The 107,570-nt window shown below is 64.2% G+C and carries 95 protein-coding genes, 1 other RNA gene, 4 pseudogenes and 1 riboswitch (1 of these 101 only partly in view); of the genes and pseudogenes, 12 read left to right on the top strand and 88 right to left on the bottom strand.

Annotated features, from left to right (window positions below):
- From NUV99_03540 to NUV99_03520, 5 genes are all read right to left on the bottom strand, one after another.
- Positions 1 to 582, bottom strand: a 582-nt coding sequence (locus NUV99_03540; GenBank protein MCR4419202.1) for an aldehyde ferredoxin oxidoreductase, incomplete at its 3' end; no start/stop codon positions are given.
- A gap of 55 nt (positions 583 to 637) precedes the next feature.
- Positions 638 to 1,963, bottom strand: a complete 1,326-nt coding sequence (locus tag NUV99_03535) for a phenylacetate--CoA ligase family protein (GenBank protein MCR4419201.1) — start codon at positions 1,961 to 1,963, stop codon at positions 638 to 640.
- 126 nt (positions 1,964 to 2,089) lie between these two features.
- Positions 2,090 to 3,889: a helix-turn-helix domain-containing protein gene (locus tag NUV99_03530; protein MCR4419200.1), complete on the bottom strand. Its 1,800-nt coding sequence runs from the start codon at positions 3,887 to 3,889 to the stop codon at positions 2,090 to 2,092.
- Between the two features lie 104 nt (positions 3,890 to 3,993).
- Positions 3,994 to 4,605: an anaerobic ribonucleoside-triphosphate reductase activating protein gene (locus NUV99_03525; protein ID MCR4419199.1), complete on the bottom strand. Its 612-nt coding sequence runs from the start codon at positions 4,603 to 4,605 to the stop codon at positions 3,994 to 3,996.
- 1 nt (position 4,606) lies between these two features.
- Entirely contained in the window at positions 4,607 to 6,715 is a 2,109-nt protein-coding gene (locus tag NUV99_03520) for a ribonucleoside triphosphate reductase (GenBank protein MCR4419198.1), read from the bottom strand.
- A 251-nt stretch (positions 6,716 to 6,966) separates the two neighbouring features.
- Positions 6,967 to 7,150, bottom strand: a riboswitch (cobalamin riboswitch).
- A gap of 159 nt (positions 7,151 to 7,309) precedes the next feature.
- On the opposite strand from NUV99_03520, the gene NUV99_03515 reads away from it, so the two are divergent.
- From NUV99_03515 to NUV99_03500, 4 genes are all read left to right on the top strand, one after another.
- Complete coding sequence (locus tag NUV99_03515) at positions 7,310 to 7,654, top strand: nucleotidyltransferase domain-containing protein (GenBank protein MCR4419197.1); 345 nt, start codon at positions 7,310 to 7,312, stop codon at positions 7,652 to 7,654.
- Positions 7,654 to 8,076 carry a HEPN domain-containing protein gene (locus tag NUV99_03510; protein ID MCR4419196.1) on the top strand — a complete coding sequence of 141 codons (423 nt, stop codon included), beginning with the start codon at positions 7,654 to 7,656 and terminating at the stop codon, positions 8,074 to 8,076. Before NUV99_03515 ends, NUV99_03510 begins: the two co-directional genes overlap by 1 nt.
- A gap of 167 nt (positions 8,077 to 8,243) precedes the next feature.
- Complete coding sequence (locus NUV99_03505) at positions 8,244 to 9,098, top strand: ATP-binding protein (GenBank protein MCR4419195.1); 855 nt, start codon at positions 8,244 to 8,246, stop codon at positions 9,096 to 9,098.
- A gap of 47 nt (positions 9,099 to 9,145) precedes the next feature.
- On the top strand, positions 9,146 to 10,021 hold the full coding sequence (locus NUV99_03500; protein ID MCR4419194.1) for a 4Fe-4S binding protein: 876 nt from the start codon (positions 9,146 to 9,148) through the stop codon (positions 10,019 to 10,021).
- A gap of 260 nt (positions 10,022 to 10,281) precedes the next feature.
- Here NUV99_03500 and NUV99_03495 read toward each other — a convergent pair whose 3' ends face one another.
- From NUV99_03495 to NUV99_03385, 23 genes are all read right to left on the bottom strand, one after another.
- Complete coding sequence (locus NUV99_03495) at positions 10,282 to 11,715, bottom strand: NADH-quinone oxidoreductase subunit N (protein MCR4419193.1); 1,434 nt, start codon at positions 11,713 to 11,715, stop codon at positions 10,282 to 10,284.
- On the bottom strand, positions 11,715 to 13,244 hold the full coding sequence (locus NUV99_03490; GenBank protein ID MCR4419192.1) for an NADH-quinone oxidoreductase subunit M: 1,530 nt from the start codon (positions 13,242 to 13,244) through the stop codon (positions 11,715 to 11,717). Before NUV99_03490 ends, NUV99_03495 begins: the two co-directional genes overlap by 1 nt.
- On the bottom strand, positions 13,241 to 15,109 hold the full coding sequence (gene nuoL, locus NUV99_03485; GenBank protein MCR4419191.1) for an NADH-quinone oxidoreductase subunit L: 1,869 nt from the start codon (positions 15,107 to 15,109) through the stop codon (positions 13,241 to 13,243). Before nuoL ends, NUV99_03490 begins: the two co-directional genes overlap by 4 nt.
- Before the next feature lie 27 nt (positions 15,110 to 15,136).
- Positions 15,137 to 15,442, bottom strand: coding sequence for an NADH-quinone oxidoreductase subunit NuoK (gene nuoK, locus NUV99_03480; GenBank protein MCR4419190.1), 306 nt, complete (start codon positions 15,440 to 15,442; stop codon positions 15,137 to 15,139).
- Between the two features lie 6 nt (positions 15,443 to 15,448).
- A complete protein-coding gene (locus tag NUV99_03475) occupies positions 15,449 to 15,985 on the bottom strand; it encodes an NADH-quinone oxidoreductase subunit J (protein ID MCR4419189.1) in 537 nt (178 codons plus the stop codon).
- A gap of 1 nt (position 15,986) precedes the next feature.
- Positions 15,987 to 16,439 carry an NADH-quinone oxidoreductase subunit I gene (locus NUV99_03470; protein MCR4419188.1) on the bottom strand — a complete coding sequence of 151 codons (453 nt, stop codon included), beginning with the start codon at positions 16,437 to 16,439 and terminating at the stop codon, positions 15,987 to 15,989.
- A 6-nt stretch (positions 16,440 to 16,445) separates the two neighbouring features.
- Positions 16,446 to 17,492: an NADH-quinone oxidoreductase subunit NuoH gene (gene nuoH / locus NUV99_03465; protein ID MCR4419187.1), complete on the bottom strand. Its 1,047-nt coding sequence runs from the start codon at positions 17,490 to 17,492 to the stop codon at positions 16,446 to 16,448.
- Between the two features lie 11 nt (positions 17,493 to 17,503).
- Positions 17,504 to 18,619: an NADH-quinone oxidoreductase subunit D gene (locus tag NUV99_03460; protein ID MCR4419186.1), complete on the bottom strand. Its 1,116-nt coding sequence runs from the start codon at positions 18,617 to 18,619 to the stop codon at positions 17,504 to 17,506.
- Between the two features lie 31 nt (positions 18,620 to 18,650).
- Positions 18,651 to 19,121, bottom strand: a complete 471-nt coding sequence (locus tag NUV99_03455) for an NADH-quinone oxidoreductase subunit C (GenBank protein MCR4419185.1) — start codon at positions 19,119 to 19,121, stop codon at positions 18,651 to 18,653.
- Positions 19,111 to 19,602 (bottom strand): NADH-quinone oxidoreductase subunit B, encoded by a 492-nt coding sequence (locus tag NUV99_03450; GenBank protein MCR4419184.1) that lies wholly within the window; start codon positions 19,600 to 19,602, stop codon positions 19,111 to 19,113. The genes NUV99_03455 and NUV99_03450 overlap by 11 nt, the downstream gene beginning before the upstream one ends.
- Positions 19,593 to 19,949 (bottom strand): NADH-quinone oxidoreductase subunit A, encoded by a 357-nt coding sequence (locus tag NUV99_03445; protein MCR4419183.1) that lies wholly within the window; start codon positions 19,947 to 19,949, stop codon positions 19,593 to 19,595. The genes NUV99_03450 and NUV99_03445 overlap by 10 nt, the downstream gene beginning before the upstream one ends.
- Positions 19,950 to 20,486: 537 nt before the next feature.
- Positions 20,487 to 21,017, bottom strand: a complete 531-nt coding sequence (locus NUV99_03440; GenBank protein ID MCR4419182.1) for a gamma carbonic anhydrase family protein — start codon at positions 21,015 to 21,017, stop codon at positions 20,487 to 20,489.
- A 218-nt stretch (positions 21,018 to 21,235) separates the two neighbouring features.
- Entirely contained in the window at positions 21,236 to 21,475 is a 240-nt protein-coding gene (locus NUV99_03435) for a zinc ribbon domain-containing protein (protein ID MCR4419181.1), read from the bottom strand.
- A gap of 68 nt (positions 21,476 to 21,543) precedes the next feature.
- The gene (locus NUV99_03430) at positions 21,544 to 21,990 is read right to left on the bottom strand and encodes an iron-sulfur cluster assembly scaffold protein (GenBank protein MCR4419180.1); all 447 of its coding nucleotides are present in this window, start codon (positions 21,988 to 21,990) and stop codon (positions 21,544 to 21,546) included.
- A 195-nt stretch (positions 21,991 to 22,185) separates the two neighbouring features.
- Complete coding sequence (locus NUV99_03425) at positions 22,186 to 22,572, bottom strand: DUF5320 domain-containing protein (protein ID MCR4419179.1); 387 nt, start codon at positions 22,570 to 22,572, stop codon at positions 22,186 to 22,188.
- A 113-nt stretch (positions 22,573 to 22,685) separates the two neighbouring features.
- The gene (locus NUV99_03420; protein ID MCR4419178.1) at positions 22,686 to 23,063 is read right to left on the bottom strand and encodes a CoA-binding protein; all 378 of its coding nucleotides are present in this window, start codon (positions 23,061 to 23,063) and stop codon (positions 22,686 to 22,688) included.
- An 18-nt stretch (positions 23,064 to 23,081) separates the two neighbouring features.
- The gene (locus NUV99_03415) at positions 23,082 to 23,588 is read right to left on the bottom strand and encodes a NifB/NifX family molybdenum-iron cluster-binding protein (GenBank protein ID MCR4419177.1); all 507 of its coding nucleotides are present in this window, start codon (positions 23,586 to 23,588) and stop codon (positions 23,082 to 23,084) included.
- A 379-nt stretch (positions 23,589 to 23,967) separates the two neighbouring features.
- Entirely contained in the window at positions 23,968 to 24,810 is an 843-nt protein-coding gene (locus tag NUV99_03410; protein ID MCR4419176.1) for a hypothetical protein, read from the bottom strand.
- A gap of 546 nt (positions 24,811 to 25,356) precedes the next feature.
- Positions 25,357 to 26,214 carry a formate dehydrogenase accessory protein FdhE gene (locus NUV99_03405; GenBank protein MCR4419175.1) on the bottom strand — a complete coding sequence of 286 codons (858 nt, stop codon included), beginning with the start codon at positions 26,212 to 26,214 and terminating at the stop codon, positions 25,357 to 25,359.
- A gap of 12 nt (positions 26,215 to 26,226) precedes the next feature.
- Positions 26,227 to 27,519 (bottom strand): Ni/Fe-hydrogenase cytochrome b subunit, encoded by a 1,293-nt coding sequence (gene hybB, locus NUV99_03400; protein MCR4419174.1) that lies wholly within the window; start codon positions 27,517 to 27,519, stop codon positions 26,227 to 26,229.
- Positions 27,520 to 27,522: 3 nt separating this feature from the next.
- Entirely contained in the window at positions 27,523 to 28,338 is an 816-nt protein-coding gene (locus NUV99_03395; GenBank protein ID MCR4419173.1) for a 4Fe-4S dicluster domain-containing protein, read from the bottom strand.
- Between the two features lie 38 nt (positions 28,339 to 28,376).
- Positions 28,377 to 29,825 (bottom strand): nickel-dependent hydrogenase large subunit, encoded by a 1,449-nt coding sequence (locus tag NUV99_03390; GenBank protein ID MCR4419172.1) that lies wholly within the window; start codon positions 29,823 to 29,825, stop codon positions 28,377 to 28,379.
- A gap of 18 nt (positions 29,826 to 29,843) precedes the next feature.
- Positions 29,844 to 30,794: a hydrogenase small subunit gene (locus NUV99_03385; protein ID MCR4419171.1), complete on the bottom strand. Its 951-nt coding sequence runs from the start codon at positions 30,792 to 30,794 to the stop codon at positions 29,844 to 29,846.
- A 587-nt stretch (positions 30,795 to 31,381) separates the two neighbouring features.
- On the opposite strand from NUV99_03385, the gene NUV99_03380 reads away from it, so the two are divergent.
- Positions 31,382 to 32,236, top strand: a complete 855-nt coding sequence (locus NUV99_03380) for an MBL fold metallo-hydrolase (GenBank protein ID MCR4419170.1) — start codon at positions 31,382 to 31,384, stop codon at positions 32,234 to 32,236.
- A 114-nt stretch (positions 32,237 to 32,350) separates the two neighbouring features.
- Here NUV99_03380 and acs read toward each other — a convergent pair whose 3' ends face one another.
- The 3 genes from acs to NUV99_03365 form a co-directional block, all read right to left on the bottom strand.
- Entirely contained in the window at positions 32,351 to 34,318 is a 1,968-nt protein-coding gene (gene acs, locus NUV99_03375; protein ID MCR4419169.1) for an acetate--CoA ligase, read from the bottom strand.
- A gap of 69 nt (positions 34,319 to 34,387) precedes the next feature.
- Positions 34,388 to 34,984 carry an acetate uptake transporter gene (locus tag NUV99_03370; GenBank protein ID MCR4419168.1) on the bottom strand — a complete coding sequence of 199 codons (597 nt, stop codon included), beginning with the start codon at positions 34,982 to 34,984 and terminating at the stop codon, positions 34,388 to 34,390.
- 211 nt (positions 34,985 to 35,195) lie between these two features.
- A complete protein-coding gene (locus tag NUV99_03365; protein ID MCR4419167.1) occupies positions 35,196 to 35,786 on the bottom strand; it encodes a hypothetical protein in 591 nt (196 codons plus the stop codon).
- A gap of 773 nt (positions 35,787 to 36,559) precedes the next feature.
- Between NUV99_03365 and NUV99_03360 the strand changes: the two genes are divergently transcribed.
- Together NUV99_03360 and NUV99_03355 are read left to right on the top strand one after the other, a co-directional pair.
- A complete protein-coding gene (locus NUV99_03360) occupies positions 36,560 to 37,630 on the top strand; it encodes a sodium ion-translocating decarboxylase subunit beta (protein ID MCR4419166.1) in 1,071 nt (356 codons plus the stop codon).
- Positions 37,631 to 37,645: 15 nt separating this feature from the next.
- Positions 37,646 to 37,783 (top strand): OadG-related small transporter subunit, encoded by a 138-nt coding sequence (locus tag NUV99_03355; GenBank protein MCR4419165.1) that lies wholly within the window; start codon positions 37,646 to 37,648, stop codon positions 37,781 to 37,783.
- A 189-nt stretch (positions 37,784 to 37,972) separates the two neighbouring features.
- On the opposite strand, the gene NUV99_03350 is transcribed toward NUV99_03355, so the two are convergent.
- The 4 genes and pseudogenes from NUV99_03350 to NUV99_03335 form a co-directional block, all read right to left on the bottom strand.
- Positions 37,973 to 38,740 carry a thermonuclease family protein gene (locus tag NUV99_03350; GenBank protein MCR4419164.1) on the bottom strand — a complete coding sequence of 256 codons (768 nt, stop codon included), beginning with the start codon at positions 38,738 to 38,740 and terminating at the stop codon, positions 37,973 to 37,975.
- A gap of 42 nt (positions 38,741 to 38,782) precedes the next feature.
- A pseudogene (locus NUV99_03345) lies at positions 38,783 to 38,878 on the bottom strand (glutaconate CoA-transferase).
- A 21-nt stretch (positions 38,879 to 38,899) separates the two neighbouring features.
- Positions 38,900 to 39,796, bottom strand: coding sequence for a magnesium/cobalt transporter CorA (gene corA, locus NUV99_03340; GenBank protein ID MCR4419163.1), 897 nt, complete (start codon positions 39,794 to 39,796; stop codon positions 38,900 to 38,902).
- A gap of 51 nt (positions 39,797 to 39,847) precedes the next feature.
- Positions 39,848 to 40,234, bottom strand: coding sequence for a metallopeptidase family protein (locus NUV99_03335; GenBank protein MCR4419162.1), 387 nt, complete (start codon positions 40,232 to 40,234; stop codon positions 39,848 to 39,850).
- 520 nt (positions 40,235 to 40,754) lie between these two features.
- Between NUV99_03335 and NUV99_03330 the strand changes: the two genes are divergently transcribed.
- The gene (locus tag NUV99_03330; protein ID MCR4419161.1) at positions 40,755 to 41,141 is read left to right on the top strand and encodes a thioesterase family protein; all 387 of its coding nucleotides are present in this window, start codon (positions 40,755 to 40,757) and stop codon (positions 41,139 to 41,141) included.
- 208 nt (positions 41,142 to 41,349) lie between these two features.
- On the opposite strand, the gene NUV99_03325 is transcribed toward NUV99_03330, so the two are convergent.
- The 3 genes from NUV99_03325 to ssrA all read right to left on the bottom strand — a co-directional run bounded on the left by NUV99_03325 (position 41,350) and on the right by ssrA (position 43,411).
- Complete coding sequence (locus NUV99_03325; protein MCR4419160.1) at positions 41,350 to 41,679, bottom strand: hypothetical protein; 330 nt, start codon at positions 41,677 to 41,679, stop codon at positions 41,350 to 41,352.
- On the bottom strand, positions 41,642 to 42,856 hold the full coding sequence (locus NUV99_03320; protein MCR4419159.1) for an MFS transporter: 1,215 nt from the start codon (positions 42,854 to 42,856) through the stop codon (positions 41,642 to 41,644). Before NUV99_03320 ends, NUV99_03325 begins: the two co-directional genes overlap by 38 nt.
- Before the next feature lie 203 nt (positions 42,857 to 43,059).
- Positions 43,060 to 43,411: a transfer-messenger RNA gene (gene ssrA, locus NUV99_03315) on the bottom strand.
- 317 nt (positions 43,412 to 43,728) lie between these two features.
- Between ssrA and NUV99_03310 the strand changes: the two genes are divergently transcribed.
- Positions 43,729 to 45,828, top strand: a complete 2,100-nt coding sequence (locus tag NUV99_03310) for an acetate--CoA ligase family protein (protein ID MCR4419158.1) — start codon at positions 43,729 to 43,731, stop codon at positions 45,826 to 45,828.
- A gap of 15 nt (positions 45,829 to 45,843) precedes the next feature.
- Here the strand turns inward: NUV99_03310 and smpB are convergent, their stop codons facing one another.
- The 21 genes from smpB to NUV99_03205 form a co-directional block, all read right to left on the bottom strand.
- On the bottom strand, positions 45,844 to 46,305 hold the full coding sequence (gene smpB / locus NUV99_03305; GenBank protein MCR4419157.1) for an SsrA-binding protein SmpB: 462 nt from the start codon (positions 46,303 to 46,305) through the stop codon (positions 45,844 to 45,846).
- A 27-nt stretch (positions 46,306 to 46,332) separates the two neighbouring features.
- Complete coding sequence (rnr, locus tag NUV99_03300; GenBank protein ID MCR4419156.1) at positions 46,333 to 48,438, bottom strand: ribonuclease R; 2,106 nt, start codon at positions 48,436 to 48,438, stop codon at positions 46,333 to 46,335.
- A 7-nt stretch (positions 48,439 to 48,445) separates the two neighbouring features.
- On the bottom strand, positions 48,446 to 48,838 hold the full coding sequence (locus NUV99_03295; GenBank protein MCR4419155.1) for a PaaI family thioesterase: 393 nt from the start codon (positions 48,836 to 48,838) through the stop codon (positions 48,446 to 48,448).
- Between the two features lie 83 nt (positions 48,839 to 48,921).
- Entirely contained in the window at positions 48,922 to 49,131 is a 210-nt protein-coding gene (gene secG / locus NUV99_03290; protein MCR4419154.1) for a preprotein translocase subunit SecG, read from the bottom strand.
- A gap of 229 nt (positions 49,132 to 49,360) precedes the next feature.
- Positions 49,361 to 51,562 carry a sodium-translocating pyrophosphatase gene (locus NUV99_03285; GenBank protein MCR4419153.1) on the bottom strand — a complete coding sequence of 734 codons (2,202 nt, stop codon included), beginning with the start codon at positions 51,560 to 51,562 and terminating at the stop codon, positions 49,361 to 49,363.
- Positions 51,563 to 51,643: 81 nt separating this feature from the next.
- Entirely contained in the window at positions 51,644 to 52,930 is a 1,287-nt protein-coding gene (gene eno / locus NUV99_03280) for a phosphopyruvate hydratase (GenBank protein ID MCR4419152.1), read from the bottom strand.
- A 12-nt stretch (positions 52,931 to 52,942) separates the two neighbouring features.
- Positions 52,943 to 54,484: a 2,3-bisphosphoglycerate-independent phosphoglycerate mutase gene (gene gpmI, locus NUV99_03275; GenBank protein ID MCR4419151.1), complete on the bottom strand. Its 1,542-nt coding sequence runs from the start codon at positions 54,482 to 54,484 to the stop codon at positions 52,943 to 52,945.
- Positions 54,485 to 54,511: 27 nt separating this feature from the next.
- The gene (gene tpiA / locus NUV99_03270) at positions 54,512 to 55,270 is read right to left on the bottom strand and encodes a triose-phosphate isomerase (GenBank protein MCR4419150.1); all 759 of its coding nucleotides are present in this window, start codon (positions 55,268 to 55,270) and stop codon (positions 54,512 to 54,514) included.
- 136 nt (positions 55,271 to 55,406) lie between these two features.
- The gene (locus tag NUV99_03265) at positions 55,407 to 56,591 is read right to left on the bottom strand and encodes a phosphoglycerate kinase (GenBank protein ID MCR4419149.1); all 1,185 of its coding nucleotides are present in this window, start codon (positions 56,589 to 56,591) and stop codon (positions 55,407 to 55,409) included.
- Positions 56,592 to 56,729: 138 nt separating this feature from the next.
- Positions 56,730 to 57,737, bottom strand: coding sequence for a type I glyceraldehyde-3-phosphate dehydrogenase (gene gap / locus NUV99_03260; protein MCR4419148.1), 1,008 nt, complete (start codon positions 57,735 to 57,737; stop codon positions 56,730 to 56,732).
- A gap of 138 nt (positions 57,738 to 57,875) precedes the next feature.
- Positions 57,876 to 59,261 (bottom strand): RNA polymerase factor sigma-54, encoded by a 1,386-nt coding sequence (gene rpoN / locus NUV99_03255; GenBank protein ID MCR4419147.1) that lies wholly within the window; start codon positions 59,259 to 59,261, stop codon positions 57,876 to 57,878.
- A 70-nt stretch (positions 59,262 to 59,331) separates the two neighbouring features.
- Positions 59,332 to 59,949 (bottom strand): DUF1405 domain-containing protein, encoded by a 618-nt coding sequence (locus NUV99_03250; GenBank protein MCR4419146.1) that lies wholly within the window; start codon positions 59,947 to 59,949, stop codon positions 59,332 to 59,334.
- Positions 59,943 to 60,404 carry an acyltransferase gene (locus NUV99_03245; protein ID MCR4419145.1) on the bottom strand — a complete coding sequence of 154 codons (462 nt, stop codon included), beginning with the start codon at positions 60,402 to 60,404 and terminating at the stop codon, positions 59,943 to 59,945. The genes NUV99_03250 and NUV99_03245 overlap by 7 nt, the downstream gene beginning before the upstream one ends.
- A gap of 432 nt (positions 60,405 to 60,836) precedes the next feature.
- On the bottom strand, positions 60,837 to 61,907 hold the full coding sequence (gene whiA / locus NUV99_03240) for a DNA-binding protein WhiA (GenBank protein MCR4419144.1): 1,071 nt from the start codon (positions 61,905 to 61,907) through the stop codon (positions 60,837 to 60,839).
- Positions 61,820 to 63,151, bottom strand: coding sequence for a pyruvate/oxaloacetate carboxyltransferase (locus NUV99_03235; GenBank protein ID MCR4419143.1), 1,332 nt, complete (start codon positions 63,149 to 63,151; stop codon positions 61,820 to 61,822). The genes whiA and NUV99_03235 overlap by 88 nt, the downstream gene beginning before the upstream one ends.
- Positions 63,152 to 63,259: 108 nt before the next feature.
- Positions 63,260 to 64,159: an RNase adapter RapZ gene (gene rapZ / locus NUV99_03230; protein MCR4419142.1), complete on the bottom strand. Its 900-nt coding sequence runs from the start codon at positions 64,157 to 64,159 to the stop codon at positions 63,260 to 63,262.
- A gap of 69 nt (positions 64,160 to 64,228) precedes the next feature.
- Positions 64,229 to 65,041, bottom strand: a complete 813-nt coding sequence (locus NUV99_03225; GenBank protein MCR4419141.1) for a Cof-type HAD-IIB family hydrolase — start codon at positions 65,039 to 65,041, stop codon at positions 64,229 to 64,231.
- A gap of 324 nt (positions 65,042 to 65,365) precedes the next feature.
- The gene (gene uvrC / locus NUV99_03220) at positions 65,366 to 67,186 is read right to left on the bottom strand and encodes an excinuclease ABC subunit UvrC (protein ID MCR4419140.1); all 1,821 of its coding nucleotides are present in this window, start codon (positions 67,184 to 67,186) and stop codon (positions 65,366 to 65,368) included.
- 286 nt (positions 67,187 to 67,472) lie between these two features.
- Positions 67,473 to 70,319, bottom strand: a complete 2,847-nt coding sequence (uvrA, locus tag NUV99_03215; GenBank protein MCR4419139.1) for an excinuclease ABC subunit UvrA — start codon at positions 70,317 to 70,319, stop codon at positions 67,473 to 67,475.
- Positions 70,320 to 70,723: 404 nt separating this feature from the next.
- Positions 70,724 to 71,203, bottom strand: coding sequence for a DUF456 family protein (locus NUV99_03210; protein ID MCR4419138.1), 480 nt, complete (start codon positions 71,201 to 71,203; stop codon positions 70,724 to 70,726).
- A gap of 307 nt (positions 71,204 to 71,510) precedes the next feature.
- Positions 71,511 to 71,780: a zf-TFIIB domain-containing protein gene (locus tag NUV99_03205; protein ID MCR4419137.1), complete on the bottom strand. Its 270-nt coding sequence runs from the start codon at positions 71,778 to 71,780 to the stop codon at positions 71,511 to 71,513.
- 386 nt (positions 71,781 to 72,166) lie between these two features.
- Between NUV99_03205 and NUV99_03200 the strand changes: the two genes are divergently transcribed.
- Complete coding sequence (locus tag NUV99_03200; protein MCR4419136.1) at positions 72,167 to 72,664, top strand: NAD(P)H-dependent oxidoreductase; 498 nt, start codon at positions 72,167 to 72,169, stop codon at positions 72,662 to 72,664.
- A gap of 190 nt (positions 72,665 to 72,854) precedes the next feature.
- Here NUV99_03200 and mazF read toward each other — a convergent pair whose 3' ends face one another.
- From mazF to NUV99_03175, 5 genes and pseudogenes are all read right to left on the bottom strand, one after another.
- Complete coding sequence (mazF, locus tag NUV99_03195; protein MCR4419135.1) at positions 72,855 to 73,199, bottom strand: endoribonuclease MazF; 345 nt, start codon at positions 73,197 to 73,199, stop codon at positions 72,855 to 72,857.
- Positions 73,193 to 73,426 (bottom strand): AbrB/MazE/SpoVT family DNA-binding domain-containing protein, encoded by a 234-nt coding sequence (locus tag NUV99_03190; GenBank protein MCR4419134.1) that lies wholly within the window; start codon positions 73,424 to 73,426, stop codon positions 73,193 to 73,195. Before NUV99_03190 ends, mazF begins: the two co-directional genes overlap by 7 nt.
- Positions 73,427 to 73,573: 147 nt before the next feature.
- Entirely contained in the window at positions 73,574 to 74,302 is a 729-nt protein-coding gene (locus tag NUV99_03185) for an SIMPL domain-containing protein (protein ID MCR4419133.1), read from the bottom strand.
- A 295-nt stretch (positions 74,303 to 74,597) separates the two neighbouring features.
- Positions 74,598 to 74,777 (bottom strand): annotated as a pseudogene (locus NUV99_03180) (AbrB/MazE/SpoVT family DNA-binding domain-containing protein).
- Between the two features lie 263 nt (positions 74,778 to 75,040).
- Positions 75,041 to 75,939, bottom strand: a pseudogene (locus NUV99_03175) (oxaloacetate decarboxylase).
- Between the two features lie 541 nt (positions 75,940 to 76,480).
- On the opposite strand from NUV99_03175, the pseudogene NUV99_03170 reads away from it, so the two are divergent.
- Together NUV99_03170 and NUV99_03165 are read left to right on the top strand one after the other, a co-directional pair.
- A pseudogene (locus NUV99_03170) lies at positions 76,481 to 76,774 on the top strand (LysR substrate-binding domain-containing protein).
- A gap of 210 nt (positions 76,775 to 76,984) precedes the next feature.
- Entirely contained in the window at positions 76,985 to 77,863 is an 879-nt protein-coding gene (locus NUV99_03165) for a hypothetical protein (GenBank protein MCR4419132.1), read from the top strand.
- Between the two features lie 292 nt (positions 77,864 to 78,155).
- Here NUV99_03165 and NUV99_03160 read toward each other — a convergent pair whose 3' ends face one another.
- The 24 genes from NUV99_03160 to NUV99_03045 form a co-directional block, all read right to left on the bottom strand.
- Positions 78,156 to 79,052, bottom strand: a complete 897-nt coding sequence (locus NUV99_03160) for a hypothetical protein (GenBank protein ID MCR4419131.1) — start codon at positions 79,050 to 79,052, stop codon at positions 78,156 to 78,158.
- A gap of 96 nt (positions 79,053 to 79,148) precedes the next feature.
- The gene (locus NUV99_03155) at positions 79,149 to 79,508 is read right to left on the bottom strand and encodes a hypothetical protein (GenBank protein ID MCR4419130.1); all 360 of its coding nucleotides are present in this window, start codon (positions 79,506 to 79,508) and stop codon (positions 79,149 to 79,151) included.
- Positions 79,509 to 79,595: 87 nt separating this feature from the next.
- Positions 79,596 to 80,516 carry a type III-B CRISPR module RAMP protein Cmr4 gene (cmr4, locus tag NUV99_03150; protein MCR4419129.1) on the bottom strand — a complete coding sequence of 307 codons (921 nt, stop codon included), beginning with the start codon at positions 80,514 to 80,516 and terminating at the stop codon, positions 79,596 to 79,598.
- A 9-nt stretch (positions 80,517 to 80,525) separates the two neighbouring features.
- Positions 80,526 to 83,522: a CRISPR-associated protein Csx11 gene (locus NUV99_03145; protein MCR4419128.1), complete on the bottom strand. Its 2,997-nt coding sequence runs from the start codon at positions 83,520 to 83,522 to the stop codon at positions 80,526 to 80,528.
- A gap of 4 nt (positions 83,523 to 83,526) precedes the next feature.
- Positions 83,527 to 84,459: an RAMP superfamily CRISPR-associated protein gene (locus NUV99_03140; GenBank protein MCR4419127.1), complete on the bottom strand. Its 933-nt coding sequence runs from the start codon at positions 84,457 to 84,459 to the stop codon at positions 83,527 to 83,529.
- On the bottom strand, positions 84,456 to 85,541 hold the full coding sequence (cmr1, locus tag NUV99_03135) for a type III-B CRISPR module RAMP protein Cmr1 (GenBank protein ID MCR4419126.1): 1,086 nt from the start codon (positions 85,539 to 85,541) through the stop codon (positions 84,456 to 84,458). Before cmr1 ends, NUV99_03140 begins: the two co-directional genes overlap by 4 nt.
- Before the next feature lie 619 nt (positions 85,542 to 86,160).
- Complete coding sequence (locus NUV99_03130; GenBank protein ID MCR4419125.1) at positions 86,161 to 86,586, bottom strand: plasmid pRiA4b ORF-3 family protein; 426 nt, start codon at positions 86,584 to 86,586, stop codon at positions 86,161 to 86,163.
- A 90-nt stretch (positions 86,587 to 86,676) separates the two neighbouring features.
- Complete coding sequence (locus NUV99_03125; GenBank protein ID MCR4419124.1) at positions 86,677 to 89,118, bottom strand: xanthine dehydrogenase family protein molybdopterin-binding subunit; 2,442 nt, start codon at positions 89,116 to 89,118, stop codon at positions 86,677 to 86,679.
- Positions 89,115 to 89,267, bottom strand: coding sequence for a hypothetical protein (locus tag NUV99_03120; GenBank protein ID MCR4419123.1), 153 nt, complete (start codon positions 89,265 to 89,267; stop codon positions 89,115 to 89,117). The genes NUV99_03125 and NUV99_03120 overlap by 4 nt, the downstream gene beginning before the upstream one ends.
- Complete coding sequence (locus NUV99_03115) at positions 89,264 to 89,674, bottom strand: hypothetical protein (GenBank protein ID MCR4419122.1); 411 nt, start codon at positions 89,672 to 89,674, stop codon at positions 89,264 to 89,266. Before NUV99_03115 ends, NUV99_03120 begins: the two co-directional genes overlap by 4 nt.
- Positions 89,675 to 89,791: 117 nt before the next feature.
- Complete coding sequence (locus tag NUV99_03110) at positions 89,792 to 90,103, bottom strand: 4Fe-4S binding protein (protein ID MCR4419121.1); 312 nt, start codon at positions 90,101 to 90,103, stop codon at positions 89,792 to 89,794.
- Between the two features lie 118 nt (positions 90,104 to 90,221).
- Positions 90,222 to 91,934, bottom strand: a complete 1,713-nt coding sequence (locus tag NUV99_03105; protein ID MCR4419120.1) for an aldehyde ferredoxin oxidoreductase — start codon at positions 91,932 to 91,934, stop codon at positions 90,222 to 90,224.
- A gap of 55 nt (positions 91,935 to 91,989) precedes the next feature.
- Positions 91,990 to 92,898, bottom strand: coding sequence for a glycyl-radical enzyme activating protein (locus NUV99_03100; protein MCR4419119.1), 909 nt, complete (start codon positions 92,896 to 92,898; stop codon positions 91,990 to 91,992).
- A gap of 75 nt (positions 92,899 to 92,973) precedes the next feature.
- Positions 92,974 to 94,095 carry a Zn-dependent alcohol dehydrogenase gene (locus NUV99_03095; protein ID MCR4419118.1) on the bottom strand — a complete coding sequence of 374 codons (1,122 nt, stop codon included), beginning with the start codon at positions 94,093 to 94,095 and terminating at the stop codon, positions 92,974 to 92,976.
- A gap of 103 nt (positions 94,096 to 94,198) precedes the next feature.
- Positions 94,199 to 94,441 (bottom strand): MoaD/ThiS family protein, encoded by a 243-nt coding sequence (locus NUV99_03090; GenBank protein ID MCR4419117.1) that lies wholly within the window; start codon positions 94,439 to 94,441, stop codon positions 94,199 to 94,201.
- A gap of 143 nt (positions 94,442 to 94,584) precedes the next feature.
- Complete coding sequence (locus NUV99_03085; protein MCR4419116.1) at positions 94,585 to 96,456, bottom strand: aldehyde ferredoxin oxidoreductase family protein; 1,872 nt, start codon at positions 96,454 to 96,456, stop codon at positions 94,585 to 94,587.
- A gap of 76 nt (positions 96,457 to 96,532) precedes the next feature.
- Positions 96,533 to 97,642 (bottom strand): NDMA-dependent alcohol dehydrogenase, encoded by a 1,110-nt coding sequence (locus tag NUV99_03080; GenBank protein MCR4419115.1) that lies wholly within the window; start codon positions 97,640 to 97,642, stop codon positions 96,533 to 96,535.
- Between the two features lie 20 nt (positions 97,643 to 97,662).
- Positions 97,663 to 99,069: an MmgE/PrpD family protein gene (locus NUV99_03075; protein ID MCR4419114.1), complete on the bottom strand. Its 1,407-nt coding sequence runs from the start codon at positions 99,067 to 99,069 to the stop codon at positions 97,663 to 97,665.
- A 229-nt stretch (positions 99,070 to 99,298) separates the two neighbouring features.
- Positions 99,299 to 101,872, bottom strand: a complete 2,574-nt coding sequence (locus tag NUV99_03070) for a hypothetical protein (protein MCR4419113.1) — start codon at positions 101,870 to 101,872, stop codon at positions 99,299 to 99,301.
- 165 nt (positions 101,873 to 102,037) lie between these two features.
- Positions 102,038 to 103,354 carry a TRAP transporter large permease subunit gene (locus NUV99_03065; GenBank protein ID MCR4419112.1) on the bottom strand — a complete coding sequence of 439 codons (1,317 nt, stop codon included), beginning with the start codon at positions 103,352 to 103,354 and terminating at the stop codon, positions 102,038 to 102,040.
- Positions 103,355 to 103,358: 4 nt separating this feature from the next.
- On the bottom strand, positions 103,359 to 103,892 hold the full coding sequence (locus NUV99_03060) for a TRAP transporter small permease (protein MCR4419111.1): 534 nt from the start codon (positions 103,890 to 103,892) through the stop codon (positions 103,359 to 103,361).
- Between the two features lie 139 nt (positions 103,893 to 104,031).
- Positions 104,032 to 105,123: a TRAP transporter substrate-binding protein DctP gene (gene dctP / locus NUV99_03055; protein MCR4419110.1), complete on the bottom strand. Its 1,092-nt coding sequence runs from the start codon at positions 105,121 to 105,123 to the stop codon at positions 104,032 to 104,034.
- A 44-nt stretch (positions 105,124 to 105,167) separates the two neighbouring features.
- Complete coding sequence (locus tag NUV99_03050) at positions 105,168 to 107,474, bottom strand: hydantoinase B/oxoprolinase family protein (GenBank protein MCR4419109.1); 2,307 nt, start codon at positions 107,472 to 107,474, stop codon at positions 105,168 to 105,170.
- A 3-nt stretch (positions 107,475 to 107,477) separates the two neighbouring features.
- Positions 107,478 to 107,570: the 3' end of a hydantoinase/oxoprolinase family protein gene (locus NUV99_03045; GenBank protein ID MCR4419108.1), read on the bottom strand. 2,079 nt of this gene lie beyond the right edge of the window; 93 of the gene's 2,172 nt are visible here — the last part of the coding sequence; the start codon falls outside the window, past its right edge — the gene reads right to left on this strand; it ends in the stop codon at positions 107,478 to 107,480.

The raw sequence follows: 107,570 nt of genomic DNA, 5'->3' as shown, positions 1-107,570 counted from the left end.
GCCCATTACCGCCCCCAGTCCCGCGCGGGCGGCCGCCCGGCCTTTGTTGTGCATTACCGCGGCGATTAAGGAGCCTTTCTCCGCCGCCGGGCCGATGCAGGCTGCCTCTACGTCTTCTCCCAGTTCCTGCTTTAGTAGCTCCTCGGTTTCAAAGGTGTCCTTGCCCCAAAGATGGCTGGCGTCCCGCAGTTGGGCTTGGCCGTTGTCGATGACCAGATAGACCGGCTTGGCCGATATGCCGGTGAAGAATACGGCGTCGTAGCCGGCAAACTTGAGCCGCGGGCCAAAGTGCCCGCCGGAGTTGGCGTCCCCCCACCCGCCGGTGAGGGGGGATTTGCCTACCACTATATAGCGCGAGCCCCCTACCGCCGGGGTGCCGGTGAGCGCCCCGGTTACTATCCCCAGGATGTTGTCCGGCCCCAGCGGGTCGGCTCCCGGCTTCATGCGGCTGTACAAAAGCCGCGCCCCCAGGCCGTAACCGCCCAGGAAGTTGCGCATCAGCGCATCGTCCAGCGCCTGCTCTTCCATCGCCCCGCGATCAAGGTCCACCCACAGCGCCCTGCCCAGGTACCCGTATCCCATCACAACCTCCCCCTCGAGATTCAATTGCGACCCGGCATCTGCCGGAAATTGCGCCCTACTTCCGCTGCGCCCCTTCCCGCACCCGCACCAGCCGCGTCTTGTACTCGCTGCGCTCCAGGCTTCCCGGTGCGACCGGGTTAACCTCGATGCGAACGTTCAGGCTGTCGCGCACTCTCTGCTCCATGTTCCGCTTCAGGCCGGCCAGATCCAGCTCCAGCGACTTCACCTCCACGTCCACCGGGATCGGCGTGTCGAACCGCACCTGCTCGGGATAGTCCTTCACAATCTGCAGGTACCCGGTAAGGGACTCGCCGAAGTAGGTGAGCAGAACGTCTCGTATGGCGGAAGGGAAGACGTTCATCGCCTTGTAGATCAGCATGTCGTCCACGCGACCGATGCACCTTATCTTCGGAGACGTCCGCCCGCACGGGCACCCCACGCCTTCCACCCTTACCAGGTCCCGGGAACGGTAGCGCAGAACCGGCGTGGCCTCCCGGCGGAGGGTGGTGTACACCGGCTCCCCGGTAACTCCCGCCTCCCAGGGCAGAACCTCCCCGCTGGCCGGGTCCACCAGTTCCACCGCCACGTCCCGCTGGGCGCAGAAATGCATTCCCGTTTCTTCCTCACATTCTGCCCACATGCCCGGCAGCACGTCGGAAAGGCCCATGATCTCTCTGACGGTTGCCGCTCCCCACAGGTCCTTCAGCTTCTGGCGGATGGCAGGTTCTCCTAGCCCGGGCTCACCTCCTCCCAGCACCTTGCTTATGCCCAGTTCTCTGGGCTCGATACCCAGGACGCGGCTGCATTGCTCGGCCAGATACACGTCGAAGGACGCGGTGCCCTGTAACACCGTGCAGTGCAGGTATTTCATGGTTTCCAGGATTCTGGCCGTGGAGAGCCCGCCGGTCCAAACCATCATCGCCCCTATGTGCCGCATGCCCTCAAAGTAGGGGTCGCCTCCGGCAAACAGCGGCACGGCGGTAGTGTGCACCACGATATCCTCCGGCCTTACTCCGGCCGTAAAAAAGAAGCGCGCCAGGGCCTCGCGCCAGCACGCCAGATCATTTCGCGTCAGGCCGTAGTAGACCGGACGGCCGGAGGTGCCGGACGAAGAAATCACCTGCACGATTTCCCCGGTAGGGACGGTTTGAATCTCCCCCAGGGGATGCTCCCGGGCCGCACCCGCCTGCGCGCTCCGCAGGTCCTCCTTGGTGAGAAAGGGAATATCGGATAACTCCGGATGGCCGTCCTTTAGCCGCCGCCGGTAGAACTCGTTGGCGCTCCGGACATAGTCTATCTGCCGCCGAAGCTCCTGCCGCCAATACGCCTCTACTTCCCGCCAGGGCATGGTTTCGAACTGTGCATCCCAGTACTGCGGCATTTGCTTGCCTCCCCAGTGAGGTTATTCAGCTAAGAGCTTATACCGGCGGGTTTGGTGCGACAAGGGCATGAAATGCCAAAGTTCACAACTCGTTGATGTGTACCAGGCCGACAAATGTGCTTCAATTCACCGGAACAGTTCCGGGTAAAAGAACCGGGCAAGACGGACGGCAAGCTCAAGATTGAACCGGCATTCGGGATGAGCGAGGTCTTGGCGGAGAAGCTGCTTCGTCCTCTCCAGGCGGTAGCGCACGGTGTTGAGGTGGCAGGCCAGATCCTCGGCCGTTGCCCTGAGGTTCCCCCCGTGGTCAAAGAAGCTGTAAAGCGTCCTGAGATAGGAGGTGCCTTTCTTCCGGTCGGTGACAATGAGGGGACCAAGGGTGCCCTGAACCAGCCGTTCCAGTTCGGCGGCAGCCCCGGCATCAACCAGAGGGCGGTAAACGCCGAGGTCATCAAAGAAGGCCTCGAAGGCCTCCCCTTCCTGCCGTCCGATTCTGGTAACGCAGTCCAGGGCAAACCGGGCCTCACGGTAGGAGCGCGGAACCCCATCCAGGGTTTCCGTCACCCCGCCTACCCCGAGGCAGACGGGAAGATCCCGTTCGCCGGCCAGCCTGGCCCTCAGCTCGGACACTACCTGCTTCAGCGTTCGGCCTGAGCGCTCCTGGACGAAGGACAAGAGAAATACAACCTCTTCCCTGCCCACCGCCACCAGGCTACGCAGGCCGAGCTCTTCCAGCCAGGATCTCAATTCGTGCACGCGCCTGCGACCCAGCATGGTTATTGCGGTTGATCGCAGCCCGGCTCCGGCGCGGCGCGCTACCACCACCGTGCCCGGCAAGGGCAGGGCCAGTCCCAGCTGCCGGGCCTTTTCGGCCACTTCCTGCGGACCCCACCTTCCGGCCAGGAGGTTTGACACCAGCTCGGATTCCGCATCCCGCAACGCCGCTACCGCGGCCCGCTCTCTCAAGAGCTGCAGCACCAGGACGGGAAGGCTGCGTTCCACCATAGCGACCGGTTCGGAACCGCCGGCGGCCAGTACACACAGGTAGCCCAGCACCTCCCCTTCCGCATGGAGGGGAAACACCGATACTCGATCCGGCAGGGAAAACGAGGGCTTCCCCGGGAGCGGCTCCTTTCGGCCGAACGCCCGGGAGACATGTTGATCCAGCTGGATCAGCGCCTGATCGGCAATCCCCGCCGACGCCCGCCGCACGAGCTGGCGGTCGTAGAAGGCCAGACCCGCACCGGTATACCGGGCCAGGCATTCCGCTATTGCCCTAATCCCGCCCCGAAGGGCGGCTCTGAGCAGCAGGTCGTCCAATTCTACCAGGCGTTTGAGGTGCTGAACGGTGCGGCTGACCTGTGCCTCTTGAAGTCTGCAGCGTTGAACCAATCGCGCGGTCTCTACAGCCGAGGCCAACTGCGACCCCAGCAGATCGAGGACTGCCAGATCGTCGTCGGTGAATCCCCCGGCCTTGTTATTCAGGTGCAGGACACCAATGCATCGGTTGTTAAAGGCCAGCGGGACACTGGCCACGTTCCTGGCCGGAAACAGCTCCAACAGGCCCCGGATTATCCGCGAATCCTCAAAGGGATTATTGGATACGTAGGGCTTTCGGCTCTCAAAGACGGAGATCGCATTTCCCCCGTTTTCCCTCCTCACCCGATAACGGCTGATCAGGCGCTCGTCCCAGCTTCCAAAGGCCGGCTTTTGCAGGGCCAGGCACTTTGCCTGCTCGTCGTACAGGAGAAGGCCCGCACTCTCTGCCCCTACGCTCGCCCGGGCCGTCTCCAGTATCCGTTCTATCACCCGGTCGAAGCTGTCGCCTTCCACCAGGGCCCGGCCAATCTCGGAAAGGCAGTTCAAGGCATCAAAGGGAAGATACGCTCGCCGGTCTGCGGAGAATCTCTCGACCGACCCATGCATCCCTTGCTTTCCCTCCCCCCTGGTAACCGATCTGACCCTGCCCGGCCGCGCTCGCGGCCATTGCTCCGATGTTATCATTAGTTGCCGCAGGGCGCCAATATTTTTTATTCCCCTGCCTCCGCCTTCGCCGAAACGGAAGGGGGCGGCCGCCAGGGCTGGACTATCAGATACCCGCCGACCTCCTGCTCCATCTCCCGGATAACTTCCCGGTCGTGGATGCCGGTCACCGCCGTGGTCCGCACCGCACCCTTGCCCGCCGACAGGACCAGGCGCACGGTCTCCATTACGGCGGACGCGCCTTCGGCGCCCTCGGGGCAGACCGTGCCGTACATGCGGGCCGGAAGCTTGTAGTCTACCGCCACCCGGTCCACCAGCCCGGCCTGCAGGGCCGCAGCCACGATTCCGGGGTTCGAGCCGTTGGTGTCGAGCTGCACCGGCAGGCCCAGCGACTTGACCCGGCCGAGGAAGGATAGGAGGTCGGGCTGGACGGTGGGTTCCCCGCCCGAGATCACCACTCCGCCCAGCAACCCCCGGCGCCGGGCGAGCCAGGCCAGAACCTCTTCCTCGGGGATGAGAGCCCCCTCCGGCTCGGCCGGAATCAACGTGGGGTTGTGGCACCAGGGGCAGCGGAAGTTGCAGCCCTGGGTAAAGACCACCGCCGCCGGCCTTCCCGGCCAGTCGCAAAAGGATAGCTTAAGAAAGCCGCCAATTCTCATCCTATCGGCCCACCGCGAACGTTCTGCGGTCCCGGAACTCCGCCTGCTTGCCCGCGTTCCAGCGCCGTACCGGCCGGTAATAACCCACCACCCGGGAGTAGACCTCGCACTCCGACCCGCACCTGGGGCAGGTGTCGTGCCGCCCGGAGAGGTAGCCGTGGGCCGCGCAGACCGAGTAGGTGGGAGTCAGGGACAGGTAGGGCAGGCGGTAGTTTTGGAACACCCGGCGCACGAACTCGGCGCAGGCGCCCGGGTCGGGGTTCTCCTCGCCGATCCAGACGTGCACGACGGTTCCGCCGGTGTACATGGCCTGAAGCTCCTCCTGGTGGTCCAGCAGCTCGAAGACGTCGTCGGTGGCGTCCACCGGCAGCGTTGTCGAATTACTGTAGTACGGCGCCGCTCCTTTTCGCCAGGCCTCCTGGTTGGCCACGATAAGGTCCGGGTACTTCTCCTTGTCGATCTTGGCCAGCCGGTAAGATGCCCCCTCGGCCGGCGTGGCCTCCAGGTTGTAAAGATTCCCGGTCTGCTGCTGGGCTTGGCGGCAGAACTCGCGCAGGAACTCCAGCACCTTCAGCGCCAGGCGCCTCCCTTCCGGGCGGGAAATGCCTGTCCCCAGCAGGTTCAGGCACATCTCGTTGCCCCCGACCACGCCGATGGTGGAGAAGTGGTTGGCGAACAGCCTGCCGAACCGCTGCTTCACCTCGGCAAGATACCGGGCGGTAAAGGGGTACAGCCCCGCCTCGGCGAAGCGCTCCAGCGCCTTGCGCTTGACCTCCAGGGCGGTCACGGCGATCCCGGCCAGCCGGGCCAGGCGCGCGAAGAGGTCCTCCTCGTCCCGCGCCAGGTAGCCCAGGCGGGCCAGGTTCAGGGTCACCACACCGATGCTCCCGGTCTGGGGGTTGGCGCCGAACAGGCCGCCGCCCCGGCGCAGGAGTTCCGAGGTATCGAGCCTCAGCCGGCAGCACATGGAGCGCACGTCCTCGGGGCGCTGGTCCGAGGAGATGAAGTTGGAGAAGTAGGGGCTGCCGTAGCGCGCCGCCAGGCGGAAGACCTCACCGGAGGAAGGACCGGCGAAGAATTCCCGGGTGACGCCGTAGGTGGGTATGGGGAAGGTGAAGCCCCGGCCCCGGGCGTCCCCTTCGAGCATGACCTCGCAGAAAGCGCGGTTGACAAGGTTGACTTCCTCCTGGAGGTCGCCGTAGGAAAAGGGCATATCCTTCCCGCCCACCACCGCCGGCTCCCGGGAGAGGAAGTCCGGAACCGAAACGTCCAGCGAAACGTTGGAAAACGGGGTCTGAAAGCCGACCCGGGTGGGCACGTTGAGGTTAAAGACGAACTCCTGCAGGGCCTGCTTCACCTGGTCGTAGTTGAGGTTATCGGCTCTGACAAAGGGGGCAAACAAGGTGTCGAAGTTGGATACCGCGTTGGCGCCGGCGGTCTCTCCCTGGAGGGTGTAGATGAAGTTGTAGAGCTGGCCCAGCGCAGACCGGAGGTGCTTCGGCGGGCTGGCCTCGGTGTGGCCGGCCACCCCGTTGAAGCCTTCCCGGAGGAGCTTCTGCAGGTCCCAGCCGGCGCAGTAGAGGGCGATGAGGTTCAGGTCGTGCAGGTGCAGGTCCCCGCTCCGGTGGGCTTCCCGCACCTCGGGCGGGTATACCCTTTCCAGCCAGTACTCCGCCGCCAGGGCCCCCACCAGGTAGTTGTTGAGCCCCTGCAGGGAGAACCCCGCGTTGGCGTTCTCCCTCACCCGCCAGTCGGCCTCTTCCAGGTAGGCGTCGATCAAGTCCTGCGAAACCAGGGCCTTCATTTCCCGGACCCGGCGCCGCTGCTCCCGGTAAAGGATGTAGGCCTTGGCGGTGGCAAAAAGGCCCTGCTCCATCAGGGTGCGCTCCACCAGGTCCTGAACCTCTTCCAGGTAGGGTAGGTGCCGGCCGGCAGCCGCCAGCTTCTCCACCACTGCGGCGGACACCGCCGCCGCCACCGCCCCGGCATCCGGGGCTTCACTGGTGGCCTGCAGGGCCTTGCGGGCCGCAGCCTCGATCCGACCGGGGTCGAAGGCTTCCACCCGTCCGTCGCGCTTGACGATACCTTGCGGTAGATTGGTCTTAGACAATTTCCATCATCCCCCACCCGCTGAGTAAGCTTGGGTTTCCGCCGGCAGTCCCGGTCCCACCGAGTACCTAAAAGCCTTGCCGGGCACCAAACTTGGCGCCGGTGGGCTATGAAGGCGGGCGCCTGGCCTCCGAAGGGCCGAAGCCGGACCCCCAGGCGCCGCCCGGTCTCCCGCCGGTACCCGACTTACAAGAACGCCCAGCCCGGCGGCTGGGTAGAGGCACGGCCCTCCTCCCCGTCCGCGCGGGAAGCGACCTCGTCCGGGAAACGGGCAGGTCTCCTGGCTCGGGTTCGTCGGCGGCCCGGCGCCTTCCCGGGAAACCCCGGTGGCCTACCTGCCGGGCTCCTCCCCCTCACAGTGGCGGGACCGCGCCGGACTCGCACCGGCTTCCCTTTTCACCCGCCTGCCGCGGGCACCCGCTTCCACCAGATATCGCTATTTCCCACATTCGCCAAATACCGAAGGAATCCTCCCGGCGGGTTCCAACCCGCCTCGGGACCCAGCCTCCTTCTCCCCTTGTGGACCGGCCTGCGCGGGCTTATTATATAGACGTCAAACCGGCGATAGATCTAATCCGAACGGGTGAACGCGCACATGTCTGAACTCGGGAAGATCCTGGAGGCAAAGCAACGGCGCAAGGCCCGGTTAGATCGGGCCCTGGCCGAGCTCTGCTCACAGTTGCGCGAACTAGGAGCGCTGAAGATCATACTGTTCGGGTCGATGGTCAGAAACGAGACCGACGTTGACAGCGACCTTGACCTGCTGGTGGTGATGCCGGCCACCCGTAGAGGCAAAGAGTGGGGGCGGATGGTGTACGAGCGGGTGGAGTGCGCGGTGGCCAGCGACATTCTGGTTTATAACGAGCGGGAACTCCAGGAGGAGCTACCGGTGAATAGTTTTCTGCAGGAGATACTGGCTTTCGGGAGGGCACTAGAATAATGAGAAAACCCTACCTGGTGGAGGCTGAAAGGTGGCTTACCCAGGCCAAGGATGAGTTCGCAGACGCAGACGATCTCCGCCGCCGAGGCCGTTTCTACCTAGCCCTCTTCCACTTCCAACAGGCGGCAGAGAAAGCCTTAAAGGCCTACCTCTATCTTAGGCTGAAGTCTGCCGAGGCTTTCCGTATCCACTCGGTAAACGAATTGGCGCGGTTGGCGGCCGAACTGGACCCCGACTTCCTCGACGTCTTGCCGGCCAAGATGCTCGACCGCTACTATATCCCCACCCGCTACCCCAACGGCCTTCCGGGAGGCGTTCCCTCGCGCTACTTCGATGACCCAGAGGAAGCCAAGGCCGCCATGGAGGCGGCCAAAGCAGTGGTTGAGTTAGTAGAAAAGAAGCTGCTCAGCGAGGGCCGCTAGCAGCTCCCTAGCGGATCCTCATTTTTACCTTGGGCGGTACCGGGTGCTCCCCGTTCGTACTGTCACCTCGCCGACCATACTTGCGCCCGGGCTTGACAGAGCCGGCCGCCGGGGTTAGTATAGGGTTATCGGGCGTATGCCCATAAAAGCCTAAGGACGGGATGACTATGCGCATCGCCGTAGCCAGCGGGAAAGGCGGAACCGGCAAGACCTTGGTGGCCACGAGCCTGGCCCTTTCCCTGGCCTCGGCCGGAACTCCGGTCCAGTTTGCCGACTGCGACGTGGACGCGCCCAACGCCCACCTCTTCCTCCGCCCGAAACTCGACGGGCGGGAGGAGGTTACGGTGGCCGTACCCCGCGTAGACGAAAACCGCTGCACCTTCTGCCGCCGCTGTGCCGAGGTATGCGCCTTCAAGGCCATAGCCGTACTGGGGCAGGCGGTGCTGGTCTTCCCGGAGCTTTGTCACGGCTGCGGCGTCTGTACGCACTTTTGCCCCGAGGGGGCCATAACCGAAGAAAAGAGAGCCATCGGAGTGATAGAAGAGGGACAGGCCGGGCCGCTGGCCTTCGTCCAGGGGAGGCTCAATCTGGGCGAGCCGCTGGCTCCGCCGGTAATCCGGCGGGTAAAGGCCCATGTCCGGCCCGGAGTTACCGCCGTGCTGGACGCTCCGCCCGGCACCGCCTGCCCGGCGGTAGAAACGGTCAAAGGCTCGGACTTTTGCCTGCTGGTGACCGAACCCACTCCCTTCGGCCTCCACGACCTGGAGCTGGCCGTGGAGGTGGCCCGCACCCTGGGGGTGCCGGCGGGCGTGATCCTCAACCGGGCCGGTATCGGCGAGGACGCGGCGGTGGAGGAATTCTGCCGGGAACAGGGGCTGCCGCTTCTCTTGAAGATTCCTTTTGATCGAAGCATCGCCCAGGCCTACGCCCAGGGCCTCACGCTGGTGGAGGCCCAGCCCGGCTGGCGGGAGGAATTCCTGCGCCTGGCGGAAGCGGCAAAAGATCGGACCGGGGCCCAATAAAACTCACACTCAGAAAACAAGCGATAGACCACGAAGGAGTGCAGGCCATGAAGGAGCTGGTGGTGCTCAGCGGCAAGGGCGGGACCGGCAAGACCGGCCTGGTGGCCTCCTTTGCCGCCCTGGCCGGAGGAGCGGTGCTGGCGGACGCCGACGTAGACGCCTCTAACCTGCACCTCATCCTCCGCCCGACCCTCAAGGAAACCGAGGAATTCTGGAGCGGCGTAACGGCGGTTATCGACGCCGACCGGTGCGAAGGGTGCGGCCTGTGCCGCCAGGTCTGCCGCTTCGGCGCCGTTACCGGGGGCAACCCGCCGGCGATAGAGGAATATTCCTGCGAGGGCTGCGGTTTCTGCGCCCGCATCTGCCCCGTTGAGGCTATAAGCCTGCAACCGGTGCTGGCCGGCTACCGTTACCTCTCGGAGACACCCTACGGCCCCCTGGTGCACGCCCGACTGGGCACAGGCCGGGAAAACTCCGGCAAGCTGGTGGCCGAGGTGCGCAAGGCCGCCCGCGAGCTGGCCGAGGGCCAGGGCTGTTCCTGCCTTCTGACCGACGGGCCGCCCGGTACCGCCTGCCCGGCCATCTCCGCCCTGGCCGGTGCCGGCCTGGTCCTCCTGGTGACCGAACCCACGGTTTCCGGCCGGCACGACCTGGCCCGAGCGGCAGGACTTTGCCGCCACTTCGAGGTGCCCGCGGTGGTCTGCCTGAACAAGTTCGACCTCAGCCCCGAGGCCGCCCGGCAAGTGGAGGATTTTTGCCGGGCCGAAGGGTTGGAGGTAGTCGGCCGAGTGCCCTTCGACCCCGCCGTGCCCCGGGCCCTGGCCCAAGGTCAACCCCCGGTAGAGGCGGTGTCCGGGACCACGGCGGCGTCGATCCAGCACGTCTGGGATCAGGTACGCGCACGCCTTGCTGCCCCAGCCTGAAGCTGAGCTACGCGGCCCGCTCCTAGCGGATCCCCAGTTCGCCCTGCCGGCAGTCCTGGTTTCCCCTGGTACCGGTCGCTTCACCGACCGAACCACCTTGCGCTTCGGGCTCCGCCGGGCTGCCCGCGCAGGACCTCGTCCTTGGCCCCGGCGCGGCCTCGGCCAGCCGTGGCCATCGGCCCGCCTTCACAGTCGCTTGCGCCCAGCTCGGTGCCCGGCGAGGCTTCAGGTACTTGACCGGGTCCGGAACGCCACCCGGGTTAACGAAGGAAAGTCTGGGCTACGTCCGCGGCTATTCTGGTAAGCGGCCCCGGGTAGGTGCCCACCAGCAGGATAACCACCAGACAGGCCACCATCGCCACCTGGAGACCGGTGGGCACCCTTAAGGAGGGGCTACCTGCCGGGGGCTCCTTTATGAACATGGCCTTGGCCACCAGCAGGTAGTAATAAACCGAAACCATGGTCATTATTACCGCCACCAAGGCCAGCCAGACGTACCCTCGCTCGATGGCCGCGGTGAACAGGTAGAACTTGCCCCAAAAGCCGGCCAAAGGCGGAATTCCTGCCAGGGACAGCAGGGAGAAAAGCATCACCGCTGCCAGGAGCGGGGCCCTCCGGGCCAGTCCGGCGTAGTCCGGGATTTCGTCGCTACCCGTTGCCTGCCAGAAGGCCGTAACCACCATAAAGGCCGCCATGTTGGCAAAGACGTAAAGGAGGGAATGGAACAGCACCCCGGTAAGGCCCAGGGGAGAAAGAGCTACCACTCCGAGAAGCAGGTAGCCCGCCTGGGAGATGCTAGAATAGGCCAACAGGCGCTTAATGTTGGTCTGAGGAATGGCCACCAGGTTGGCAAACAGTACCGTGAGGAGGCAGAGGAGGACCAAGGGTGCTCCCCAATACGCCCGCACCTCCGGCAGTGCCATCACCAGAAGCCGTATTAGGGCGGCAAGGGCCGCCGCCTTAGAACCCACCGCCAGCAGGGCCGTGACCGGTGTAGGCGCACCCTCGTAGACGTCCGGCGACCAAAAGTGGAAGGGTACGGCGGCGATCTTGAAGGCAAAGCCGGCTATCAGGAACACCACCGCTGGGATCAGTAGCGGCACCTGGGTCCGGCCGGCCAGGGCGGGTCCCAGTTCTCCCAGCCGGGTGGTTCCCGTCAGCCCGTATACCAGGCTAAGACCGTAAAGAAGAACCGCAGAGGACATAGCGCCGAGAAGAATATACTTGAGCCCGGCCTCCTGGGACTTGGGGTCGCCCTGGTTAAACGCGGCAAGCAGACAGAAGCTAATGGTCATGAGTTCTAGGCCCAGGTAAAGCGTGACCAGATCGCCGGCTCCGGCCACCAGCACCATTCCCAGGGTAGCAAATACCACCAGCGCGTAGAACTCCGCCTGGCAACGCCCCAGGCGAGGGACGAAGTCGTGCGAGGCGATGGTGGCCAGTATGGCCGCCGACAGAAGCAACTCCTTGAAGAAAGCGGCATAGGCGTCTTGTAGGTAAGACCCGCCCAGGAACACCCCTTGCCGGCCGTGCCGGGCCAGGGTAACCAACAGCACCAAAGCCAGGCCTACCGAGGCCAGATAGCCAAGGCTTCGCTGCCGGTCGCGGGGGACAACCAGGCCCAGGGCCAAGAGGCCGAGCCCCAGGGCGGCCAGGAGAATTTCCGTGCTGAGAAGCGCCCAGTCCGCGGCCATCAGAAGATCCCCCCGATCTGAGCTGCGCTTTCCAGCTTGGCCACCAGCGGTCCTATGCTTACCTTTATGACCTCCACCAGCGGAGAAGGAAGAACGCCAAAGAGGATAAGCACGCCGCAGAGCACGGCTATGGGCACCATTTCTACCCCCCGGGCATCGGTCAGGTGATCCCACTGCGGCTGGCGCGGACCCAGAAACACGTGTTTGAAGACGCGCAGAACGTACATGGCCGTAACCACTACCCCGAGGATGGCTACCACGGCTACGGTCCTAAAGGTGAACCATCCGCCCAACAGCGCCTGCTCCCGGGTAAAGGCCCCTATGAAGATGAGAAACTCGGCGACGAAGTTGTTAAGCCCGGGCAAACCCAGCGAGGCCAGACCGCCAATCAGCCAGGCAGCCGCCACCCGAGGCATCTGGTGGGCCAAACCGCCGAAAAGGGCGATTTCCCGGGTATGCGCCTTGTGGTACACCTGACCCACCAGGGCGAAGAAAAGGGCGGTCATGATCCCGTGGGCGAACATCTGCATGACTGCGCCGGTAAGGCTAAACAGGTTAAGGGCCGCCACGCCCAGTAGCACATATCCCATATGGCTTACGCTGGAATAGCCGATGACGAACTTGAGATCCCGCTGCTGCATGGCCACCAGGGCCCCGTAGACCACGTTGACCAGGCAAAGGAGGGCGATTAACGGCGCCCAGTACTTGAGCCCTTCCGGTAGGGAAAAGGCGCCAATCCGCAGCAAGGCATAGGCTCCCAATTTCATTAGGACGCCGGCATGGAGCATGCTCACGGCGGTAGGGGCGGCCACGTGACCGTCAGGCGACCAAAGGTGAAAGGGCCAAATCGGCACCAGGACACCGAAACCGAACAGGATAAGAAACGATACCCAGCGTTGAAAAGATAAGCCGTAGGTCAAGCTCCCCAGAGTGGCGATATCGGCGGTTCGGAAACCAAGGGCAACGCCGGCCGCGAGATAGAGAGAAATCAGCCCGATGAGGGCGAAAGCGCTTCCCACCAGCAGGTAGAGCGTCAACTTCATGGCCGCATACTCTTTGCGCGTACTGCCCCAGACCCCGATGAGAAGGTACATGGGGATGACGGCGACTTCAAAGAAGAAATAGAAGAGGAAGAGGTCGCGGCTCATGAAAACCCCGAAAACGCCCGTAACCAGCATCAGGAGGAAGATGAAAAACTCCTTGACCCGCTGCTCCAGGTCCCAGGAGGCAAAGACGCCGGTAAATATGACAATCGCCGTAAGCAAGACCAGAGGCGCGCTCATTCCGTCTACTCCCAAGGCGTAGTTGATGCCGAGGGCCGGTACCCAGGGCACGGTTTCCAGAAACTGCATTCCTCCGCCAGCCTGATCGTAGGCCAGAAAGACGTAGAGAGACAGGCCGAGAGAAACCGAGGTGGCTACGGCAGCGGTTATCTTGATCAACCGGTCCTTTCTCTCCGGAAGACACAGGATAATGATAAGCCCGGCGACCGGCGCCAGCAGAATGGTGGAGAGTATGGGGAAGCTCATGGTATCCTCCCTCCCGATGCCGGCAGTGCCATCCAAAAAATCAGGACCACCACTGCCGCAAAGATTACCAGAGCGTAGCTCTGAAGCAGGCCGGTCTGGGTTTGACGCAATCCTCGGCCGCCGGCCCGGACGCAATTGGCCAGCCCGTCGAAAAAGCGGTCGATCACCCGTCTCTCGCACCAGTTGAACGCCGCCCCCAGGCCCAGGACCACCGTCCGGAACAGCCACAAATAGAGCTCGTCCAGGTAATAGCCGTGGTAAAGCAAGCGGTGCAGGGCCGGCACCGCCGAGGCCAGGGGCTCGTTCGCCACCTGCCGCCGTCCGTAAACCAGCCAGGCGCCGGCGATGCCCAGAAGGGCTACCGAAGTGGAGAGCGCCATCACCGTTCCGTTCCCCGCCGCCGGTTCCGGCTCGCCAAAGTAGACCAGAGAGCCAAAGCCGCAGGGGACAAAGGGAGCGCCGGTGAACCCCGCTCCTGCGGCCAGAACCGCCAGCACCGCCAGGGGCACGGTCATTACCTTCGGCGACTCGTGCGCCGGCAGCTCCGCCCGCGCCCGGCCGAAAAGGGCGACAAACACCAGGCGGAAAACGTAGAAGGCGGTAAGAAAAGCAGTAAGGATAGCGAGAACGAACAACCCGGTGTAACCGTGGCTCCACACGGCCGAGAGGATCTCGTCCTTGCTCCAGAAGCCCGAAAAAGGTGGTACGCCGGCCAGCGCCAGGGCGCCTACAACCAAGGCGAGGCTGGTTATTTTCATTTTCCGGGCCAGGCCGCCCATACGGTAGAGGTTCAGTTCATCCAGGGCATGGTAAATGCTGCCGGCCGCCAAGAAGAGCAAGGCCTTGAAGAAGGCATGGGTGGTAAGGTGGAACATGCCCGCCGTCAGGCTACCCACACCCATGGCCATCACCATGTACCCCAACTGACTGATGGTCGAGTAGGCCAGAACCCGCTTGATGTCTTCCTGGGCCAGGGCCATAGTGGCGGCCAGGAAGGCGGTAAACCCGCCGATATAGGCCACCACCAACTGAGCCTGGGGCGCGCTAACGAACAGTATAAAGCCCCGGGCCAGAAGATAGACGCCGGCCGCTACCATGGTGGCGGCATGAATAAGGGCGCTTACCGGCGTAGGACCCTCCATCGCGTCCGGCAACCAGACGTGCAGAGGAAACTGGGCCGACTTGGCCACCGGTCCGCAGAAGATCAGCAGGGCGGTGAAGGTAAGAAAGGCGGGGTGAGCGTCCTTGAAAGCTTGTCCGAGTTCTAGAAAGTTGAAGGTGCCGAAGCCGAGGAAAAGCATGAAGGTGCCCAGCATGAAGCCGAAGTCACCGATGCGGTTGACGACGAAGGCCTTGATGTTTGCTGCTACCGCCCTCGGCCGGTGGAAGTAAAAGCCGATTAGCAGGTACGAGCACAGACCCACCAATTCCCAGAAAAAGAACATCTGAAAGTAGTTGTTCGCCACCACCAAGCCCAGCATGGAGCTGACGAACAGGGACACGTAGGCGAAGAATACGGAAAAACCCGGGTCCCCCCGCAGGTAGCCGATAGAGTAGATAGCCACCAGGAGGGAAACCGAGGTTACCACCAGCAGCATCACGACCGTAAGGGGGTCGATAAGCAGGCCCGCCTCTACGGTGAGACCGGGCAGGTCAAGCCAGCGGCCGGCCAACTCTATCGGCTTGTCCATAGTGATGCCCCGTTGTAGCCCCTCCTCTAGAACGCCGAGCGAAAAAAGGAAGGAGAGGCCGATGGCGACCACCGCCGTTAAGGCGGACGCCATCCGAAGTGGGCGCACCACAAACACGATCAGGAAAAAGGCAACGGCAGGAAACAGTGGAATCAGCCAGGCCAGCTCGATCACCGGACCCTCTCACCTGCCCTCTATGTACTACCACTTTAGCCAATTGAAGTTCTCCACGTCGGTGGAGAGATGGCGCCGGTAGATTCCTAGGATGATTGCCAGCCCCACCGCTACTTCGGCGGCCGCCACGACGATTACGCAAATCGCAAACACATACCCGGCCGTCTCACCAGGCCCGAGGAAGCGGTTGAAAGCGACAAAGTTAAGGTTGACGGCATTAAGCATCAGCTCAATACCTATGAGGACGGCAACGGCATTCTTCTTGGCCAGGGCGCCGAAAAGCCCGGCGGCAAAAAGTCCGGCAGCGACGACTAAATAATGTCCGAGACCGATCATAGCCTAACCTCTGCCCCCTCCCGCGACCATAATCGCCCCTACCAGGGCCACCAGGAGCAAGATCCCCGCCAGCTCCAGGGGTAGAACGTAGGTGGTGAGGAAGGCCTCCCCTATCGGCCCTGCGGTGCTGATCCCGGAAGCTCCCTCCCCTCCTCCCCACGAGGTGCGCCTGAGCAGCATCACCACGGCCCCAAGGAAGAAAAGGGCTAGCGCACCGGCGGGCAAAACGAAGCGACCGAAGGGATTGCTTTCCTGCATCCTGCCCCCCGGCCGCCGGGTAAGCATGATAGCAAAGACCAGCAGGACGGAGATGGCGCCGGCGTAGACCAGCAACTGCACCATGGCCAAGAAATCCGCCTCCAAGAGCAGGAAAAGACCGGCCGTAGCCACCAAGCTCAGGACCAAACTGAAGGCCGCGCGCACAATGTTCTTTCCGCTAACTGCCGCCAGCGCCGCACCCAGCGCCGCTCCGGCCAACAGCCAAAAGGCGCCTACCTGCCTTAGGCTGGCCCAAAATCCCGGCAGCGAGAGGCCTTCCATGCTATTCCTCACCCCCTGCGGCCCGCCGGCCTTCGAACTTTTCCCGGCCGGCCAGATCAAAGTCATTGGCCGCCTCCCCGCTAAGAGCATAAAGAGCGTAGATTGCGCCGCCGCGGTGATAGGTTGCCAGCTCGAAATCCGGACTAAAGCTTAAAGCCCCTTCCGGGCAGGCCTCAACGCAAAGCCCGCAAAACAAACAGTAAAGAAGGTTAACCTCGTAGCCGGTGAGGCGGCGTTTTTTCTCGTCCCGGCGAGTGTGAATACGGATTGCCCGGTTGGGGCAAGAACTGGCGCAGGTCCCGCAGGCGGTGCATTTATCCGCCGCCAGCGAAAGAAGGCCGCGAAAACGCGGGGCCAGTACCGGCCGCTGCTCCGGATACTGCTCGGTAATCGCCCGGCCGAAAAAGTGCCGGATGGTTATGGCCAGGCCCTTTAGCAAACCTCGGCCGTACATGCGGTTTCACCCCCCGATCCCCGAGAAGAGCTTGATAACCACGCCCGTAACCAGCACGTTAGCTAAGGACGCCGGCAAGAGAAACTTCCAGGCCAGACCCAGCAAATGGTCGGCGCGAACCCGAGGAAAGGTCCACTTCACCCACATGAAGAGAAAAACCATAACGTACACTTTGATCACGAACCATAGCCAGGAAGGCAGCCAGGGGCCCTGCCATCCGCCCAGAAAAAGGGTAACCGCCAGGGCCGAGACGCTCAGAAGGTTAGCGTACTCGGACAGGAAAAAGAGGGCGTAGCGCATCCCCGAGTATTCGACGAAGGGACCGGCAACGATCTCCTGCTCCCCCTCCGGGAGGTCAAAAGGGCCACGGTTCAACTCGGCGATGGCGGCCACGAAGTACAGGACGAAGGCCGCGGGCTGCAGCACCACGAACCAAAGCGGCTTCTGGGCGGCAACGATATCGCCCATCCGCAGGGACCCGGCGAGCATGATTACTCCCAGGAGAGAAAAGGCCAGGGGGATCTCGTAGCTGATCACCTGGGCCACTACGCGCATGCTCCCGAGAAGCGCATACTTGTTATTGGAGCTCCACCCGGCCATAAACAAAACCAAGGTGGCGGTGGAGCCCACGGCAAGGAAATACAGTACGCCCACGTTTAGGTCGGCGACGATCATTTCTCGGCCGAAGGGGATAACCGCGAAAAGCATGGTGGCCGGCACAAAGATGAGCCAGGAAGCCAAACGAAAACACATCCGGTCGGCGCCGGCCGGGATTATGTCCTCCTTGCCCAGGAGTTTGAGAGCATCAGCCACACACTGGAAAATGCCTCCCGGACCTACGCGATTAGGCCCGAGCCGCTGCTGCATGTACCCTGCTACTTTGCGCTCCAAATAAACCAGAAAAATAACGTTGACCAGTACAAACCCTAGAACGGCTACGGCGTAAACCGCCACGGCGCAGAGAAAGGCCCACGGCTCAGGTATGCCCCAGGAAAAAATCAGGTTCTTTAGCCCTCGATCCAGGCTGAGAAACACGGTTTCCGCTCCCGCCATCTCTCCCCCTCCTAACGGTCAACCTCGCCCAGAACGATGTCGATTGAGGCTAAGGTGGCCACCAAATCCTGAATGGTGCCGCCGGCAGCCATAATCGGAAGGGCACCCAGGTTGACGAAGGAGGGCCCGCGGATGTGCAACCGGTAGGGGCGGGCGGATCCGTCGCTCACCAGGTAGTATCCCAGGATACCCTTGCTGCCTTCAATCTGGTGATAAACCTCGCCCTTGGGAGGCCGAAGCACCTTGGGCAACTTGGCCCGCACGGGGCCGGGGGGAATGTCTCGGGCCGCCTGCTCAACGATGCGCAAGCTTTGGCGCATCTCCTCCAGGCGCACTACGAAGCGATCAAAACAGTCACCGTTTTTACCCGTGGGGATCTCGAAGTCAAAACGGGAATAGATCCCGTAGGGACGGGCCTTTCTCAGATCAAAAGCCAGTCCGGAAGCCCGCAGGTTCGGCCCGGTAACGCCATAAGTCAAGGCCGTGGGTAGGTCAAGAACGCCTACCCCCTTGGTGCGGGCCTGGAAAATCTCGTTTCCGGTTATCAGCCCGTCGTACTCCTCAAAGCAGCGGGGCAAATCGCCCAGCAAGGCCTTTAGGGCCGGCCAGAATTCTTCCGGCACGTCTTCGGCTATACCGCCGATTCGCAGGTAGCTTGTGGTCAGCCGGGAACCCGAGGCCATTTCGAACAGGTCGACAATGCGCTCTCGGTCGCGGAAGGCGTACATCCAGCCCGTCCAGGCGGAAAGGTCCAGGGCGAAGCTGGCCACGAAAACCAAATGGCTGGCTATCCGCTGCAACTCGGCCATGATAACTCGCAGGTACTCCGCCCTTTCCGGCACCTCTATCCCCATCAGCTTCTCTACCGTTTGCACGTAGCCCAGGTTGTTGAGCATGGCCGATAGGTAGTCCAGTCGGTCGGTATAAGGAATGAATTGAGGGTAGGTACGGCTCTCGGCAATCTTCTCCAGCCCCCGGTGAAGATAGCCGACCACATTTTCCAGCTTTACCACGCGTTCGCCGTCGAGGGTCAAAATACCGCGGTAGACCCCGTGGGTGCTGGGGTGCTGCGGCCCCATATTCAGCGTTATTTCTTCGGTGTGAAGCCTTTGGTCGGCCTGGGGCACCGGCTTCCCCTCCCCTTCTGCTGGTCAAGGCTTACCGCCCGGACGCCTCTTCGGCCCACCGGTCCTGCTCCGGCAAGACGAAGTCCTTGCGTAACGGGTGCCCCACGAAATCGTCCGGGCAGAGGATCCGGCGCAGGTCGGGGTGGCCCTCGAAGACGATGCCGAACAGGTCGTACGCTTCCCTTTCCAGGCAAAGGGCCGCCGGCCACAAACTGCTGACCGAGGCAATCGTTGGGTGGGCCTTCGGTAAGCGCACTTTCAGCCTTAACTCTTCCCCTTCCGGCACCACCCAGAGGAAGTAGACCACCTCGAAGTATTCGGGCCAGTCCACCGGGGTCAGATCCAGCAGCAAGTTGAAGCTTCCCGCCAGCTCCGTGGCCACAGAAAGAAGCAGGTCGGGCGGAACGAGAAGGCTAGTGACCGTAGCGTCCGGGACCAACTCCACCCTTGGGCCGTATTTCTCCCTCAGTATTGCCGCCAAGCTTGGAGGCTCAACGCCCACCGGCAACCGCCTCCTCCCTCCGGGGGTCTAGCACTTTGGCCTTAAGCTGTAGGAGTCCGTAGAACAGAGCCTCCGGTCGCGGCGGGCAGCCGGGCACGTATACATCCACGGGAATCAGGGTATCTACCCCCCTGACCACATTGTAGGAATCCACAAAGGGTCCGCCGCTACAGGCACAACTGCCCATGGCTACCACGTACTTGGGCTCGGGCATCTGTTCATAAAGTCTTACCAGAAGCGGCGCCATTTTGTTGGTTACCGTGCCGGCCACAATCATTAAATCGGCCTGGCGGGGAGAGGCGCGGAAAACCTCGTAGCCGAACCGGGCGATGTCGAAACGGGCTCCGCCGGCCGCCATCATCTCGATGGCGCAGCAGGCTAGGCCGTAGGTGAGGGGCCAGAAGGAACGGGCCCGGGCGTGGTTAAGAATAGCATTGACTGTGGTCAGCAGGAAGCCGCCCTTGCCTTTCTCTACTCCCATTTCAGGGCTCCCTCCTTCCAGGCGTACCACCAGCCCAAGAGAAGGATGCCAACAAACACCAGCATCTCCACAAAGGCAAAAAGTCCCAGCGCCCTGAACTTAACTGCCCAGGGATATAAAAAGACGGTTTCTACGTCAAAAATGAGGAATAATAAAGCGTAGAGGAAGTAGCCCACTTTAAACTGAACCCAGGTGGGTCCCTGAGTAGGCAGGCCGCATTCGTAGGTGGAAAGCTTTACGGGGGTTGGCCGCTTGGGCCGCACCGCCCTGGCCACTGCCAGGGCCAACGCACTTACAAATAACCCGGCCAGGAAAAAGATGCCTACCGCCGCAAACTGTTGCTGCATTTCCTTCACCTTCTCGGCTTCCAGTCTTGAGGTTATGCCTGCCGCGATCGCTCCGAGAAGCTACGGGCCGCTAATAGGCGATGCCTGGTCCCGCCCTCCCGGTGTAGAAAACAAAAGACCATGGAAACCACCGCCGGCTGCGCCGAGCTAGGGCCTCCATGGCCCGGAATCCAATCTAGGATATACCGGGTCCGCCGGCCTTCTGACCGGCCAATTCCTTGCCCCCTGTCCGCCGTTCTGGGCCAGGGATGCGACGAACCAATCAACCAATCTTACTTGGGTCAAGTATGAAGCCCCACTCGGGTGCCGGTCAAGCCCCACCTTGCCCCTTTTCGGTCGTTATGGGGCTTTTCCTGACCAGTTTACCGGTTCTCATGCCTCCTAGCTTAGCTAGGCAACGCCCTCCTTTGCTCCGTTTCCAACTGCCACTGGTGGACGCGGCTACGGTTCTCGAGTTCGGAAGCCGCTTCCCACGATCAGTCCACTTGTTCCCCAAATCGAGGGTGAGACCTAATGCCGGGGGCCATAGAACCGTACCTACGGCGCGCTGCCGCGGCCCGGCTCCATGGCCTCCTCGAGGGTTACGGGCTCCATTCCCAGGGCCAGGTACTTGGCGGCCAGATCGATGTACAATTGCTTGGCCCAGGCCCAGAACTCCTCGTCTTCCGGCTTGACCGGGCGCACCACCCGAGCCGGGTTGCCTGCCGCCACCACGCCGGGCGGTATTTCCTGGCGGCTCTTCACCACCGTACCCTCGGCCAATATGGCCCTCTTCCCCACCCGGCAGCGCAGGCCCAGCACCGCGCCGATGCCCACCACCGCCAGGTCGCCGACAAACTCCCCGTGGAGCACCGCCGCGTGCCCCAGGGTGACCTTCTCCCCGATCAGGCAGGTGCCCTGCGGCGGGGCGTGAATGACCACTCCCTCTTCTACCGCCGTGCCCGAACCGATGATTATGGTGCCGTAGTCGCCGCGCAGAATGGCCCCGTGGCCCACGTAGCAGCGCTCGCCGAAGCGCACGTCGCCGATCACCTGGGCCAGGGGGCTCACATAAGTGCCGGCGCCCACCCGGGGCTGCCGTCCGTCAAACCGGTACAGAATGGCCTATTCCTCCCCTTATGAAGTTGCTGATTTGGCCGCCCATTCCTTGCCTTGTTTACGCCATCTGTTTCTACAAACCTGCTCGGGACGGCTTGCCTCACGGAGGGGCGTCGAGCCCGCGCCGGATAGAGTTCTTCACTCTAAACGCCGGCTCCGGCTTCACGGCCGGTTGAGCGGCACCTTCGTTAGCCCCGGCGGCAGGTGCCTGCGGCGCCGCAGGGCGGTTCGGCGCACCGCTCCTCTCGGCCGCAGCAGGTCCGGCCGGAAGGCCGGCTGCCACTTCTCAGCACGTACGGGGCGGAAAACAGCCTTTCCACGTCCTCTCCGCCGCAGGTGGGGCAGGCCGAGGGCCTATCGCTCGCGTGCCGGAGCGATACCTCCCATCTTGCCCCACAGGAGCGGCAGCGATAGTCATACGTAGGCATGCCCGCATACCCTCCCTGGCAAACGGACCGGCCTGAAACCGGTCCTTCAAGGGCCCCTCCCCTGCAGATCAGCGGCGGTAGGCTTTCTTCCACGGCTCGGCCTTCAGGGCCAGGTAGTCCCGGACGGCCTCTTTGAGGGTATTGGCGGCCAGGAGCGCGCAGTGGCGGCTTTCTTCCGGAAGTCCTCCCAGCGCCTGCAGCACTTCCTGCTGCCCGATTTCCAGTGCCGCCCTGATGCTCTTCCCCCTGGCCAGTTCCGTGACCATGCTTCCGGCGGCAAGGGTGGTACCGCAGCCGTCGGTCCAGAAGGTGGCCTGCACGATGCGCTCACCTTCCACCCGCAGCCAGATCTTCATGGTGTCGCCGCAGGGGCCGGTGATGCAGCCCATGCCGTCGGCGTTGGCCAGGCTCCCCAGGTTGCGGGGACGGGTGGCGTGATCGATGACCGTCGGGCTGTAGGGCTGCCCGGCGGCTTCGGCGACAGCCTGATCCGAGGAATCGAACTCTACGGCCAACTGCAATCCCTCCCCCCCATTGCCTCATTCAACCGTCTCCCGGAGCCGGTCGGGTCGAGTTCTCGCAAGACATAATAGTCCCGGGGCCCACGCCGCTCCTCCCGCCGGACGCCCTCCGGCGGTACACGCGGGCCCCGGGGCCCTCAGAAGTGCCGGCGCCCACCGTGGCCGCCGGCGGTCAGAGCGTCCCACCGGTCAGTCTTCCCCCTCGAGCTCGGCCAGCCGCTTCTTCATTTCCTCGAGCTGCTTCTCCAGGAAGGCAGCCTGCTCCTTGAGGAACTCCCTTTCGGCCTGCTTCTCCGAGCCCTCAGGGGCGCCGGGACCGAAAAAAGAGGGCCAGGCCCGCCAGAGGCCGTAGGCTGCCAGCGGCAACGCGCCCCACCAGGCCCAGCCCGGCACCCCGGTGGCCCAGAAGCGGTGACGCCAGCCGCGTCCGCCTCCCCACCAGCCTCCCGGCCTGCCGCCCCATCCGAACCAGCCGGGGTTCATAAAGCCGGGCACCGGGAACCCGGCGCAGAAGCCCATGCCCCTTCCCGTACGAGGGCCCAGCCCCCAGGGACCGGTACGATCTCCACGCGGCATCCGTGTTCACCTCCTTGTGTGAGGCTGTGTCCTTCATTGCCGGACGGCTGTCAGATGCCGCCCTCGCCTAATATTATACCCTGTTATGGGCATATGTCAATTACGTGCCCGATTCATACCCGCATCACGCACAGGCTGTGCACCACTTTAAGCCCCTGCTCTTCGCAGAATCTGATGGCGGCCTCGCTCTCCGCCCCGGGCTGAAGCCAGATCCGTTCGATACCCAGCTCCGCCGCCTGGCGGACCACCTGCTCGGTCACCTCCGGCGGCACCACCACGTCCACCACGTCCACCTTCACCGGGATGGACGGCAGATCGGGGTAGCAGGTCAGCCCTTCCACTTCCGGCAGCCGCGGGTTCACCGGGTACACCTCGTAGCCCCGCTCCTTGAGATTACGCACGATCTGATTGCCGTACTTCTCCGGCCGGTCGCTGGCCCCCACTATCGCGAACCGCTTCTGGCTGAGGAACTCCCTGACCAGCTCTTCCATACCGATCCTCCTATTCTCCTATGATCCCATAAAGCCGCCGCGACCCCGGCCGCCGCCTCCGCCGCGGCCAAAGCCACCGCCACCACGGCCGAAGCCACCACCACCACCACCGAAACCACCACCGCGACCAAATCCTCCGCCACCCCTACCGCCAAAGCCGCCGCCGCCACCGAAGTGCGGCGGAACCGTAGGCGCGGAACCGGGCCGCAGCTTACCCGAGCGGTAGGCTTCTACCGCCTCCTCCACGGTGCCCGCAACTCCCGTAATGACCTGTACTCCCGCTGCCTCCAGCGTCTGGTAGGCCTTGGGGCCGCAGTTGCCCGTGAGCACGGCCCTCACCCCTTCTCGGGCCAGGGCCTCGGCCGTGGCAATCCCGGCCCCGCTCATGGCTCCCACATTCGCGTTCTCCAGGGCCGTCCACTGCCCGGTTTCCGTGTCGACCAGCACCAGAAACTGACAGCGCCCGAAGCGGGGGTCTACCGCCGCCTTTAGATCGGGCGCTGTAGCCGTCACCGCTATTCGCATCCGTCCACCGCCCCTGCTCCTTATTGGCATATGCCAATAATAGTGTACCCCGGCGGGGGGCAGAAGTCAACCGCAAGTCACTCCGAGGTACGCCCGGCTCAACCGGCGGGCGGTATCGGGCGCTTCCCTGAATACATTGGCGGCTCGTCGGGTACCGGAGTCGGCGAGGGCAAGCGCGGAGGCGGGCCGGAGGCCACGGGCGGCCGAAGCGGCGCGGCGCTACGGACGGTGCCTCCGTCGGAAGCCCGCCGGAGGGTGAAGACCGAGCCCTAGTTCGGTGCCCGGCACGCTTTAGGTAATTGGGGAAAGCGGGAGCGCCCCACGACCGGTGGGTGTGACCCGGCAGCTCGCTCGAGCTGCGCAGGCGAAGCCGGGGCGCTCAGGAGGCCCCGCCCGCCGGCCTCCGCGAGCGGGCGGAGAGGGCGTCGGCCAGGCGGTGCTCGCAGTCGCCGACGTCTACCACCGGCACCGGCCGCAGCAGGATCACCGGCTCGTCCGGTCCGGCGTCCGGGATGTGCCCGGGGCAGGCCGCAATGCCGGCCACATTCAGGGCCTTCAGCATCTTGCGCAGCGGCTCGCACATCTCCACTCCCCCGCTACCGTCCCAGACGCTTCCGGGCAGAAGTTGGTGGCGGCAGTAGCGCACCGCGGGAGATCCGGGATTGGTGTAGGCGGTAAGGATGGCCTGGCCCAGCAGGCAGGAGAGCAGGGCTTCAACGTACTGCGGCCGGTAGGCCTCGGTTACCCGTCGGAAGACCTCTCGGGAGGTGAGCCACTGCACGTCCTCCAGCCAGCGGCGCCACCCGCGCATGTAGGCCGGAACCAGCCGCAGGGCCCAGGCCATCTGGCTCACCCAGTAGGCGCCCGGCAAAACTTCTCCCGGCGCCCTCCCGGTTATGTGAGCCGCATAAAGGGCGTCGACCGACCACCGCCCGGGCCGGCAGTAGCCGCCGTGGCAATCGACGCACACCAGGTTTCGGGCCCCCTGCGAGCCCTTATGCCAGCTGAATTCCAGCGCGCGGCGATCATCCCCAAACTGCAGCTCGGCTTGCAGGCTTGACCCTTCGGGAGGCAACTGGGGCAGACCCATCCGGCCCAATACCGAAACCAGTACTTCGGGAGCGCCGAGAACCAGGGCCCGGACCTGGTCAAAGCCGCGGGCACCGGCGACCTGCCGACGCAGAAGCTCCAGCCGACGTTCGGCAAAGCTCAGGACCGTCATATGGCTATCCTCCTTTACGGTTGGTGATGGCCGGTTTCCGGGGCGGCGTGACCGGCACGCGGAGTCGGCCGCGGTAAAGCGGCCGGTACCGTGGCTACCGCCGGGGTCGGGCAACCCGCAGTAGCCCTGCACAAAGTCTCGGGTCTTAGATCGAGGGGTAGATCGATAAGGTGCTCGAACCGGGCCTGAGCAGCTCCCCGCCCGAGCCCGAAAGGGCCGATCTCGCCAGGGAGGCGGCGTCCACAGCCAGATCCGCCAGGTGAGTGCAGCCGTCTGGCCCGCCCAGCAGGCGGCGTCGGCTTAGATTCTTATGCGAGCGGGCCCGGGCAATATTTAATCCCCCTGGCAGGGGGATGCACCGGTAATCCGCCTATCGTTTGTATAGCCAGGGGTACCTAATCTGGGGAACTGGGAAAACTCATGGCGGACTTACGTACGCAGAAGCTTTGCCTTACCTCCCGCAACGCATGGGCTGGTGCGCCGCGCAAAACTCCTCAAAGCGCGAAGGGCACCAGGCTCAGGGGCGCCGTTTCCTTCCGGCCCGGGCTAAGGCCGCTCCCCGGATCCTGTTTTCTCGCCACCGCCCTCGCGCGCCTTGAGCCCGGCCAAAATGGCGCCGCTGACCAGGCCCCGGCGCCAGGCGGCGAGGTCCAGATCCAGGGTCTTTAGATCTTCCCAGAAGAGGTCTACGTCGGCACCGGCCTGCCGCGCGTCTACGGTCTTGAGGTATCCCTGGCAACGCCGGCAAGAGTACAGGATGCATCCTCGGTCGCCGCTCTCCGGCACCGGTTCCCAGGCCTCCTCCCCGCAGAAGGGGCAGCCACCGTCTAAGGGCCACCGGGCCTCGCAGAGGCCGCAGTAAAGGTGATAGCCGCCCCCGGCATCCACCAGCCCCATGCTGGGGGGGCCGCCGCACATCGGGCAGAAGCCGCGCCGCCAGCGCGTAGCGTCAAGCCATCCGGACGCCTGCTCCCAGAGCCCGCGCACGGCCAGCTTCAACGCATGTCCCAGAACCAGACCCAGTGCCTGGCGGGCTCCGGGATTAAGGTCCGGCCCCAAGCGGGAAGGGACCTCGCCGGATATCAAATCGGCTAGCAGGCCTTCACCCTCATCAGGCCGGGCCACCAGTTCCCGGAGAGTATTCTCGAGATCCGCCTCCGCCACCACGCCCGGAAAATGGGCGGCACAGATCTCTGCCACCTTCAACGCCAAATCGCTGAAGGCCCGCCCGTCTACCCGCACCACCGGCAGCCGCAGCAGGGGCACCCCGGCGTGCCAGGCTTCGAGTTCTTCCCGGGAAGGGGGCACGAGCGCCACCGGGGTGGGAGGTGACGCCGTGCCCAGAAGCTCCCGGTAAAATCCCAACAGGTCCTCGGAGGCGAAGGCCTCGAACGAGGATTCCACGGGGTTTGCCTCCTAACTCGCGGCCCGAGGCTGCTCTATGAGGGCGGCAGAAGCCGGCCGGGACACCGGGGTGGCGGCCGCCCGTCCGGCCTCCGCCGCTCTGCGGGAGTGCCCGGCGAAGATGGCGAAGTTCTCCACTATGAAGCAGTAGATCAGGACCGCCAGGCAGACCAGGCCGGCGGTTACGACCAGCTCTGTCCAGGCGGGGAAGTACCAGCCGTCGAGAGCCTGAGCCATGCCGGTAAACACCACGTTGAAGCGGTTGAGCAGCACCCCGCCCACCACCAGGCCCGAGGCCGTCAGCAGGCCCCGGGAGCTGGTTCTCACCCGGGGCAGAGCGTAAAGCACCAGGGGCACCAGCACGCCGCCCACCAGTTCCAGCAGGCACAGGTAGCTGGCCGTGGTTCCCGAGAAGAGGTCGGCCAGGTGACCCCGGTAGGAAAGGTCCACGACCTTGAGTGCCAGATATACGATCATGGCCACCATGCTGACGCGCACCAGGTTGCCCAGCACGGGAGTCTCCAGGCTCCGCCCGTAGGCTTTGCCCGATAGCGCCCCTTCCACCACGCACATCGCAGGCCCCACGAAGAAGGAGGAGAGCCAGAAAAATACGGGCAGCAGGAGCGACCACCAGAGCGGATTCAGACGGTCGATCATGGCAATGTACAGCGCGCCCAGGCCGGACTGGTGCATGGTGGGCAGGGCCACGCCGATGATGAACAGGGCGGGCAGCACGCGGTTGAACAGACGCGCCAGCCAGGGGTAGCGCACCTTCTCGAAGAATATGTGGCCGAACTCCAGTACCTGCACCACGGTGTAGCAGGAAACGCACCAGAATACCTCAAACAGGATGGAGTGCCAGCCGCCGGGATAGATCAGGAAGGGCCGCCAGAAATTGTACCAGCGCCCGATCTCCATGAACAGGCCCACCACTACGATGATGTAACCCAGCATGGACGTAATGAGGGCGGCCCGGGCTACCGGCTTAAAGTGCCTCCGGTTAAGGACGTACACGATCAGGGCGGTGGTGTAACCCCCCGCGGCCAGCGCCACGCCGCTCAGCACGTCGAAGGCTATCCACCACCCCCACGGCCACTGGTCGTTAAGGTTGGTGGTAGGCCCCAGACCGACGCACAGGCGGTAGAGCATCACCAGGGCCGCCACTATCACCACTGCGGCCATAACCCACCTGTACGGCGTGAGCCGAAAACGCCACCTCTGGTTCAGAAACTCAAACTCTACCCCCTCGCCCCAGGCGAGCGTCAGGCTCTTCCAGCTTACGGTAGGACTTGACAAGCCCAGCATCTCTCACTCACCTCCCCAGGCCTCTTCCTGCTCTTCAGACTCCTGCGTCTGCCGGCTTCGGGAGTAGAGATACAGCGCGGTAAGTGCCGCCGCCCACCCCACGCCGATGGGCAGCGTCCACCGCGTTATCCTACCCGTCCAATGGGGAATGGACTTCTCGGAGGCATCGGTCCGAAATCCGATCTGCTCGAAGGGCACGTCGGAGATATACAGCCAGCTCGTGCCCCCGTACTCGCGTTCGCCGTAGATCCGATCCACGTACCTGCCCGGCGAGCCGGCGATACGGTTCCTGGCCTCCGCCAGGAGCTCTTCCCGCTCGCCGAACTTCAGCGCCCCGGTGGGGCAGGCGCTCACGCAGGCCGGCTCCTCGCCCTTACCCAGGCGGTCGAAGCTTCCGTCCGGGTCAAAGCAGAACCGGCACTTCTTCACCTCCGGGAAGATCCGCTCCCACTCGTACTTGGGCACGGCGAAGGGACAGGCCAGCATGCAGTACCGGCAGCCCACGCACCGGTAGCCGTAGTAGATCACCGGCCCCTGCTCGGTCTTGACGAAGGCGTGCACGAAGCAGACCGATTCGCAGGCGGGCTCCAGGCAGTGCCGGCACTGCTCCTTGACGAAGCGCCACTGCACCTGTCCGTCCCTTTCGGTTATGAAGGGCTTAACCGCCGTCCAGGTGTTGCCGGTCATGTCCGGCGGACGGTCCCACGTCGGCTTGGTCTTCTCCTCGTCGGGCGGCAGTTGGTTCCACTGCTTGCAGGCCGCAAAACAACTGCGGCAGCCGATGCACTTGCTTACGTCTACCAGCACTCCTTTGGCCACTCGAGCGCACCTCCGCCCCGCTTCTCGGGTTCAGCGCATTACAAGACCTGGAACTCCCGCCGGTGACGGCCGGAAGATCCTGTCTCTAAAAGGTGGACTGCGCAGGCCAGGCAGGGATCAAAGGAACGGATCACGCGCAGCACTTCCACGGGTTGGGTCGGGTCCTTGACCGGCGTACCTACCAGGGCTTCTTCTACCGGCCCGCGCAGGCCTTTGTCGTCTCGGGGACTGAAGTTCCAGGTGGTGGGCACCACCGCCTGGTAGTTATGGATGCGGTAATCCCGCACTTCTATCCAGTGACCCAGGGCGCCACGGGCGGCCTCGGTGAGGCCCACACCCTTGCCCTCCTTGGGGACCGAATAGGGGCTGAAGGTGGGCTCGCCGGGAACCAGCTCGTCGGCCCACTTACCGATCTCCCGGATCAGCAGAGAGGCTTCCACCGCCCGGGCGTAGTGCCTTCCCATCACCGAGAACGCCTTTTCTCCCAGTCCGGCTATCTCTCCCACCCGGTTGACCCACATCCGGGCCAGCGGCCCCACCTCGTGCGGCCGGCCTTCGTACCGGGGAGCCTTAATCCAGCTGTAGGCCTTTCCCTTCCCGGGCGCCGGCAGGGTTACCCCCTCTACCGGATTGCGACCGGTGCCCGCGTCCTCGAACCACGAGAAACGCACGTCTTCGGTGATTCTTTCCGGGTCAACACTCCCGAACTGCCCCCCGGTGTAGCGGCCCCGCCGGAAGAACTGTTTCTGCCCTTGAGGGTCTTCCTCGTCGGTCAGGGGAAAGGCGCCGTAGGCGAGCAGGTTCTTGTAGCCGGTACCGATTTGGAAATAATCCTCGTAGGCTTTGGCCACCGCCATGACGTCGGGTAAATACACATTGTCTACAAAAGAAACGATCTCGCCCAGGTAGCCCTTGAACCGCGAGATGTTCTCCGCCGAAACGTTTTCGGTCATCCCGCCGGCGGTGAGGGCGCTCACGTGGGGCACCTTGGCGCCGAAGACGGCCGCCGCCTCGTGAGCCTTCCTGCGCACCGCCAGGGCTTCCACGTAATGCTGCACTACACGCTCGTTAACCGCCTGGGGCAGACGGTAATCACCCTCGTAGCGGGGCACAAAGGGGGGAGTGTCCGGGCCCCTGGCAAAGTCGAGACCGGCCAAATGGTAGAAGTGGGTGATGTGCGACATGACTATGTTAAGACCGCAGACCAGGTTCCGGAGGATCCTCCCGTTCCTCGGCGGCCTCACGCCGAAGGCACTGTCCAGGCTGAGCACCGAGGTTATGCCGTGCTCCACCGAGCAGACCCCGCAAATGCGCTGGGCCAGCTGGGCGGCGTCCCGGGGGTCCCGGCCCCGGAGGATGAGCTCCAGCCCCCGGAACATGGTTCCACCGGCCCGGGCATCAACCACTTTCCCTGCTTCGACTTCAACCTCGATCTTCAGGTGGCCCTCGATTCGGGTAACCGGGTCAATGACAACGCGCTGAGCCACGGCTGCCACTCGCCTCCCCTAGGAAGACGGCCTTGCTTCTGACCGTGTCCTGCTTACCGTAAACAGGCCGTAGAAGGGGCCGGTGTGATCCGGGAAATAGGGTTCGGAGCACGCCATACAGGGCGCACCGGCCTTAATGCACCAGTTTACCCCGTGGTTCCAGCCCTGGTTGCCGCAATCGGCCCGGGCGATGAACCCCTTGCAACCCAGCCGGGCCAGGCAGCCCTCCTCGCCGATACTGGAGGCGAACCGGCCGGCCTCAAAGTCGGGTCGCCGGGGGCAGTTTTCGTGTATGGGCCCGGGGTAAAACATCTTGGGCCGCTTTAGCTCGTCGAGCTCGGGTAGCCCGTAGTTCAACAGGTGGACCACCGTGCCCAGGAAGTGGTCCGGATGCATGGGGCAAAGGCCCAGGTTGATGACCGGCCTATCCGCGAGCACGCGGTCCACCCCCACCACTCCCGTGGGGTTGGGGGCGGCGCCGGGTATGCCGCCGAAGGAGGCGCACTGCCCTGCGGCGACGGTGACCAGGGCGGCGTTACCCAGGATACGCACCGCGTCCAGCATGGTAACCGCCTGGCCGTGCTGCTCGCCGATGAGGCAATACCGGCCCCGCTCGGCGGTGGGAATACCTCCCTCCACCACCAGCACGAAGTTGCCCCGCTCTTTGCGCGCTACCTCTTCCAGTAGGTCTACGCCCATTTCTCCCGCGGCCGCCATGAGGAGTGGATGGTACTTGAGGCCGGTCAGCTTAAGGATGAGGTCGGCTACCGGCGGATCTACGCTGTTCAGCAGGGATACCGAGCAGCCGGAGCAGGCCGAGCCCTGGAGCCACACAACCGTGGGCCGGCCTTCGGCGGCCCGGGCAAAGGTGTTGAACACGAAGTCCCATCCCAGGAGGGAACCAAGGCTGACTCCTGCCGTCGATACCGCGCACAGCTTAAGGAATTCTCGCCGCGAAAGGGTGCGCATGTTAATCCTCCTCGGTGTCCTCGGCTACTCCGCAACTCTTGCCTGGCAGACTAGGTAGCAAGACTCGTGCCAGCAGGTGGCCGCCTCTTCCCCTCCGAGACTACGAAAAATGTTCAGCAGAAGCGACGCGATCCCCCTCAGCGCATCCTGGGCATCTACCGCGCGTCGGCGCAAATCCCGCGAAGGCGGCAACGCGTCTCCGGCCGGGCGCATTCCGTTCCGTCCGATGAACGACATTCCGCCGGCCCCGGCCGGGGAGAGCCCGGCCCCGATTCTCCGGTTGACCCTGCCCACCCGGGAGGCGTTAACTTGGTAAACACTCGTGCACCGGCGAGGTTATATTCTCTTTTCTCCGGCGGTTCTGGCTTTGCCGCGAGCCCAAACCGTGCCGGGCGGCGAACTCGGCAAGAATTGCGGTCGGCGAGGCGGCGGCATGAGGGGGAAGCCGAGATCCCCAAGGCAAGACCCGGGTACGCGGGACAAACCGGGGCTTGTCCGGGCAACTGCGGAAGGATATGCTGGTAGTACGATATACAATACCCAAGCGCCGGACGGGCTTCCGCCGGCCGACCGGAGGGGGAGAGAGTATGGAGACGATAAGGATCACCACCCTGGTCGACAACAGCGCCGGCCCCGGGTTCCTGGCCGAATGGGGCCTAAGCCTGCTGGTGGAGGCGAAGGGGCTCAGGGTACTGCTGGACTGCGGCGCCGGCTTGGCCGCGGTCTACAACGCCCAGCTCCTGGGCCTGGACCTGGGAAGCATAGACTACCTGGTCCTTAGCCACGGCCACTACGATCACACCGGGGGCCTGCGCGAGGTGCTCCGGCGGGTGGGCAGAGAGATTGCGGTCGTCGCCCACCCCGAGGTGTGGGCTCCCAAGTACAGCCGGCTCGGGCAGCAGGCGGTGGAGGCAGGCGAGGGTGTGAAGTACATCGGGATACCCTTTGCCCGGGCCGAACTGGAGAGCCTGGGAGGCGGGTTCATGCTCCGGCGCGAGCCGGTTCATCTCGGCGAAGGATTCCTGACCAGCGGCGAGATCCCCAGCGTTACTTCCTACGAGCGGATAGACGATTACCTGCTGGTACGCGAGGGAGGGGTTTTCCTGCCCGATCCCCTGGCCGACGACCTGGCCCTCATCCTGGACACCGACTTCGGCCTGGTGGTGGTCCTGGGCTGCGGCCACCGGGGGATGATCAACACGCTGCGGCACGCCCGCACCCTTACCGGCAGGGAAAGGGTCTACGCGGTGATAGGGGGCACGCACCTGCTGCACGCCTCGCCCGAGCGCCTGGACCGGACCGCGGCCGAACTCCGGCAAATGGGGGTGCAGAAGCTGGCGGTCTCCCACTGCACCGGCTTTCGCTCCGCCGCCTACCTGGCCCGCGTGTTCGGGGAAGGCTTCACTCTCAATCAAACCGGGGCCCGCCTCACCTTCCCCTAAGGCCCTGCCGCAGGTGCTGTTCATATTGTGAACAGCAGCCCGCTCGGCAAAGACAGGGGCGCGACTCCCCGCAAGAGGAGCCGCGCCCCTGGCGTTTCGCCACCGAACAAAAGGTTAACTCTTGTCGTCCTCGGAGTACTGATCCTTGAGCTGGGCGATCACGCCGGGATCGGCCAGGGTGGTGGTGTCGCCCAGTACCCGGCCCTCGGCGATGTCGCGCAGCAGCCGGCGCATGATCTTACCGCTGCGGGTCTTGGGCAGGTCGGCAACGAAGAACACGTCGTCCGGCCGAGCCAGGGCGCCGATCTTGGCCGCCACGTGCTTCTTAAGCTCGTTTACCAGTTCGGGAGTGCTCTGAACACCCTCCTTGAGGATGACGAACACCGACAGGGCCTCGCCCTTGACCTCGTGCCTCTTGCCGATGGCCGCAGCTTCGGCTACCGCCGGGTGCTCCACCAGGGCGCTCTCCACCTCGGCGGTGCTGATCCGGTGGCCGGAAACGTTAATCACGTCGTCCACCCGGCCCAGCAGCCACAGGTAGCCGTCCTTGTCCCGGGCGGCGCCGTCGCCCGAGAAGTAGATCCACTTGCCGGGGAAGCGGCTCCAGTATTCTTTCTCGTAGCGCTCGGGGTTGCCGTAGATGGTCCGCACCATGGAAGGCCAGGGCTTCCTGATGACCAGGTAACCCTTGCCCTCTTTGATGCTGTTGCCCTGGTCGTCCACCACGTCGACGTCCACGCCGGGGAAGCCGAAGGTGGCCGAACCGGGCTTGAGGGCGGTAATGCCCGGCAGCGGAGTTACGATGTGCATGCCGGTTTCGCTCTGCCACCAGGTATCGGAGATGGGGCAGCGCTCGCCGCCCATGTACTTATACATCCACATCCAGGCCTCGGGGTTGATGGGCTCACCCACCGATCCCAGGAGCCGGAGCGAGCTCATGTCGTGGCGCTCCACATACTCGGTACCCCACTTCATGAACGTGCGCACGGCCGTGGGGGCGGTGTAAAGAACGCTGACCCGATACTTCTCTACTATATCCCACCAGCGGTCTCTGTCCGGATAATCCGGCGAACCTTCGTACATCACTACCGTGGCACCCAGGGAAAGCGGGCCGTACACCACGTAGCTGTGACCGGTGATCCAGCCGATGTCCGCCGTGCACCAGTATACGTCCTCTTCCTTGATGTCGAAGACCCACTTGGTGGTCATGTGCGCGCCCAGCAGGTAGCCCGCAGTGGTGTGCACCACGCCCTTGGGCTTGCCGGTGGTGCCGCTGGTGTAGAGGATGAAGAGCATGTCCTCGGAATCCATCTCTTCCGCCGGGCAGTCCGCCTTGACCTTGGCCATGAGCTCGTGGTACCAGAGGTCCCGGCCGGCCTGCATGGCGACTTCCCCGCCCGCGCCCTTGAGGCGGTTGACCACGATGACCTTCTCCACGCCCGGGCACTCCTTGAGGGCCTGGTCGGCGTTGGCCTTGGCCCCTACCACCGCGCCACGGCGATAGTAGCCGTCGGCAGTGATGAGGATCTTGGCCTGGGCGTCGTTGATACGGTCGCGCAGAGCCTCGGCGCTGAAACCGCCGAACACCACGCTGTGCACCGCGCCGATGCGCGCGCAGGCCAGCATGGCCACGACCGCCTCGGCAATCATGGGAAGGTAGATAACCACGCGGTCGCCCTTCTTGACCCCGAGCTGCTTCAGCACGTTACCCAGCTTGCTCACTTCGCGCAGGAGGTCCTGGTAGGTGAGCACTACTACGTCGCCCGGCTCGCCTTCCCAGATGACGGCCGCCTTGTTGCGGCGCCAGGTCTTGACGTGCCGGTCCACGCAGTTGTAGCAGGCGTTGATCTTGCCGCCAACGAACCACTTGGCAATCGGCGGGTTCCAGTCCAGCACCTTGTCCCACTTGCGGAACCAGGTAAGCTCCTTCTCGGCCAAGTCGGCCCAGAAGGCCTCGGGATCCTTGGCCGCCCTCTCGTAAATCGCCGGATCGTTGACGTTGGCCTGGGCCTTAAACTCCGGCGGAGGCGGGAAGAGCCGTCCTACATCCAGGCCTTCAAAGGTGGTGCTGTTACCCTCCATATAGGCGAAACCTCCTTCCGGTTTACTCCCCACACCTAGCCTACCGGCTTTGCAAAATACGTGCCACGGTTACTTGCCGGCCTTGGCCCGGCTGCCTACCGGGAGAACCTCCCGACCGGCCACGGAATTTATGACCCCGGCCGCCGAGGCGTACCAAGCGCAGAAGGCACAAATGAGTCCCATGTAACCGCCGGGCACACTGGTAAGTACCCCGAACTCCGCGAGATCCAGCAGCAGATAGGTGATCAGTAGAGTGAGGAATACCAGAGTGACTGCCGTGTTGACGCGCAGCGAGCCGATGAACATGTAGAAGGTGAACACAGTCCAGGCGATTAGGAAGGTACCTACGGCGGCACCACGGGCATCGCCGAACTTGATAATGCCCATGGCTTCCATAATTACCATGCTGGCGAGGGCAAGCCAGAAGGCGCCGTAGGAGGAGAAGGCTGTAGCTCCGAAGGTGTTGTTCTTCCGGAACTCCCACATCCCGGCCAGCAGTTGCGCCAGGCCGCCGTAGAAGAGAGCGGCACCTAGAAAGGCCGGAGCCGCTTCGGGGGGAAGCAGTTTGGCGTTGCTGGCGCTGAGCACGAAGGTGGTAAGGGCGAAGGCCCCCAGTCCCAGTGGGCCGGGATCGGCCACCGGCGATTGATCTGAAGTGGCTGCCACAGACGATCATCCTCCTTACCCGACCGATAATACCGTATACGCGGAAACGCTACTAGGCAGAATAGTCTTTACCGGACGGCCTCCCTTAAACCCACCACCTCCCCCATGGCAAGGGCGACACCTCGGGTGGGTGCCGCCCCCCTGCCGCACATCATGGTATCAAATAACCCCTCGTAGGTCAACGGGCCGGCGCCACAAAATCGCCCCACTTCTACTCTTCTTGCTGCAGTAGCGGCCGGATTTCCGCCAGCCAGCCGCGGCCCGCCTCTACCTCCGAGGCCAGTACCTCTTCCAGCACAATGGAAACGCGTTGAAAGTCTCCCATTCCCCAGGCAGACAGAACCGCCTCCAGCCCCTCGTCCAGAGAGGCCACGGTCCGCGCCGCACCCGAGGAGCAGCGCGCGTCAAGCCTGCCCAGATACTGCAGAAGGGCGAGGTAGGATTCCAGGCCTCCCAGCAAAGGCAGCAAGATCCGGCCGGCCTCGGCCACGTCGCCTTCGCGCAACAGCCGGGCGGCAACGCAGAACCCCTCCCCCATCCGGGGAAGTTCCGCCAGGGTGGCGTCCACCGCCGCTGCCAGGGCCACCCGCAGGGGAGCGGTGGCCAGCTCGACCCGTTGGGGCAAGCTCTGACTGAGCTTCTCCTCCCAATCGAGGCTTTCCTCTCCGTCCACCCGCACCGAGACCAGAACCCTATCCACCCGGTTCTGCTCTGCCTCCAGCTTTCGTACCAGTTCCACCGCCTCGGCGCCGGTTTCCGCCACGGCCGCCTCGCGACCGTCCAGCAGAATGCTGATGGGCATGTCCTTTCCTCCTCTCGATTCGGAAGACCAGACAGGCGACCTTGAGGGACCGCCCCGGCCGCGCACAGGCCGCCGCGCCGTGACGGGTGGTACCCGGACGCCCAACCGGGTCCCGGCTTATTACCCCTACCACTATACCATGCCTGCCGGCAGATGAAAACGCTTGTTAGGCAAACCCGCTCCTAGCCCTGCTACAGGGCGGTCTAGATTTGCTTTCCCGGGACTATATTTTTATAACGTTGGGACGAGCGAGTGGTTGAGAGCCCCGGGTGGTACCGCCTGCGGCCGCAGTCGCCCCGTGAACCTCCTCAGGCGCAAATTCCGCCGACAGGGTTACAGCAAGGGGCTGCCGGGCACACCGCCAAGGAAGGAGGCCGGCGTCTCGAGGGTGGCTGACAGAATCCGGCGGTGGGGCTTGGCGGCGGACGGAGCGCCACTCTTCGGGTAGCTCGGCGGGAGACGAAGGCCCGCCCGGCCCACAGGAAACCAGGGCCGCCGAGCCTGAACGTTGGGTGAGGGAGGTACTGTAGATGGATGTCAGTTGGTTGCCCTCAACGGAGTGGCCGAGGATTATCTACGTCTGCGTGGGGATTTCCCTGGCATTCGCTGCGGTCACTCGGAGCCTGCGGGCCTTGCGGTGGCTCCCCCTCTTGATCCTGGTGGTAGCCCTGAACGAAGGTCGGGTTGCGGTCGGGACCGGTACGCCGGTATGGCAGGAATTCTTCCCCAAATTATTCCAGGGAATCTTGAACTTGTCTTGGCAGGACGCGCTAATGCTGGTTGTTGGCGCCGCCCTTATTTACCTGGGCGTTGCCAAGCAGGTGGAGCCTTTGCTGCTGGTGCCTATCGGCTTTGGCGCCATCCTGGTCAACCTGCCGCTTACCGGCCTGATGGGCGAGGAAGGCCTCTTACGGCAGTTCTACGAGGCCGGTATTGCCACCGAGATCTTCCCTTGCCTTATCTTCATCGGCGTAGGGGCCATGACCGATTTTGCTCCCCTACTTCAGAATCCCCGGGTGCTGCTTCTCGGCGGAGCCGGGCAGTTCGGCATCTTCCTTACCCTGCTCCTGGCCCTGGCCCTCGGCTTTAAGCAACTGGAAGCGGTATGCGTGGGCATCATCGGCGCCTGCGACGGCCCTACCGCCATATACGTCACCACCCAGTACGCCCCCCACTTGCTGGGGCCTATAGCCGTAGCCGCCTATTCCTATATGTCCCTCGTGCCCATCATCCAGCCGCCCCTGATGCGCGCCCTGACCACCAAGGCCGAGCGCAAGCGGGTGATGCCTCCCTCGATCTATGCCCGTCCGGTTTCCCGGGCAGTCAAGGTGATCTTCCCCTTGGTGGTATTGGTGGTTACCGTGCTAATTGCCCCTATGGGTGCGCCCTTAATGGGCATGCTTATGCTGGGCAACTTTCTCAAAGAATGCGGGGTTGTGGAGCGCCTTTCCAAAGCGGCCGAAAACGAGATCACCAACATCGTCACCCTGCTACTGGGAATTACGATCGGCGCCACCATGGACGGTGAGGTGCTTCTGCGGCTCCACACACTGGCCATCTTCGGGCTCGGTTTTCTGGCCATTGTGGGCGACACCGTGGCCGGGGTTCTCCTGGCCAAATTCATGAACCTTTTCTCTCGCGAGAAGCTGAACCCCCTTATTGGCGCGGCGGGTATTTCCGCCTTCCCCATGGCCGCCCGGGTGGTCCACCGGGTGGGTGCCCAGGCTAACCCCCAAACCTATCTGTTGATGCACGCCATAGGCGTTAATACCGGCGGCCAGCTGGGCTCGGTGCTGGCGGCGAGCATCATGCTGGCCCTGCTCCACGCCATGGGGCTGGCCTAGGAGGTATCGGCGGGCATGGCCCTGAATAACCTTGAATTCGGCCTGCTCATGATGGTTGCGGGAATGGGCTTGACACTCTTGACCCTCTGGGTGCTGACGCTGGTAATGCAGCTCCTCAACCGTCTCTTCAAGCCGGAGAGGCGTACGGGATAGGAGGCGGCAGGCTGCGGCCCGGGAAAAGGTCCTGCACGCGCATTTCGGGCCGCTCACGGTGCCGTCTTCTCCACCGACATAATCGACCTGCTTCTCCGCTTAATAACGCCGTGACAATCGGCATACCCATTCGGCAGTCCTGGCTCCACCAACTCCAAGTCCGCGGGATCCCGGGAACCGGCGATTTACTCATGGTTTGCAGCTTCCGCAGGGCTCATATCCCGCCTGAACGGCCGCTTCCCGGGTGGCGAACTCCACCCGGTTTTGCGGCGCTATTTTGGCCCCCCATTCGCATTCCGGCCGGTGAAACTTTTTAGAGTTCGCGTTACCCACGTACTTGGCCGGGGCCGCCGCCCAGAGTCCTTTCTTTCCCTCCCGCGCTTCGGCCTCCAGCTTAACGAAGAGATTGGCATACCTCACGTTAGGAGGGACGGTCATGACCTGGGCCATGCCGGCCAGGAGCAACTCCGCGTTATACATCTTGGTCCGCACTTCGGCCTCGGCGCCGGACCGGGGCGGCTCTAGCCACACGTAGGCCAAGAAGCGGCCGTACTTGTCCCGCTCGCCCACGTCCGGCTCCAGATATACGGTGCGGCCGGAAAGGCGCTCCTTGGTGTAGGCGGCGGCTTCCCTGCCGTAGGGCTCCACCTCATTGGTGCTCTCCGGGGTATCCACGCCGATGAGCCGCACCTTCTCCTCGCGGCCGTCGGTCAGAACCGCTCGGAAGGTGTCTCCGTCCGTGACCTCGCCGACCACCGCCTTAATCGGCCCCGCCTGCAGAGCCGCGCTTCCCCCAGAAGCTGCGGGCGCCTGACCCTCGCCGGTGCCGGCGCTGCCACCACAAGCACTGAGCACCGCCAGGCACAAGGCCAGCAACAGGAGTAAGGCAGGTAACCTTGCCCGCCGGCAGTTTGCAGTAGGGGCGCTCACGCCCGGGTAGTATTCCGCCAGGTACATCCGCTTGGCGGCCTTGTCAAAGCGCATTACTCCGGGGTCGGAGGGCTTGCGGGTGACGGTGAATCCCCCCACGGCAATAGTGTCGCCGCCGCGCACGTATTTGGCAATTGCCTCCTCGCAGGTGAGGATTTCGCTCACCCGGATCCCCCTTTCGCCTCTCTAGATCCAGCCGCGGCGGTGGAAATAGGCGTAGAGCCCAAGGCCAAGGCCGGCCAAACCTCCCAACACAACGAAATACCCCAAGTGCCATTCCAGCTCGGGCATAAAGCGAAAGTTCATGCCGTAAATGCCGGTGACCAGGGTAAGGGGCAGAAATATCGCCGTAACTACCGCCAGCACCCGCATAATCTCATTGGTGCGGTTGGCGGTATAGGAGAGGTAGGTTTCCACCGCCAGGGCCAACAGCTCCCGCAAGTGTTCTGCCTCCTCGGCCAGCTTGATAGCGTGACTGTACACGTCGGAGAAATAGTGCCTTAACCCGGTTTCACCGGCCAGGGCCTGGCGGGAGATGGTGACTCTCAACATCTGCTCCTGCAGGCGCAGGCTGCGCGAAAGCTCTAGAAGCCGACGGCGCAAGGCGGCAAGGGCACCTAGCAGCGCCCTGCCGGGACGGCTAAGGATCAATTCTTGGAGTTCCTCCAGCTCGGAATTTATTTCGTCCAGCGCCTCGAAGAAACTGTCTACCGCCTGGTCCAGGATCCAATACACCAGGACGGGTAGCCCTCCCGGCAGACCCTGAAGATCGGCGGCCTTCGGTAGCGACAGCTGCACCTCGGGGCGGTGAACCGTAACCAGGAAATCCTTTCCCAGGAAAAGGTCCACCTCCCGTATCTCGCCCGCCGCATACGAGTTGACTACTAGAAAGAGGTACTCGGAGTACTCCTCGATCTTGGGCCGTTGTTCCTGGTTGAGGCAGTCTTCTACCGCCGCCGGGTGAAGTCCGAAACCGGCCTGAGCCGCAGGAAGCTCTTCCGGGAGCAGGTCTATCCAGACCGGCCGGGGAGCCGAGGGAGCAGAAGCGTAATGTTTTCCGTCGGTGAGGGAGAACACACGCATGGTAACACCGATCCTCACGTGCTAAGCCGGTCAGGTGCTGATGCCGGAAGGCTAATCGCCTTTATACTTAGCCAGCCACTCCAGGTCTTCCCGGGCCAAATCGTCCAGTCCGGCAAGCGCCTCCACATGGTGACGCAGCTCGTGCCGGACGGTGGCGCGTAACTCCCGCTCCCAGGCGCCCCGCGGAGCTCTGCCCAAGAGGGCCACAAATGATCCGTAGTACAGCACCACCCGGCGGCCCAACCAATCGTCCCAGATGTACTCCCCCAGAACCACCAGGTCCCCGTCCCGCTTCTCGCCGGGCTCGACCACAAAGCCCCCGTTCAGTTCGCGCACAAGCGCGGCCGGCAACTCGTCCACTACCCTGTCGGCCAGGGAAGTAAACTCCCTTAGCGAAAGTGTACCACTCTGCCGTAGTTTTCTACGGGGGGTATTCACCGCCACCAACCTCCGAGCCCGACCGCTCCGACTTTCCCGCCCCGGAGTCCCGGTTCCCACTCGCACCGATCGCTTACCCCACCGAACCGCTTTGGCTTCGCAGACCGGCGGGCACGCCGCGCAAGAGCCCTTCCGTGGGCCGGTGCGCCTTCGGCCATCCGTGGCCCTTGCACCCGCCCACCCACGCTCTCGACCGGTATGGCCTTGGTAGGCAGCCGCCCCTGCCAAGGCCAAACGGAGGTTGCTCGGCCAATTGCTACCCTGCCCGCCGGGCTACACCCGCAAGATCTGGAAAGGTTTCTTGCTGGAGGAGTTTCGCCGATCGACCCCGGACTCCTGCCGCACGGGAGGGGAGGGGTAAGCTCATAAATAGAGGTATACGAAAATAAGGGCCCGGTTACGGTGTTGGGAGGTCACGGGGACGGGCAGGATTTAGGGCGGGCAGGGCGAAGCATCGACTCAAGCGTTCTTGGAGAAACGCCCGGAAATATGAGATGCTACAAGCGAAGGAGGGTTGCTCATGCCCTTGGCCGCGGGTCTGAGAGGTGAAGCCACCGAAAACGTCACCCCGGAGAACACGGCGGTCGCCTACGGCAGCGGCGGCGTAGAGGTGTATGCCACCCCGGCGGTGGTGGCGCTGGTGGAGAGGGCGGCGGTGACCGCCGTGGAGCCCCACCTCGAAGCCGACAAGACCACCGTGGGTACCAGGATAGACGTGAGGCACCTGGCCGCCACGCCGGTGGGGTTTCAGGTGAGAGCGATGGCCGAGCTGGTCCAGGTAGAAGGACGGCACCTGGTTTTTCACGTGGAAGTATACGACGAGGTAGAAAAGGTGGCGGAAGGGACGCACGAGCGTTTCCTGGTCGACCGGGAGAAGTTCCTCCGTAAGGCCCTGACCAAGGGCTAGGAGCCCTTTCGCCGACTGCGAATTCTCGGGAGTAACGAGTCGGGACCCTGCCCTCACGTGTTTGAACCCGGGCGGGCCGGGCCCCAACAGGCCAAGACGGTTCGACTTCGTACGATGCGGACGGGGTAATGAATTAGCGGTCGTATGGGATATACCGCTCTCCGGTCGGAACGCCGGGAGCCACCCCCTGGTGATTGGCCTGCGCCGCCTAGGCGCGCCGCCGCGCCCGCCTCACCAGAACCGCCAGCAGATAGCCCGCCGCCCCACCCAGAAGCGCTGCCAAAGGGAGTGCCAGGTAGAGGAGGCGATGGTCGTGGGGCAGCGGGGCCGTCAAGGCAAGGGTCCAGACTGCCGGCAGCAGGGCCGCAACCGCGCTCACCAGTACCGGCCCACCGGCGGCCTGAAGACCGGACCACATCCCTTCCCGGATCGGCTCGCAGGTCAGCGGTAGAAAGCCGGCCAGGCCGTAGGCAGCCCCCAGCAGGACCCACCATCTGGCCTCACGAAGCCAAGGGCGGGTTTTCTTCTTGCCATCCACGAGTAAGGTCGCCTCCCTTGGCTCGGCGCGCGAAAAACAGGTACAAGAGCAGGCAGAGGAGAGAGGGGATAATGACCATGAGGTACATCGAATCGTAACCGAACTTCTCGGCCACCAGGCCCCACAGGACGGAGCCCAGGCCCAAGCCCAAATCTACGAACAGGAAATAGGTAGCGGTGGCGCTCCCGCGCCGTTCGGGCGGCACGTAGGAGACGGAAAGGGCCTGCATGGTGGGCTGGACGGCACCGAAGCCCATTCCGTAAACCATGCCGGCCAAGGTGAATACCGGCAGAGTGCGGGCCCAGTAGATGATCAACAGAGTCAGTATACACAGCAGCAGCCCGGGCACCACGACTATGTCGTAGCCTCTACGGTCCGCCAAACGGCCGAATAGGGGGCGGGAGACGGCCACGCTAACGGCGTACGCGGTGAAAAAGGGACCAACGTCCGCCACCTGGCGGTGCTGCCCGAACAGGGCCAGGAAAGAAAAGATGGCCGCATAGGCAATAAACAGGAAAAGCATCACCAGGGAAGGAGCCAGGGCCGCCTTTTCCAGGAAGGCCGCTTTCACTCCCGCCGCAGACTCGGATGTTCGCCCGGGGCGGCAGTAGTTCATGAATACGGCTAACCAGAAGGACAGCAATACCGACCCGGCGCAGACGTAGAACATGAGCTGGAAACTGTAACGCTGGCTCAGAAAGAGGGCCAAGGCAGGACCGATCCCTACGGCCACGCTCAAGGACAGCCCGTAGTAACCCATGCCTTCGGCCAGGCGAGGTTTGGGAATGGTGTCGCTGGCCAGAGTGCCGGCCGCGGTGTTGCAGTAGGCCCAGCCGAGACCTTGCACGAAACGGGCCAGCAGGATGACCGACAGAGCGGGGGCGCAGTTTAGAGCCAGGGCACTGAAGAAACAGACGGCCGAGCCGGCCAGGAAAATACCCTTGCGGTTTCCGGTGTCGATCGAGCGGCCGGCAAAGGGGCGAAACAGCACGGCGGCCAGGAGGAACACCGCGAAAGCCAGGCCGGACAGGGCATCCTTTCCGGTTATCGCCTTGATGTAAACCGGCAGAGAGGGAACGAGCATATAGAAGCTGACGTAGGAAGCAAGGTTGGCGGCCAGAAGCAGAATGAAATTTCTGGTCCACAGGCGTTCTGTTTGCAGGGGCGGTTCGGACAAACCTGCCACCTCTTAAAGGCTTGCCTCAACGGCCACGGTTTGCGGAGGAGCGCCGCCGATCGCCCGAACCCGGATACCTCGGAAACGGGAATTCACCGGGCGGCGTGCCCAAGCGCAGGCCGCGGGCCCAAAAAAAATATACAGATAAACGTGGTCTGCCAAGACACGTCGACCTATTCCCCGAAAGCCGCCGTAGATTTCTCTGGTGGAGGCGGGGGGAATCGAACCCCCGTCCGAAAGAGCACCCCCAGGGGCATCTACCAGGATAGTCCCGGATTTGGATCTCGCTCGTCGGCGCCTCCCCGGGACCGGATGCGCCTTGGCCAGCCCGCCTGATTTCGCCCGGCAGCCTGCGGGCGGCGGCTACCGAGCTAGCCCGCTAGGTTGACGCCCTTCCCCGCCCCGCGGGCCGGGCGAAGAGGACGTTAGCCGCGCTTTAGGCGGCTAGAGCGAGTTCTTCGTTGGCACTTAATGGGGTCCACCGTTTAACGAGCAGGTGGGATCTCGCCTGGCTTCCCCTGATAGCACATCCTCCGTCGAAACCTTTACGCCCCCTCGACTGCCACCTTTATTATACCAGGCCCGGGGCCGGTGTCAACGCGCGCTCCCCCTGAGTTATCCACACTTTGTGCCGGCAGCCCTGATTTCTCCGAGTACCCAAAGCGTGCCGGGCACCGAACTCGGTAAGAGCGAGCGTGGAGGCGGGCGCCAGGCCTCTGGACGGCCGAAGCCGCGCCGGCGCCATGGACGGGTTCTTTGCGGGGGCCGACGAACTACTTTCAATTTAGCGAATTAGAGCCCGGCGGCAGGTAGACAAGGGCACTGGGAGAAATGATTGATTCTCACCACCTCTTCTGGGAGGCGCATGAACTTTGCTTTCTCCCGAGCAACTGGATCAACTCGACCGAGTCTTTAACGCCCAGAGCATTGCCGTGGTGGGCGCCGGCGAGGTGCCGGGTAAGGTAGGGTATAACATCGTGGAGGCTCTCTTGTTTGGCGGTTACCGCGGCCGCGTCTATCCCGTGCATCCCCGGCTGGAGCACGTGCTGGGTCTCAAAACCTATCCCTCGGTCCGGGACCTGCCCGAGCCCATTGACCTGGCCATTATTGCCATCAACCAGTTCGCCACCGTGGAGGTCCTGGCCGACTGCGCGGCTCAGGGGGCAAAGGGGATCGTCTCGATTGCCGGCGGCTTCCGGGAAATGGGGCCGGAGGGGGAGAAGCTGGAAGAGGAACTCATCCGCAAGGCCGAGGATTGCAACCTGATGCTTATCGGCCCGAACACCCTCGGTTTCCTCAATCCCTCCCTGGGTCTCAACACCAGTTTCTACCCCATGCCTCTCAAGGCCGGCTCGGTAGCCATTCTGAGCCAGAGCGGGGGCGTGGGACTGACCCTAATCTACCGGGCCTTTGACGAAGAGCTGGGGCTCAGCAAGTGGATCGGCTGCGGCAACCGCAGCACCCTGGCCTTCAGCGACTATCTCCAGTACCTGGCCTGGGACCCCCAGACGCGGGTGATCGGGGTTTTTATGGAGGGAGCGGAGGATGCCGCCCAGGTAGCCCGCCTGGCCCGGGAAGTGGTGCGGGAGAAGCCAATCGTGCTGTACAAGATCGGACGGACCCAGGCGGTCAACTTCGCCGCCCTGACCCATACCGGGAGCATGGCCGGTTCCTACCGGGTGTACCGGGACGTCATGGAGCAGGCCGGCATAGTTATCGTGGACGGCGTGGACGAGTTGATCTCCGCCTGCAAGGCCCTGGCCCTGTGCCCCCCGCCGCCCGCCGAGGGCGTGGGAATACTCACCCACACCGCCGGTCCCACCATCGTGGCTTTCGACGAGCTGGCCCAACGCGGGTGCAACGTCCCGCCCTGGCAGGAGGGCACGGTAAAGAAAATCAAGGAACTTATTGCCGATCCGCCTACGGTGATCAAGAACCCCCTGGACCTGCCCGGGGCAGGCTTTGACGCCGTCACCTACGGCAAGGTGGCGGAAACCCTGCTGGCCGACGAGGGCGTGGGCAGCCTCCTGGCGGTATTTACCCACAACCGCTGCTGGCGCTACCCGGACACCGAGCTGGCGGCTTTACGCCACCGGCAGGGGAAGCCCGTTGCTGCGGTCTACGTTTCTTCGCAGGCCGGTGTGGCGGAAGCGCGGCGCTGGCTGCAGGAGCGCGGGGTGCCGGTATATACGGACGGAAAGGCCGCCGGCCAGGGCCTGGCGGCGCTGTACCGGTACAAGCGGGCAAAGGAGGCTGCCGGGCAAGCAACCGAGGCCTTCGACCCGGGGCCGTGGCTGAGGCCGGACCTGGCCGAACGTGCTGCCCGCCAGGAATGGCTTACGGAAACCGAGGCCAAGGCCCTGCTGGCGGAGATGGGCGTCCCCGTGCCCGCCTGGCGCGAGGCAAGCGACGAAGAAGAGGCGGTGGCCGCGGCCCGGGAAATCGGCTTCCCGGTAGTACTGAAGGTGCTTTCGCCCGAGATAATCCATAAATCCGACTTGGGCGGGGTACGGCTAAACCTGGCCACGTCGGAAGCAGTACGCGAGGCTTTCCGCCGGGTGATGGAGCGGGCCCGGACGGTGGACCCCGAGGCCAGGGCCACGGTGCAGGAGATGGCGGCGCCGGGCACCGAAGTCATTGTGGGAATCGCCACCGATCCTCACTTCGGGAGGGTGCTGATGTTCGGCCTGGGAGGGGTATTCGCCGAGGTTCTGGAAGACGTGGTCTTTGCCCTGCCGCCTTTGAGCCGCCGGGAAGCGCGGGCCCTGCCGGAAAAGATCCGGGCGCGCAAAGTGCTGGCCGGTTACCGGGGCCGGCCTCCGGCGGATCTCGAGGCCCTGGCCGACCTGGTCTGGCGGGTGGGGCAACTGGCCGCAGCCAATCCCTGCCTGGCGGAAATGGACCTGAACCCGGTGGTGGTTTATCCGCAGGGGCTGAAGGTGCTGGACGCCCGTATACGACTGGCGCAATAGCAGCACCGGGGAGGACTAGCGCCGCCGCCTGAGGCTTTGCTGAATCTGTCGCTCGGCCTCGCGGCGGGCGATGTCCTCCCGCCGGTCGTGCAGCTTCTTGCCCTTGGCCAGGGCCAGCTCTACCTTGGCCAGGCCCCGGGAGTTGAAGTAGAGCCTGAGGGGGATGAGGGTGTAGCCGCGCTGGCGGGTCTTGCCGATCAGACGCCTTATCTCCGCCTTGTGCAGCAGGAGCCGCCGGACCCGCTTGGGGTCGTGGTTGAAGCGGTTGCCCTTTTCGTAAGGGCTGATGTGCAGGTTGTAGAGCAGTACCTCGCCGCTCTCCACCCGGGCGAAGCTGTCCTGGAGGCTGGCCCGGCCCAGGCGCAGGGACTTCACCTCCGTGCCGGTCAGGGCTATGCCGGCCTCCAGGGTTTCCTCTATGAAATACTCGTGGCGGGCGCGGCGGTTCTCCGCCACCACCCGGACGCGTTCCGGCACCGTCCTCCCCCTTCCGGCAGCTCCGGCCTAGACCAGCTCCATGTCCACCTGCCGCGCATACGCGTCTACTCGCACCACCCGCACCCGCACCGGCTGGCCCATCCGGTAGGTGCGGCGGGTGCGGCGGCCTACCAGCCACAGCCGCTCGGGCACGAATTCGTAGTAGTCGTCGTCCAGGGTGGAGATGTGTACCAGGCCCTGGACGGTATTCTCCAGCTCCACAAAAAGACCGAAGGAGCAGACCCCGGCCACCACGCCGGGGAAAACCTCCCCGACGAACTGCTGCATGTACTCTATCTTCTTCATTTCCACCGCGGCGCGCTCCACCTCCTCCGCCACCCGCTCCCGGGCGGAGGCGTGCTCGCCTTCCCGCTCCAGCCGCGCTGCCAAAGCCTCCCTCTCCTGGAGGGAGAGGCCGCCGTCAAGGCAGCGGGCCAGCACCCGGTGCACCGTCAGGTCCGGGTAGCGGCGTATGGGAGAGGTGAAGTGGCAGTAGAGCCCGGTGGCCAGGCCGAAGTGGCCCAAGGGCCGGGGGCAGTAGCGGGCGTGCTGCATGGCCCGCAGCACCAGGCTGTGCACCAGCCGCTCCTCCGGCCGGCCCGCCACCTGCTCCAGCAGCCGCTGCACCTGCCGGGGCTCCATCTCCGGGTGCCACCGCACGCGGTACCCCAGCGGGGCCAGAACCTGGTTGAGTTCGGTTATTGCCTGGGCCGAGGGTTTCTCGTGCACCCGGTAGAGTAAAGGCGCCTCCAGCCAGTGCAGGTGCTCGGCCACCACCCGGTTGGCCCGGATCATGAACTCCTCGATTATCTGGTGGGCCAGGGTGCGCCGCACTCTTACCAGCCTCACCGCCCGGCCCCGGTCGTCCAGTTCCACCTTCACCTCGGGGAGGTCGAAGTCCAGGGCGCCCTGCTTTATTCGCTCCGCCCGCAGGGCCAGGGCCAGCTCGGCCATGAGCTCCAGGTCGCGCAGCAGTGCCCCGTACTCCCGGCGTTCCCGCTCCCCGGCTCCGTCCAGCAGCCCCTGCACCTCTTCGTAGGTGAGGCGCCGGGCCACCCGGATGACGGAGCGGGCCAAATCGTACTTGACCAGCCGGCCCTCCCGGTCGAGCTCCATGAGCACCGAAACCGCCAGCCGGTCCGCCCCGGCGTTGAGGCTGCAGATGCCGTTGGAAAGCTCGCGCGGCAGCATGGGCAGCACCCGGTCGGGCAGGTAGACGCTGGTGCCCCGCTTTCTGGCCTCCCGGTCCAGGGCGCTTCCCGGCGGCACGTAGCGGGCCACGTCGGCGATGTGTACCCCCAGGAGGTAGTTACCATTGGGAGTGAGCGAGAGGGAAACCGCGTCGTCCAGGTCCCTGGCGTCGGCGCCGTCGATGGTCACGGTTCGCCAGGAGCGCAGGTCGAGCCGGCCGGCCAGGTCCTCCGGCAGTACGGCCCGGGGGACCGCCGCGGCCTCCTTTCGGGCGCGGCGCCCGAATTCCTCCGGCAGGTCGTAGGCGCGGATAAGGGCCCGTACGGCGGTCGCCGGATCGGCCGCCGGGCCGATGACCTCCACCACCCGGCCTTCCAGGCCCCGGTGCCCGTCCGGCCACCGGGTCACCTCCACCAGAACCTTGTCCTGCAGCCGAGCCTTTCCCAGGTTTTCCGCCGGAACCAGCACCGGCTCCACCAGGCGCTTTTCGTCCGGCCGCACCCGGGCGTAGCGCCGCTTCTTCTCCACCACCGTGCCCAGAAGCCGTCGGTTAGCCCGCTCCAGGACCCGCACCACCACCCCCTGCGGGTGCGCTCCGGCGGCCCGGCGCTCCACGATGCGCACCATTACCCGGTCGCCGTGCAGCGCGCCCCTGAGGTCTCCGCTCAAGACGAATACTTCCTCGTCCTCGGCCTCCGGAACCACGAAGGCGAACCCCCGGGGATGGGCCTGCACCCGGCCCACAACCAGGCCCACCTTCCGGGGCGCGGCGTAACCGTGCCGACGGGTAACCACCACCCGGCCCTCCTCCTCCAGCTCGCGCAGGAGGTTTAAGAGCGCGGGGAGGTCCTTTACGCACAGACGGGCCGCCAGTTCTTCTACCCCCAGCGGCCCCTCCGCCTTCTCTTCCAGGAAACTCAACAAGTCCTGTCTGTTCAACACCGACGTGTCATTTCACTCCGTTCTGCAGCATCATCTCGGCCGTGGCCTCGGCGGCCACCTCCCCGCCCGGGAGCTCCGCCCAGGCCTCCATCTGAAAAAGGCGCTGCCGGCGCCGGATCAGGCGGCTGGTAAAGCGCACCGCCTGCCCCACGGATATGGGCCGGCGAAAGCGTACCGAGAGCCGGCCGGTAAGGGTGCGAAAGCCCAGGAGCTGCAGGTGCTGCCCCATAACCTCGTCCAATATGGCCGCGATCAGACCCCCGTGGAACACGCCCGAAAAACTCTGGTGCACTTCCTGGGGGACAAAGGTGGTGGTGCACCGATCGCCGTCCATTTCGAAACTCAGCCTGAGGCCCACCGGGTTGTTCGGGCCGCAGGCAAAGCAACCGACGTCGCCCATCCTTCATCCTCCCCCGCAGGTTCGGTGACCCGTCATAACCGCAGGGCAGGAGGCCTAGGAGCCTGCTGCCTTCTCTCCGGAGATCAGAAGAAGATGCTCAACAACAGCGAGGTAGCAAAGAAGCCGACGGCCAGATAGCGGGTCACTCCTGCGAGAAAGTCGTCCAGGCCTTTCTTCTTGCCGAAGAAAGCCTGGGCACCGCCGGCTATGGCCCCGGAGAGGCCGTAGCTGCGCCCCGACTGGAGGATCACCACGGTGATCAGCACCAGGCTTATCACCACATGCAGCACCATCAATAGGGTATACACTTCTCAACCCCCGTTCCCAGGACTGGACCGTTTCCTATTATAGCATACCCGGCCGCCGGAAGGCAGGGCGGCCCGCAGCCAGCTCTACCGCGAGAGGCCGGGGCCGCCCTGACGATCGGTCAGGCCACAGGGCCTAAGGAATCACGAGCCAGGGTATCTCAACTCCAGACAAACGGCCGAGCCGGTACCGGCGCAACTGCGCCGACAGGCTCGACTAAAGAATCCACAGAGGGCAGAGCACAAGTGTTACCGTCGCTATGAGCTTGGCAACGATGTGCAGCGAGGGCCCCACCGTATCTTTTAGCGGATCGCCCACCGTGTCGCCGACGACACCGGCCGCGTGCGCAAATGAGCCCTTGCCCAGGACGTTCCCTGCTTCGTCGCTGAGCTGGCCGTCCTCGATGAATTTCTTGGCGTTGTCCCAGGCGCCGCCCCCGTTGTTCATGAAGGAGGCCAGGAGGATGGAGGAAAACGTCCCTACCATCAGGAACGAGCCGACCGCCGCCGGAGCGTTGAAGCCGCTGATCTTGAGCTGGGCAAAGATGACACCGATGGCCACGGGCAGCAGCACCGGGAGCAAGCCCGGAGCGATCATTCCCCTCAATGCTGCCCGGGTGGTGATGTCGACGGCTCTGGCGTAGTCCGGACGGGAGGTGCCGGCCATGATCCCGGGGTCGGCCTTAATCTGGCGGCGTACCTCCTCGATAATCTTGCCGGCCGCGCCGCTCACCGAGCGCATGGACCAGGCGCTGAACAGGAAGACCATCATTATGGCCACCACGGCACCGATCAGAACCTCGGGGATGACCAGGTTTACGTTGAATAATTCCCCTTCCTTGCCCTGGAAGAGCAGGACCCGGTCGAAGTAGGCCTGGAAGAGCAGGAAACCGGCCAGTCCTGCGGATACCATGGCGTATCCCTTGGTGATAGCCTTGGTGGTGTTGCCTGCGGCATCGAGGTGGTCGGTAACCCTTCTTATGTGCTCGCCGGCCTTGGTGAACTCGTTGATGCCGTTGGCGTTGTCGGTTATGGGGCCGAAGGTGTCCTCGGCGAGAATGTAGGGACAGGTCATGAGCATGCCCATGGTGGCGACCGCGGTGCCGTAGGCGCCGCTTATCCACCAGGGAAGATCCAGTCCGGCAAGGACGCCAAACCAGTAGGTGAGGCCCAGCGCAATGCAGATTATCAGGGTCGTGGGCATGGCGGTTTCGAAGCCGACGGACATGCCCGTGACGATGGTCGTCGCCGGCCCGGTGCGGCAGGCCTCGGCAATGCTCTTCGTCGGCTTATACCGCCCCTCCGTGTAGTACTGCGTAATATAGACCACCAGTATGCTGGCTATAATCCCGATCAAACCGGCCAGCATCAGCCAGGCCCAGCCCGGGCACAGCGGGGCAAAGATTACCTTGGAGACCACGACCGTAGCCAGGGCGCACAGGACCAGCGCCACATAGTAGCCGCGGTTCAGGGCAGCCATGGGGTTTTCTTCTTGCTTGCGGCTCTGCACCGCCAGCACCCCGATCATGCTGGCGATTATACCGCAGGCACGAAGAACGAGCGGGAAGAGCACCCAGCCGATGGCAAGATCGGGCGCCACTCCGGCCTTCAAAGAGCCAAGGTACAGGGCCGTACCGATTATCATGGCACCGACGTTCTCGGCCGCCGTGGATTCGAACAGGTCGGCCCCGCGGCCGGCACAGTCGCCCACATTGTCGCCGACCTGGTCGGCGATAACCGCCGCATTCCGGGGGTCGTCTTCGGGGATCCCGGCCTCAACTTTGCCCGCCAGGTCGGCCCCCATGTCGGCAGCTTTGGTATAGATACCGCCGCCGAGCTGGGCGAAGAGGGCCACCATGCTGGCACCAAAGCCGAAGGCCACGATAAGGTGGGGGGCAATCTCCGGGTGCGCCGCTCCCCCGTAGGCGTAAAACATTACCGTTACCCCTAGCAAGCTCAGAGTAACGATGAAGAATCCGGAAACCGCTCCTCCTCGCAGCGCTACCTTAATAGCCTGGTTCAGGCCGCGATGCGAAGCCGCAGCGCAGCGCACGTTCGATTTCACCGCGGTCCACATGCCCACTATACCGGAGACGCAGGAGCAGAGACCGCCGACCAGGAAGGCCAAGGCCGTTCTCCAGCCCATGCCGAAGGCGGAAACACCCAGCCTTTCCAGCTCTACCGGGCTGCTCAGCTTGCCGAGCAAGAACCCGATTATCACCGCTACGACTACGGCAGTTATGCCGATGGTGGAGTACTGCCGGCGGATGAACGCCCAGGCACCCTCTGCAATCCTGGAATTCACGTCCTGCATTGCCGGTGTTCCGGCGTCGGCCCGCAGGATATAGCTTATCAGGCCCAGCGCGAAGACTATGCCCACAGCGCATCCTACTGCGACCACCCAGACAATCCCAGACATTGGTACTACCGCCACCTCCTGACTCGACTTTTGTGGTTGTGTAGGGTTGCGGCGATGTTGCTCTTAGCAGCGGCCCCGGCCTCACCTCCTTTGCCCGGCAAAGGCCTTGATTCCCAGGAAAACTGCCGCCTCTTCCAGCTCCTCCTCGATCCGGAGCAGCTGGTTGTATTTGGCCACCCGCTCGCTGCGGGAAGGAGCCCCGGTCTTGATCTGGCCGGTGTTGGCCGCCACCGCCAGATCGGCGATGGTGGTGTCTTCGGTTTCACCGGAACGGTGGGAGATCACCCGGGCGTAACCGGAGCGTACGGCCAGATCCATGGTATCCAGGGTCTCGGTCAGGGTGCCTATCTGGTTCACCTTGATCAGGATGGCGTTGGCCACACCCGTTTGGATGCCCCGGCCGAGCTTCTCCGGGTTGGTGACGAAGATGTCGTCTCCTACCAGCTGGATCCGGCCTCCCAGCCGGGCGGTCATCTCCCGCCATCCCTCCCAGTCGTCCTCGGCCAGGCCGTCCTCAATGGAGATGATGGGATACTTCTCGACCAGGGAGGCGTAGTAGTCTATCATTTCTCCGCTGGTGCGCGTTACTCCTTCCCCGGCAAATACGTACTTCCCGTCCCGGTAGATCTCGGAGGCAGCGGGATCCATGGCCAGGTATACCTGCTCTCCGGGCTTGTAGCCGGCCTTCTCGATGGCCTCCACCAACAGGGACAGGGCCTCCTCGGTGGTGGCCAGGTTGGGGGCAAAGCCGCCCTCATCTCCCACCGCGGTGGCCAGCCCCCGCTGCCGCAGTATGGCCTTGAGCTGGTGGAACACCTCGGTGCCCCAGCGCAGGGCCTCGCGGAAGTTGGGGGCACCGGCGGGCACCAGCATGAACTCCTGGAGGTCCAGATTGTTGTCCGCGTGCCGGCCGCCGTTGATGACGTTCATCATGGGCACCGGCAGACAGCGGGCGTTGGTCCCGCCCAGGTAGCGGTAGAGGGGCAGCCCCAGGGCCAGGCTGGCCGCCCTGGCCACGGCCAGAGAAACTCCCAGAACGGCATTGGCCCCCAGCCGGCCCTTGTTGGGCTGGCCGTCCAGGGAGATCAGCAGCCGGTCGATCTGGGCCTGATCCAGGGCGTCCAGGCCCACCACTTCCGGCGCGATTACCTCGTTGACGTTTTCCACCGCCTTCTGTACGCCCTTACCCAGGTAGCGACCCGGGTCGGAATCGCGCAACTCCACCGCCTCGTAGGTGCCGGTGGAGGCTCCGGAGGGCACGGCGGCGCGGCCTACCACGCCGCTTTCCAGCATCACGTCCACTTCCACCGTGGGATTGCCCCGCGAGTCCAGGATTTCCCGGGCCCGCACTTCGTCGATGATGGTCATGGTCTAACCTCCTCAGCCGAGCTTCAGTAAGGATTCGCCGGTCATCTCCGGCGGCTTGGGTAGTCCCAGGATCTCGAGCATGGTGGGGGCGACGTCCGCCAGAATCCCCGTGCGCAGCGCCGCCCGGCACCTCTTCCCCACCAGCACCAGGGGCACCGGGTTGGTGGTGTGGGCGGTGTGGGGGCTGCCGTCTTCCTCCAGCATCATCTCGGCGTTGCCGTGATCGCCGGTGACCAGCGCCACCCCGCCCCGGGCTTCTACCGCCGCCAGCACCCGCCCCAGGCAGGTATCCACCGCCTCCAGGGCGCGAACCGTGGCCTCCATCACTCCCGTGTGCCCCACCATGTCCGGGTTGGCGTAGTTCATAATGATCACATCGTATAAGTCCTGGCGGATCTTTTCCTCTACCGCCGCCGTGACCTCGTAGGCGCTCATCTCCGGCTTCAGGTCGTAGGTGGGCACCTTGGGCGAAGGTATGAGCAGGCGGTCCTCTCCGGGGTTGGGTTCCTCCACCCCGCCGTTAAAAAAGAAGGTAACGTGGGCGTACTTTTCGGTTTCGGCGATGCGCAGCTGCCGCCTGCCGTGGGCGGCCAGCACCTCGCCCAGGGTTTGGCGCGGGGTTTCGGGCGGGAAGGCCACCGGCGCCGGGATGGTGACGTCGTACTGGGTGAGGCACACGAAATGTACCTCAGGACGGTGCGGGCCCCGGTCAAAGCCGGCAAACTCCTCATCGACGAAGGCGCGGGTGAGCTGACGCGCGCGGTCGGCCCGGAAATTGAAGAAGATTATCGCGTCCCCCGAACGGACGCTGCCCACCGGCCGGCCGTCCTCCTCCTCCAGCACTATCGGGGGAACGAACTCGTCGGTGGTGCCCCGGCGGTAGGCCTCTTCCACCGCCGGGCGGAAGCGGCGGGCCCGCTCTCCTTCTCCGCGCACCAGGGCGCGGTAGGCCCGCTCGGTGCGGTCCCAGCGCTTATCCCGGTCCATGGCGTAGTAACGCCCCATCACCGTGGCCAGACGGCCCACGCCCAATTCGCGGCACTTGCCCTCCAGTTGCTCCAGGTAGGTCAGGGCGCTGGCGGGAGGAGTGTCCCGGCCGTCCAGAAAGGCGTGCAGAAAGACCCGGGTCAGTCCGTGCCGGCGGGCCAGCTCCAGCAGGCCGTAGACGTGCTCCAGGTGGCTGTGCACTCCCCCGTCGGAGACCAGACCCATCAGGTGCAGCGCCCCGTTCTTGGCCTTCTCTACCGCCTCCACCAGCACCGGGTTTAAAAACAGGGAGCCGTCGGCAATGGCCCGGCTGATGCGGGTGAGTTCCTGGTAGACGATGCGGCCGGCGCCCAGGTTAAGATGGCCCACCTCGGAGTTGCCCATCTGCCCGGCAGGCAGGCCCACCGCCTCTCCGGCGGCCAGGAGCTTCGTCCAGGGCCGGGTCCGGAGCAGGCTCCGGTAGACGGGCAATCGGGCCTGCGCCACGGCGTTCCCTTCCCTTGCCTCCCGCAAGCCCCAGCCGTCCAGCACCACCAGCACCACCGGTCTTGGTGTCCGGTCGCTCATGCTCTTACCTCTTCTCTTTACTTGATTCTACTGGATCCGGCACTTGACTATGGCGGCGAAGGTTTCGGCCTTGAGGCTGGCCCCGCCCACCAGGGCCCCGTCTATGTCCGGCTGGGCCATGAAACTGCCGATGTTTTCCGGGGTCACACTACCGCCGTAAAGCAACCGCACCCGGCCTGCGGGCTCGGGCCCGTACATCCCCGCCAGTGCCCGGCGCAGGAAGGCCACCACCGCCTGGGCTTCCTCGGGCACGGGAGTGCGCCCGGTGCCGATGGCCCAGACCGGCTCGTAGGCCACCACCAGATTCTCGATCCGGCCTGCCTCCACTCCGGCCAGGGCCTGGCGGAGCTGGATTTCGCACAGCGCCTCGGTCAGGCCCAGCTCCCGCTGGGCCAGGGTTTCGCCCAGGCACAGGATGGGCTTGAGACCGGCCTGGAACGCCGCTGCCAGTTTCTTGTTTACGGTGGCGTCGTCCTCACCGAAGTACCGGCGCCGCTCGGAATGGCCCACGATCACGTAGCGGCAGCCGGCGGCCAGCAGCATGGGGGCGGAGACCGCGCCGGTGTAGGCGCCCTGCGCCTCCCAGTGCAAATCCTGGGCTCCTACCGCCACCCGGCTGCCGCGGCAGGCGGCGGCCACCGCCGCCAGGGCCGGAAAAGGCGGGCAGAGCACTACCTCGCGGTCCTCTACGTCGGCCACCAGCGGCAGCAGTTCCCTTGCCAGGGCTTCCGCCTCGGGAATGGTCTTGTGCATCTTCCAGTTGGCGGCGATTAAAGGCGTGCGCATCGGTTCCTCCCCCGTTTCCCTCTCTCCCGGAGGCCCCCGGGGCTCCGTACCGGGGCCCGGCCGGCGCGGGCTCGACCCTTAACCTCTGGTTGGCCCTCAGTTTGTCGTCGCGACGACAGACGTTACGGAGCTTACCTCAGGCGTCCAGCAGCGCGGCCACTCCGGGGAGCGTCCTGCCCTCCAGGAATTCCAGGGAGGCTCCGCCGCCGGTGGAGACGTGGGTCACCCGTTCGGCCAGCCCCGCCTTTTCCAGGGCGGCCACCGAGTCGCCGCCTCCCACCACCGTCAGCCCCGGGCAGGAGGCCACCGCCTCGGCCACGCCTCTGGTGCCCGCGGCGAAGGCCTCTACCTCGAAGATGCCCATAGGGCCGTTCCAGACCACGGTGCGGGCGCCGGCAATCTTCTCTGCGTACTTGCGCACGGTAGCCGGCCCGATGTCGCACACCATTTCCGCCGCCGGGATGGCCTGAACGGCCACCGGCCGGCCCGGGGCCTGCCCCCCGGCCTCCGGCGCTACCACCACGTCCTCGGGCAGCAACACCTCTACTCCTTTCTGCCGGGCCGCCTCCAGGAGTTCTCCGGCCAGGGCGATCTTGTCCTCCTCCAGCAGGGATCGCCCCACTCCCAGACCCCGGGCGGCCAGGAACGTGTTGGCCATACCTCCGCCCAGCAGCAGGGTGTTTACCCGGGTCAGCAGGTTCTGTATGACTCCGATCTTGTCCGAGACCTTGGCTCCGCCCAGCACGGCCACGTACGGGCGTTCCGGAGCTTCCAGGAGCCGTCCCAGAAAGTCCACTTCTTTCTCCATCAAGAAACCGGCCACCGCCGGCAGGTAGGCGGCCACCCCGGCGGTGGAGGCGTGGGCCCGGTGGGCGGTGCCGAAGGCGTCGTTGACGTAGACGTCCGCCAGAGCGGCCAGCCGCCGGGCGAATTCCGCATCGTTCTTCTCCTCTTCAGGATAAAAGCGGATGTTCTCCAGCAGCAACACTTGGCCGGGTCCGAGCGCGGCCGCCGCCGCCTCAACTTCCGGCCCCAGGCAGTCGTTTGCTTTGCGCACTTCCTCTCCCAGCAGTTCGGACAGGCGGCGGGCCACCGGGTCCAGCCGGAGTTCCTCCTTTACCTTCCCCTTCGGCCGGCCCAGGTGGGATACCAGGATTACCTTTGCCTTCTGCTCCCGCAGGTACTTGATGGTGGGTAGGGCAGCACGGATGCGGGTGTCATCTGCCACTCGACCTTCCCTATCCAGGGGAACGTTAAAGTCCACCCGTACCAGGACGCGCCGGTTGCGCACGTCCACGTCACGCACGGTCTTCTTACGCATAGACCCAACCTCCTTCTGCCCTCCAAAGGCCGTACTGTATGGTTCCGGCCGCCCGGACCCGGACGGATTAAAACCTCCGCAGGCAGTCCTGGCTCCCTTCGGAGAAACAGGACTGCCTGGCCCGAGGGATAACCCGGCCTACAGGCCTCGGGAGGCCATGAAGCCGATCAAGTCCACCACCCGGCAGGAGTAGCCCCACTCGTTGTCGTACCAGGCTACCACCTTGACCAGGGTACCGTCCATTACCATGGTGGAAAGCCCGTCTACTACGGCCGAATGGGGGTCTCCCCTGAAGTCAATTGAAACCAGCGGCTCTTCGGTGTAGTCCAGTATTCCGGCCAACTCTCCCCGGGCCGCCTCGCGAAAGGCGGCGTTCACTTCCTCCATCGTGGTGGGCCGTTTCACCTCTGCCACCAGATCCAGCACGGAAACGTCGGCTACCGGGACCCGCATGGCAAAGCCGCTGAGTTTGCCCGCCAGTTCCGGCAACACCGCCCCCACCGCCTGGGCGGCACCGGTGGTGGTGGGCACAATGGAGGCGGCAGCGCTCCTGGCCCGCCGCAAGTCCCGGTGCTCCATGTCCAGCAGCCGCTGATCGTTGGTGTAGGCATGCACGGTGCTCATCAGCCCGCGCCGGATCCCCAGCCGCTCGTGCAGCACCCGGGCCACCGGAGCCAGGCAGTTGGTGGTGCAGGAAGCATTGGAGATGATGCGGTGCCGGGCGGGATCATAGGCCTGGTGGTTTACGCCCACCACCAGGGTTACGTCCTCGTTCTTGGCGGGAGCGGTAATTATCACCCGCCTGGCGCCTGCCGCCAGGTGGGCCCTGGCCCGGCCGGCTTCGGTGAAGTGGCCGGTGGCTTCTACCACCACTTCCACCCCTAGCTCTCCCCAGGGGAGATCCTGGGGGTTACGTTGGGCAAAGACCTTAACCTCTTTGCCGTCTACGGTCAGGGCTCCTTCTCGGGCCCGGACCTCCGCATTCAGGCGCCCGTGCGTCGAGTCGTACTTCAGCAGGTGGGCGTTGGTCCGGGCGTCCGCCAGTTCGTTCACTGCTACCACTACCAGGTCCTCCCGGTGCATGGCGGCCCTAAACACCAGCCGGCCGATGCGGCCGAAACCGTTGATGGCAACCCTTACCGGCACAGCCGTTGCCTCCGTCCCATCCATATGGTCTTGACGCTGGCACTAGTATGGGTTGCCCAAGCAAAAAAAATTCCACGCCTGGCGGGCAATTCCTCCCGCCGGCGCAGAACCCTAAAGAGAAATAGGTTGAACTTCCGCTCAGTAGCGCCGGCGCCGGTTCACCGCTCCGATGCCCAACTCCTCCCGGTACTTGGCCACGGTGCGCCGGGCCAGGCAAATGCCCCGCCGGCGCAGGAGTTCGGCCAGCTCGCGGTCGGTAAGCGGCCGACGCGGGTCTTCGGCGGCCACGTATTCCTTGAGAAGTTTTTTCACCGTGGGCGCGGCGGCCGGCCCGAAACTAGCGTTAACCCGGCCGGCGAAGAAGAAGCGGAACTCGTAGAGGCCTCTTGGCGTCTGCATGTACTTGTTGGCGGTAGCCCGGCTCACCGTGGACTCGTGGAGGCCCAGGGCCTCCGCCACCTGGCGCAGGTTCAGCGGCCGCAGATACTCCAGCCCCCGGTCGAGGAACTCCCGCTGGTACTCCACGATGAAGCCGGACACGCGGTATAGGGTCAGGCGCCGCTGCTCCAGGCTGCGGATGAGCCACACGGCGGCGGCCAGGCGGCCTTCCAGAAAGCGACGGACTTCCGGATCGCGGAGTTCCCCGCTCTTGAGCAGCGAATAGTAGGCGGGGTTCAATCCCAGGCGCGAGGACACGGGGTCGTGGACCATGACCACGTACTCCTCGCCTACCTTCTCCACCACCACGTCCGGCTGCACGTAGCGCACCTCCTGAGAGGAGCCGAAGCGCCGGCCGGGCTTGGGGTCGAGGCTGCGGATGAGGTCCACCGCCGCCTGCACTTCCGCCACTTCGGTCCCCAACCGGCGCGCGATCCTTGCCAGCCTGCCCGCGGCCACATCCTCCAAGTACCCGCGTACGATTTCCTCGGCCAGGCGGCGGTCGGTCCGGAGCTGGGCGAGCTGCAGCAGCAGGCACTCGCTAAGGTTACGCGCCCCCACACCCGGGGGATCGAAACTCTGAAGCAGCCTGACCGCCTCTTCCACCTCCCGGGTTTCGGCCCCCAGGCACCGGGCCGCCTCATCCACCCCGATACGCAGGTAGCCCTGGCGGTCTACGTTACCGATGAGAAACTCCACGATTACCCGCTGCCGCGGCTCTACGCTCAGACCGTACAACTGCCAGCGCAGGTGCTCGGACAGGGTAGAGCCCTCCCCGGAGGCAAAATCCGGCGTTCTATCGGGCGGCTGAGAACGGGCCAGGTCGGTATAACCGAGGTCGCTGGTGTCGGCAAAATATTCTAGCCACTCTTCCTCAAGTTCCCGGTCCGCCGCCGCTTCCTCCTCGGCGCCCTCTTCTTCCCTCAATTCCAGGAGCGGATTGTCCTGCAGGGCTTCCTCGACGTAGCGGGCCAATTCCAGGCCGGGAAGCTGCAGCACGGCTATGGCCTGGCGCAGTTCCGGGGTCAGAACCAGCCTCTGGGCCTGTTCCATTTCCACGCCGATGCCGACGCGCACTTTTTCCACCCCTGCTCTGCCTCTAGTTCTGCAGAATGTATATTCGCTGCCGCCAGAGCACTTTCCTGCCGGCGCGACCTTACCGCCGCGCCGCCCGCACCCAGACGGCCGCCGAAAGCCCCAGGCTCAACCCCAGGGCCAGGGACAGGGCCAGGGGGTGCTGGGACTCCAGGAAGAGGTAGGGGTGCTGCCCCAGCCCGTAGTCGATGAAGTCGTTGAGCGCCACCCAGGCCGTGGCCGCCGCCGCCGTGCGCCGGGAAACGGCCAGGTAGGGAAAGTAGAGCGCCCCCTCCAGGGCCATTCCCCAGTGGGAAAGCCACAGGGACCATTCCACCGGCGTGGTGCGCGCCGTCACCGACCAGTAGTCGCTGATCAGGCCTACCGCCCAGAGCCCGTACTTGATTATCCACACGGTGGCCACCAGGGCCACCAGGCGAGAAAACGCTCCCCTGCGGCCGGCCAGCCACAGGCCCAGCATTAAGGCAAACAGGGTAGCGGAAAGAGGGCTGTCCGGCACGAAGGGCCAGTAATACCGCGGCGTGGACGCCAGTTGCTCCCGGTACCAGAGGTAGCCGGAAGCCGCTCCTCCGGCATTGATCGCCAGCAGCAACCACAGGAAACGACGGTCGAAGAGCAGGAGCCGCAGCCGCTCCGGCACCCTCCTGCCCGCGCCTTCCTTATGCGGCAGCACTACCATCCCGGTTCTCCTCCTTCGGGCCCGCGTACCATCCGGGCCGGCACCCCGGCCACCACCGCCCCGGCCGGTACGTCCCGGGTTACCACCGACCCGGCGGCCACCATGGCGCCGTCCCCGATCTTTACCCCGGGAAGCACGGTGGCGTTGGCCCCGATCAACACGTCCCGGCCGATCTCCACCCGGCCCACCCGGTACTCCCGGGGCAGAAACTCGTGGGCCAGAATAGTGGCGTTGTAGCCGATCACCGTATTGGCGCCGATGGAGATGTAGTCCGGCCGCAGCACGTCGAACATGGCCATGAGTCCCACGGATACATCCCGGCCCACCTTCATGCCCAAAAGGTGGCGGTAGCAGAAGTTCTTGAACCCCAGGAAGGGCAAGAACCGGCAGGTCTGGATGACCACGAAGTTGAAACAGACCCGCCAGAACGGGGCCAGGCGGGTCCAGTACTGCATGGAGTTCTTGCCCTCGACCGGGAAGCTCTGGTAGCGACGCACAGGCGCTCCCCCATTCTTCCGCCGGGCTTCTATCGGCACGGCCCCGGCACAGGTGCAGGGTTCTCTTGTCAGCGTTTCCCGCCTCAAGCTTCACTGGCCGGTAGTCCTGGTTTCGCCGAGTACCTAAAGTCTCGGCGGGTACCGAACTTGGCGAGGGCAAGGGTGGAGGCGGGCCGAAGGCCATGGACGGCCGAAGCGGCGGGGCGCCACGGACGGCGCCTCCGCCGGGAGCCCGCCGGAACCCGAAGCTCGAGCCCTAGTTCGGTCGGCGAAGCGACCGGTACGAGGCGGAACCAGGACTACCGGCCAGGAGCGGGGAAATCCAGGCTTCTGCGTACACCTGTTGCCTGGGGGCGGAAAAGAATCCGCGTGCCCGGGCCGGGCACGAGTTCACGCCCGGGTCTCCTGCGCGGCGCCGGCAGAGTCTCCGGTTTCCGCGGCCGGCGCCTTCGCTCCGGACTCGACGGCCATCTGCTCCAGGAGCTTCAGGCGGTAACGCACCGCAGTCTTGCCCAGCCTGGGCGTGAGCATCTGCCCCAGCTCGCGCAGGCTGGCCTCGGGATGGGCCAGGCGCAGTTCCGCCACCTGCCGCAGGCCCTCCGGCAGGTCGGTCCAGGCACCCCTTTCTCTGAGCCGGGCGATCAGGGCGGCCTGCTTCAGGCCCGCATCTACCGTCCGGTTGAGGTTGGCGGTGTCGCAGTTCACCAGGCGGTTTACCCGGCTGCGCACCTCTTTCAGCACCCGGGCGCTCTCGAACTCCAGATAGGAGGTGTGCGCACCCACGAGCGTAAGCAGGCGGGCGATCTGTTCCCCGTCCTTAAAGTAGAGCACCGAACTGCCGCGGCGGCGGCACACGGCACCGGTCAGGCCGAAGGAGGCCAGTATCTCCGCCAGGTTGAACCCCCAGGCCTCGGAGGGCAGCAGGATTTCCAGGTGATAGCCCCCCCGGGGACTGCTGACCGAGCCCGCCACCAGAAAGGCTCCGCGCAGGAAGGCCCGGCGGCAGCAGCCCGCCGCCAGCCCCGTGCGCTGCAACTGGCGCCGGGTGTAGCGCCGGTGCCGGTCCAGGAGGCCGGGCCAGGCGTCCATCCAGCGCCACAGCTCCGGCGTCAGGTCGGCCTCCAGCCGGTAGGTGCGCCTACCCGCCACCACCCCGGGCCTGACCCCCACCGCACTCTTCAGCAGCCGGTAGACCAGCCGCGCCACCGCCGCCTGAGGAGTGGTCACGCGCAACCCGTGCGGGGCCGTCCCGTCCCAGCGGGCGGCAAAGGTGAGGACCCCGGCCAGTTCCGCCTGCATACAACAGGGCTTCTCCGGCCAGAGATGGGCCAATTCCGCCCTGACGACGGCGCCGAAGCTGGGCGTCGTGCCCGCTAGGCGCTCGCCCGGTACTCGAAGTATTCTTTGGCCACGTTGGGGAACAGGCAGTAGGAGATCACGTCCTCCTCGCTGTGGGCCCACTCCTTGATCTCCTCCCGGGCCTTTTCCAGCCGCGGCTCCAGCAGGTCCGCCGGCCGGCAGGTGATTACCTCCTGATTGCCCACCACCCTGGCCCGCACTTCCTCGTTTACCGGTCCGGGCGGCCGGCCGTAAAGGCCCCGCAGGTAGGCCCTGGTCTCGTTGGCGCAGATCTTGTAGCGCTCGCCACCCAGCACGTTAAACACCGCCTGCGTGCCCACAATCTGGCTGGTAGGGGTGACCAGGGGCGGGTAGCCCAGGTCGGCCCGGACCCGCGGTACCTCGGCCAGTACCTGCGGCAGCTTATCCAGGGCGTTGAGCTGCGTGAGCTGGGCCACGAAATTGGAGATCATGCCGCCCGGTATCTGGTAGTTGAGCACGTTAATGTCCACGTTACCGGAACCCACGTCGAACTCGCGGTAGCGGCCGCGCACCTCCTTGAAGTAGGCGGCCAGGTCGGCCAATAGACCCACGTCCAGGCCGGCATCGTAGGGCGTGCCCTGCAGGGCCACCACCAGGGATTCGCAGGGCGGCTGCGATGGACCCATGGCCATGGAGGAAATGGCGGTGTCCACCACGTCCACGCCGGCGTGCACCGCCTCCCAGTAGGCCATGGAGGCCAGGCCGCTGGAATAGTGGCAGTGCAGCTGCACGGGCAGGCCCACCTCGCGCTTGAGGGCGGCCACCAGTTCGCGCGCCGCCACCGGGGTGATTATGCCCGCCATATCCTTGATGCAGAGGGAGTCGGCCCCCATCTCCCGCAGGGTGCGGCCCACCCCGAGGTAGTACTCCACGTCGTGGACCGGACTGATGGTGTAGGAGATGGTGGCCTGCACGTGGGCGCCCACGCCCTTGGCCACCTGCATGGCCTTTTCCAGATTCCGGGGATCGTTGAGAGCGTCGAAGATGCGGAAGATCCGGATGCCGTTGGCGTGGGCCCGGCGGACAAAGGCCTCCACCACGTCGTCCGGATAGTGCTCGTAGCCCACCAGGTTCTGGCCCCGAAGGAGCATCTGCAAAGGGGTGCGGTCAAAGGCGGCGCGCAGCCGGCGCAGCCGCTCCCAGGGGTCCTCCCTGAGGAAGCGCAGGCAGCTGTCGAAGGTGGCTCCGCCCCAAACCTCCAGGGAGTGAAAGCCCACCCGGTCCAGTCGCTCGGCAGCCGGCAGCATGTCTTCGGTCTTCATGCGGGTGGCCAGGAGCGACTGCTGACCGTCCCGCAGGGTAGTATCGGTGATTCTTACCCCCATAGAAGCGGTTTCCTCCCGAAATCGAGCTTATCGGCCAATAATATAACCCGCTTCCGGGGGCTTAACAAGGGCCCGGGACGGCCTCCCGGCAAGTATACATCGCCGGTTTCAGCCGTCGGCGGCGGCGCCTCCCGCCCGAGGCCGCTCGCGCCGCAGATCCCGGTGGGTGACGGTGACCCGGCAGCCTTCCTCCTTCAAGGCAGTGGCCACCTTGTCGGCAAAGGTCACCGAGCGGTGCAGCCCGCCGGTACAGCCGATGGCCACCACCAGGTGAGTCTTGCCTTCCTGAAGGTAGTGGGGGAGAAGAAACCGCAGCAGGGCCAGGAAGCGTTCCAGAAATTCTCCCGCCGCCGGATGCCGGAAGATGAAGTCCACCACCTGCCGGTCCTGGCCGCTTAGGGGCCGCAGTTCTTCCACGTAAAAAGGATTGGGCAGGAAGCGCACGTCCATGACCAGGTCGGCGTCCAGAGGCACCCCGTACTTGTAGCCGAAGGACATTACCGTAACCCGCAGCGAGGTATCGTCCGGCCGGCCGAAAAGCTCCCGGATCTGGTCGCGCAGCTCCTGGGGAGAGAGTTCGGTGGTGTCGATTACCTTATTGGCCCTTCCGCGCAACTCCTCGAGCCGGCGCCTTTCCTCCCGGATGCCCTCCAGGATGGAGCCCTCTTCCGAGAGCGGGTGCCGGCGGCGCGTTTCCTTGTAGCGCCGGACCAGGGTCTCGTCCGCGGCCTCCAGGAAGAGGATCTCGTAGTTGACCCCCTGACGGTCCAGGAAGGCCAGAGTCTCAAATACTGCGGGAAAGAAGTGGCCTCCCCGCACGTCGATTACCAGCGCCACCCGCCCGACGGTCTCGCCCGCCTGTCCCATCAGTTCCAGGAACCGGGGAACCAGCTCGGGCGGAAGGTTATCCACGCAAAAGTAACCCATGTCCTCCAGGCAGCGTACGGCCTGAGTCTTACCCGCGCCGGAAAGACCGGTGACGATTACCAAGTCTTGCTTCCTTCCCATGCGCCTCACCTTGCCCGGCACCGACTTCTTTCGCGAGGTAGGAATCTCCGGCGCTTTCCTTTCCCTCCCCTAGCCGCGCAGGATAAACTGTTCCAGAACCGCGGCTACCCCCTCTTCCTCGTTGGGGGGAGCCACGTAGTCCGCCGCCGCCTTGATCTCCTCCCGGGCGTTGCCCATGGCCACCGCCAGCCCCGCGTACCTGAACATCTCCACGTCGTTGAAGCTGTCCCCGATGGCCATGACCTCCTCCCGCGCCACCCCCAGGTGCTGCGCCACCGCCGCCAGTGCCCGGCCCTTGGTGGCCTCGGGATGGAGGTACTCCAGGTAGGTGGGCTCGGACTTGGTGATGTACAGTTCCCGGCCCCAACGAGCCCGGCTCTCCTCGGCCAGGGCGTCCAGCAGCTCTTCCTCGCCCAGAACCACCAGCTTGATGGGGTCCCGGTCGAGAAGGGAGCGGAGATCCGGGACTTCGTAAAAGGGAACGCTGGACTGAAAGGCGTAGCGGCGCGCGGCGGCGCTAATCCGATCGACGTAGAGGCGATCGCCGCCGTGGTTAAAGTAAAGGTTAATGGGATAACTCTTCTCCTGCACCAGGGCAATGATTTCCCGCGCGTAATGTCGGGGCAGCAGCCGCTCGTAGATGACCAGTCCTTCGGAGGAAGTCTTTACCACCGCGCCGTTGTAGGTGATGAGGGGAAGGTCCAGCTCCAACTCGCGGGCATAACGGATCGCCGAAGCGTACATGCGGCCCGTGGCCAGGGTTACGAACACACCGCGCTCCCGAACGGCGCGGACCGCTTCCTTGGCCCGGGGCGAAATCTCCCAGTTCCGGTTCAACAGCGTGCCGTCCAGGTCAACAGCCACCAGCCGGAAAGTCGCCAACCCTTCACCCCCATGATGCCCCGGTAAATCCCCTGACGGATCCCGACTTTTCCCTGCCGGCAGCCCTGCTTCCCCTCGTACCGGTCACTTAGCCGGCCGAACAGCTTTGCGCTTCGCGCTCCGGCGGGCTACCGGCAGAGGCGCCGTCCCTGGCGCCCCGCCGCTTCGGCCGTCCGTGGCCTGGCGCCCGCCTCCCCGCTCGCTCTCACCGAGTTCGGCACCCGGCACGCTTTAGGTAAACCAGGACTGCCGACCGAAACGGGGGGATAACTCAGGAAGATCCCCGGTTTGCACCCGCTACGGTCCTGGTTCCCCGGGCATACCTCAGCTTCCAGAGTCCTCGCCCGGTTCTGCCTCCAGGTGGGCCTTAACGCGGGCGGCCAGGGCCCGGCTCATCCCCTTTACCGCCGCTATCTCTTCGACACTCGCCCTTCGCAATCCTTCCACCGATCCGAAGGCCTCCAGCAGCGCCCGCCGCCGCTTCGGACCCACTCCCGGGACCTCCCCCAGCACCGAACGGCGGGTCTCCCGCTGCCGGAGGCGGTGGTGGTAGCTCTGGGCAAAGCGGTGGGCCTCGTCTCGCACTTCCTGCAGAAGCTGCAGGGCCGGCGAATCCCGCCCCAGCTCCAGCGGGCCGCCCCCGGGATAGTACAGGACTTCCTCCGCCTTGGCCAGGCCGTACACCGGAAGCTCCGGCCAACCCGCCTCCTCCAGCACCTCCCGCGCCGCCTCCACCTGTCCCCGGCCTCCGTCCACCAGAATCAGATCCGGGGGAGCGGCAAAGCCGGGGTCCCCGGCGGCCAGGCGCTCCAGCCTCCGCCGCAGCACCTCCCGCAGGGCGCCGTAGTCGTCTCCGCGTTCGGCTTCCCGCACCCGGAAGCGGCGGTAGGACGCCTTCTCCGGCCGGCCGTCCACGAACACCACCATAGAGCCCACTGCCGCCGTACCCCCCAGGTGGGATATGTCGTAACCTTCGATGCGCCGGGCCAGGGCCGCCAGTCCCAGGGCCTGCCCCACCGCCGCCACCCGGGACAGGCGCCGCTCTTCGCCCTTCTGGCGGAGATCAAGCGCCGCAGCGGCGTTGGCCTCCGCCCGCGCCACCTGTTCCCTCTTGGTTCCCCGTCTGGGAACCAAGAGCCTCACCCTGCGCCCCCGGCGCGAGGTGAGCCACTGCTCCAGAAGCAGGCGGTCCTCCGGCTCGCCGGGAAGCAGAATCTCGGCCGGCACCTCCTCGCGGCGGCTGTAATAATGCTGCAGGAAGGAGCGCAGGATCTCTCCGGCCTCGCTTTCACCCGCTTCCAGGAAGAAATTCTCCCGGCCGGTAACCGCCCCTCCGCGCAGGGTAAATACCTGCACCGAGGCCTCTCCTCCGGCCACGGCCAGGCCCACCACGTCCCGGTCGCCCTCGCCGCCAAAGGCCACCCGGCGGTGCGCCAGTACCTCCTCCAGGGCCTGCCACCGGTCCCGCAGCCGGGCCGCCTCCTCAAAACGCAGTTCCCGGGCCGCTTCCTCCATGCGGCGCCGCAGGTCCCTGAGCAGGATCTCCCCGCGTCCTTCCAGGAAGGCCACCAGGTCCGCCGCCACCCGGCGGTAGGCAGCGGAATCTACCCGGCCGGCGCAGGGAGCCAGGCACAGACCCAGGTGCGCGTCCAGGCAGGGCCGCTGCCCGGCCGGCCAGCGCTGGGTCTTGCAGGTACGCAGGGGAAATACCCGGCGCATTACCCGGAGAGTCTGGCGTAAGGCTCCGGCGTTGGTGTAGGGGCCGAAGTAGCGGGAGCCGTCCTCCTGGCGGCGCCGGGTAACCGCCAGGCGGGGAAACTCCTCCCTAAGGGTTATCTTGAGATAAGGGTAGGCCTTGTCGTCCTTGAGGTTAACGTTGTAGCGCGGGCGGTAGCTCTTGATCAGGTTGCATTCCAGCACCAGGGCCTCCACCGGAGTATCGGTGACGATGTACTCCAGGTCGGCCACGTGCTGGACCAGGGCCCGCACCTTGGGCGGCTGGCCGGCCGGATCGTGGACGTAGGAACGCACCCGCTGCCGCAGGGAGCTCGCCTTACCCACGTAAATTACTTCGCCCGATGCGTCCCGCATGAGGTACACTCCCGGCGCCTCGGGCAGGTCCTTCACCTTATCCTGCCAGCCCACCGTTCCCACCCCTTTAGACTCTGGCGCCTCCCCAGCGTGCCTTGGGCGGTACCGGGTGCTCCCCGTTCGTACTGTCACCTCGCCGACCGAGCTAAGGCTCGGGCTTCGCCCTCCGGCGGGCTCCCGGCGGAGGCGCCGTCCGTGGCGCCCCGCCGCTTCGGCCGTCCATGGCCTCCGGCCCGCCTCCGGACTTGCCCTCGCCAAGTTCGGTACCCGGCGAGGTGCCAATGTACTCAGATGAGCACCCGGTACCGCCCGCCACCCCAAAAGTAGGGCTAACTCCGCTTTAGGCCCGAGCCATAGCCCGGGTGCCGGCCGCGCCCAGCACCCGGGCCAGGAACTGCCCGGTATAGGATTCCGGTACCCGGCTAACCTCCTCCGGCGTACCGGTCGCTACCACCCTTCCTCCCTCCTCCCCGCCCTCGGGGCCCAGGTCGATGACGTAGTCCGCGGTCTTGATCACGTCCAGGTTGTGCTCGATCACGATCACCGTGTTGCCGGCGTCGGTAAGCTCGTTGAGCACCTCGAGCAGCTTGTGGATGTCGGCCATATGCAGCCCGGTGGTGGGCTCATCCAGAATGTAGACCGTGCGTCCGGTGGCCCGGCGGGACAGCTCCGTGGCCAGCTTCACCCGCTGGGCCTCGCCGCCGGAGAGGGTGGTGGCCGGCTGGCCCAGGCGGATGTAACCCAGGCCCACATCCTGCAGGGTCTTGAGCTTGCGGTAAATGGAGGGAAGCGAGCTGAAGAATTCCACCGCCTCGTCCACGGTCATCTCCAGCACCTCGGCGATGTTCCTCCCCTTGTAGGTGACCTCCAGGGTCTCGCGGTTGTAGCGCTTGCCCTTGCATACCTCGCAGGGCACGTACACATCGGGTAAGAAGTGCATCTCGATCTTGATTATGCCGTCGCCCTGGCAGGCCTCGCAGCGGCCGCCACGCACGTTGAAGCTGAACCGGCCCGGCTTGTACCCTCGCACCCGGGCCTCGGGCGTGGCGGCGAACAGCTGGCGGATGTAATCGAACACGCCGGTGTAGGTGGCCGGGTTGGAGCGCGGGGTGCGGCCGATGGGCGACTGGTCGATGTTGATCACCTTGTCCACGTGCTCCAAACCCCGGAGATCGGCGTGCGCGCCGGGCTTCTCCCGGGCACGGTGCAGCTCCTGGGCCAGCCGGCGGTAGAGGATGTCGTTCACCAGGGTGCTCTTGCCGGACCCGGAAACCCCGGTCACGCAGATGAAGGTGCCCAGGGGGAAGCCTACGGTGATGTCCTTGAGATTGTGCTCGCGCGCCCCCACCACCTCCAGCCACTTACCGTTTCCCGGGCGGCGCCGGGCGGGCACGGGAATGCGGCGGCGTCCGCTCAGGTACTGCCCGGTAAGGGAGCGGGGACAGCGAACGATATCCTCTACCCGGCCGCAGGCCACTACCTCTCCGCCCTGGGTGCCGGCTCCCGGGCCGATGTCGATGAGGTAGTCGGCGGCGCGGATGGTTTCCTCGTCGTGCTCCACCACGATTACCGTGTTCCCCAGGTCGCGAAGCTGCTTGAGGGTGTTGAGCAGGCGCACGTTGTCCCGCTGGTGCAGGCCGATGCTGGGCTCGTCCAGCACGTAGAGCACCCCGGTAAGCTTGGACCCGATCTGCGTCGCCAGACGGATCCTCTGCGCCTCGCCTCCGGAGAGGCTGGCGGCGGCGCGGTCCAGGGTGAGATAGTCCAGCCCCACGTCGGCCAGGAAGCCCAGGCGGTTCTGGAGCTCCTTCAAAATCTCGCGGGCGATCATTTCCTCCCGGGGAGTGAGGCTCAAGCCGCCCAGAAAATCCCGGGCCTGGCGCACGCTCATGGCCGCCACCCGGGCAATGTTCAGCCCGCCCACCAGCACCGAGAGGGCCTCGGGCTTCAGCCGGGTGCCCTGACAGCGCGGACAGGGACGGGTATCCGTGTAGGCCTCCAGGTCCTCCCGGATCCAGTCGGAAGTAGCCTCCCGGTACTTGCGCTCTAAATAAGGAATCACGCCCTCGAAGCTGACGTAGTGGGTATGGGTTCCGCCGAAGCGGTTGGTGTAGCGAAAGGCCAGGGTTTCACCGCTGCCGTAAAGCACCAGGTCCAGGTGCTCCCGGGGCAATTCCCTCAGCGGCCGGTCGAGGCTGATGCCGTGGTACCGGCAGAAGGCCTCCAGCATCTCCTGGTGGTAGCGGCCGGCGTGGGCCGCCCAGGGGGCAATGGCTCCCTCCCGGAGAGAGAGACTGGGGCTGGAAATCACCAGTTCGGGATCGAATACCCGGGTAACGCCCAGGCCGCTGCAGGCCGGACAGGCCCCGTAGGGACTGTTGAAGGAAAAAAGCCGGGGAGAGATTTCGGCAAAGCTGGTGCCGCATTCCGGACAGGCGAACTTCTGGCTGAAGATAATCTCCTCGCCTTCGTCTGCCTGCACCATTACCAGCCCGTCCGCCAGGTTCAGGGCGGTCTCCAGGGAGTCGGCCAGGCGCTTCTGAATGCCCGGCCGCACCACCAGCCGGTCCACCACCACTTCCAGCCGGTGCTTTTTGTTTTTGTCCAGACGGGGCATACCCTCGTCCAGCAGCGCCATTTCCCCGTTAACCCGCACCCGGGAATAGCCCTGGCGGCGGAGGTCCTCCAGCAGCTTCTGGTGCTCGCCCTTCCGGCCCCGGACCACCGGCGCCATGACCACCAGCCGCGTCCCCTCGGGATAGGCCATGATCTGGTCCACCATCTGGGAGACCGCCTTGGGCGCTATGGCCGTGCCGCAGGCCGGGCAGTAGGGCCGGCCGATGCGGGCAAAAAGCAGGCGCAGGTAGTCGTAGATCTCGGTGACCGTGGCCACGGTGGAGCGGGGGTTGTGGCTGGTGCTCTTCTGGTCTATGGAGATGGCCGGGGAGAGGCCCTCGATGTAGTCCACGTCGGGTTTGTCCATCTGGCCCAAGAACTGGCGGGCGTAGGCGGAGAGGGACTCCACGTAGCGGCGCTGCCCCTCGGCGTAGATGGTGTCGAAGGCCAGGGACGACTTGCCCGAGCCGCTCAGGCCGGTGATGACCACCAGCTTGCCCCGGGGAATTTCCACGTCTATGTTTTTGAGGTTGTGCGCCCGGGCACCCTTGACTATGATCCGTTCCTGCATCCGGCACTCACCGGAATATATGATAGCACATTACGACTCCCATACCCACTAATCCTGGGTTGCCCCCAGTTTGTCCCGGCGCAGCGCTGGTTTCGCCCTAGTACCGGTCGCTTTGCCAACCTAACCAGGTTCGAGCCTCGCGCTCCCTCCGAGGGCACACCGCGCAAGAACCCGTCCATGGCGCCGGCGCGGCTTCGGCCGTCCAGAGGCCTGGCGCCCGCCTCCACGCTCGCTCTCACCGAGTTCGGTACCCGCCCACAGTGGCGTGTCCTCCTCCTGCCGGGCCCCTGGCCGAGCAAGCGGCCTGACGCCTCGCAGTCCGGTGGGGATAACTCAGTCACCAGACCGCGTCTCATAACGACCACGGGTCCCGGGTATGTATGCGGGGCGCCGCGAGGGCCGACCTACCAGACCGCCAGGAAGAACCAGACGATCATGGCTGCGGCCAGCCCGAACTTCAATACCAGACCGCCGAGAAAGCCCACCAGAGTGCCGAGACCTACCCGGAGGGCCTGGGCCGGAGAACGCCCGGCTACCAGCTCTGCCCCCACCGCGCCTGCCAGCGGCCCCACCAGGATGCCCAGTGGCCCCAGCGCCAGGCCCCCCACTATGGCTCCTCCGACCGCCCCCCACACCGCCGCCCGGGAGCCGCCGTAGCGCCGCACTCCCCAGGCCCCGGCCAGGTAGTCGACCAGTACCCCGGCCAGGGCCAGAAGACCCTGCCATAGCAGAAAAGGCCAGCTTATACTCTCAAAGCCGGTGAGTAGCCCGTAGAAGAGCATTCCCAGCCAGATAAGCGGGTGGCCGGGCAGTACCGGCAATAGAATCCCCGCCAGCCCGGCCAGGAACAGCACCACGGCCACCAAGAGTGCTACGGCCTCCACCGCATGGGTCCCTTCCCGCGGTACGGACTGGCCCCGGAGCGTACCCCCACGCCTTCTCCGCCTGCCGGCAGCCCCGACTCCCTTTTCACCATTTACCCGACCAGATGAACCGCGATGCCTTCACGCTCCGAGGGGTTCGTGTGTGAGATTCCGCCTTAACTTCGACTTTGGGGCCCAGGGGCCGGACCCAGGCTTGTTTTTTGCCGGGGCCGGCACTGAACCGCCTGTTGAAGATTGAAAAAATCGGGGCCGAGGCGGCGGGCAGCCGGGTAGCCCGGGCGCCGAACGGCGTACGCCACCTGGCCGCCTAGTCGAAGTCGAAGAGATCCTCTAGGAAGGAACGGCGCTTGTGCTTTTTCTTGTATGGCGGGTAGGGCTCGTGATCTTCGTGCCTGCGCCCTTTGGGGTGGCTCTCTTCGTAGCGCGCTTCTTCGTCGCGCTCGTGTTGGGAGACGGAAAGCAGCTTCTCCAGCTCGCCGCGGTCCAGCCACACGCCCCTGCATTCCGGGCACACATCGATGAGCACGCCGCGCCGCTCTACTTCCTTCATGGTGACTTCACAGAGGGGGCACTTCACGGGTTTCGTGACCTCCTTGGGCCCGGATTTCCGGTTCTGTCGTCCGTTACCAGTATACCGGTCGCGGGGCTCGGGCGCAACCTTACCCGGCACATCCGCTTTGGCGGACGCCTTGGGGTCACTCCCTGCGGCCGTCGTCAGACGCAACGGCCTTGGCTTACCCCGGCATCCCCCCCTTCCGGCCCGGCCGCCCGGCAAGCCGTCCTGATAAACCGCCGATAACCGGGGAGGAAACGGCTCGTAAAGTGGCGAAATATTGACACACGCTGCGCAGGACGGTCGGGCCCGTTGCGGCCGATCCGGAACCGGCAAGCCCTGCCCGCATACCGGAGGATCGAGGCCGGCGGCTGCCGGAGACCCGAAAACACTCTACCCGGAGGTGCACCATGGCCGACCGGCCCCCACAAGTTGAGCCCGCGGGGGAAGAACCGACCGTACTGGTTATCTTCCACAGCCAGGGCGGCAATACCCTGAAGATGGCGCAGGCAGTAGCCCGGGGCGCCCAAGAGGCGGGCGCCCGGGTTTGGCTCAAACCGGCGAAGGAGGCGAAACTGGATGACCTCCTTCGCTGCGACGGGCTGGCCATCGGCACGCCGGAGTACTTCGGGTATATGGCCGGCATGGTAAAGGACTTCTTCGACCGCGTGTACGAGAAGGCTCTTGCCGAGCGAACCGTTTTCCGGAAGCCCTACGTCCTGTTTATCAGCGCGGGCAACGACGGTACCGGCGCCCGGCTCTCGGTAGAAAGAATCTGCACCGGGCTGAAACTCAAGAAGGTGCAGCCGCCCCTGATTTCCCACGGCCCGGTAACCGAAGAAACCCTGGCGCTCTGCGAGGAACTGGGCGCTGCCCTGGCCCTGGGCCTGAAGGAGCGAATCTTTTAAGCTCCTCGCGGGTAGCCACTGGCGAGCTTGAGCTGCAGGCTATAGCCCGTTGCCTCTCGCAAATCATTACAGGGCTATCTCCGCAAATTCCTGCAGGGCCTGCTCGCCGATTCAGGTTTCGGCTTGATCAAGGGAGTACATCTGCAGCTTGGGTACCTCTGTTGGCGATCGAGCAGGGCAGGGCAGTGGCTCAGGTAACCAGAGGGCGGAACCTGGCCAGCACCTCCTGGAGCACGGCCGCCGGAGCCCGAGCGATAAACTCAGCTTTGCGGGCCTGCCAGTCGAGGCTCTTGATCTGGTCGGCCAGCACCACGCCCGAAACCGCCAGATCCGAAGGAAGCGCAACCTCGAATGGGTAACTCTTCTTTCTTGATGTAATCGGGCAAACCAAGGCCAGCCCCACCTTGGCGTTATACAACCCCGGGGAGATCACCAGCGCCGGACGTCTTCCCGCCTGCTCGTGACCCGCCTGGGGATTAAACTCCAACCATATTAGGTCGCCTCGTTCCGGCACGTAGCCCTTGGGGTTCACCATTCTTCCCGTCCCCGAGGTGGGCCGGTATCGACCTCAGCGTGCCGGTTGTCGGGCCCAACCTGCGCCAGCAACTCTTCCAGGGTGTACCGTCTGGGGTAGATCACGAGCCGGTCGCGGTCAACCTCTAGCTCCACCGGGGTGCCCTCGGCCAGCCCCAGCTTCCCGGCCAGCGCCTTGGGAAGGCGTATGGCAAGGCTATTTCCCCACCTTTGTACGCGAGGCCCCATGTTCGCACCCTTTCCCTAAGTTTATACAAAGTATAAACCGGCGCTAGAACTGCGTCAAGAGTGCTTCCACCCGGCATATAAACTCCGGGCCAGGTAGGGGTAGGCCGCCTCAGGCTGCTAATAGCTGGCAAGGCGTCGCCGCCACGGTCACTCCAGGTTGAACTGCACGTTTACCACCGCGGTGATCTTCTTCTCCAGGGAGGAAGTATCGTTGATGCCGTAGTCGGATACTTCCGTGGAGTGCACCGGGGTGATCTGGAAGACGCCCATCTTGGCCGAGCGCAGGGAGCCCAACCGGCCGCCGGCCTTCTGGGCGATCCTCTCCGCCCGCTGGCGCGCGTTCTCCGTGGCCTGAGCCAGCATCTCCAGCTTCAGCTCGTCCAGCCGGGTGTAGAAGTACTGGGGCGGTTCGACAAAGAGTTCCACACCCTTCTCAACCAGCTCGCCCGTGCTCTTGTAGGCCTCGGTGATGCGGTCCACGTCGGCCGATTTTACCTCTACCGTCTGGTTGGCCTGGTAGGCCTGGATCTGGCCGGTCTCTCTTCCGAACTGGTCCACCTGGTAGATCACGTTAAGGCTTACCGGCAGAAGGCTGATTTGGTCCTCCGGGATGCCGCGGGCTTGGAGGAACTGCCGGACCATTTCCAGGTCCCGCTTCACCCCCGCCAGGGCCTCGGCCCGGTCCGGTGACCGCCGGGTAAGATTGAGCCGCCACACGGCCAAATCGGAGCGCAGCTCCTTGGTAGCGGCGCCGGTCACGGTCACGCTGGACCGCTGTTTGTCCCAGGTGTCGGTCACCACCAGCGCTGAGGCCACCAGGGCGGCGGCCAAAACCACCGCGGCTACGATTAGTTGAGGAAACCTCTGGCCGTTCACCTTTCCTGCCCCCTCCCATCAGTGGCAAGGACCATTCAGAACCCTGCCCTGTCTCTAAGACGGCCACCGGGGCCTTAAGGTTCCCGCACCGGGCGGGTAGGAGAAGAGCCCTCGGCGCCGACCCGGCGGCTTTTCTGGAGCCCCCGCCGACTCCTTCGTCTGACCTCACCCGGTCCGCACAGCCAAGGCCTAGCTAGGCGCCCAGCCCAAGCTCACCCCAAATTGGCGTTGTTGCGCGAATCTCCTCCGCGGTTGACTAACCCGCATCCTTGGGAATAAAGACCACGCCCGGAAGTTATGTTTCCTTCCGTTCCACCCGAGTGTCCATTCCCCGGAGATAGCCGCGCATGTCGGGGAGGGGAACCGTAGGCACGAACCTTATTGCCCCTTCCTCTACCAAAACTTGAAGCCTCTGACCCTTCTTTATGCCCAGAAGGCGGCGTACCTCGGCTGGGATCACCACTTGGTACTTGCTGGTTACTACAACTTCGACCGAGCACTACCGGTGGGACGAAACCCGAGCCGGCGCTTTGCAGGCCGATCTGGTAGAGTATAACGGCGGCTCCTCTTATGGCCAGTATGCTTACAACCTCTCGGTGGTGGACGTGGTCAGCGGCTACAGCCGCCGCCGGGCGGTTTTGGGCCGCGGCCAATCCGCTATCTTCCAGGAATTAGAGAGCATTATCAATCACTGGCCGTGCCCGGTCTGGGGCCTTCACAGCGACAACGGCAATGAGTTTATCGCAGGGCGGCCTCTGGAGCCTCCCGCGACCGATATCGATCGTCAAGCTCCAACCAGGCGTCTAGGCCTACGAGACGGAAGACGTCCAAGGACTCCAGCCCCTCCACCAGCCCGCGGTCGGTGCCTTTCTCTTTCAAGTAGGTTAATGCATCCATAATCGCAGCAGAGGCCGCCCGCACGCAGGCGGCCGGGAAAACCACCATCTTGTAGCCCAACTGTTCCAGCTCTGTGCAGGTCAGCGAAGGGGTCTTGCCCCCGGAGACCATGTTGGCCACCAGGGGGACGGAGGAGGCGAGTTCTCGGGCAACCGTTTCGAACTCCTCCAACGATTGCGGAGCTTCCAAGAGTATGGCGTCCGCTCCGGTCTCTATATACCGCTTACACCGTTCAATGGCTTTCTCCAGGCCTTCTACCGCGCGGGCATCGGTTCGAGCGAGGATAACCAAGTTGGGGTTCCACCGTTCCCGCACCGCCGCCCTCAGCTTCGCCGTGAACTCCTCAACGCTCACCACCTGTTTTCCCTCGAGATGCCCACAGCGTTTTGGCATGACCTGGTCCTCTAACATCACGGCAGCAACCCCGCCGCTTCGAATTCGTGCACGGTACGAATTACATTCAGCGCGTTTCCGTAGCCCGTGTCCGCGTCGGCGATTACCGGAATATCGACCGCCGAACAAATATTTCCCGTGTGCGTAACCACTTCGGACATGGTTAACAAGCCGATATCGGGCTGGCCCAGGAGCGTAGCCGAGAAACCGGCCCCCGTCAGGCAGGCGGCCTTAAAGCCCGCCCTGGCTATCAGTCGGGCTGAGATACCGTCATACGCACCGGGCGCCACCAGTATCCCCGGTTCTTCCAGTAGCTTCCGCAGCGCTTTGCCCGGATTCTGAAGCATCTGCTCTCGACACCCCTTTACCAAGGTAGTAACTTATTCTATCCGTCCCGGCTTGCCTAAACGGCGCCTCGCCTGAAGAAGCGATGACCTGGCGCACCGCCCGGCACCGCCATAAGGCGGCCGGGGCGGGGCCCCTAGCCGGAACTCTCCGTCCAAGCGCTCCCGGAGGAAAACAAATTGTCTACCAAGTAGCCCTTAAAATCTGCGGGAACCTAGAAGAATTGTTTGACGAGCTGCGATGCTTAGAACCCGGGGCTCCGGCAAGGTCCCAAAAGGTGCGCATGGTTTGCGGCGTTGACGTGGGTATCTATGTGCTGCCAAAACTGGCGCTAGAGTTCCACCGCCATCTTCCTAATACTATGGTTATAGTGGTCGCCATTACCACCACTCTCAACCCCCGAGAGCGCCTGGCAACAATCCAGGACGATGCCTACGACTTAGCCATTGTACCCCAGGACATTGGCACTCCAAGGGCAGTGTGTGATTTCACTTTCACCCAGGGTCTAGTAGCCATAGCCAACCCCAGGCACCACGCACCGCCACCGTTCGAAGGAGTGTGGATACGTACTTTAGGAGGCTGGGGCTAAAGCCCAACATTATTCTGGAACTCAACCACCCTGAGGGCATCAAGAGAGCGGTCAGGAACAACTCGCTGGCCACTATTACCCACCGGGTCGCGGTCCAGGAAGACCTCGAGGCCGGCACCCTCTCTGAGCTTGAGCCGCCGCTACCCTTACCCACCCTAACGTATAAGGTGGTGCATACCCGCGCCAAGCCGACCGAGCACGTGAGGGCCTTCTCTCGGCTCCTGCGGGAGAGGCTCGGTACTAAATAGAACCCATGCCTCAGCCCTGTACCGCCCCAGGTGAGGCGGCACGGAGCCTTGTGCGCAGAACAGTGCGGAGCGGCTGAGAAATGGACATTGAGAAGAGGAATACTGGCCAGTGCTCAATCACAGCTATTGATCCCGTTGCGGCTTTTCCGTCCGTACGTCGCCATGCTATAATGGAGCCGGAAAAATCGTGAAAGCAAAGGCTTTCACCCCGTGGCGGCCAACGTCATCGACCGGAGCGTCAAGGCCCTGGCCAGGCTCTCCCCCCAGGCGTTCGTTAAGGTAGCCTTAGGCGAGACGCAGGGTGTAACCGCGGAAACCATTGAAAACCCGGAGATCAATCTCCCGGAAAGAAGGCTGGACTTTGTGTACGGCCTTCGTTGGGATGACGAGGAGTGTCTACTACACCTGGAGTTCCAGATGGAGCATGAGCCTGACGTTCCAAAGAGGATGTTCACCTACAATGCGCTTTTGACTGCTGGCTTTAACAAGCCGGTGATTTCCGCGGTCATTTACCTAGAGCGACGGGAATACCGCCACCTGCCCCAGGACTACGCGGTCTTCTTTGCCGGCCAGCCGGTGAACAACTTCCGCTACCGGGCGGTGAAGCTCTGGGACTACGCGGAGGCCATTGGCCGGGGTGAACTGAGAGAGCTGGCGCCACTTCTGATTCTCCTAACCAGGGAGAAGGGTGAGGGAGTACTTACCAGGACCAAACACTTAATCCTGACCGCGCCAGACGCCAGGTGGCGGGCCGACGCCCTGTCCGTTGCCGTCACCGTAGCCGGCCGGTACTTTCCGCGGGAGTTCCTGCTAAAATTCTTCCGGGAGGAGTTAGCCATGCTGCGGGATGCAGGCATTGTCCAGGACTGGATCAATGAGGGCATAGAAAAAGGTAGGCTCCAGGGCCAGATTGCCACCCTGCAAAGCTCCATTATTGAGGTGCTCACGGAGCGCTTTGGGGTGATTAAGAAGGGTCTTAGCCAGAAGCTCGCCGAGATAGACGACCCAGCCGTACTGCGCTCCCTGCTCAGGAAAAGCACGAAGGTGGAAAGCCTAGAAGAGTTCATCCAGGTGCTGGAGGAAGTTTAGTTGGACCGGAGTAAGGTCACCTCTAGCACCCGAAGGTAGGTGTCGGGGCGCCCCTCGTCGGCCGCCCCGGTACTTGCTCCTGCAAGGACTATAGTATAGCCTTAGTTGCTTCGAAAGGGGAGCCGGACCACAACCTTCCTGCCCTCCAGGTTCTTCTCCGCCCAGTCCGGCGCAGGCGCCCGGCGAGTAAGCGGTTAGGCTGGGGCGACAGGGTAGACGCCAGCCACTACGCCCGTGCTTTAGCGACGCAACTCCGGCCGCCGCCTGAGCAGCGTCGGCGACCTCTCCCGGATTAGGGGCTCCACGCTTCCTGGCGCCATAGCCCTTCCTTCTGGAGGCGAAAGTGGGCCGGTTTACCGCCACCGCTTCCGTCTTGGCTCTTGGAGCCCGGCGCCCAGACCAGATCGATTCGCCTCAGCCCACCGGATACTACGTCCCACCCGGCAAGGTACTCCAGGGCGCCGCAGAAGGCCTCCTTGGTAACCGTGTGGGCCAAAACCCGCGCGGTAGTTACCACGGGCTTCTCTGCTTGCAGGTCGACGGGTTCTCCGAAGAAGTGCGAGGCGGCTCGCGCCAGCCCCTCTACCCTTCTTAGACGGCCTAAACCATACCGCGTGTCGCCGCCGAGGAAAACCAGATCAATTTTGAGCAGCTCCTTAAGTAGTCCGCCAGCCGCCTGGTGATCCGCCAGGAATATGTACCCCACGAGTCCTACCGGCCGCGGCGCCTCCGCTCCCTCGCCCCAATGGGATAGGTCGCTTATAACCTCGTACTCCCGAAGCGAACCTTCTTCGGCGGTATCCGAGTCGGGCGCAATGGCCGTGCCAGGCCGGGTGGTGAGCAGCCACCTCCGGAGGACCCGGTCCTCTACCGGCCCCTTCCCGTCCTCCCGGAGCCACACCAAACCCCTTTCCTCCCGGTACTCCGGCAGCCAAGCGCACCACCCCTCCCCCACCTGTTCGGCGGGGAAGAGGTAGCTTAGGCGGGTCCACTCGCGAAGCCGAACTCCCACGGCGTGGTAGTCCGGGAAAGAGGCCCCTTGACGCCGCGCCCACTCCGCGGCAAGCGCTCCCCACAGCGCCCGCGCCGGCGCATAGAGCCGCGTGCGGTTGAGCGACCCGGCCGGTCCCAGGCCGATGTGCAACGGCGACTCCAACTGCCACACCCAACGATAAAGTTGCCAGGACACGATCCCGCCCCCTCTAGGACCGGTGTCTATATGCCCTTTGCCGCCCACCGGGCCGCCTTACAGTGCCGATTCACCCTTGACTCCGTCACTTCGCTCTCAGTTTCCTCCAGCTCTCAGATGATATTTTCCGTAACAAAGGGCTTGGCGCAGAAGCTCGCGGGCGAAGAGAAGCTCGTCCAGGTCTTCGCCCAGCGCTTGGGCGATCTCAAGAGCATTTTCCGAACCCCGACAGAAAACAATACCCAAGAATTCCGCGCACTTTTCCAGGAACTCCCGGGCCACTTCCTTACTCTGCGCCTCCACGTAAAGAAACAAGGCGTAAAGCCCCTGTTCCTCCAGCACGGCCAAGGCGTCATTAAGAACTTTCTCCCTCATCCTGGGGATTGCGGCCAACTCTCGGCCCAACTCGGCACAGAGAAGGTCCAGGTTAGCAATGTCACCGCTCGTCTGGTTCATAGCCATTCCTCCCGCTGGGTCCGGTCGACGCCTCCTGCCCGGCGGCCCGCTTCCCATGGCCGGGCCGGCGCGGCGCCTTCTCCCGTCTTAATGGATAACCTCGAGCCTACCCATGCCTCGAGTGCCCATACCGCCGATGCCTAAGTGCGTCAGGTACGCGTAGGCTTCTTCGACCACGCTGTGAACCTCCTCCGGGCTTTTGACGGCCGTAATTTCCGCCTGGCCGATCTTGAAGTGGCGGGGGTTCTTACATACCACTTCCCAATAGAGAATGGTGGTCCGGGGGAGGGCCTCGTAGGTAAATAAGGCGTGCTCCTCGGCTGCTCCGGTCTCCGGGTTGATGGAAACCGAGGTCCGGACCTCGAGGTTACTGTTTACCACCGGGGCGAAAAGCGCGTCCGGCAAAATGCCCAGGCGGTCCCGGACGTAGTCGGGAACGCCCAGCGCCTTAAGTTTTTCTTTTAAGTAATTGAAATCCGAATAGGACCTAACCGGTACCAACAACCAGCCTAAGTTAAGCGGACGGTCGCTTGCGTTTTCGCGGTAAAGGGCATTATCGGCCACGCCTTGGGCTTCGTAGCCGAGGAGGCGCAGGGCCAGGGGAGAGGTCACCCAAAGCGGGCCGGAACGGGTCGGCACGGGGAAGAGCACCAGGTGGGCGTCGCTGAAGGACGCCAGCCCGGCGAAGCCACCGGCGGCGTCTCGGCGGGTGGCAAAGCCGAAAACCGTGCAGACGGGACAGTCAGGCTTTCCACAGTGGGAGCTTGATCCGTCCGGTCTGGCTTGCCCCCAACCGGCGCAGTGGGGATATTTGTCTCTGGACATGGCTACGTAGGCGCGGAACACCCCCGCCAGGCTGGAGCCCGGGATTATGGGGAGGCGGGTTGCCGGGTCGCGCACAATGGAGAGGTCCACCCGCCCCAGGCGGGCACCGCCGGCGCCGACGTGGATGGGATCAATGGCCATCCCCAGGTGCCGGAACAGCTTAAAGCTGGCATTTTGGGCCATCGCTTTCGGTCACCTCCAACTTGGGTTCGGCCTTTCTTTCAAAACACTCAGATGCCAATCCAGGGCCCACAAGAGGTCACCCGTCCGGGCGGCGTCAAGCAAGATCTGAAGCAAGGGGCCCTGAAGGCTTAGGGCCTCGCAAAGCGTAGCGCGGGCAAGCTCTAACCACGTTTCTTTAGCCCCCGGGTCTTCCTCCACCGCCCAATTGTTTGCCAAGACGGATAACTCCTGCCGTACCCGCTGGAGCTGGGTAGAAGAGGGAGCCCGTTCCGCCAAGAGCCGCCACACCTGGCGCATGCGACGCCAGTCGGCCAGGTAGCGTACCTGCGGCTTCTCAAACCGCTTCGCGGTTGAGTCCAGGAAAATGGTAGCTATACGGCCCGGCCAAACGTATACTCCGTCGCCCGGCCGGAGGTCTGACATATGCCGGTAAACCTGGCCCCCGGGATGTTGAAAATCCAAAGGAAACCGTACCTCTCTGTCCTCTACCGCCGCATAGGGGTAGAATACGTCCTCCCGGCCGTCCGGAAGCCGAACCGGCACCGGCCAACGCTCCTGCCCTTCGTCAGTGCGCCGGAAAACCATCCCCACCACTCCACCCTGCCTTCTCACCTCGCGAACCCGCCAGAGCTCCCGCTCCCCTTTTAGATCCTCTTCCAGATTACGGGCCATCTCTAGCACTGCCTGAAAGGCGGTTTTGGCCGGAAACACCACCACGCCCACTCGCAAGGGCAGGAAGTCTAACACCCGGGCGAAGCGTTCCCGCCAGCGGGCGCAGGCCAGATCCACGCATTCGGAGGCAGCCTCCAGAGGTACCAATACCCGGAACCGCAACGGCGATACCTCCAGGGGGATGACCGGATGATAGACGCCCAAATGGCCTAGCGCTGGGGGCACCTTTTTCGCCGATCCGATGACCAGGGGTCGAGGCGGCTCGTAAGCGCCTTCCTTTTCCACCGTGGCTTCTTGCCCGTCCAGGGCGTTGTCTCGGTCTACCGTCTTCAGCAGGCGGCCGAGGTTAGAGACGGTAAGGAAGCCCCCTTGGCCTTGAAGGTAAACGAGGTCGAGGAGGGCTCCGGCCACGCGGCCGTTGTAAAGCTGCCGGTCCTGCCAGCCGGTCTCAAACCCCGGCCCGGGTTTCAAGAACAGGCGCCGCACCCGCCAGCGGTTTTCGTCCCGGGCGGCCAGCCGCCGGAAGTCCCCCAGCAGCTCCCGGAAAAACTCCTCCGCCTCCCGCCAGAAACGGTAAACCCGGCCGGGCGAAGGGAGTTTGCGGAAAAGCTGGTGCGTGAGCCAGGCGGCGCGCTTATCCTGGTCAAGATGGTCGTAGGAGGGAGTGTTCGCCCGGTCTTCGACGATTTTGGCAAAGAAGGACGGCCACCTGGTCTCCCACTGGTATCCCTGCTGAAGACTGCGAAAGACGCAGTCCGTTGGGTCGAAGGACGGTAACTTGCTCCTGATATACTGAAGCATGGCCGGGTACGTACCGGCCGGGTGAACGGGATTGGGCTGCCCAGAGAGCGTAGGGTTAAAGCGGCGCCATTCCGGTATGGCCTGCGCCCGCAGGCGGTCCACGCGCTCTCCTTCCAGCCAAGGCTCCAGATCCAGACCCAAGGTCAGGAGGGCGACGCGGCCATTGCTGTCGGCCACTTCCTCCAGCCAGATGCTATCTCCTTCCAGGCGGCCCGCCAGCCAGTCGGCCAGGCGGTGGTTGCGCCGCTCCCGGCATATCGGACAGGGTTGATTCTTGTTGCCGGGGTCCTCATTGGGCCGCACCCGGCAAACCGGGCAAACGTGCCCCGCCTCCTGGGGAACCGGGCAGCAGATGTTCCAAGGCTTGTGAACCGGGATGGCGGTCTTTTTTCTCATCTCCCGCCGCTCCTGAACCATGGGTACCAGAGAACGCGTCGGCCGACTCAAACGGACCAAGGGCGGAGTTTCCAGGTCTAGATCCAGAGCAATCCGCTCTATGTTTTGCTCCAGCCAGTCTCTCCACCCGTGAAGCCAAGGGGCCAGGACGACCTCATCGTATTGGTTCTGATCCGATCGCTCGCCCGGGAAGGAGAATATAGCCACCGACGGGTCCCGATAGAGCAAAGTGCCCACCGCCAGGTCCACTTCGATAAGCCGGGCAACCCGGCCGAAAAACTCGCTCAGTACCGCCATAGCGCCCGTCCAGTCGCCGATCTTCACCGCCCGGGACTCATAGTGCTCGGTCCCCATACCGACGGTAAGCAGGCGCCAACGGACCTTTCGTTTGATTTTGTTATCCTGCCAAGGAAAGCCGGTGTCCAATAGGGCGCCGGCTACGGCGCTTTTGAACAGGGCGCCGGCCACGTAGGACTGGTCCCACAGGGTCACTTCATTGTTGGGCAGGCGCGTTTCGGCCAGGGTGGAGAGAAACGCCCGGCGCAGGAAGGAGCCCGGCCCGATGGCTTTGCTCCGCCAATCGGCGCAGGCGCTGGCGTCCCCAATGGACGCGGCATGTAGGCATTTTAGTCCCTCCAAGATACGCTGCATTTCCTCCACCAGCCGGCGCCAGCCGGCTTCGGTGAGGACTTCGGGGGGATCGACTAACAGGTTGCGCCGGGGATGGCCGAAGGCCGAAGAAAGCCACATGTGAACGGCATCCTGGCCCAAATAACGCACGGTCTCGTCGGGGTAGCTTTGCTTCTCGATCCCCGAAGCCATGCCGTGGGCGGCCTGCAAAAGGCCCAGGAGGCCGGCGTCCTGGCCGGCATGTTTCTCCGTGAATTCCGCGACGCTCTTGGGCCAGTTGAGCGTGGAATAGGTGGTTCTCAGCCAGCCCAGGAGATTGTCCCAGGCGAAAGGCGGGTTCTCCCGCTCATGCCACTTCTTCTCCTGATAGTCCACCGGTAGGCCGCCATGGCCGCGTAGGAAATCGGCCCATGCCTTGCCGGCCATGTGCAACCAGCCTATGGCCTCACAGGCCAGGAGCAGCGGACGGTGCCGGCGCAGAGTCTCGGCAGGTGCGAAGCCGTCCATGATTTCACCCCTCGGCGAGCCACTCTGCTAATTCTCTGCAGAAGGTCTCTTTCGAGCCACTCTGAATCGGGTGGCAGCCGCTCTTACAGGCCTTCCACCGGACAATTTCCGCCGTGCCCCAACCTGCCGTCCGTTTAGAGGAGATACCGTAGGTGGTGAGCAGGGTCTCGATCGCCCCAATAAGCCGGGGAATGATCTCCGAAACGGGAACCGGGGGCCTTGTCCCCGGCCAGGGGGCGTAGAGCAGGTAGAGCGTGCCTTTGCCTCCTTCTTCGAGTTCGTCCGGGTTATCCTCCTTGGGCTTTCTTCCCGGTACCACCTCGTAATAGATGGGCTGAGTGCCGGCGCGCCCCTCCCGGCCGTGCGGGTTAATTACTTCGATGTCTATCTTGTCGAACCAGGTGGGGTAGAAGACCAGCGCCCCCTGACGAGAATGCTCTTCCTCGCCCTTTTCGTTGCCGAATAGGTAGAGGATCCAGTCCGGGTCTTGCCCCTCCCTAAAGCACCCTCCTTTGCCGAGGTGCTCCCGCAGCCCGGCCTGCAGGCGGCAGGCCCAGCGTAGCATCCCCTTCCAACCGGAGGCGGCCAGAAAGGGTACTCCAAACACCCGATCCTTGCGCACCGGGTTGTCTAGTAGATGGAAGACCCGGTCGTCTCTGGAGTACCAAGGCGTCACCAGCTCAAACTCTACCTCCAGGCCGAGCCAGTGGGGGCTGGGCAGGTGAGAGAAATCGGGTAGCGCGTTAACTATTTCCTGCGGAAGGGTGAATGTCTGCGTTGCGGCGCCTATGTAACGGCTTCTCGCCTCTTCCTTGCTGCCCCGGAAGAAGCGAACCGAAGCCTCATCCACCAGGCCCGCCGCCAGTCCCCAGGGAAGAGGGGATCCTTCCTGGTAATGGGCACCGGAAGCGATGTAGGCAATGAATTCCCAATTCATGGGCTGCCTCCCCGTTGGTGACAAAGGTCGTCAAGGATTTGCTCGCCGGTCAGGAATTCCTCCTCCGGCCTGAAGTCTTGCCATACCTTTTTAAGGCGACTCTTTATTTCCTCAAAGCTCACCGTGTCGGGTTTGACGAAGCCAAACGTGCGCCGCCCCTCCTGGGGGGATTTAAAGCTAAGGACCTTCTTGCTTGCCGGGCCGGTGTCTCCCTCGCCGCCGGGCCTTCGCCCGGCCAGCCAGCGAGATACTTCATCCTTAGGATCCTCAAGCAGGTCGCTCCAGCGAACAATACGCTTTCCCTTTCTCTCTTTCTCCGACTTGTCCTGTTTGCGGCCAAGTACCAGGTTAAAACTGCTATAGGTGGTATCCTGCCTGGCCAAATACCTGTCCTTCACACACCAGAAGTTCTGTAGGGAGGCCCAGGCAAAGTTGCCTTGCTCCACCTGGCGCCAGCCGCCCTGCCTTGCCCTGCCACCCCGGACATATTCCCGGAGTGCCTCTTTGCAGCACGCGACCAATGGCGGCGATGGCGTTTGCTCAAGCCTAACCAGACCGTAATCCCGGTGGTGCGGCCTGTTTTCCCTGGCCGGCTCATCGGACGGCTTTAGCACCGCCCGGCCGCCCATAGCCCCGTATTCGGCTATCAGCCTCAGAGTAAGATCGAGCAGAGCCCATTCTTCTCTGCCAACAGGGCGGAGAGGCACGAAACGCAGAATGAATTCTTGGTTCCTTCTAATGGCACCGACTACCGGCCTGCCGGTCGGATCCGTTACCTCAAAGCGGAACTTGCGGGCCCACCTAGTGCAACCGAACAGCTCACAGGCTACGCAGCGGTGGCTCGAGCCGGAGGGGTCCTGATGCGGACCGGGGCAGCGATCCCACCGGTCCGAAGGGTCGCACGCGCTACCGCCCAATCCCCGTACTACCACCTCAAACCACCAGCGGACGGAACCGAGGAGGCCGGTCCGCACCAAACGGTCACCTCGCCGGTATGCGTCCCCCGTCCATATGTCGGTCAGGGCGGTAAAGCGCCATTCGTGAACGTCAATGAGGTTGGAAGTGTCAGTCACCACCGCCACCGCCTCCCTCTTCGTCCGTCGTCTACCCAATGCCCCTGGCTCCGTGCCCCGACACCCTGGCAGCGCCGCCTTTATTTGTTAAGTTCGCCATGAAACTGCCATTTCCTCCTCTTTTCGTATCCGCCGGCAACCTAATCCGGCGGTGCCGCTGCCCGGGCGTTTAGCGCCTTCCGTGGCGTCTGGTCTGCTTTGCAAGAGCCGTTGTAGTAGAGCTATGCGCTCCGCCCCGAGGCAGGCTGGTGATGTTTAATGAAGGTTTGGGGCCGCACAACCGAGGTGAAGATCCCGCCCGGTCATCTCGCTCCTCGCCCGCGTAACCGAGGGGGCGGCCCAGCGGCGGCACAATTATGGGTCCGGGTTCAACCGGAGGCCGCGGAAAGAAGGAGGCACTAACAGCGCGAAGCCGACTCCTCCGGCAGCCTGAACTTCTCTACCTGCTCTTTCAAACCCTGCATCAAATTCACCAGGTTCTGGGCGCTGGCGCTGATACTCTGGGCGGCCGAACTCAGCCCGTGGACCAAAGATTAACGTAGGGGATACCGATTATTTCCGGGCCATAACCGGTGGCCGGGATTGGGCCGTTTCCTACCCTTTAGACGCCCGCCATCCTCTGGTACCCCTAGGGGCCGCCGCAGTCCTCGGGCGGGCAGGCCCTGGCGCCTTCCAAACACACGGGATAGCGAACCCCTTCGACAGGCGGCAGCACCTTCTCCAGCACCACCTCGTGCTGCCACCCGTCGCCGAAGTCGTACTCGTACAGGAACCTGGTTTTGGGCTGCGGCAGCACCTGCCAGAGCCTTACCCTCCTGGCGTTCGCGCCCGGCTCGAAGTCGAGGTCGGGATCTCCATAACAGGTGCCGTGAATGACGAACTGGTAGAGGTGGCTATTGAACCACCCCATAACGTCCGGCAACACCAGGTGGAGCTTATAGAGAGTGATGTCGTTCGGTACTTGAAACCGTCGCCAGATTGGCGGCCGTATGCCCTTGAGCGTGGCCTTAAACTGGCAGATGCTCGGATCCAGAGCAGCCTTTGCCCTTCCCACCGTAGCTCTCACCTGCCCCCAAGAACGTGGCGCGAACCGTGGGTTCCAACCGCTACCCCTGCTTATCCCCGGTTGAGCGCACTTCCGCTGTCACGACTGCTCCACCAGCCATTCAACGTGATTCCTATTCGTCCCTTTCGCCACCCCGGTCAAGATTCTTGCCGCTGCCGCAACCTTTCCACCCACACGCTGCGGAAGATGTGCGCAGGGCTCGCTTCCCGAACTGTGACCTTTCACAGCACCGCCCGGTTCGGCACTGCACTTCACCTTCGCCAGGGCCTTAAGCACCCGTTCCGGCGTCAGCGGGTACTCCGTGATCCAGGTGCCCAGAGCGTTGGAGACGGCCATGAGCACCGCCGCCGGGCCGGGGGAGGTGGCAATTTCGCCTATACCTACCGCCCCAAAGCGGTGGCTGGGAAAGGGGGTTTCCAGAATCACGTTTTCGATGGGGGGTAAGTCGGCAAAGGTGCGCCACTTGTACTCGACCAGATTGGCGTTGAGCACCCACCCGTGCTGGGAGTCGAGCACCGTTTCCTCAAAGAGGGCGCTGTCGATGCCGGCCGAACCCAGACAGCCGTTGAGCTGCCCGCGCAGCCCCAGAGGATCGATTATCGTGCCCACGTCGGTGGCGTTCACCACCCGCAGAAGGGAAACCTGCCCGGTTTCGGTGTCTACCTCTACTTCTACGAAGCTCATCAGGCAGTTGGCCAGGGTGTAGTCGGGCTCAAAGCGCCCGAAGCCCACGATGGTGCGGTCCACCCCCATGGCCCTCCAGGGAAGCCGGCGCTCGGGGTCCGCCTTGATAAAGACTTCCCCGTTTTCGGTTTCCAGCTCCTCCGGGTGTACACCCAGCTTGGGGGCCAAAACTTCAAGCAGCCTGGCCTTGGCGTCTTCGGCGGCCCGGATCACCGCGCTCCCAATGGCATAAGTTCCTCGCGACCCGCCCCCCGGCCCTACGTAAGGGCTGATCAAAGAATCCGCCGGAGTCACCTGTACCCGATCGAGGGGTAGTTGTAACACCTCAGCCACCATCTTGGCGTAATTGCTTTTCTGGCCCGTCCCGTGCTCGGCCACGCAGAAGAGCAGTACCGCCGTTCCGTCCGGTTGCAGCCGCACTATGGCCTCCGAGGCATCCTCACCGATATCGGCATTCCCGTGCACACACACCCCCACCCCGGTCCTCTTCGCCCCGTTGACCGTGGTGGGCTTAAGCCAGCCCTTCCACTTCTCTCTCCAGCCGAACACTTGCGCGCCTTTATCCATGGCCGCAGCGTAGTCCACCCCCCGGTACACGTACCAGAGGCCATCACGCCAGTAGTAGCCGTCGCCAGGCTTGACGTAATTTTTCTTGAGAAACTCAAACGGGTCCAAATCCAGCTCGGCCAAAGCGCGAGAAAGGACGGGCATCACCACCGCCTTTAGCTCCTGACCGCCGAAGCCTCTCACCTGGCCGGAAGCGGCGCGGTTGGTGCAGACGATGGTAGGCTTGAGGTTCCAGTTGCGGCAGCGCAGCATGAGCTGCAGCTCGCCCAGGCCTACCGCCACCTGGGCCTGGGTGGTACGGGAATAGTAGCCGGTATCGATTAACCACCTGCCGACCACGGCGGTCACCGTGCCGTCCTTCTTCATGCCGATTTTGGCCTGAAGGCGGCAGCCCGGGCGCAGAGTAAAGGTGGCGAGCTGTTCCTCCCGGCTCATGACCATTTTCACCGGCCGGCCGGTGGCCCGGCTGAGAAGCACCGCGTAGCAGTACCACAGCCACGATAACGCCTTAGAGCCGAAGCTACCGCCGCAGGTGAGCCCGATGGTCCTTACCTTTACCTGCTCGCCCAAAACCCGGCGGACGATCTCGGCGTCCCGGAAAGGCGATTGGCTGGACACCCAAAGGGTTACTGCCTCCGGGGCCTCCCACCAGGCAATTACGCCCGGCGGCTCGGCCGAAATCGGGTTGGGCAGATTTTCGTAGGCAGCCGAACCCTCCACTACCACGTCCGCTTCGGCCAGCCCCTTCTCCGGGTCGCCCATGACCAGTTCGGTAAGGCATTTGGGACCGAAGGCGGGCAGTCCGGGCGTGACCACGTTGCCGGGAAACTCGGCGTAGAGTTCTGGGGCGCCGGGTTTCAGAGCTTCTTCGGGATCGAAGACCGGGGGTAGTTCCTGGTACTCTACTCGGATTAGGCTGGCCGCCTCCTCGGCCGCTTCCTCCGTGGTAGCGGCTACTAAAGCTACCGCGTCGCCGGCAAAGCGCACCTTGGCGTCCACTACCCGTACCACCGGGGGCGTCCCGCCTCGCCAGTTAGGCGGCGCATCGAGGTGAGTTAATATCGCTTTTACGCCTTCCACCCGGGCGGCCCGACCGGTATCTATGCTCTTGATAAGGGCGTGCGGATGGGGGCTTCTGGCCACCTTCCCGTAAAGCATGCCGGGCAAAACCATATCGGTTAGGAACCGGGCTCTACCGGTAACGATGTCCGCCGCGTCCCGGCGGGGCATTTCTCGACCGATGAAGCGCAGACCCTCACCGTTGCTCACTTGTGCTCACCTTCGCTCTGTCCGGCGCCGGAAGGAGTGGGCTCCAGCGCCTGATAATCGCTCACGCAGCGGCAGAAATGGCCCGCCCGAATCAATAGGCTACGTCCTTTAGACCAGGTCCTGCGGATTATGGCCGTTCTATTGCTCAAGCGTACGTGCCTTCCGGGCCGGTGATGAAGTGGAATATGGGGCGATCCACGCGGCGAACAATGAGGGGACAATGTTTCAGTCCCTTGGGTATGAATACCAGGCAACTCTTGGTCAGGATATACGGTTCGTCTTCGAGCCATAGCTCTATCTCCCCGCCCAGGTCTTGAGGGTCGTCGGCGTTGGTGCCGACGAAGGCTATGACCTCGTCAAAGGGATGGGTGTGCGCCTCTGCCATAGGCTCGGGTACCCACTGCCCCGGCCAATACCATGAGCATCCCACGAAGAAAGCCCCAGGAACCACCTCCTGGTCGAGCCACAACACCCGGGTGGAGGGCCCCCGCGGGACCCGCTCCCCCACATCCTTGGGTCTGGTAACAATCAAACCATCGTACTTGCGACCGGCCACTGACCAGCACCTCCTCAAAAAGCCTCACTGGAGGCCTCATTGTAAAACGGAGCCGTTCACAACTATGACCGGGACGGTGTCCCTCTCGCCCTAGAGCCTCATGCCATCCAGATGGTACTAGCAGAGATTGAGAATGTTAGTACTCGGCCTGTCTTCAGGGTAGCTAACCCGGTCGTGGATGTCCTGGACCGATTGCCAGTCCACTTCGATGGCGCCTTGCGGGCAGGTCTGCTCGCACAGACCGCACTCGATGCAGCGCCGGGTAAACAACGGCGGGGAAACGGTAAAGTCTATGGCCCCGACCGGGCAGTTTTCCGCACAGTGGTGACATTTCGGGTAGCGGCACTTATCCTGGTTGATTCGGAACTCCAGCCGCGCCATGAGCTTCTCAAATTCCAGGACCTGGCCGAGGAAAACTCTGAGGCACACTAGATAGGGTAGCTGTCGCCGTACATGCCCGAGGCGTCAAACCCCGCGGCCCAGTGTTACGTCAGTCCGATGGCTGAGGCTCCAACCGGGAAGCAACTCCCCCGCCGCCGGAGCCGTGTCATCCTTTGTCCACCAAGCCTTTCAGGGTTCCCCTCATTACCTCCGGCGGGATGTTAAAGGCGGTGCCGGTTACCTCCGATTTTTCCCGGTAGAAGAACTCCGGCAGCACATCGTCCGCTTCCGTCCACCCCGCCGCCCGGTTGAACTCCTTTTCCCACCGGATGGTGTTCCGGCCCAGATCCAGCAGGCGGTCCGGCTCGGCCGGCCCGCCGTAGGCGGCCGCATACAGGGCCGCCAGCTTATCCAGGTGGCCGCCCCAAAAAATGGCCGCCAAGGCGCAAAAGAGGTTATCCCAGGTGGCAAAGAGGATCTGAAGGTTTCTTGAGAGGTTACAGATTTCCTCGGGACTAACGTCCCCACTTACTCCGAAGGAGGGCGCGGTGGTGTGGTCGGCTCCCATGGGGCTGGTAGCGTAGGCCACGGCGGTGATCGGCGCTCCCCGGGGATCGTATCCGGCCATGGCCTGGTGCTTGGCCACCGGGATGCGTTCTACTCCGAGGTACCGGCCTACCGCCTCCGCTCCCTGCCCCAGCACCCGGCCGAATTCCGTTCCCGCCATCATCTCGCGGATCAATTCCGCGGCCGCCTTGGCGTCCCCCCACGGTATCCGGCCCGCCTCCATGCACAGGGCAATGGTGGCCCCGGTCTCGATGGTGTCGATGCCCAGGTCGTCGCAGAGGTAATCCAGGCGGGCTACCGCCTCCAGGTCGGTTATCCCGCAGTTGGCCCCGCAGAGGGCCACGGTCTCGTATTCCAGGCCGGCGGTGAGCAACCGACCCTCCTGGTCGTATAGGAGGTTTGCACACCGAAGGATGCAACCCGACTGGCAGGGAAGTCCCGTTTTCCCCCGCCGGGAGGCAATCTCCCGGAAGCGCTCCCCGCTGATCCCCTCCAGGCCTTCCAGCCTCTTACCGGAGAAGTTGCGCACCGGAACCTGGCCCGCCTCGGCGTGATGCAGCACGGCGGCTACGGTGCCGATCTGCCTCAGCTCGTGGTCCTTGGCCCCCTCGGCCATTAGCCGGTGCAACTCCCGCCTTACCGCCGCCAGCCGCTCCGGGTCGGCCACCGGCGCAGAATAAGGAGTCTCCGGCTTTTCCACCACCACCGCCTTGACCCCTTTGGCGCCCATCACCGCTCCTACTCCGCCCCTGGCGGCGGCCCGGCAGGGATAATCGGTGCCGTACTCCGTAACCATGACTGCCGCGTTCCGGTAGCAACGCTCGCCCGCCGCCCCGATGGAGGCCACGGCAATCCCCGGGCCGTACCGGGAGCGGAGCCGGGCCACCAGTTCGTAGTTGTTCATCTCCCGGCATTCCGGGGCCTCCTCCAGAGAGGCCCGGCCACGGGCGTCGACCCTGACCACCCAGGGCCCTTCTCCTCGCGCTGCCCCCTCAATTATTACCAGCTGGATCCCGTGCCGGGCCAAATAGAAGGGCACGGTGCCGCCGGAATTGGCCTCCTTAATGCCCCCGGTCAGCGGACTCTTGCAACCTACGGAAAGACGGCTGGAGCTAGAGAGTCCCAATCCTGCCAGCGCGCTGGTGCAGAGAACCAGTTTGTTTTCCGGGCCGAGCGGGTCACAAGTTGGATCTACCTCATCCCTCAGGACCCGCGCCACCAGTCCTCGGCCGCCCAGACCGAGATATTCCTTTTTCGCCGGCTCTTCGGTTACGGTCAGCGTACTCAGGTTCACGCGAAGCGCCCGATACACAAACGCTCACCCCTTCCGTTAGGGACCGAGTTAGGTTGCGGCCGCCCGGGAGAAACTACAGCCGTATCCGGCAGTCGATCCCGTAGGCCTCAAAGGTCTGGCGGATACTTTCCAGCTGCTCCCGACCGGGAGGAATTACGTCCGGAAGTTCGTAGGTGCGGTCGAGCATCTGGTACTTGCCTACGCCGAAGCGATGGTAGGGCATGAGATCCACCCGGTTTAGCCCCAGGTCGGCTACCACGCGGGCCAGGGCCCGCACTTCTTCGGGGCGGTCGTTGCACCCGGGTATTACCGGGATGCGGATGACGATCGCCGTACCTCTCTCCGCCAGGTGGCGCAGGTTGCGCAGGATGACCGCGGTACCCACGCCGGTCAGGCGACGGTGAATCTCCGGGTCGGGGTGCTTGAGGTCGAAAAGCACCAGGTCGGTGTGAGGCAATACCTTCTCCAGGGCCTCCTGACCGGCGTATCCCGACGTATCGAGGCAAGTGTGGATACCCGCCTCCCGGCAGCGGACGAACAGCTCGGCTACGAACTCCGCCTGTTGTAAGGGCTCGCCACCGGACACGGTTACCCCGCCGCCGGAGCGCTCGTAATAGGACACGTCCCGGCGTACTTCCTCGAACACTTCTTGGGCCGACATTTCGCTACCGAATACTTTCAGCGCCCCCGGATCGCACACCTGGGTGCACCGGCCGCAGCAGTCGCAGAGCTCCCGGTCGATGCGCACGCCTTTTTCCTCCAGCGTGATCGCCTGCTTGGGGCAAGCCTCTACGCAGCGGCCGCAGCGGGTGCAGAGGGAATCCCGGTGCGCCACCTCGGGGTCGGCGAACTGCGACTCGGGGTTGCTGCACCAGAGGCAGCGCAGCGGGCACCCCTTGAGGAATACGGTGGTTCTTATCCCCGGTCCGTCGTCAATGCTGTACCGCTGGATGTTGAAAACCATTCCTTTGGTGTTGGCCATGTAACCACCCACTTTGTTGTTTGGCACCCGGGCCGGGTACCGGGACCTCGGGGGCCTGCTTGGGCCGCCCCCGGCCTAGGCACCGCCCCCAAGGGCAATGATGCCCCGAATAATACGGCCGCCGAGGAGATCCTCGTAACCCTGGTTTATCTCCTCCAGCCGGTACTTACGGCTGAGCATCTCGTCCAGCTTGAGCAGGCCCGCCTGGTAAAGCCCCAGTAGGCGCTGGGTATCGGACTGGATGTTTAGGTTGCCGCCCATTACCCCCTGAATCCGCTTCTGGCCTCCGCAGATGGCGTGGGCGCTCACCCGGATGGCCTTGGTGCCCGGTCTCTCCCCGGCCGAGGCCACCGCCACGGTCCCCGCCCGGCGGATGATGTTGACCGCTTCCTCCACCACTTCTTCATTGATTATCCCAACCGCCACTATGGCCTTGTCTGCCCCGATACCGCCGGTAAGCTCCCTTACCAACTCTCCGGCCTCCTGGGCCCCCGCCACGGCGTGGGTGGCCCCCAGCTCCAGGGCCTTCTCCCGCTTCAGGGCCACCGGATCCACCGCCACTATATACCTGGCCCCGCAGACTCTGGCCCCCTGCACTGCCGCCAGGCCCACGCCGCCGGCACCGTAGATCACCACCGTATCCCCCGGCTCTACTTCCGCTCCCTTTACGGCCGCCCCCCAGCCGGTCAGTACCCCGCAACTCAGTAGACAGGCCGACTCCAGCGGTAGCTTGGGATCGATCTTGACCAGGGAATACTCCGGGATGACCGAGTACTCGGAGAAGGTACCTAATAGGGCCGAGTTGCCTATGTCCTTTCCCCGGGCGTGGAAGCGGCAGGTACCGTCCAGGAGCCGGCTCAAATATCCCCGCTGCTCCAGCTCGCACAAATTCTGGTGCCCGGTGGAACACCAACGACAATGCCCGCAGGAAGGCCAGGCCGTGGCCAGAATGTGGTCCCCGGGCTTGACCCGGGCCACGCCCGGCCCCACCGCTTCCACTATTCCCGCGCCTTCATGACCGGAGACCATAGGCAGTCCTACGTCCAGGTCCCCTTCCACGACGTGGTAGTCGGAATGGCACAGGCCCGCCGCCACCCAGCGCACCAGTACTTCGTGGTCCTTGGGCGGGTCAAGTTCCACCTCGGTAACGTCAAATCCCTGCTTAGGAGTCCACACCACTGCCGCCCTGACTTTCATAGGAACCCTCCCCCGTGACCTTGTCCTTTTCCGCCTTGTCTGTAAAGAAACGCTTTAGCCCAGCGGAGCAACAACCCCAACCTCGCTGGGCCACAGCCGAGAGCTAGCCGCCGCCCAAGGGCCACAGCACCAGGACCTCGTCCCCATCCTTCAGCGGGGTATCCCAGCCGGCGGCCGCCTGGTTGACAATGACCACCGGGCGAGGCCACTCGGCCCCATCGGCCGCCTCGGCCTTCAGGCGCTCTATCACCTGACCCACCGTGGCCCCCTCCGGCACCTCGAAGGCCCGGGAGTGGCCTTCCGGCAGGCTACCCACACCGGGGAAGAACTTTATCGTTACCCTCAATCTCCTCCCCCCATCCTCGGTTTCCGGCCGGTCCGGCCCTCGCCGCCGGACCCCTGGCGGATCCTTAGTTTGCCCTGGAGGGCAAGACTGGGATAACTCAGGCCGGACCGCCTCCCGACCGGTTCCGTCGGGCTAAGACCCGCCTACCCCTGGCCGTACAGGTCCCGGATCACCGGCTCCAGACCACCCAGCTCCCGCAATCTCTCCAGAGAGGGCTTACCCGTACCCCACTCCCAGCCTACGGCGGCAAAGAAGTTACGGGCCAACTGCTCCTCATCCACCGTAACTCCGGCCAGGGGCCCGTGACCAAGCGGAGGCTTGCCCACCACCCGCGGCGGGGCCAGGCGTGCGGTCACGCTCAATCCCTCCCGGAGGTTGAAGGCATGCCCCATGCTGAGAATGCGCAGCCCGGTGGCAATCTTGTCCTCCTCGGTGAACGGCCAGCCGGTAACCGCCTCTATGAACTCGGCTATTGCCTCCGGCCGCCCGGGAAATTGCACGAAGAGGCACAGACCCGAGCACTGGGTCACTTCCTGGTCGGCGGTGGCCAGAAGGTCGCGTTGTCCGGTGTCGCGGTAGTTGTATTTGTCTTGGGAGGCACTGTGGGACTGCATTCTACCTAGGCCGCCCTTGACGTGCCGGCCGGGGGTGGGGTCGAATTGGTAGGTGCGGATCCAGCCCGGGGCGAGTCGCGGATCGTGCATGGGCAGCTCCATGCCCTCTACGGTTACTAAACACTCCGCCCCCTTGCCCCAGACCTGGGCGGCCTTGGCCGAGCCCATAGCCAGCACCCGGCCGCATCCCTCCTGCTCGGCAATCTTTTGGGTGAGGGCCACGATGGCTTCCGCGTTTCCCCAACTTAGGTCTAGCCCATCCAGGTCCTGCCGGGTGAGAAGCCCCTTCTCGTAGCACTCCATGGCCCAGCCGATGGTGGCCCCGGTGGAGATGGTATCCAGCCCGTAGCGGTTACAGATATCGTTGCACTTGATGATGGACTCGGGGTTGGAATTGAGCAGCAGCATGCCGAAGGCGGCGGCCGTTTCGTACTCCGGCCGTTTGGCCCCGCTCACGGGCCAGGGACCGACGCCGACCTCGTACTCGGCGCCGCAGCCCAAGGGGCAGTTGGCGCAGGCGTATTTCCTTACCTTGTACTTCGGATCCATGGCCCTAGACCCGATCCGCACCGCCGCTTCCTCGCCGAAATCGGTTAGGCCCACGCCCAGCCAGTTCTTGACCGGAGAGTCGCCGCTCAAGGCGGAAGGCGTGGTGGTCCAGCCGGTGCCGTGCTCGGACGTCCGGGCGATCTCCTCGGCCATAGGACCGCTCTCCATGGCTTCCCGCAGCTTGTGGTTTATCTCTCTCAACCGAGTAGGGTCGGCTACGGGTATCTCCCTGCTCCCGCAGACTGCCACCGCCTTGAGTTTCTTGGCCCCCATTACCGCGCCGCTGCCCCCACGGGCGGCCGCGCGATAGGTGTCGTTCATCACCGCGGCCATGAAGGAACGCTTTTCTCCCGCCGGGCCGATCACCGCCGCCCGCAGGTTAGGCTCTCCGGTGTCCTGCACCAAGGCCGTGAGCGTCTCCTTGACCTCCTTGCCCCACAGGCCGGCGGCGTCCCGGATCTCGGCCTTGCCGTCCTTGATCCACAGGTATACCGGCCGATCGGCCACGCCGGACACGAACACGGCGTCGTACCCGGCCCGCTTCAGTTCCCTACCGAAAAACCCACCCGAGTTGGCATCGTTCCAGCCGCCGTTTACCGGCGATTTCGACACCACTATATACCGCGAGCCGAAGTAGGCGCCGGACCCGGTCAGAGGACCGGTGACAAGCCCTAGAATACTGTCCGGTCCGAAGGGATCGGCTCCCCCAGGCATCATTTCGTAGAGTATCCGCGACCCCAGGCCGTAGCCGCCGAGGAAGTTACGGGCCAGGTCCTCGCTTAGCTCCCGCTCCCGGAGGCTGCCGGTACTCAGATCGACGAAGAGCATTCTCCCCGTGTAGCCGCCTTTCAAGTTCGTTCCCTCCCGTCTAGTGGCCTCCGCGGTTTCAACTGCACGGTCGGTACTGCAGTAGCGGCGGAAGCTTCGCCTAGAAGGCGATGATCCCCCGGACGATGCGACCCGCAATCAGGTCCTCGTAGCCCTGATTAATCTCCTCCAACCGATAGCGGCGGCTTAGCATCTCGTCCAGCTTGAGCAACCCCGACCGGTACAGCCCCAGCAGCCTCGGTATGTCGTAGTGGGGATTGAGGTTGCCCATTACCACTCCCTGAATGCGCTTCTGCCCCCCGCAGATGACGTGAGCGCTTACGTGTATCGCCTTGGTGCCCGGTTTCTCCCCGGCGGCGGCCACGGCTGCGGTGCCCGCCCGGCGGACGATGTTGACCGCTTCTTCCACTATTTCCTCGTTAATGACTCCGACGCACACGATGGACTTATCTGCTCCTACGCCGCCGGTCAGGTTCTTTACCAACTCCCGCGCTTCCTCGACACTGGCCACAGCGTGCGTGGCCCCTAACTCCAGGGCCTTCTCCCGCTTCAGGGCCACCGGATCCACGGCCACGATATACCGGGCCCCGCAGACCCTGGCGCCCTGCACCGCCGACAGGCCTAGGCTACCCACGCCGTAAATCACCACCGTGTCCCCGGGCTCGACTTGGGCCCCCGCCACCGCCGCTCCCCAGCCGGTGAGCACTCCACAGCTCAGGAGGCAGGCCGCCTCCAGGGACGCCTCGGGGTCGATCTTCACCAGCGAATACTCCGGCGCCACGGAATACTCCGAGAAAGTGCCCAGCATGGCCGCACTCCCCAGATCCTGGCCCCGGGCATGGAACCGACAGGTGCCGTCTAGCTGGCGTCCGCTGTAGGCCTGGTCGCCCAGGACACAAAGGTTCTGATGACCGCTGGAGCACCAGCGGCAATACCCGCAGGAGGCGCGGAAGGTGGCCACCACGTGGTCGCCGGGCTTAACCCGGGTAACGCCCGGGCCCACTTCCTCTACCACGCCTGTGCCCTCGTGGCCGGCTACCATGGGGAGCTGGGCGCCGTGCTGGCCCTCGATTACGTGGTAGTCCGAATGGCAAAGCCCCGCTGCCACCCAGCGCACCAGCACCTCGTGCTCCTTGGGTGGATCGAGCTCTACTTCTGTCACATCCCATCCCTGCTTGGGAGCCCATACCACTGCCGCCTTGACTTTCATCGGATGCAATCCCTCCTATATTAGAAGACCTCTTTGGCGGGTACCGTCAGTCCGATCAGCTCCCGCACGTCCGCCACGTTCTCCAGCGAGGATACCAACTCCACCAACCTGGCCACCCGATCTTCGGGCAGAGGATTGCCGGCATGAGCCAGGCAGTCCCGGAGCTTCCGTTCGCACTCCGCGAAGGTCATGGGCTGCTGGGGAGAGCCGGTGGGGAACTGCACTTCGCGCGAGTAGGTGCGCCCGTCCCGGTCGGTTATGGTTACCCGGGCCGGCTCGATCTCGTCTCCCCGGTTGAGGGCCGGGTCCACTTCCACCTCGATTTTAGCCGCCACCTCTAGGATGTCCGGGCTGCGGATGGCCTCGGCGGAGAAGTCCTTGATGGTGGCCCGTTTCCTGGCCACGGCCACCGCCACGCCCCAGGGCACGCTGAACTGGGAGTCCACCGGGGTCCGGGGCCGCACCTTGGCCTCCAGGGGCGAGGCCAACAGCAGGCGGGTGCCCTCGCCGCAGGCAATCAGGATGCGCTCCACCGCCGCCGGCTCCGGCCCTCCTTCCCGGACCAGCCCCAGGGCGGCGTCGATGAAGGGGTGCACTCCCCGGCAGCAGGGATAGGGTTTGATGGACACGTTGAGGCCTTCAAACCTGGTTCCCAATTCTCCCACCAGACGATCCCGGGAGTAGCTCCCCTGGTGGTATACCCTGTACATTCCTAACTCGCCCTCAAGGCTGTTCTTAGCCCCGGTGATCCCTCCCCTGGCCATCAGGGCCGCAGCCACGCCCCCTCTTACCGCAAAGCCCGGGCCCATGCGCTTGGTGAGGGCCCCGTCCTTAACGCACTGGCCGTTGCCCGCGGACTGGTGGTAGGCTATTCCCATGGCGTTGAGCAGAGCCTCCCGGTCCAGCCCCAGGATGCGCCCCGCCACCGCCGCCGCGGTCATGTAGCCGTAGATGGAGGTCAGGTGCCAGCCGAATTGGTGGACGTTCTGGCCGGGGCGGGTGGCCAGTCCCAGGCGGCAGATGAAATCCGTTCCCAAGGCCACGGCGGTGATCAGTTCCTTGCCGTCGATCCCGCCCACATATTCGGCTGCGGCCAGGGCCGCGGGCAGGGTAACCACCCCGGGGTGGATCACCGCCGCCTCGTGCACATCGTCGTAGTCCAGAGCGTGGGCCATAGTGGCGTTCATTTGGGCGGCGTGGGGCAAGGGGAGCCGGCGCCCGGCGCCGATCACCGTAGCCTGCTCGGCCCCGCCCCATTCCTCCAGCAACCCTCTCAACTCCCTTACTCCCGCCTCGTTTGAGCCGCCTAGGGCTACACCAAAGAAGTCCAATACTTGCTTTTTAGTATTCTCTACCACCGGCACCGGCAGGTCCTCGTAGGTGACCCGCAGGAAGTGCTCGGCAATAAGGTGGGTTGCCTCTTCCACTACTGTTTCCCCCAATCTCCTGACGGATCTTCAGTTTGTCCTGGCGGCAGTCCCGGTTCCCCCTCGTAGTTCGGTGCTCGGCGAGGCTTTAGGTACTCGGTGGAACCAGGACTGCCGGCGGAAACTGGGAATAACTCAAGGTAAAGCCACGACCGCCGGGGCGGGGCGGGGATAACCCCGCCCAATCAGCTGTTGACTGCGCCGCGCCGCCGACCGCCGAACAGAGCCGTTATAGCTCGTGCATGGTGCGGGCGATGATCTCGTCCTGCAGTTCGGGCGGCAGGTCCACGAAGTAGGCGCTGTAGCCGCCCACCCTCACCAGCAGGTTGCGGTACTTCTCCGGATGCTTCCTGGCCTCCAGGAGTTCCTCCACGCTGTGCACGTTGAACTGGATGTGCCAGCCTCCCCGGGCCATGAAGGTCTTGATCAACGCCAGCACCTTTTCCAGCTTCTCGGGCGTGTTCAAAAGCGGCTTAGAGAGCTTCATGTTGTGGGCGATGCCCACGCACTCCCAGGCGTGCGGGGCCTTGGTGGCGGAGTTGATCACCGCCGTGGGGCCCTTCACGTCCGCGCCGGGCATGGGCGAGGTGCCGGCGTCGTTGATGGGGGTGTAGGCCTTCCGGCCGTTGGGCAGGGCCCCCACCGCCAGACCGTGGATCACGTGGCCCGCGGCCGCGCCCTTGAAGAGGAAGGGCTTCAGGCCCGTGAAGGGATCCGGCCGGCTGAGCAGGATCTGCTGCACCTTCATGGAGATGTAGTTGAAGATCTCGTCCACGTAGTCGTCGTCGTTCCCGTACTTGGGTGCCTTGAGGCACTTCTGCCGGAGGTCTTCGTGCCCCTCCCAGTTATTCTTCAGGGCCTCCAGCAGCTCGGCCATGGTAACCTGCTTGGTGTCGAAGACCAGGTACTTGATGGCCGCCAGGCTGTCGGCCACGTCGGTCAGCCCCCGGTCGCCCACCCAGGCCATGCAGGTCACCGGGTAACGGGCGCCGCCCTCCCTGGGGGTCAGCCCCTTGGGGATGCAGTCCTCGTAGAGCATGGCCGCCCGCCAGCCGCTCCGCGGCGCGTTCTCCATCTCCACGCTCCACCAGACGAAGTAGTGCTTCCGCATCCTCTCGGCGAAGTAGTCCACCTGCTTGAGGAAGGCTTCGTAGAGCTGCTCTATGGAGGTGAACTGGGTCACGTCCCCGGTCTTAAGGCCCACCTGCTTTCCGGTGCGGGGATCGAAGCCGTTGTAGAGGGTGATTTCGAAGATCTTGGCTTGGTTCAGGTTAAACTTCCCGCTGGGGTGCTCGGCGCACTCCAGGTTGTAGGCCAGGCAGCCGCTGGCGTGCCAGTCCACGGCGTCCTCCACCTTCACCCCCCGGGCCAGGTAACGGGCCGTGCCCAGGGCGTCGTTGAGGAAGGCCGGGTTGCCGCCGCCGAAGTCCCGGCAGCACTCCAAGGCGAAGAGCAGGAAGTCCTTGCTCATGCCGTCGTGGTAGCGGACGTAGACCGCCGGCTCCGAGAGCTTCATCTGCCGCATTACTTCCAGAACCATCCAGGAAAGCTCGTTAGTCACGTCCCGACCGCGCTCGTCCCGGCCGCCGATGGTGACGTTGGGCAGGAGCGTACCCGGCGCCGCCCGGTGCTCCCGCTTGATGCTCACCAGGTTCTCGGCCTCCCGGGTCTTGAGCCAGAAGCAGCCCAGCAGCTCCGCCGCCTGCTGGCGGGTGATCTTGCCTTCTTTCAGGTCCTTTTCGTAGTAGGGCCAGAGCATCTGGTCCAGGCGGCCCAGGCCGTGCTCTGCCCGCTCCGGGCTCTCCTTATAGCAGGCCAGGTGCAGGAACCGGAGGGACTGGAGCGCCTCCCAGAAGCTGCGCGGCGGGTTGGCCGGCACCCACTCGCAGTGCTCGGCGATTTTCTCCAGCTCCTTCTTGCGCTCCGGGTTGGTCTCCTTCGCCGCCAGGCTGCGGGCCAGCTCGGCATGGCGGCGGGCGAAGTCGATCACCGCCTGGCAGCAGATGATTATCGACTGCAGCAGCACGTACTTGCGGTAGGCCACCGCCGTGGAAGCGGCCACGCCGCCGTTCCCGTCCGGCACTCCCGCCCCTTCGGCCAGCACCTTTTCCATTTCCGCCTTGGCCAGGGCGATGATGTGGTTGAGGCCGTTATGGAGCACCGGGGCGTGCGGCTGGGGGGTGCCTCCGCCCATGGCGCCCCAGTTCTCGAACAGGCCCCGGTCCGGCTCCACCCTTACCCCCCGGCCCTCAAAAATCATGGCCCGGTCCATCAAGAGGTCAAAGTGATCCTCGCCCAGGGTTTCCTTCAGAGCGGCGTTGATGTAGCTGGGGGGCATGTTGGCCACCCAGTACTCGCAATCTTCCCTGAGCCGCCGGGCGTCCTCCTCCGAGATCTCCGCCGGGACGGTGTCGCTGAGCTTGCGGTCAAACAGTCCCCGGTTAAGCATGTCGAGGACCTCGCGCGGCTTCATGGCCGCCAGGAGGTTTACTCCCTTAACGAACTTGGTGAGCGAGCCCACGATCAACTCTCCATCCCGGATGGTAATGGGGCACTCTTTGAGCCTCTTCTCGAAGGCCTTAGCCCAGCGCAGGTCGACCGGGAGCCCCTCCGTCTCCTTCCAAGACTTGGTAAAGAGCAGGGTATCGTCCACGTAAATGATGGGCCTGGCCTCTTCCCACTCCTGCTTGAGCTTCTTGACCCGGTTCGTGACGACGCTTAGTCTTCTGATTTCTTCCCCGTTAACTTGGGGCGTACCTGTAACGTTCCCTCTGGCCGCAGTATCTAGCGCTACCGCTGTCATCTCGCCCATTACCTCCCCTCGCGGTAGTACCACAAACTTACTGTAGCGAGGGTTTCACAGTTTTGGGAAACCCCCTAGACTAATCTTAGCCCCAGGGCATGAGAGCGTCCATTACAATTCCCCGTAACGGCGCGTTAACCAATCGGTTACCACCGAGCCGGCCGACTACGCCTTCGCCATCGCCGGCAAGAGCAGGGCCAGCCTGGGAAAGGCGAACAGCAAGGCCGCCACCACCAGACCCACCACCAGGAAGGACATGGCGGCCCGAAAGGCTTCGGTAAGCGTGACCTCCGGCGGGGCCACCGCCTTAACCGTGTAGACGTCCAGACCGAAGGGCGGGGTTATGAGCCCGAGCTGCACCACCAGCAAGTAAACCACCGCATACCACAGCAGGTCCACGCCTAGGGCCGAAACCAGGGGCGTGAACAGCGGCACGGTCACCATGGTAATGCTGGCCGCGTCCATGAAGCAGCCCAAAATGAACACTACCGCCAGGGTGGCGGCCACGATCAACATGGGAGGAAGGCTGAGCGAGGTGGCCAGATCTACCAAACCGCGAAGCGCCCCGCTGCTGGCCAGGATCCGGCTGAAACATACCGCTCCTACCACGATGAAGAAGACCATGCTGGTGATGTGTACGGTGCTCACCAGGGAGTTCCACAGAACCTTCCAGTTAAGGCGCCTGTAGGCTGCCGCCAGTAATAGGCAGGCCACCACCCCTAGGGCCGCCGCCTCCGAGGGAGTAGCGACGCCGATGAAGATGGTTCCCACCACCGCGAACATGATGAGCGCCAGGGGGAGAAGGTCGCGCACGAACACTACCACCTTCTCGGAAAAGGAAACGTCCGATCGCTCGTCAGGCGCGGATACCGGCGCTTTCCGGTACCGCACCAAGAGGTAGGCCAGATAGAGGCCGGCCAGGAGTAGACCGGGAAGAATAATTCCCAGCAGGACCCCGCTGATGGAGACCCCGCTCATGGCCCCCACCAGGATGCCCAGGGCCGAAGGAGGTATCATGGTGGCCAGAGTGCCGCTGGCCACTATGGGCCCGAGGCTCGTTTCTCCCCGGTAACCGCGCCTGAGCATCTCCGGCAGCAGGGTCTTGCCCAGTATACTGGCCGAGGCGCCGCTGATCCCGATCAGGGCCCCTAGTATCGCCCCGGCTCCTACCGCCAGTACGCTCAACCGTACCGGAACCCGCTTGCCCAACAGGCGGTCCAGGACGTCAACCACCCGGGTACCCATCCCGGATTCGAAGATCAGCGCGCCCATGAGAATGAACATGGGCACCGGCAGCAGGGTGAAGCTGGCTACGGGGCTATAAAGCCCGGTGGCCAGTTGAGCAAGGCCGCTAAGCCCGCCCCACCACAGGTAGCCGCCGATCATGCAGGTGAGCAGGAAGCTCAGGGCTATGGGCATGCCGGTTAACATGCATAGGAAAAGGCAGACGAAGCTGAATACCAGAACGAACAGCCAATCCACGGCTTTAGCGCCCCCCGGTCGCGGCTTCTCCTTCGGGCGGGTTGTTTCCTTGCGCCCGCAGGTGACCGTACAGTTTCCTCAGCGTTTCCACCAATAGCAGCACCAGGCCGGCAGGAATTACCGCCTCTATCGGCCACCGGAGCGGCCGCAGAATGCTCACCATGGGCGTGGCCGCCCGGAAATCCTGGACTACTACCAGTAGGCTCAGCCAGCTCGCCACCGCCAGCACCGCTGCCCCCACCACGAGGCTAAAGGTACGTAGACCAGCCTGGGGCCGGGGATTTAACCGGCGGACCAGGAGCTCCATGCTCACGTGGCCGTCCTGCCTCATTACCCAGGCCAGCCCCAGGAAGGTCATCCATACCAGGCTGTACTCGGTGATTTCAAACAGTCCTGCCCAGCTCTTGTCGGCGCCGTAGCGCACCAGGACGTCGGCAGAAACTGCCAGGGCATCGAACAGCACCAGCAGAGCCGCCAGCCCCAGGAAAGCGTCTACCAGTCGCTCGAACGCAACCCAAAAGCGCTGCCGAGGCTCCAACTTATCCTCTCCTCCCCGCTTTCAATCACCGCTCTCGTCCGGTCGGATCGGCGGCCCGGTCCGGCCCCGACTAGGGCGCCCGCCGGACCGCCTCCCTACCGGACTTGCCGGCCTGAGCAAGAGAGACTGGTGGTCCCGGTTACTGTCTCTTCTGGTAGTAGTCGAGTTTCAGCCGGTAGAAATCGGGGTTGAGAATGAGCTCGTGGATCTTGGATACGATCTCTCGCTTGCCGATCTGGTAGTCCTGCTCCATTATGGTCTTGCGGAAGGCCTCGTAATAAGCCAAGGCCTCGTCCGGCGGAAGTTTACCGAACTGAACTCCCTGCTTGACCAGCTCGGCCTTGGCTTGGGCGACTATATCATCCCAAAGCTTGGTGTTCTTTTCGTGCTCGATCGACGCCTGGGTCAGCACCTCTTGTAGATCCGCAGGAAGTTTGTTCCAAGTATTGAGGTTCACTACGTAGACCATGCCTCCGGAAGAAAAGATGGACTCCTCCAATATGAACTTGGTGACCGGCCCCAGACCAAAATCTATGACCGGCGGAATCCCGCACGTATACCCGTCTATGGTGCCCCGCTCCATAGCGGTGAAGTACTCCGTAAGAGGTATGGCCACGGGCGTGGCCCCCAATTCCTTGACGAAGGCCGCCGCCGCCGCTCCGTCGGTGGCGATCTTCAGCCCCTTGAAGTCCGCCAGCTTGGTTACCGGTTTGCGGAAGCCAAAGATGTTTACTACATGGGGCTCGGCCGGCTTACATACTCCCAGGTAGTAAAGCCCCTGAGCGGCGAACTGCTCCTGCAGGTAGGCGGTCAGCCCCCGCTCCCGTAGCTCCGCAGGAGTGTACTCGGCCATATGCACGGAGTCAAATCCCGGGACCAACTTGTTAAGCGCGTAGCCCAGAGCCTCGGCCATATCCACCACGCCCCGCTGGACCGCCGCCGGGGCCTCGTCGGCGGGGATGGCTTCCGGGCCGCCGATCAGGTTGATCTTAAGCCGACCGTTAGACAACTCCTCGACCCGTTGGGCAAACTGCCGCGACCAGGTGTTCCCCGGCGGCTTATCCGGGGCAAACATTACCATCTTTAGCTCGATGGGTTTGGTTTCCGTGGGCTGCTGGGAGCCGGAGGTTCCCTGGGGAGAGCTGGGCGCCTTGCCGCAGCTCCACAGGCCGACACAGGCAGCCAGCACCCCGGCCAGGATTACCCCAGATAGTTGGCGATGACCTTTCATGCTCAAGTCCTCCTCTCCAGGCGTTTAGGTGCTACCGGATTTCCCTAATCGGCGAAATTGGAACAGTCAAGAGCGATATCCCAAAGGTACGGGTCCCCAGCCCGCGCCAGCTCTGTGGCCAAACGGGTTCCGCAACTCGGACAGAAGAACTCCCTGAAGCGCATCGCCGTGCCCGCTCCCGGGTCCGAGGAGGCGTATGCCGGACCGATGTCGGAAGCGGGAATCTCGTTCACCCGACAGTAATCCTTGTAGTTCGCCTTGGCCGGTCCCAGGATACGGCCGCACCGGCAGCGGTAGACGGGGCCCGCCGGGCCGTCCTCAAGCCTAAGGAGGCCGCCGGCCACTGCGTACCCGGTTCCCGGTTGCGCCGTTTGACCACCTCCCTTCTCCTCGTTGCCCGCGCCATCCACCCGCCTCCTGCGAGCTTCCTCCCGGTAGGAGGCGGTAGCTTCCAGGTCGGGCTCGGAGGGTGAGGCCATCACCACCCCGTAGACCCCCCTGGCCTCTTCGGGTGTTAACTTCCCCTCCGCCACGTCCCGGGCCACCCGATACGGGTCCCGGTCCAGGGGATCGCCCACGCCCGGGGTGTTGGGGAAGTTGTTGCTCCAGACGTCGCCGGGGCGCAGAATAATGGCCGGTCCCTTGAAGCTGATTGGCACCTCCTCCCCTTGAATTTCCCCCAGACTGCGCGACACTCGCCCGTCGGCCAGCAGCTCCCAAACGTTGCTGTTGCGCTTCACCCGGAAGAAACCCCGGCCGCTGGGGTTGCCGCCCAGGAGGCCCTGACCTTTGGCGAAGCTCTCGTTCATATAGATGGCCATTTCCACCGCTTCCGTCCCGTGCAACACTATGGCCTCTTCCACTCCCAGGCCGCCCCGGAAGCGGCCCGCGCCCGCGGCGCCGGCCGGGCTCTGACGGCGGTATAGGGTGAGCACCGGCCAGGCCAGCTCGTTCTCCTCCACGTTGGCCGCCTCCATCCCGGGTACCAGGTAGTTTCCTCCCGTGTCTATCCCGTCCCGAGCCGGCGAAGCCGGGAAGGCGCCAATGGCCAGCAGCGGGTTCATGGCCACGAAGTAGTCCCCGCGCCGGTCGGTTCCGTTAAAGATGATTCCGCCCACGGCGTGGACGTCCACCATGGTAAGGGCTTTGGCCCTCAGCTCGGGATCGTCGGCGCAGGCCACCATCTTGGCCACCGCTCCCACGGCGGTAGAGGCCACCATGGGCATGTTGTACTGGCCGGCAGGACTTACCGCCGCCGGGAAGTCGGCGCAGGTAATGGTACCCGGCACCGGCCGGAACTTTACCCGCCGGTAGAGACCCCCGCAAGCGCCGCCCAGGTCATAACCTAACATCAGGGTAAGGGCCAGGAGCACGGCGCCGGCAAAGCCGGCCAGGGTGTTGTTGATCGAGCCTATTTGCGGCGAGGTCCCCTCGTTATCCGCCACCAGGTAGTCGCCTTGCTTGGTAATGTTGACTTGGCTCACGTAAACCCGCTCGTCGCCGGGTAGTGCCGCCTCGGTATATACCCGTTCCGACCACCTCCCGTCGGGAATATGCCGCAACTTTTCCAGGAAGGCCCGTTCTGCGGCCTCCAGGAGCCGGTACATCACCCCTTTTACCGTGGCGGCCCCGTAGCGCCGCACCAGTTGGAGCACCCGCTCCCGGGCGACATTAATTCCCGCCAGGGCGGCGTGCAGGTCCATCCGCACCGCGTTGGGGAGCCGGGACTGGCGCACGAAGGCGTCCTCCACGTCCACCCGCAGCTTCCCCCGCTCCACCAACTTCACCGGAGGGAAGCTGGGTGGATCTTCCCAAAAGTTCTTGGCTCCCACGCAGAAGCTGCCCGAGACCGCGCCGCCCACGTCGGTGAGATGGAGGCAATTAGCCACCCAGCAGAAGAGTTCTCCCTCCCAGAACACCGGCCCGGCCAGAGCCGTGTCCTGCTGGTGGGCCGTCCCCACGTAGGGGTCGTTCCAGAGAAAGACGTCGCCTTCCTCGATGCCCGGTTCGGCGCTCCGGTTCTCCAGTATCCACCGGGTCCCGAAGCTCAAGGTTACGCCCAGGTAGAGGAGATAGGGGCCCAGGCAGAGCACTTCCCCGCTTTCGGTTAGTAGAGTGCATTGAAAATCGCGAGTGATCATGGTAATAGGAGAAATGCTTAGCTTCTGGATGGTATTGCCATGCTCAAAGTTAATACCCATTAGGGTGTTGCGAATTACTTCGTAGGTGATGGGGTCCACCTCCTGCGCCCCGGAGGTGTGCAGGCGCAGGCTAGGACTAATGCGCAGGGTTTCCGGCGGCAGATAGCCGCGGGCCTTTCCGTCCCATACGATAGCCGGGTTCTCGCCCATACCCTATGCCTCCCCCGCCAATCCGGCAGCCTTCTCGTTGCGGATACCGAAGTCTTCGCCGATAGTATCTGCCTCCAACCGCAACACCAAATTGCC

This window comes from Clostridia bacterium, assembly GCA_024653205.1.
Lineage (GTDB): Bacteria > Bacillota > DSM-521 > Neomoorellales > SLTJ01 > JANLFO01.
The sequence above is the reverse complement of the archived record's forward strand: the minus strand, read 5'-3'. Positions and strand labels throughout refer to the sequence as shown.

Bases quoted from the DNA above. Each gene is read 5' to 3' on its own strand.
- corA (MCR4419163.1), bottom strand. From the start codon at position 39,796: ATGCGTGTGTTCTCCCTCACCGACGGAAAACATTACGCTTCTGCTCCC.
- NUV99_03435 (MCR4419181.1), bottom strand. From the start codon at position 21,475: ATGCCTACGTATGACTATCGCTGCCGCTCCTGTGGGGCAAGATGGGAG.
- mazF (MCR4419135.1), bottom strand. From the start codon at position 73,199: ATGGTGAACCCCAAGGGCTACGTGCCGGAACGAGGCGACCTAATATGG.
- NUV99_03245 (MCR4419145.1), bottom strand. From the start codon at position 60,404: ATGCAGTACTGGACCCGCCTGGCCCCGTTCTGGCGGGTCTGTTTCAAC.
- tpiA (MCR4419150.1), bottom strand. From the start codon at position 55,270: ATGCGCACGCCTTTAATCGCCGCCAACTGGAAGATGCACAAGACCATT.
- NUV99_03050 (MCR4419109.1), bottom strand. From the start codon at position 107,474: ATGGGCGAGAACCCGGCTATCGTATGGGACGGAAAGGCCCGCGGCTAT.
- hybB (MCR4419174.1), bottom strand. From the start codon at position 27,519: ATGCTGGGCTTGTCAAGTCCTACCGTAAGCTGGAAGAGCCTGACGCTC.
- NUV99_03190 (MCR4419134.1), bottom strand. From the start codon at position 73,426: ATGGGGCCTCGCGTACAAAGGTGGGGAAATAGCCTTGCCATACGCCTT.
- NUV99_03515 (MCR4419197.1), top strand. From the start codon at position 7,310: ATGTCTGAACTCGGGAAGATCCTGGAGGCAAAGCAACGGCGCAAGGCC.
- NUV99_03250 (MCR4419146.1), bottom strand. From the start codon at position 59,949: ATGGTAGTGCTGCCGCATAAGGAAGGCGCGGGCAGGAGGGTGCCGGAG.
- NUV99_03535 (MCR4419201.1), bottom strand. From the start codon at position 1,963: ATGCCGCAGTACTGGGATGCACAGTTCGAAACCATGCCCTGGCGGGAA.
- nuoH (MCR4419187.1), bottom strand. From the start codon at position 17,492: ATGGCGGGAGCGGAAACCGTGTTTCTCAGCCTGGATCGAGGGCTAAAG.
- NUV99_03385 (MCR4419171.1), bottom strand. From the start codon at position 30,794: ATGCGCACCCTTTCGCGGCGAGAATTCCTTAAGCTGTGCGCGGTATCG.
- NUV99_03495 (MCR4419193.1), bottom strand. From the start codon at position 11,715: ATGGCCGCGGACTGGGCGCTTCTCAGCACGGAAATTCTCCTGGCCGCC.
- gpmI (MCR4419151.1), bottom strand. From the start codon at position 54,484: ATGAGCGACCGGACACCAAGACCGGTGGTGCTGGTGGTGCTGGACGGC.
- NUV99_03505 (MCR4419195.1), top strand. From the start codon at position 8,244: ATGCGCATCGCCGTAGCCAGCGGGAAAGGCGGAACCGGCAAGACCTTG.
- NUV99_03525 (MCR4419199.1), bottom strand. From the start codon at position 4,605: ATGAGAATTGGCGGCTTTCTTAAGCTATCCTTTTGCGACTGGCCGGGA.
- NUV99_03510 (MCR4419196.1), top strand. From the start codon at position 7,654: ATGAGAAAACCCTACCTGGTGGAGGCTGAAAGGTGGCTTACCCAGGCC.
- rapZ (MCR4419142.1), bottom strand. From the start codon at position 64,159: ATGGGAAGGAAGCAAGACTTGGTAATCGTCACCGGTCTTTCCGGCGCG.
- NUV99_03140 (MCR4419127.1), bottom strand. From the start codon at position 84,459: ATGAATTGGGAATTCATTGCCTACATCGCTTCCGGTGCCCATTACCAG.
- NUV99_03500 (MCR4419194.1), top strand. From the start codon at position 9,146: ATGAAGGAGCTGGTGGTGCTCAGCGGCAAGGGCGGGACCGGCAAGACC.
- NUV99_03380 (MCR4419170.1), top strand. From the start codon at position 31,382: ATGGAGACGATAAGGATCACCACCCTGGTCGACAACAGCGCCGGCCCC.
- NUV99_03200 (MCR4419136.1), top strand. From the start codon at position 72,167: ATGGCCGACCGGCCCCCACAAGTTGAGCCCGCGGGGGAAGAACCGACC.
- cmr4 (MCR4419129.1), bottom strand. From the start codon at position 80,516: ATGGCCCAAAATGCCAGCTTTAAGCTGTTCCGGCACCTGGGGATGGCC.
- NUV99_03145 (MCR4419128.1), bottom strand. From the start codon at position 83,522: ATGGACGGCTTCGCACCTGCCGAGACTCTGCGCCGGCACCGTCCGCTG.
- NUV99_03365 (MCR4419167.1), bottom strand. From the start codon at position 35,786: ATGCCCATCAGCATTCTGCTGGACGGTCGCGAGGCGGCCGTGGCGGAA.
- NUV99_03475 (MCR4419189.1), bottom strand. From the start codon at position 15,985: ATGGAAGGCCTCTCGCTGCCGGGATTTTGGGCCAGCCTAAGGCAGGTA.
- NUV99_03355 (MCR4419165.1), top strand. From the start codon at position 37,646: ATGGCCCTGAATAACCTTGAATTCGGCCTGCTCATGATGGTTGCGGGA.
- NUV99_03155 (MCR4419130.1), bottom strand. From the start codon at position 79,508: ATGAACCAGACGAGCGGTGACATTGCTAACCTGGACCTTCTCTGTGCC.
- NUV99_03100 (MCR4419119.1), bottom strand. From the start codon at position 92,898: ATGGCCAACACCAAAGGAATGGTTTTCAACATCCAGCGGTACAGCATT.
- NUV99_03350 (MCR4419164.1), bottom strand. From the start codon at position 38,740: ATGTACCTGGCGGAATACTACCCGGGCGTGAGCGCCCCTACTGCAAAC.
- NUV99_03095 (MCR4419118.1), bottom strand. From the start codon at position 94,095: ATGAAAGTCAGGGCGGCAGTGGTGTGGACTCCTAAGCAGGGATTTGAC.
- NUV99_03285 (MCR4419153.1), bottom strand. From the start codon at position 51,562: ATGTCTGGGATTGTCTGGGTGGTCGCAGTAGGATGCGCTGTGGGCATA.
- NUV99_03360 (MCR4419166.1), top strand. From the start codon at position 36,560: ATGCTGGTTGTTGGCGCCGCCCTTATTTACCTGGGCGTTGCCAAGCAG.
- NUV99_03490 (MCR4419192.1), bottom strand. From the start codon at position 13,244: ATGAGCTTCCCCATACTCTCCACCATTCTGCTGGCGCCGGTCGCCGGG.
- NUV99_03530 (MCR4419200.1), bottom strand. From the start codon at position 3,889: ATGCATGGGTCGGTCGAGAGATTCTCCGCAGACCGGCGAGCGTATCTT.
- dctP (MCR4419110.1), bottom strand. From the start codon at position 105,123: ATGAAAGGTCATCGCCAACTATCTGGGGTAATCCTGGCCGGGGTGCTG.
- NUV99_03470 (MCR4419188.1), bottom strand. From the start codon at position 16,439: ATGTACGGCCGAGGTTTGCTAAAGGGCCTGGCCATAACCATCCGGCAC.
- NUV99_03080 (MCR4419115.1), bottom strand. From the start codon at position 97,642: ATGAAAGTCAAGGCGGCAGTGGTATGGGCTCCCAAGCAGGGATGGGAT.
- NUV99_03235 (MCR4419143.1), bottom strand. From the start codon at position 63,151: ATGGGGGTAAGAATCACCGATACTACCCTGCGGGACGGTCAGCAGTCG.
- acs (MCR4419169.1), bottom strand. From the start codon at position 34,318: ATGGAGGGTAACAGCACCACCTTTGAAGGCCTGGATGTAGGACGGCTC.
- NUV99_03410 (MCR4419176.1), bottom strand. From the start codon at position 24,810: ATGACGGTCCTGAGCTTTGCCGAACGTCGGCTGGAGCTTCTGCGTCGG.
- NUV99_03450 (MCR4419184.1), bottom strand. From the start codon at position 19,602: ATGGGAGTAGAGAAAGGCAAGGGCGGCTTCCTGCTGACCACAGTCAAT.
- NUV99_03415 (MCR4419177.1), bottom strand. From the start codon at position 23,588: ATGCGAATAGCGGTGACGGCTACAGCGCCCGATCTAAAGGCGGCGGTA.
- eno (MCR4419152.1), bottom strand. From the start codon at position 52,930: ATGACCATCATCGACGAAGTGCGGGCCCGGGAAATCCTGGACTCGCGG.
- NUV99_03070 (MCR4419113.1), bottom strand. From the start codon at position 101,872: ATGACAGCGGTAGCGCTAGATACTGCGGCCAGAGGGAACGTTACAGGT.
- NUV99_03420 (MCR4419178.1), bottom strand. From the start codon at position 23,063: ATGGAAGAGCTGGTCAGGGAGTTCCTCAGCCAGAAGCGGTTCGCGATA.
- NUV99_03295 (MCR4419155.1), bottom strand. From the start codon at position 48,838: ATGGGCGACGTCGGTTGCTTTGCCTGCGGCCCGAACAACCCGGTGGGC.
- NUV99_03265 (MCR4419149.1), bottom strand. From the start codon at position 56,591: ATGCGTAAGAAGACCGTGCGTGACGTGGACGTGCGCAACCGGCGCGTC.
- NUV99_03445 (MCR4419183.1), bottom strand. From the start codon at position 19,949: ATGCAGCAACAGTTTGCGGCGGTAGGCATCTTTTTCCTGGCCGGGTTA.
- NUV99_03330 (MCR4419161.1), top strand. From the start codon at position 40,755: ATGCCCTTGGCCGCGGGTCTGAGAGGTGAAGCCACCGAAAACGTCACC.
- NUV99_03425 (MCR4419179.1), bottom strand. From the start codon at position 22,572: ATGCCGCGTGGAGATCGTACCGGTCCCTGGGGGCTGGGCCCTCGTACG.
- uvrA (MCR4419139.1), bottom strand. From the start codon at position 70,319: ATGCAGGAACGGATCATAGTCAAGGGTGCCCGGGCGCACAACCTCAAA.
- secG (MCR4419154.1), bottom strand. From the start codon at position 49,131: ATGGTGCTGCATGTGGTGATAAGCCTGGTGCTGATCACCGTGGTGATC.